Below are 115,343 nucleotides of genomic sequence, written 5' to 3'. Positions count from 1 at the left end.
ATGGAAATCACCTTCACGCCATGGGCTACCGGTGGCAGAATCATGTCGTCCATGCGGGTGGGGTTCTGTGTGATCCCCATCAGGGAAGGGATAGAGAATCCGTGAACATCCGCGTCAATCAGGCCGACTTTCAAGCCTTGAGATGCAAGATGCGTGGCGAGGTTGGCGGTAATGGAAGACTTACCGACACCACCCTTTCCACTGGCCACGGCGATGACGCGGGTCAGTGAATTCGGATCTGAAAATGGCGTACGGCGACTAGCCAGTCGTTCACGCAACGCAGCGCGTTGCTCAGGATCCATCACACCGAGAATCACCTCGACGTTTTCTACCCCAGCAACGCCCATCAGCGCTGCCGTAACGTCTGCTTCAATGGTGGATTGCATAGGACAACCTGCGATTGTCAGCAGGACGGTTACGCGGGCGGTCGTGCCATCCAGCTGCGCCGATTCCACCATGTCCAGCTCAGTAATCGGACGGCGCAGTTCAGGATCATTAACTGTGTTTAGTGCATCAAGGAGGACTTGCGAATTGCTCAATTGCTCTTGTTCTTCCGCTGCTTTGACTGCTGAGGGGCGATAGTTTCAATGACCCCGGTCTGCGGGGAAGAGTTCTTAGAACCACTCTTTTTCTTTGCACGCAGGTGGAGCTCTTCACCTTCAGAAGTCTCCAACAGCTCTTCAAGCACGTTGCGCAATTCGGAACGGACGTAGTCACGAGTTGCGACATCGCGCAGTGCTAAACGCAGCGAGGCCAATTCGCGGGTGAGGTATTCGGTGTCGTAGAGGTTGCGCTCAGCACGGGCGCGGTCTTCAGACAACGAAACACGGTCACGGTCGTCCTGACGGTTCTGGGCTAGCAACAAAAGTGGTGCAGCGTAGGAAGCCTGTAGCGAGAGCATCAACGTCAGAGCGGTGAAGCCGATGGTGGCATCATCAAAACGCCAGCTCATGGGCGCCATTGAATTCCAAATGAGCCAGAAGGCACAGAACACTGTCATGTACAACAAGAACTGGGGAGTGCCCATAAAGCGAGCGAATTTCTCCGTCGCCGAACCAAAGAGGTCAGGGTTGGGGGAGAACCGGGGCCAGAACCGTTGTCGTGCTGCCAGTGGGGTGTCCAGGCCATTCGTCTTACGCTGCTCAGCCATAGCTGGAACTCCTCTGCTGCTGATCTATCTAAAGGTGGGGCTCGTTTAGTCCTGAGAGCGCCAATCATCGGGAAGAATGTGGTCTAGCACGTCATCGACGGTAATGGCTCCGACGAGCCGACCTTCTTTGTTCGTCACGCCCACACTGGTGAGGTTATACGTTGCTAGGTGCCTGACAACTTCTGAAATGTCGGCCAGATCAGACATCGGCTCTAGCTCAGTATCAAGAATGTCACCCAAGGGTTCGGGAGGCGCGGCACGAAGCAGCGCCTGAATATGTACCTGACCGAGATAACGTCCAGTAGGTGTTTCTAGTGGCGGGCGAACCACATAGACAGTGGAGGCGAGCGCCGGGCTTAGCTCTTCTAAACGCACTGATGCTAACGCTTCGGCCACGGTTGACTCGGGCGTGAGGATCACCGGTACCGGGGTCATCACCGAACCGGCAGTGCCCTCAGGATAGGCCAGCAGACGGCGAACGTCCTTGGCTTCTTCCTCATTCATCAAATCCAGCAGCTGATGCTTGGTTTCTTCACCAATTCCGGCCAGAAGGTCCGCAGCATCGTCCGGATCCATTTCTTCGAGCACGTCCGCGGCGCGCTCAAGGCCCAGAGCAGAAAGAATCTGGACCTGTTCACGGTCAGGCAGCTCCTGAAGCACGTCAGCCAGGCGCTCATCTTGCAGGTGGGCTGCAATTTCCAGACGGCGCTTTTCATTCATTTCATGAAGCGCGTCGGCGAAGTCAGCTGGTTTCATTTCATCGTGGGTCGCCACGAAAGTATCGGCTGACTGTGGCTCATTTTGAGAGCCATGGCGAAGATCCTGCCACGACACCAACACCTTGTCGCGACGGCGCGAACGCAAGCCAAGAAGTGACGAGGAAGGTACGCCTCGTTGCACATAGTATTCGTTGATTTCCCAGTCGCCGCGACGGGTCTGAATCAGACCTACGTCTTCAATAATTCCGCGGCCTGAACCATCAACAAAGGTAATGGGGCGGTCGAACATTTCGGCGACAACCAAGATTTCTTGGCCACGCTGTTGGAAGCGGCGCATGTTCACCAAGCCGGAACAGATCACTTGGTTAGCTTCCATGGACTGAATACGCGTCATTGGTACAAAGACCCGGCGTTTGCCAGGGACCTCGACGACCAAACCCACACAAGCTGCAGGTTTTTGCGGACCACGGGAAACGACAACAACGTCGCGTAAACGGCCAAGACGGTCGCCCAAGGGGTCGAAGACATCAAGCCCGAGAAGTCGGGCGACGAAGATTTTAGACACTTGTGCGCTCACCTCTCTAGACTATCGCGTCCCACAGTTCATTGCGGTGTGCAAAGACACAAGCAACCACTGTTTCTTTCACCCTCAGCGATAGTTACTTCACAACTAGGCAGGCTCACAGTAATCACGTGCACAATATAGATATGACCTCGCCTCATGGAGTAAATTCGATCAGCCCCAACGGTTTGCCTCGCGGAGAACTGCTTGGACGTTACACCAGCTACCTCGACGCGCAGAAACTCGTCGATTACTTAGCAGATAATGACTTTCCTGTTGCCTCGGTAAGCATTGTTGGTAATGATGTACGCACCGTGGAGCGAGTCACGGCAAAACTTTCGTACCCAAAGGTGGCCCTGGCTGGTGCTGCTCAGGGTGGCATGATGGGCCTGTTTGTCGGCCTACTACTTTCGCTCTTTGGTGGCGGTGGAAACGGCCTGTACCAGATCCTGTCTGCCATCGGTTTGGGCATGGCCATCTGGATGATTGCTGGCGTCGTGAGCTACTCGACACGACGCGGTAAGCGTGACTTCGCTTCCTCGAGCCAGTTCGTGGCCACCAGCTTTGACGTGGTTGTGGACTTTGAGCATGCACAGGCCGCACGAACCCTCGCCGCTAAACTTCCGATGCGTCCGCATCCAGGCGCAGCACAACCAGCGCCGACTCAGGCACAGCCGCAGGCTCCTTCGGCTGCTCCTGCCGCGCCGGCGACGGCACCAGCTGCGTCCCCAGAAACAGCGAACTCGAGCGAAGCATCGGATTCTTCCCGCGGTCAGTTCCCTGATCTTCCCGATGGTCGTCCACGCTACGGTGTGCGAGTCAACGATTCGAAGCCAGCTTCACAGGCAGCGCCAGAGCCACAAGAGCAGCCAGAGCGTTCGGCTCAGACGCAGCAGCAGGACTCCGCTTCGCAGGACGCGCCGGCAGAGTCGGAGCCGGAACAAGATCTCTCGACGGTTGAGCCGAAGGTCAATCCGTCGAATACTTCCGCGCAGCAGCCCAAGGACAAGGACTCCGAGGCGTAAAGCAGAGTTAAACCTTGAGGGTCTCGGTTCAGTTACCAACGGTAACCGAACCGAGACCCTCTCTGTTTAAGCCTTAGCTATTGAGGCTAGCCGCGGAGCTTAGCCATCCACGCCTCAACCTCATCAGGGTTGCGTGGAAGCGCGGCACTTAGGTTTTCCGCACCATTGGCAGTGACAAGAATGTCATCTTCGATGCGCACGCCTAAGCCGCGGTACTCTTCGGGAATCGCTAGATCCTCATCCTTGAAGTACAGGCCTGGCTCGATGGTGAACACCATGCCTTCCTTCAGCTCTGCATCCAAGTACAGTTCAGCTCGCGCCTGCGCACAGTCGTGGACGTCGAGGCCCAGGTGGTGGCTGGTGCCGTGTGGCATCCAACGACGGTGGTGCTGGCCCTCGGGATCCATGGCTTCTTCGACCGAGACCGGCAAGATGCCCCACTCGGAAAGGCGCTCAGCAAGTACGCGAGTTGCGATGAGGTGAAGGTCGCGGAACTTCAGTCCTGGCTTCACCGCAGCAAAGGCGGCATCGGCAGCGTCGAGAACAGCCTGGTAGACCTTGCGCTGAACATCGGTGTACTTACCGGAGACCGGCAGAGAACGGGTGATGTCTGCGGTGTACAGAGAGTCAGCTTCAACGCCTGCATCGAGGAGCAGGACCTCGCCATCGTTCACCGAACCAGTGTTGCGGATCCAGTGCAGGATGGTCGCGTTATTGCCCGAGGCGGCGATCGTGTCGTAGCCCAGCTCGTTGCCTTCTAAACGGGCACGAGCAAAGAAAGCGCCCTCAACGACACGTTCACCACGCTGGTGTTCCAGCGCCTTATCCAAGCTACGCACGACGTCTTCGAAACCGTTGATGGTTGCGGCTACAGACTTACGCAATTCGGCGATTTCGTACTCGTCCTTCACCAAACGAATTTCCGAAACAAACTCGGAGAGTTCGGTATCCAGCGAGTCGCTAGCTTCCAGGTCCTGGCCGGTGTTGATGCGCGAGGTATCAACCAAGGCATCCATGTTCAGATCAACTTCACGCACGAGGCGGATACGAAGCCCACCCAAGGCCTGAGGACCGGAATTCTTGGTGATCGCCATTTCCAACTGATCCAAAGAATCTGTTGGCAACCCGGTGCGCGCTGCAAGCGAGGACAAGGTTGGACGAGGGCCTACCCAGAATTCACCGGAGCGTGAGTTGAGGTAGAAATCGGTGCTGTCGCGCCCCGCCATTGGAGCGAAATACAGTGTTGATACGTGGTTGCTGCCCTTTTCGCCAGCACCATCGTCGGTTGGTTCCATGACCAGCACGGCATCTGGTTCATGGTCTACGCCCAGACCGGTCAGGTGTGCGAACGCCGAATGCGGGCGGAAACGGTAGTCCGTGTCGTTGGAACGAACCTTGAGTGGACCGGCAGGAATAACGAGGCGTTCGCCCACGAAATTCTCGGAGAGTTTTGCACGACGGGCCGCTGCATAGCTTGCAGCTTCATCCTGTTCTGGCAATTCAGAAGTATCAGTAGCCCACGATGAAGCCATGAATTCTTGGAATGCTTTGGACGTTGGACGCTGGGAACGGTTGTTCACTCGGTCTTCCAACGGCTGATCTGTGCCTTGTGCAGTTGAATCTTGATTGGTCATAGTCCAAGTGTGTCACCATCACGGGCATCCCAGCAAAGAATCAGCGCAAGGGATAATCTAGGCATATGCGAATTGACCTGCACACCCACTCAAATGTGTCCGACGGAACGGAAAGTCCTTCCGCGCTGATACGATCGGCGGTCGCCGCTGGGCTGGATGTGGTGGCGCTGACCGATCATGATCAGACCAGCGGGTGGGTTGCGGCTGCTGCAACTGCCCAAGAAGTGGGTATCGGGTTTATTCCAGGTATGGAGATCACTTGCCAGGATTCACAGGGGATTAGTGTTCACTTGTTGAGTTACCTTCATGATCCCAACTATCAGCCGTTACTCGATGAACTTGATCTGGCCTTGAACGCGCGCATTATTCGTGCTCAGCGTATCGTTGAGCGGCTTGCTGAAGACTACCCGATCAATTGGGATTTGGTGCGTGAGCATTGCCAACCTGGTTCCACCGTGGGCCGGCCTCATATTGCTGATGCACTGGTGGCCGCCGGGATTGTCGAGAACCGCAATGAAGCTTTTGCCAACGTGCTGTCCTTCCGTTCTCGCTACTATGTCGCTCATCCAGCGGTGGATCCAGCCACAGCGGTGCAATTAGTTCGTGAGGCTGGGGGAGTGCCAGTTTTTGCTCACCCCAAGGCTTCGGCACGTGGACGTGTTGTCGCGGATAAGACCTTTTACGACATGATCGATGCCGGTTTGGCCGGCGTCGAGGTGTATCACCGGGATAATAGTGAAGAAGGCAAACGGTGGTTGCTGAAGTTAGCAACCGAACACGACCTGATCATCACCGGTTCCTCGGACTATCACGGCACCGGAAAACTGAACCGGCTCGGTGAGAATCTCACCGAGCCGGAAATGCTACAACGTATTATTCAAGAAGGAACCGGATCTCAGGCCTTGGTATAGGTCGTGGATTCGGGAAGCCGTGCACGCATCACGTCGATAGCTTCAGGATTCTGATCCACTAAGACAAACTGACGGCCCAACTTTGCTGCCACGGCTCCGGTTGTTCCGGAACCTGCAAAGAAGTCCAGCACCCAGTCGCCTGGACGTGAAGACGCCGTGATGATCCGACGCAAAATCCCTTCAGGCTTTTGGGTCGGGTAACCGGTCTTTTCCTTGCCGGTGGGCGAAACAATGGTGTGCCACCAGACGTCGGTGGGAAGTTTGCCCAGTGCGCGCTTCTCCGGGGTTACCAGACCGGGAGCCATATAGGGTTCGCGGTCAACCTCGGAAGAATCAAAGTGATATTGCTTCGGATTCTTCACATACACCAAGATGGTGTCGTGTTTGGAAGGCCAGCGGTTCTTTGCACGAGCACCGTAGTCATAGGCCCAGATCAACTCATTGAGGAAACTGTCGCGCCCGAAGATTTCGTCGAGCAGTACCTTGACGTAGTGCACCTCTCGATAATCAAGGTGCACGTACAAGGTGCCATCTTCAGCGAGTAACCGGTGCGCTTCACGTAGCCGAGGCTCAATGAAGCTGAGGTAATCATCAAAGGTGTCGTGATAGGAACGAGCAGTTCCTAGCTCGGTATTGTAGGCGCGCCCTTGGAAACCGGTGCGGTCACCTTCGCCCTCGGCCGCACGCACCATGGTGCGCTGGGCACGAGTTTGTTTTCGACCGGTGTTAAACGGTGGATCCACGTAGATTAACGTGAAACTCTGCTCCGGCAGAGCCGCGAGAACACTGAGATTATCCCCGTGATACACGGTATTGGCTGACGCCGGACCAGCGGATGCTACGGCATCGGTTGGTCCGGTTTCAGGTATTGCTGATTCTTCGGGTTGTGCAAGCACCGCTGGCTGAGGTTCCTTTCGGAATAACGAACTGACGAGGGGACTAGAAACTAGTCCTGCCCGCCCGCATCGGTGCTGCGAGTACGACGGCGAGGACGGCGACGACGTGCCTGGGCTGGAGCCTGCGCAGTGCCTACACCTTCGGCACCGGCCTGCTGGGTCTGGCGATGACGCTCGTTCTCGCGGGCCGGACGATCCTGCTTGCCCTTAGAGTGTCCGTGACGCGAACCCTCCTGCTCCGCACCCTCGCCCTGGGCGGCACGCTTTTCGGTGCGCTGTCCATTGACGGTACGTGTGCGTGAACGAGTGTTACTGCGACGACGTGGGGTGCGTGGGGAATCCTCGTTGCGTGCTGATCTTTCACCCTCGGCACCGTTGGCCTTCTTGGCACGTGGCAAGTGGCCCTTGGTTCCCTTTGGGATATCAAGGTCGGTGAAGAAGTGCGGTGAAGAGGAGTAGGTTTCCACTGGTTCAGGCACATTCAGGCCCAGAGCCTTGTTGATCAGGGACCAGCGAGGCACCGAATCCCAGTCCACAAAGGTGACTGCGGTACCGGTGTTGCCGGCACGGCCGGTACGGCCAACACGGTGCAGGTAGGTGTTTTCATCGTCTGGGCACTGCAGGTTAACCACGTGGGTGACATCATCCACGTCGATACCGCGGGCAGCCACGTCGGTGGCAACCAAGATATCAACCTTGCCGGAGCGGAAAGCCTTCAAAGCCTGTTCGCGGGCACCCTGGCCCAAATCTCCGTGCAAGGACCCGGCGTTAAAGCCGCGGTCCACTAGCTCATCAGTGAGCTTGGCAGCCGAACGCTTGGTTTGGGTGAAGATGATGGTTTTGCCACGGCCCTCAGCCTGCAACAAGCGAGCAACCATCTCGTCTTTATCCATGTTGTGTGCACGGTAGACCAGCTGGCGGATGTTGCGCTTGGTCAGTGACTCGTCATCGCCTGGATCCTGCGCACGAATGTGAGTAGGACGCGACATGTAGCGGCGAGCCATGGTGATTACGGCGCCGGGCATGGTGGCCGAGAACAGCATAGCCTGGCGGACTGGCGGAAGGGCTGCCAAGATACGTTCTACATCGGGCAGGAAGCCCAGATCCAACATCTCGTCTGCTTCATCCAGAACCACAGTGCGCACCTGCTTGAGGTTCAGCACGCGTTGACGGTTCAGGTCGATCAGTCGTCCGGGGGTTCCGACGATGACATCGGTACCGGCCTTCAGTGCAGCAATCTGCTCTTCGTAGGGACGGCCGCCGTAGATGGTGGTGATGGAAATATTTGAGTGCTTGGAAGCCTGGGCCAAATCGGCGCCGACCTGGATGGCTAGTTCACGCGTAGGTGCGACAATCAGTGCCTGTGGTGCGCCCGGGAAGGCAAGGTCTTCATAGCCCTGGTCACCTTCGCGGATGACTCGCTGCAAGGCAGGGATGCCAAAGCCCAAAGTTTTACCGGTACCGGTTTTTGCCTGACCAATGATGTCGTTGCCGCCCAAGGCTACTGGGAGGGTCATAGCCTGAATGGGGAAGGGGAAGATGATCCCGGCTTCGGAGAGAGAAGCGACAATGTCTTCTCGCACGTTCAGATCAGCAAAACTCTGCTGGGCTGGCTCAGAAGCATTCGAATTGTCTTGTGGTTCGACAGCCTCTGCTGTCAAAGTCGTGTCACTCACGATATTAATGTTCTCGTTTCATGTGGGCGTAGCTTCTGCTCATCTCATGGCCAAATCTCAGTATGAGGTGCTCGGTGCTACACAATTCCAGCGGAGCCGATCGCTTGTTTCACTTAGGGACTTCATCTGCCCTAGGGAATGGTGACCGCTGGGAAGCCACCAAGATACTGTTTAATTTCTCAGCCCATTGCGATCGGGCATCCTATTTTCTAATAGCCCTAGCATAACTGGTTTTGCCCAAAAACCCCGGTTTAGGAGGTTTAGGCCACGATTTCAAAGTTAATCTGACGTTGCTGCGGATCAGCATGGACAAGTTTCACGGTCGCAATCGACCCCGGGTCACCAGGCCCGGTAAAGCTTCCCGTCACCGGCAGATCAATGAGCTGTAGTAGTCCCGATGATTCCTTGCCATCCTTATTGCTTCCACCTTGCAAGATGATGGCCTGGAACTGTTCACCGACCCTGCTTTGAAGGACGAAGGCTTCCATGAGATCTAATGCGGCGCGACTGACTCGATTCGCTGCTGTGGAGCTCTCCCGCATCAGGCTCGGTAACTGCTCTAGGGCATCTTTTAGCTCGTCAGGGATGCTTTCTCCGGTGGTGATTAGGTGGCAGGTCAGTAAAACAAACCGGTCAACCAGCCGGCGCAGGGGAGCAGTGGTATGCGAGTAGGGTGCAGCCAATGCTGCTTGAATTAGCTCATCTTCGGGCTGACCATCAATGAGATGATAGTCGGCTCCCCGGAACAAGGAAGCAGCGCGATGCATGATGACCAGCTGCTTTGGATCACTGACATCTAATCCATGAAGATACTCTCCGTAGCTGATCTCATCACTCCACGGGTGACCCAGAAGTTGAGTCTGAGCTCGAAATTCTTGCAAGCTTTTCTCTTCGGGCTGTGGCATAGTTCTCAAGATTCCCACCCCAGCATTGAGCATGAACCGTGCGGCTGCAATGCCGGTGAGTAAAGAGATTTGAGCGTTGTGCTCTTCCAAGGGCAAAGGCACTCGGCTGACGAGACGATATCCATCACCGTCTTCCTCAATTTCCTGATCCGGAAGATTAAGGGAGGCCCCACCGCGCAGTCTTTCCTGCTCGATGCGCAGGGCGCCGATTTCAGCAAGTAGTTTGAGCTGTTGGTTCTCTGAACCGTTGTCCAGATCTTGCTGGGCGGTGGCGTAGTCCAATTGAGCGCGAGACTTGATCATCACGCGTTTTAATTCGACCGTTCCTAATGAGCCTGCTTGGTCAAGAGTTATCTTCCAATGAAATGCAGGACGGATCTGGTTGGGGAGCAGGGAGCCCTGGTCTTCTGAAATTACCGGCGGATGAAGAGTGATCTTTCGATGCGGGAGGTAAAAAGTTTGTCCACGCTCACGGGCCACCTGGTCTAATACGCTGTTTAGTTCAACGAAGGCGGGCACATCTGCGATGGCGTAATTGACGATGTAACCTTCTGCGGTCTTTTCCAGATACATGGCCTGATCTAGGTCGGTGGCACCTTCTGGATCAATGGTGAAGAACGGGATGTCGGTGGCATCTTCACTGGGCATCTCTAGGTTGGCCACCGCGTTCTCAGCGGCCTTTAGCGTCGCCTCATCAAAGGGCGCAGGTACTTCGAACTCGGCTTCGAGCCCTAATAAGAGCTGGGCGAGATCGCTGGAAGGTACTGGGCGGGGGCTACGGATTCGTCGATCACTCACCCTTTAGCACTACCACAGTTTCGTGAACGAAATCACTATTTAGACAAAGAATGGCTGGTTTCCTCCGATGAGGAAACCAGCCATACAAAGGTGGCACTAGGTGCCGGAAGTGGTGCAAAAACTACTGTGCGAAGCCCACGCGACGGACCTCTTCTGGGCCGATCTCTACGTATGCGATGCCTGCAGCTGGGATAAGTACTTCACGACCCTTTGGGTCTTTGAGCGCAAGGCTTGTTCCATCGGCGATTGCCTTTGAAACCAGATCGTTGACTTCTGAGTTGCTGAGCTCGGATTCAAGTACAACTTCGCGGGCTACATTCTGAATGCCAATCCGGATTTCCATGATTGTCGCTGATCCTCTCGAACGAATTAGGTGTCCCGTATGGGTCCTCTGAGAACTAATTTATCTAGTTTTCCTTGGGGAACTGCGAAATTCCGCGCCAAGCTAAACGTGAAATCAGATCTACTGCGGTAGCTTGGTCCACTACCTCGTCTGTGGACGCCCAATAACGAGCCGAGACTTGGCTCAGTCCGGCCAGTGCTCGGCCTGCCAGCAGACCTTCAGCCTCAGTTAAGTCGGTGTCTTGAACGACTACACGAGCTATGGACGCTGCGAGCGTATTGTTGAATTTTTCAATACGGCCGGCAATAAGAGCATCAGAGAGTACATCTGATTCAAAAATCAGTCGGTAGGCTTGGGATTCGCCCTTGATGTAACTGTAGTAAGTGTTAATGGTCGCAAAGACTCGCTGGCGGTTGTCGGTGGTCGAGTCAATCGCTTCATCGAGTTGCCGACTGAAATCGGCGAGGTGCGAGTCGAGTAATGCGAGATAGAGTTCGCGCTTACCTGGGAAGTGCTGGTACAGCACTGGCTTGGAGACTAGCGCGACTTCAGCAATTTCATCCATTGAGGCGCCGTGGTAGCCATGAGCAACAAAAACCTGATGTGCAGCCTGCAACAGTTGACGGCGTCGAGCCTCACGAGGCATGCGCTGTGAACGGGCGCTTTTGATGTTTTCAAGTTCCGTCATGGTAATTCCGGCCTTTCCAGCTACTGCGTGATCAACTCCCGTGTTCACCTCGAATTAAGAGGGAAGTGATCTACTTGACAGTAGTATTCCATGCTTTGACTTGGAATGCAGAACCGAAAATCAATAGTTATGGAATTGCTAAGCCGATTTTGGTTCAGGAATCACGGGGCAGCTAGCTGCAGGGGTTGAGGCCTGAGCCTCGGATGGCTGTGCTTTAGCTACCTGAGTTTCCGGCTCAGAAAGCTCCAAACCATAGAGGGTTTCAAGAGCTGCAACATATTCGTCGGTGCGGCCTTCACCAGCCAGTTCGCGGGCGCGAACCGTAGGGATATGCAAGAGCTGACGGACCATGCGTCGCATGGCTAGTTCAACTTCTTCGGCAGCGGCGGAACAACCGTGCTGTGCGCGCACCTTGGCAATTTCAGCATCCAAAACGGTCTTGGTGTGTTCACGCAGGGCGACAATGGCGAAATCTGCTTCACGCTCACGTTGTGCAGCCGCGAATTCAGCGGTGGCTTTCTTAACGATGCGACTTGCTGCATGAACAGCCATGGCCTGCTCGGTAGGTGCAGCCATGCGCACTGACTCAAGGGTGATCAACTCAGCGTCCGGCAATTCAACCAGCGTGGGATCAAAGTCGTGGGTCAACGCCATGTCGATGGCGATCAGTGGGTGGTTCTTCACACGCAGTGCTTCGAGCTCACTACGTGAGATCTGGTGTCCACCACCGGAGCAACCGACAATTACGTCTGCTTCGCGCAGGGCCTGTGGCAAGAGTTCTTCGGTGAGCGGGAAACCGCCACGCTTGGAAGTGAAGTCTGCGGCACGTCCTGAATGGGAGTACACAGAAATCCGCTTGACGCCGCGTTCCTTGAGCAGCGCCATGGTGGCGCCGGCATAGGAGCCAGTACCGAACAGAACTACATCCTGCTCTGACCAGTCACGGTCACCAGCCATTAGTTCTTCAGCCAAGTCCAAAGCAACAGAAACGACCGACTTGCCCTGCAGGCCCAGATCGGTATTCGAGCCGACGTCCTTAGCGGCGCGCGTAGCGTTTTGGAACAAACGGGTGAGGTTGCTGGTCGTGGTTTTTTCCTGCTGCGCTTGGGTGAGCGCGCGGCGAACCTGTCCGGCGATTTCGCGTTCTCCCACGACAGCCGAGTCCAATCCGGCACCTACTGAGAACAGGTGCTCGATGACCGGCTCACCCTCAAGCGTGGTCAGGCGCTTAGCCAAGAAGTCTCGGGAAAGGTCGGTGGAATCCGCCAGGGTATTGACTAGGTGCTCGGTGGCATCGTCTACTTGTTCAACGTCCGCATACACCTCGAATCGGTTGCACGTGGCGAGTACGACGGCACCATTGATGGCCGCCGAGCCGTTAACGGAGGCAGCTGCCAGCCCGTCGGCCGAGGCGCTAATTTGCGCGACGGTCTCAAGATCGAGCTGCGAATGCGAAGCGACAAGAGATAAGAAAACCACAGTGCCCCTAGAATAAGCCGGAATGAAAAGGCAAACAACGCAGGTTTGCCTAAATACGGGCCTCTTTGGTGGGTTAGGTTGCTCACCTTCAGCTTCCGGCGAACCTCCACAATGAGCATTTAAACTCAAGAATTGGCATCATTGGACTATGACCCTGTCGCAGAACCATCCGATGCTTGATGGACGTACCCAAGATTCCGCTTTGATCCAAGCTTTGACTGGCAAGACGCCGTCGCACCACCCAGTGTGGTTCATGCGTCAGGCTGGACGTTCCTTGCCTGAGTACATGAAGCTACGCGAAGGCGTGAGCATGCTGGACTCCTGCTTAGATCCTGCGATGGCCAGCGAAATCACTTTGCAGCCGGTACGTCGTCACAAGGTTGATGCCGGCATCTTCTTCTCTGACATTGTGATCCCACTACGTTTAGCCGGGATCGGCGTGGACATTGTTCCTGGCGTGGGCCCGGTGTTGGATAACCCGATTCGTACCGCCGAGCAGGTTGCTGCGCTGCCAGAGGTGACCGATCAGTCACTGGAACCCATTCGTGAAGCAGTGAAGCTCACCGTGGCTGAACTGGGCAAGACCCCATTGATCGGTTTCGCTGGCGCACCGTTTACCGTGGCCGCCTACATGGTCGAGGGCAAACCAAGCCGCGACCACCTCGGCCCGCGCACCATGATGTACAGCGAACCAGAAGTTTGGGACGGGCTGATGAAGTGGGCTGCTAAGGCCTCGGGTCTGTTCCTGCGCGCACAGGTGGAAGCCGGCGCTTCTGCCGCTCAGCTCTTTGATTCCTGGGCCGGATCTCTATCATTGCCAGACTATGAGAAGTACGTGGCACCGTATTCCAACCTGGCACTGGATCACGTGCGCGATCTTGGTGTGCCGATGATCCACTTCGGCACCGGAACCGGCGAATTGCTCACCGCCATGCGCGATATCGGCGTAGACACAGTGGGCGTGGACTACCGGATTCCACTGGAAACCGCCATCGAACGCCTCGGTCAAGATGTTTCGGTTCAGGGCAACATCGATCCAGCCTTGCTGTCGGCCCCATGGGAAGTATTGGAAGCACATGTGCGCGAAGTAGTGGAAGCAGGCAAGAAGGCGCGCGGGCATGTGGTGAACTTGGGCCATGGTGTTCCACCAACCACTGACCCGGATGTGCTGAGCAAAGTGGTGGAGCTCATTCACTCGCTGTAATCCATCGGGTCTAAGCTGGAAGTAATGCCTTGGGTAGGCTCGGGCAATTTTCTGCCCAAGCCACCCATCGCAATCTGTGAAGGTAGAAGGTGCTAATTAGGTGAGCAAGGAATCAACGCCGGCAACTGCTGCACGTCGGGAGAAGTCAACACAAGCCCCTGCACATGCTTTACGCCTGCTTGAAATGGTCCGCAAAGCCAGCGAGGCCCGACTCGCAAAGCAAGCTCCCAGCCAAACGGACAAGCCCCAAGCCCCACATGCGGTCATTATCGGTGGCGGCATTGCGGGGTTGGTCGCTGCGCGTGACCTACGCCAGAGCGGACATGAGGTCACCGTCCTAGAAGCTACCGACAGCTTTGGTGGCTGCCTACGCACTACCGAGGTGGCCGGATTGAAAATTGACGCGGGGGCCGAATCCTTCGCACTACGTCAAGGCACGGTAGCCAACTATCTTGACGAATTGGATCTTGCCGGCGAAATCGCGAAAACTTCTGGCCAGAGTGCATGGCTCATTCAGGGCGCCGAAGAAGAGATCCTTGCCCACCCGATGCCTGCTACTTCCTTGATGGGAATTCCGGCCGATGTTCGCACCGATGAGGTGCGCAATATTATTGGCCGTGCCGCCACGGTGCGCGCCGCAGCTGACCTAATCACCCCCATGAGTAAGAAGTGGGCGACCGAAAAGCTCTCTGTGGCTGAGGTAGTTCGCAGCCGTATGGGACAGGCCGTCTTGGACCAACTGGTCGCCCCGGTGATCAATGGTGTGTACTCCACCGACCCAGCCAGAATTTCTATTGACGCGGCTGCACCTGGACTGCGCCAAGCCATGCAGGACACCGGATCCTTGGCCAAGGCCGTAGCCCGACTCCAGGCCTCGGCGCCTGCTGGCTCGCGAGTCGCAGGGCTCAACGGCGGCATGTACACCATGGTGGAAACCTTGGTGCGTCAGCTCAAAGAAGATCATGCAGCCCTCGTACGCAATTCACCGGTCACCGCGATCAGCTACGACGCACAGGCTGAAGTTCCTTACACGGTCACTACCCTTGGCGAGCAGATTACTGCGGACCGCGTCATCATCGCGACCCCGGCTGCCCAAGCACTTGAACTGATTAATCCACTGCTCGATGAGCCTGCACGGATCGGCAGTGAAAGTACCGCCAACGCCATCGCGCTGGCTATTTTGGTGGTCGACAAGCCAGAACTTGATGACGCGCCGCGCGGCTCAGGGGTGCTCGTTGCCAAGCAAGCACCACTAACCGCCAAGGCTTTGACCCACTCGAGCGCGAAATGGCCTTGGCTAGCTAATGAAGCAGGACCTGGCACCCACGTGCTGCGCCTGTCCTTTGGGCGCATCGGTGAACAGGATGACCTGGTGGAATCCGGGGATGACCAGCAATTGATCGACTTGGCGATCAAAGACGCTTCAAAGATTCTCGGTGTTCAATTGCATCAGGATGATGTCTTGGGCAGTGCCGTGTCGCGTTTCAGCGATATGGTGCCGTTGCAAGGAGAAGCCGCCGTGGAACGCCGAAAACAACTGGAGACGGCACTAGCAGATTTTGATGGACTTGCCGTGGTTGGTGCCTGGATTTCTGGTACCGGCTTGGCGCGGGTGATTGGTCAGGCGCGCCGCGCTGTGGCCATCAGCGCCCGCTAAGAACGTAGCAAAATATTTTCGATCCTCAGATCAAGGAGAACATCACGTGAGTAACGCACCGGAGCACAATTCGCCAGTCATCAATGAACGGGCGAATGCGGGGGAGAACCCGACCTTCTTCTACACTCTCTGGACCATTTTTAAGCGTTCCGAAACCATTGATCGCAGCCAGGATGCTGCCACCGAATTCGACACCTTGATCGAGCAGCTGGCCGATGAGGGCGCGACCGTGCGTGGCATCTATGATGTCTCAGCCATGCGTGAAGACGCAGATTTGATGGTGTGGATCCACGGGCCAAAGGCAGAATTGTTGCAGGCTTCGATGCGCAAGATACGCCGCGCGGCGCTGCTCGAAGGCACCCAGATCGTGTACTCGACCATGGCCGTGCACCGCGAAGCCGAATTCGCCAAGAATCACTCGCCAGCCTTCGCCCGCGGTATCCGCGCCAAGGAATGGATGACCGTCTACCCATTCGTGCGCTCCACCGACTGGTACACCATGGATCCTGCATTGCGCGGTAAGATGCTGCGTGACCACGGCATCCTGGGCCGTGAATTCCCTAACGTGCTGGCCAACACCGTGGCAGCCTTCTCTTTCAGCGACTACGAATGGCAGATCTGCCTCGAAGCCGACGACATGATCGACCTGGTCGACATGATGCGTCACCTGCGCTACACCGAAGCCCGCCACCACGTGCGTGAAGAGACCCCGTTCTACACCGGACGGAAGATCACTGCCGCCCAGGCACTTGAGGTCCTGAAGTGAGCCAGAGTTTTGACCCACGCCAAGGGTATGACCAGAACGGTCGCATGATCCCCAAAGCGTACGATGCCCTGTTGCTTGCCTCCTTCGGTGGTCCAGAAGGCCAAGACGATGTGTTGCCCTTCCTGCGCAATGTCACCGGTGGGCGAGGCATCCCCGACGAACGCCTCGAAGAGGTGGCCGTGCACTACCGCAAGAACGGCGGAGTCTCGCCGATCAACGAGCAGAATCGTGCACTGAAAGCCGCATTGGAAGCCGAACTGGCATCCCGTGGCATCAACCTGCCGATCTACTGGGGCAACCGCAACTGGCATCCCTTCATCAACGACTCCCTGCAGCAGCTGGCTGATGACGGCCACCGCAAGGTGCTGATGTTGGGCACCGGCGCTTACTCGGGTTATTCGGCCTGCCGTCAGTATCGTGAAGACCTGGGTATGGGACTGCTCGCCACCGGCCTTGACGGTGTGGTGGAAGTGGATAAGCTACGCCAGTTCTTTGACACCCCAGCCTTCGTTCAGCCATTTGTGCAGGGACTGCGTCAGTCCTTGTTGAACGTACGTGCCCAGCTTGAAGAAGCTGGCAAGGGCGATGGAGCGATCAAGATTGTCTTTGTTACTCACTCCATTCCACTAAGCGATGCCAATGTGGCTGGCCCGCAGGCCATCCGCGACACCCTGAGCGAAAACCTTTACACCACGCAACACCGTGCAGTGGCCGAGTACATCCTCTCGCAGGTTGAAGAAGCTGCTGGCCTGGAGCACTCTCTGGTGTACCAGTCACGTTCAGGTGCGCCCGGAACCCCATGGCTGGAACCAGATATCAACGATGCGCTGGAAGAAGATGCGGCCGCTGGTGTGGCTGGCGTTGTTGTGGTGCCTATCGGTTTCATCTCTGATCACATGGAGGTTCTGTGGGATCTGGATACCGAAGCGAAGGATACCTGCGCCGAACTGGGACTGGCCTTTGACCGTGTGGCAACACCCGGCACCCATGAAGCGTTTGTCTCTGGCCTGGTGGACCTGGTTGAAGAACGCTTGCTCGGGGCCGACGGTAAGGCGATGCGTGAAGGTCGCACCTCAGTGGTTGAGGGTGGCCCATGGTTTGATGTGTGCCGTCCGGGCTGTTGTGAAAAGCGAGCCCTGGATGGAACCTTGCGTCCAACGATTGCTGCGGTTGACTCTCAAGTGGGTGTGCCCCAGCCATGAGTGAAACTTTCCGTGTAGGAACCCGCGGCAGTGCCTTGGCTACTACTCAAACCGGGTGGGCAGCACAAAAGCTGTCCGAGATTTCTGGGCTGAACGTTGAAACCGTCCTGGTGAAGACCGAAGGCGATGTGGTGACCGGATCACTGGCCACCTTGGGTGGTACCGGTGTTTTTGCTGCAGCCCTACGTCAGCACCTCTTAGATTCCGGTTGTGACCTGGCGGTACATTCACTCAAGGACTTGCCGACCGCACAGCCTGAAGGCCTAGTGCTCTCGTGCATTCCTGCCCGTGAAGATGTGCGTGATGCCCTGTGCTCCCACGACGGACTCGGCTTAGCTGATCTGCCACAGGGCGCCAAGATTGGTACCGGTTCGCCGCGTCGTGGTGCGCAGCTACTGGCCCACCGACCGGACCTTGAGATCGTGGATATTCGTGGCAATGTGCCCACCCGTCTGGGACGGGTGAAGGGCATCGGCGAAACCCTGGATGATGGCAGTGTCGGGCGTGGTACTCAAGGGGATCTTGACGCGGTGATTTTGGCTGCCGCCGGCATGCGTCGGTTGGGCTTGGAAAAGTACATTACCGAGTACCTAGATCCTTCCATCATGCTTCCGGCTCCTGGCCAGGGGGCCTTGGCCCTGGAAACACGGACTGCCGGCTCAGGGCATGCCGCCTTGGATCAGGCCCTGGCTGACTTTGATGATGAAGCCACACGCCTGCAGGTAGTGGCTGAACGTTCCTTGCTCTCCACCCTGGAAGCCGGCTGCGCTGCTCCGATCGGTGCTTTGGCGCACCTTGAAGGTGACGAGCTGGTGTTGGAAGCTGTGGCTTGTAACCCCGATGGTTCACAGACCATGCGTCGCAGTGCACGTACCGTCGCTGCAGGTATTAGCTCTGCCCAGCAGCTCGGACGTGATTTGGCCACTGCCATGATCGCCGACGGTGCTGCCGTGATTGCAGGATTGGCCTAGACCTTTAGCCCATGGGTTACAACGCATTGATCCTGCGCAACCCGGCGCGAGCCGAGGATACCGTGGTGGAATTTGAGAAGCTGGGCATCACCAGTTGGTGTGCCCAGCTCATCGAAACCATCTGGCCTGAAGAGCCGCATGGCTTAGAAGCAATGGTTCAGCGGCTTGTGGCCGGTGAGTACTCTTGGCTGGTGCTGACCTCGGTGAATACCGTGGTGGTGTTGGAAAAGTTATTGGCCTCGTCCCTGCTGCCAGCATCATTGCGTATTGCCTCGGTCGGTGAAAAAACCAGTGACGCTATCACGGCGAAACTGGGACGCAACGTTGATTTCCAACCCGAAATTCAATCGGCATCAGGGATGCTGGATAAGTGGCAATTAGCACCGGGCACACGGATCTGTTACCCGCACGGCGACCTTGCAAAACCTACACTCTCAGCAGGGTTACTGGACCGGGGCATGGTGGTGGATGAAGTCATCGCGTATCAGACGGTCAGCGCGCCGGCTGCCGGCACTGTGGTGGATCCGGTGGGCGCCCAGAGGCCCCTGAACGTGCTGCAGCCTGAGGCGATTGTTGCGAAACTAGAGCAGATGGATCTGCTCGTCTTTTCGGCGCCCAGTGTAGTGCGAGAATTTAGACAGCTCATTGAATCAGATTTACCAGTAAGTACCCGCACCATCGCGATCGGGCAGCCCACCGCTAAGGCACTGAGAGCAGCTGATCTGCCGGTGCACGCCATCGCAGCAGAACCCACGCCGCAGGGCTTAGCCCGCGCGGCCAAAGATTTGCTTCAGCTTCACGGCCCGGCCGTAGTTGAAGAAACCAAGTAGTCACGACAGAAAGATAAGCCATGGCCTTCCCACAGCAACGCCCCCGCCGACTGCGTCAGAATCCAGCCATTCGCCGTCTGGTCGCCGAAAATGAGCTCTCGGCCCGCCAGCTGATCCTTCCAGCGTTTGTGCGCGAAGGATTGAGCCAGCCCAATGAGATCACCTCCATGCCGGGGGTCTTTCAACATTCCATGGATTCGCTCAAAGCTGCTGCCAATGATGCGGCGGAGCGTGGACTTGGCGGCATCATGCTCTTTGGTATTCCGGAAGAGCGAGACGAAACTGGCTCAGCAAGTCTTGATCCAGAAGGCATCCTGAACCAGGGTATCGCCGCGGTGCGCGCCGAAGTGGGCGATGATCTTGTGGTCATGTCCGATGTTTGCCTTGACGAGTTCACCTCGCACGGGCACTGCGGTGTGCTTGATGCCAATGGCACCGTGGACAATGATGCCACCCTAGAAATCTACGGACAGATGGCAGTGGCTCAGGCAGAAGCCGGCGCACACATGCTGGGCCCATCGGGCATGATGGACGGACAGATTGGCGTCATCCGTCAGGCGCTGGACGCTGCCGGACGTCAGGACGTGTCGCTGCTGGCCTACAGCGCAAAGTACGCCAGTGCTTTCTACGGTCCATTCCGTGAAGCCGTCGACTCGCAGCTACAGGGGGATCGACGCACCTACCAGATGGATGCGGCTAACCGCAGCGAAGCGGTAGTCGAAGCCGAGCTGGACATTGCTGAGGGTGCCGACATGATCATGGTCAAGCCTGCCATGAGCTACCTAGACATCGTGCGCGATATTGCTGATTTCTCCCCGGTCCCGGTCTCGGCCTACCAGATTTCGGGTGAATACTCGATGATCGAAGCTGCCAGTGCCAACGGTTGGATTGACCGTAAGGCTTCCGTGCTGGAGTCGCTCCTGTCCATCAAGCGAGCCGGAGCCCAGCAAATTCTCACATACTACGCAGCCGAAGTCGCCGGCTGGCTTAAGGAAGGTAAGTAAGACACATGTCTAACTCTGAACAGCTCTTTGCTGAGGCCCGCGAAATCATGCCCGGTGGCGTGAACTCGCCAGTACGCGCTTTCGGTTCAGTGGGCGGTATTCCTCCATTCATGGTTGGTGCCAAGGGTGCTTACCTCACCGATGCTGATGGCAAGGAATATGTTGACCTGGTCTGCTCTTGGGGACCGGCACTGCTGGGACACGCACACCCTGAAATTCAGGCTGCTGTTCATGCTGCGGTAGATCGTGGCCTGTCATTTGGTGCATCAACTCCAGATGAAGCCAAGCTCGGTGCACTGATCAAGTCCCGCATGGGTGGGGTCGAGCGTGTGCGTATGGTTTCCACCGGCACCGAAGCCACCATGACCGCTGTGCGTTTGGCGCGTGGATTCACCGGCCGCGAACTGATCATCAAGTTTTCTGGTTGCTACCACGGACACCTCGACGGACTGCTAGCCGATGCAGGTTCTGGCGTCGCGACCCTGGCCCTTCCAGGTTCGGCAGGTGTTACCGCAGCTACGGCCGCTGAGACCCTGGTGCTTCCATACAACGATCGCGCCGCGATTGAAGCCGCCTTCGCTGAACATGGTGCCAACATTGCCGCGGTGATCACCGAGTCGGCTCCTTGCAACATGGGTGTGGTGACTCCTGAAGAAGGCTTTAACAAGTTCCTGAAGGAAACCACGGCCAAGCACGGTGCCCTGTTGATTGTCGATGAAGTACTCACCGGATTCCGTGCCTCAGCCTCGGGATACTGGGGTTTGACCGGCAAGGTCGAGGGCTGGGAAGCAGATCTCTACACCTTCGGTAAGGTGATCGGTGGTGGCTTGCCAACCGCTGCTCTGGGCGGTCGCGCCGAGGTCATGGATTATCTGGCACCACTGGGTCCCGTGTACCAGGCAGGTACCCTCTCCGGTAACCCTGTAGCCATGGCTGCAGGTATTGCACAGCTGACCCACGCCACCGATGAAGTTTACGCTCACCTGAGCAAGCAGTCACAGGCCCTGCAAGACGCAATCACTGAGTCCTTCAACGCTGCTGGATTGGATCACTCCATCCAACGTGCCGGTACCCTCTTCTCGGTTGCCTTTGGCACTTCCGAGAAGGGCGTGCACAACTACGCCGATGCGCAGGCACAGGAGGGCTTCCGCTACGCTCCGTTCTTCCACTCCATGCTTGATTCCGGCATCTACTTGCCACCAAGCGTTTTTGAAGCATGGTTCGTCTCTGCAGCGCATGATGACGCTGCCATGGAGAAGATCTTCGCAGCCTTGCCTGTAGCTGCACGGGCCGCTGCTGCCGCTAAGGCCTAAGCTGAGGTACTAAGCTTTTAGCTCTGAATGGGGAGCGTTGGAGCCAATTTGATTGGCACCAACGCTCCCTGTTTTTCTGAGTTTTCAATTGAACTAAAAACACTGACTACAAAATGAAACTGCCCGAGTTCCTGATGGAACTCGGGCAGTGAGAAGTCATCTCCCGGATTTCTACGGGAATGAAGTCGAGATTAGAACGCTGGGATGACGCTTCCGTCGGTCCAGGTCTCTTCGATGTAGCTACGAACCTCGTCCGAGTGAAGCAGCTCTTCAAGCTTCTTGATTGCGGCGGTCTCTTCGCCATCGCGCCAGGTCAGGAAGTTGGCGTTAGGGTTGTTTTCGCCAGATTCCTGAGCCAGGATTTCATCCTTGTTCAGCTTGGCCTGAACGATGAAGTTACCGTTGATCACCGCAACGCCGATGGACTTGTCGTTCTTGTAGTACTGAACTACCTGCTCAGCGTTAGCATCCTTGAGCTGCAGGGACAGTGGGTTCTTGTCCTTGTCATCCTGAACGCTCAGGATGGAATCATCATCAGCAAGGTTCTGCAGCAGGCCAGCCTGCTCCAAAACGCGCATGCCACGGATCTGGTTCACTGGGTCGTTGTTCAACAGAACAGTGGTGCCCTCGGTGACGTCCTTAGGATCCTTGAAAGTCTTCGAGAAGACGGTCATTGGCTCAACGTGGATGCCAGCGCCGTGGGCGAACTTGTAGCCCTTTTCTTCGGTTTCAGTCTTCAGGTAAGCCTCGGTCTGGAAGTAGTTAGCATCCAGGGTGCCGTCCTGCAGCGAAGTATTTGGGGTGACGTAGTCATCGATCTCGACGACGTCCAGGTCGATGCCTGCATCCTTGGCAAGGTTCTCATCGATGTAGTTAAGGATCTGAGCCTGTGGGACAGGGCTTGCGCCAACCTTTATGGTGACAGGGTTAGCCGGGTCCAAAGTTGCGTCAGCGTCAGCCGATGGCGAGCTGCTACCGCAAGCAGTCAGGGCGAGAGCGGTCGCGATACCGGTGATTGCAAGTGTGAGCTTTTTACGCATAACTTGTCTTCCTTTTCTCGGAGCCGTGGGGCTCTGTTGCGAGTGAGATTTGCCGTGTTTGACATAGTCCACGGCTCCATCAGAGGACTGATGGAAATCTTGAAATTTTTAGCGGTGATCGATCTTGCGGGCGATGATGTCGCCGACGATCTGTACGAGCTGCACGAGAACGACAATGATGATGATCGTGGTGATCATGATGGGCATGTTGTAGCGGGTGTAACCGTAGGTGTAAGCCATGCGTCCCAGTCCGCCGCCACCAACAAGACCAGCCATTGCTGAGTAACCGATCAGGGTTACAACCGTCGTGGTTACTGCGGCAATAATGCCAGGCATAGCTTCAGGTACAAGCACCTTACGGATGGTCTGCATCTTGGTGGAACCCATGACTAGTGCAGCGTCAACCTTGCCTGCGGAAACATCACGAAGGGCTGTTTCAACCAGTCGTGCGAAGAATGGAATCGTACCGATGGTCAATGATACCGATGCTGCGATGGGACCAAGTGAGGTACCAACTACCAGCGCGGAGAATGGGATCAATGCGACCATCAAAATTGCGAAGGGAATTGAGCGCGTGATGTTGACGATAATGGCCGAAAGAATGACGTTAAACCAGCGAACCGGTGTCAGGCCACCTTTACCGGTGACGTGGAGCAGAATTCCGAGTATTAAACCGATAACTACGGTGATAATCCCAGAAATAACAACCATCTGAAGGGTTTCAACAGTGGCGGTTCCCATGGCCTTGAGAACAGTTGGAGTAAAGAAATCCATAATCTACTTGGCTCCCTTCACGGTCACGGCGATGCCGTTAGAGGTCAAATGATTCACAATGGCATCTACATCTGCATCAGCGTTTAGCTGCAAACGCAGGTGCGCATACTGCTGCTCACCAAGCTGTTCGACAGATCCGGCCAAGACGTTGACATCGGTATTGAACTGGCGAGCTACGGAGGAAATTACTGGCTCGGTTGCCTGTTGTCCGGTGTAGAGGAGGTCAAGAATAGGACCGGAGCCCTCTGCACGCGGTGCGTCGCCAGGCAGCGGAAGCAGCGTAGAAGCCAAGCGGCCTGACGCATTGGTGACTACTGTTTCGATTTCGCCGGTCTCGACGATCTTGCCACCCGCAAGTAGCGACACGGAATCACATACCTGCTTCACTACATGCATTTCGTGGGTGATGATCAGCACCGTGATGTTCAGGCGATTGCGGAGTTCTTTGACGAGATCAAGAATCTCATCGGTGGTCTTTGGATCGAGCGCACTGGTTGGCTCATCACAAAGCAAGATATCTGGATCGGTGGTCAGTGCTCGGGCGATACCGACGCGTTGACGCTGCCCGCCCGAAAGCTGAGAAGGATATGCCTTAGCGAACTGTGAGAGACCAACGAGTTCCAAAAGCTCAGCAACCTTGCTGGCAATCTGATCTTTCGGAGTGCCCACCAGTTCCAGTGGGTAGGCAACGTTCTGCTCAGTCGTCCGAGAATCGAAAAGGTTGGCGTGTTGGAACACCATTCCAATGCGGCGACGAGCATTGCGTAGCTCGGCAGCACTGACATTTGTCAGTTCTTTACCGTTGACAGCTACGGTGCCGGAAGTCGGCTGGTCAAGCAGGGTCAAGCATCGAACCAGAGTCGACTTACCGGCTCCCGAATGTCCGACGATGCCATGAATTTTCCCGGTGGGGACTTCAAGGCTGACACCATCAAGGGCAACAACATCTTTGCTGCCCTGTTGGTAGACCTTGCGCAGGTCACTAACTGTGATCACTAGGCGTGTTCCTTCAGTTCTCAAAAGGGTATAGAGAGTACCCTCCATTGAACCATTATCGAACAAAATCGCCCGAATGAGCCTGAAATTCGAGTTAAGATTCTTAGCTTCGAGTCATAATGAAGTCGTTCTCGAAGAATATTCTTCGATTTGTGACAGAACATGAACTATTGACTTCCCCGGAATTCCGCACGAGCGATTAGGGTGCCTGTGACATCCAACACAGATGCTTGTTTGCTTGTGAGCTATCCCTCCATGATCGGCCAGGCACCGTCAACAACGGCATCTGGTTTCGTCTTCCGAAGATAGGTTTGGAAGCTTTCGGCCTGTTCGCGGGCCCATCCAATTTGCCAACCATGAAGCACCTGCGGATCCACCTGCAACTGCGGGTACCGTTTACCGATCTGACGAGCAACCGCCACGCACGCGATGGCATCAGCCAAGGAAGTATGGGCGTTTTCTAGAACAACACCATAGAACTCGCACGCCGCAGCCAAGGTGCGCTTGCCCTTGCGGAACTTGTCTACCTGCTTGTCAATGATGAAAGGATCAATGACATTGCCTGGGAAGAATGGAGGTAGGTCATAACGAACTGCCTCATGGTAGAGCACGGAGAAATCGTAGGACGCGTTAAACGCCACGATTGGTGATTGCTCAGAGGCGAACATCAACAGCTGCAAGATTTCTTGCACCGACTGCTTTGCTGGCGCTCCCTCGGCACGGGCCTTCTCCGTGGAAATTCCATGTACTGCTGTAGCAGCTTCGGGGATCTCGACTTCGGGATTTACCAGCCATTCGCGGCGGTTCACGACGTTACCGTGTTCATCCAGGAGTACCACTGAGGCGGTAACAATCCGTGCTGTCGAAGTGTCGACGCCGGTAGTTTCCAAGTCAAAGCCAACTGCGAGGCCCTTGTGCCATTCATTCATAGGTACAACGCTACAGGCAGGTTAAGACGCTTTCTGTGCCTGACGCGCCCTTTGTGGATCAACCTGCAGTCCTTGGCAGAATAGAAATATGACAGATGCATCAGGGCCAACACAGCTCGACTATGCACAGGCAGTGCATCAACTCGCCCAACTGGTTCCTGCTGGCGCCGTCATCAGTTATGGCGATGTGGCTGAACTTCTGGGTAGCGGAGGTCCGCGCCAAGTCGGCAAAGCCATGACCACCGCTGAAGTGGGAACTCCATGGTGGCGTGTCCTCAGGGCCGACGGCAACATCGCAGAACCACTCTTGCCTAGGGCTCGTGAACATTGGGAACGCGAAAAACTCGCTCGCCCGGGTAAGCGCGTAGATATCAAAAACCTGCGCTGGAATCCTACGCCTAAACAATGGGAAGCGATCGATATCCTCAGGCTGTCACTGGGGAACCCCAAAATGTCTGAATTGGATGATGAACTATAACCATGGATGAAACGCAAGCTGAGGTACGTGCGGATTCTCAGGACATAGTTGGTCAGCTCCAGAAGAGCAACGGTCCGGTGCTCGTTACTGGTGCTCCGGGCACAGGCAAAACTAATACGTTAGTCAACACGGCGGTTGCGCGCCTTGGCGACGACCTAGATCCACAGTCATTACTAATCATTGCTCCCACACGACTGACGGCTGCCTCCATTCGCGATGACCTCAGTCGTCGCGCTGAACGGACTTTTACCGAACCCGTGGTACGCACGTGGTCTGCCTACGCCTTTGACCTCATTCGTCGAGCTCGTGTTGAAGGTCTTCTACCGTTCCTGGAACGATCCCCACGACTGCTCTCAGGGCCAGAACAAGATACGCTGATCGGCAACCTGCTAGAGGGACATTCTTCGGGTCTGACAAGTGGCCCGCAATGGCCCAGCGAGTTGGAACTAGCGATTGAAACCCGTGGTTTCCGCAAAGAGATCCGCGAATTTTTTGACCGAGTCTCAGAGCTTGGGCTGGAACCTGCGGACATTGAAGAGCTTGGGGAAAAAGCGACCAAGCCCGAATGGGTTGCCGCGGCGCATTTCTACCAAGAATATCGTGACCTTCTGGATCTGGGCAGCGCCGAAGCCTTTGACCCTGCAGGACTCATTACCCGTGCCGCGCAACTACTAGAAGAGAATCCAGAATTCCTTCACGCCGAACAGGACCGGCTGTCTTTGGTCATGGTCGATGACCTTCAAGAAGCAACCCTGTCGCAGCATCGCCTTTTGGCGTTGCTGACCAAGGACCGTTCACTTATCGCTTTTGCTGCCCCCGACAGTGTGGTTCAAGGATTCCGAGGAGCTCGCACCGATCAGTTGCATCGCTTTGCACAAAACTACGCCGGCACCACCGAAGCAACATTTCTTGAACTCACTCATGGATATCGGATGCCGGGGCAGATCACCGAAGCGTGGCAACGCATTGTGCGACGGGTCCCCATCGCTGCCGGACTTCGCGGACGAAAAATTGAGCCGAGAAATGCTGGAAACGACGAAACCTGCCAAGCACTGACTTTCGAGAACTCAACTCTCGAAGAACGTTTCATTGCCCAGCACATTGTCCACCTGAGCCTTTTTGAAAACCGGAGTCTTTCCGAAATGGCCATTGTGGTTCGCAACGGATCACAAGTTCGCTCCTACAGCCGATTCCTTGAAGGGCAGGGGATCGCGGTGCAGGTACCCCCGGCAGAAATTCCGCTCAAAGATGAGGGCGCTGTTCGTCCCCTACTCGACCTGCTCGAATTGGCCTTCAATGATTCAGTTGCCGAAGATCCGTTACTGATGCAGAACCTACTGCTATCGCGTTATGGAATGAGTACCGCACTAGAGATTCGGCGCCTGCGTCAGCTGTTGCGCCAACAGGAGGCAGCCCAAGGCGGTCGTCGCTCCAGTCAAGAACTGCTCGAAACCTGTCTTCGTGAACCAGAACTTGCCCAAGACCTAGGTAAGCCAGCCTTTGGACTGCAACGCCTGCTGAAAATGTACGGTGCTCTCAAAACCGAACTTGCCAGCGGAACAGCCACGCCTGAAACCGCACTGTGGGCCATGTGGGAAGCCTCAGGGAGGGCCCAAGCATGGCGGGAAGAGGCCCTGGGCGCGGGAACTTCAGCACGTCGCGCGGACCACGATTTAGATGCAGTTCTCTCACTGTTCCAAGCTGCGGAGCGCTTCGTTGACCAGTTACCTGGCGCCAGCGTGTCTCAGTTCATTGAACATATCCTCAACCAAGAACTGCCGATGGACTCGTTGGCAACTCGGGCCGCTGGCGGACATATGGTCACGGTGCTGACCACGGCGGCTGCCGCAGGCAAAGAGTGGCCAATAGTTTTCATCCCAGGCTTGCAAGAAGGCTCTTGGCCAAACCTGCGATTGCGTGGTGAGTTACTTGGTTCAAATGCCTTAGCTGACGTCGTAGAACATGGCATTAGTTTCCTTGCTACCAGGACACCAACACACTTGGTACGACAGATCAGAAATGACGAGCTCCGTAGCTTCAGCAATGCTGTATCACGAGCCAGCGAACAATTGATCTGCACGGCAGTGGACAATGAGGATCAACAGCCATCTTCATTCCTAGACCTAGTAGAACCCCCAAGCACTGAAGGTCGAACGACAACTTCAGTGCCACGCATCCGGTCCCTGCCCACACTCGTGGCACAACTGCGCAAAACAGCTGAACTGAGCAAAGCAGCACAACTCGGTGCAATACAGCTACCGGAGGGCAGCAACCCAGCCGAGCAATATCAAGATTCAGTGCATGTGCTAGGCCAACTCGCGCACAGCCACCCTCCAGTTCGTGGTGCCCATCCGCACCAATGGTGGGGGCTACGCCCACTGTCGTCCACCGATCCAGTCGTGCCCGAAGACCAACCACGAAGAATTTCACCGTCCAAAGTCGAGACGCTGGTGAAGTCTCCGCTGAATTGGTTTGTGCAAAATGCCGGAGGCACGGCAGCACATGACTTTGCAGCTTCCCTGGGGACATTGATTCACTCCATCGCAGAAGAACATCCGGACGCCAGCGGATCCGAGTACCAACAGATTTTGGAACAGCGCTGGCCAGAACTGGAAAAATTGGACAACTGGGAGGGACAGCGTGACTTTGACCGAGCCACGCTGATGCTCAAGAAGTTTGCTCAATATTGCATTGCGATGAGGCAAGAAGGTCGCGAGTTAGTTGCTCGCGAGTTACCTTTCGAAATTGAGGTGCCAACAACCGACGGCACCAAGGTTCAATTACGAGGCATCATTGACCGTGTCGAAGCCGACGCACAGGGCAAAGTCACCGTAGTCGATCTGAAAACGGGGTCGACCGCGCCGAGTAAGAATGACACACTCGAACACCCCCAGCTCGGTGTCTACCAGACGGCCATCCAATTAGGAGCGCTGCAGGAGCGCGAGGAAACCGCTGAGTATTCCACCGAGCCTGCTGGCGCATCACTTGTCTACGTTGGCACGAACACCAAGAGTCCTACCATCAGGGAACAGCCCTCCCTAGGAGAAGATGACTGGGCACGGACCCTGATCTTGGAAGCAGCCAGTTTGATGGGTCAAAAAGAATTCATTACCCGCCATCTCGCGGGTGCCTCCGGAATTCTCGGCAATTGCACCCTGCCAGAAATTTGCCCACTTTGCGCCGAAGGACGACAGGTCACCGAACGATGAGCACCATCAAATACAGCCCGCAGGAACTCTCCGAGGCACTGGGCGAAAAGTTCCCTCCCACGGAACAACAAGCAGAGATTATCGCTGCACCGCTTGAACCAATGCTCGTTATTGCCGGCGCCGGTTCTGGCAAAACCAAAACCATGGCGGACAAGGTTGTCTGGCTAGTAGCCAACCAACTGGTGCGACCCGAGCAAATCCTCGGCGTCACGTTCACCCGTAAAGCAGCCGGAGAACTGTCCATAAGGATCAGGGCAAAAATTGCGCAGTTGGTAGCTACCGGACTACTTAGCGAAGAAGAAACTTGCGACTTCCTCGACCCTGCCGTTTCAACCTACCACTCCTACGCAAACACCCTGGTTCAAGATCATGGGCTTCGACTGGGACTAGAAGAAGACAGCGCCCTACTTGGTGCGGCACAATCCTGGCAGCTCGGTCATTCGGTATTAGAGAAATACACGGGGGACTATCAGCACCTCAATAGCGCCAGCAGTACCCTTATCGACGCTATCGTCTCCTTCAGCTCCGAAGCCTCTGAACACCTGGTTACCGCCCCTGAAGCACACCAATGGATTGATGAGCTTGTGGCCAAACTTCAGACACTGCCGATGGACGCAGAAAAAGACAAGGCGCCCACGCAAGCCGCTTTGAAGCTCATCGACAAATTGGCTTCAAGGGCAACTATCGCCGAACTGGCCGAAGAATACACTCGAGAGAAAAAACGACTTGGTGTCATGGACTATGGCGACCTCGTCGCCCATGCAGCGAGGATTGCCCAAGAAGTTCCCGCAGCCGCGCTCTCCGAACGCGCCAGCCATCAGGTAGTGCTACTGGACGAATTTCAAGATACCTCCCACGCCCAAATGGTGTTGTTTTCTCAGCTCTATGGGCACGGTCATCCGGTGACTGCCGTGGGTGACCCAAACCAATCAATTTATGGTTTCCGCGGTGCTAGTGCCGGCCAGTTGTTCCGTTTCCCCGAAACTTTTCCTATCGTTCGAGCCGAACAGCGAGAAATCGCGCACGTTAAACACCTGACCATCGCCTGGCGCAACACCGTCAACGTGCTCTCGGCGGCAAACAACATCACGGCGCAAGCACCAACCAGCACCGGGCCGGTTACCGTCAAACCGCTGGAACCATCAGCGTTTGCCCAACCCGGTCGAGTCGTGCTCAACCGTTGCGCTACGGTTCGTCAAGAAGCCGAGGCTATCGCGGACCTCATTGTGGCTGAACATCAAAAGAGTCCAGATGCCGGGCTCACTAGTGCCGTGCTCTCGCGAAATCGTAGCCAGTTAAGCATCATGGGCGAAGTGCTCTCCGAACGCGGAATCCGCTACCAATTAGTGGGTCTGTCCGGGCTCTTGAGCACACCTGAGGTAACAGACCTTGTTGCGTGCCTCCACGTTCTTGTGGATCCACTACGCTCAGATAAACTCATGCGTCTGCTGGCCGGAGCACGGTGGCGCATTGGTGCCGCGGATCTCACGGCATTTGCTGACTGGTCGCGCCAGTTGGAACGATGTCGTGCCCGTGGGCTACGAGCCGAGGACAGCGAACGTCACGAGGGACCTGACACCGAAGCCATCGAACTTGCCAGGGCTGAGCTAAATGACGCAGCGAGCCTGATTGAAGCATTGGACTATTTTCCTCCAGAAAACTGGAGCAGTTCCGAGGGCAGAAGCCTCAGCGAAGAAGGCAGGACTCGCCTGACTGCGCTCAAAGATGAGTTAGCCACCCTTAGGCTTATGGCCAACGATGACTTGGAAACGTTGATCCGCGAAGTCGAGCGGGCGATGAACCTGGATATTGAAGTTGCCGTTAGACCTTGGGTACAAAGCGATGCTGCCCGGGCGAATCTTGATGCCTTTGCGGATGTTGTCCGTGAATACTGTCGCAACGCCCCTCGTGTTGAATTAGCGGGGTTCTTGATGTGGTTGGAACAGGCTGCCGAAAAGGAAAAGGGTCTACCGCTTCCCAGCGAAGATGCTGATCCTCAGGCGGTTCAACTGCTCACGGTGCATGCCTCAAAGGGTCTGGAATGGGACATCGTTGCTGTCATGTCTTTGAATGACGGCGTTTTCCCTGGATCCCAGTCGGATCGCTGGACCAGTGGCGATAAAGCGCTGCCTTGGCCATTGCGTGGTGACGCAAACGATTTACCTCAATGGGATACCGACCAACCGGCTCTTAAAGAGTTGTTGGAAGCCGAATCGCTGTTCAAAGATCACGTGGAAGACCATCATGTTGCCGAGGAACGTCGGTTGGCTTATGTCGCTGTCACGCGGGCTAAATCATTGCTCATTTGCAGCAGTAGCATTTGGACTGCCACCCGTAGCAAGCCCACCGAAGCCTCAGAGTTCTTCAATGCTTTGGTGCCCCTGACTCAGGGGTCAGCACCACAAGCCGAAATTGGTGTGTGGGTTGCGGATGAAGACGCGCCGGAACAAAACCCGAGCCGGTTAACACCGCTAGAAGCCCTGTGGCCCTACGATCCATTGGATGGACCACAGATCACCGGGGGAGTGAACCGCAAGGAATTTGTTTACTCTCGACGTTCGGTCATCCAGGAAATTGCCGATGACGTACTGCGTGCTGATGCGAACTATCAACCGGTAACCCCCGAAGGGCAACAATGGGCCGAAGAAGCAGAAAAACTAATTGCACAACGCGATTTCCTGAGTAATCGAGAACGAGCTGTTGAAGCGCCAGAACATGTGCGCGCCTCGCTGTTTGTCGAATTGGCTGAGGACCCGGTGTCTGTTTTGGAAAACCTTCGTCGGCCCGTACCTCGGCGCCCAGGCCTTGCAGCCCGACGCGGTACTGCCTTCCACGCCTGGATTGAGGAGTTTTACGAAAAAACTTCGATGCTGGATCTAGGCGATCTTGTCGAGCCCGCCGATAGTTATCTTGACGAAGCCCTCGACCTAGAATCGATGAAGGAAGCCTTCCTAGCTAGTGAATGGGCTCAGCTTCAACCGGCCTACGTGGAAGTCCCTCTTGAAACCCGTGTCGGACCCGTAGCTGTACGCGGCAGGATTGACGCTGTCTTCCAAATGGAGGATGGCACCTGGCTGTTGCTCGACTGGAAAACGGGCCGCATTCCGCACGGCAAGGATCTGAAAAGCAAGCTTGTCCAGCTTGCGGTGTATCGCTTGGGGTGGTCACGCCTGCACGGAATTCCCCTTGAAGAGATTAAGGCAGCGTTCTATTACGTTTCTGCCGGCGTAACGATTCGCGCGGAACACCTTTCCAATGAAGCAGAGCTAGAGGCTATGATCTCGAGTGCTTTTGAACAGCTTGATAGCTAACTTCGGCGGTACCGAAAGTAACCCAAAGGGCTAGTTTTCGGTACCGCCCTGTTTGCTTTCTTGGCTCTGTGAACCGGAATCGTCGTCCGAGTCTTTAGGCTCTTCAGTCAGCTTTGGTGCTGCGTTCTTTTCATCCAGCTCAGAACCGGACTGCGAAAGCGACGAGTCTTTGGCCTTGGCATTCGTCGCGGACTCGTTGGTCTGCTCAGTATCCGAGGACTTCACTGCATCGTCACTGCTTTGATCCTTCGAATCGGTTTGCGCTGACGATGCTACTGGCGAATCATTCGGTGTTGTAGCTGAATCAGATAAGGCCGTGACCTTGGCCGTATTGATTCGTGGCGCAGCCGAAGTAGTGGATGACAACGGAGCGGGCTTTTCCTCGTCTGACGAGTTCTTATCCTCGTGATCAGAGTTCTGCGACGATGCCGAATTCTGAGCTGCCAAGGGGCGAGGCGCTTCAACAACGGAGAGCGGTTGACCTCCGTATTCAGCAATGTTGTGATCAAGTTCCTGAAGCATTTCATCGGCTTCGGCAATGCGCTGTGGATCCTTGGAATCCAACGACTTTACAAGCCACTGCGCCAAAGCAAATTCTGCCGCGAGGGCCGCACGACGCATGATGTGTGGATCTGCAGCCTTGCCACGTGCCTCCACATATGAGGCAAAAACGCGGTCAGTAAATTGCTGGTCTTCAATAGCAGAGAGCCAAGCAAAATCGTCCGCGGGATCGCCAACATGCAAGTCGGTCCAACCCTTAACAGCCGTAATGCTGGAATGAGAAATCTGTAGCTGCTCTTCGTCGAAGTCACCGTGAACTACGGCTGCGTTGAAACGCCACAGGGCAACATCTTCCATTGCATGTTCCCAACGGCGTAGTAGGCGGCTAGGGACCTTGCCGGTAGCCGCGGCAGTATCGAGTTCGTTGAGCTTGCGCTGACGAACTTCATCTGCCGAATAGGTCGGCAAGCCAGCTACTTCCACAGCCTCATCAGGAATCTGGTGGATTGCTGCCATGCATTGGCCCAAGGCCTTGGCTAGATTACTGCCCTCGTCAACCAACTCGTCTAGCGATGGGACGTGTCCAGGCATGTCTTTATACACAAAGGTGCGCAGTGAACCCTGACGGACAGTTCCTGCCACAGAAGGAAGAGCAAACGGCAACGATGCACGTACCTTTGCCGAAAAAGCGCGCAGCGCAGATAGTTCAGCCTCCAGTCGCATGCTTGCTTCATCATGCCGAGGCGAACGAACGCGCCACCGGTGCTTAAGCGCATCAACAATCAATGCTGAATCAAAATCTTCTGCGTCGTCTGACAGTGCCGCAAAACCAACCGGGGCTAATCCGGGGACGGCGGCGGTGGCAATTGCGGCGAGTTCCATGGCAGAGCGTTTCACATGTTCCACCGTATGCGAGATCGTGACCTTAGCCGATGAATGACGCACAGAATATGGTGGGATTCACCGGCAATGTTCAGTCTGAGCGCGAAATCCCTTACGTGGCTATCCACACCCTGCTCGAAACAGGGGAGCAGAGGGCTTGGTGCACTAGGTTAGTAGTATGGCTTTGGCAGAGAAATATCAAACTTCAATTACGGGACTACCTTTTGCGCAGGCTCGTATCGAGCGTCCGTTGACAGAACGACCAAATCCGGAGTTGCTCAACGAAAAACTGTCCCGGAATTCGACCAAAGTCATGCTGATTTCTGAGCTTGGGACTGCTTCTACAGGAACTGAACTGTTTTTTATTGACGGCCCGAGTTACACGACCAGAGACGGTGAACGTCAGGTTTATCTCGGTTCCTGTGATTCAACGGATTACGTCTTAGCGATTGTTGCCTCAGATCAGTATTCGCACTTGAATATCCAGCGATGGATTTCTTTGCGCGAGGCCTTCGCATTCCTCCCAGAACTTCAGACTGAGCTGATGGTCGAAGCTCAAGCGATCTCCAATTGGATCCGTACAGAGCGTTTTTGTCCGCAATGTGGCTCAGAGGTCAGAGCATCAACTTTTGGTTGGGGTCAGCGATGCGTGGAGAACGAACACGAACTATTTCCGCGTACCGACCCGGCAATCATTGCATCCGTGATTGATCAACAAGATCGAATCTTGCTTGGCGCGAACGCGAATTTCAGATCAGATATGTATTCGGTGCTCGCCGGATTCGTCGAAGCCGGTGAATCATTGGAATCAGCGGTTAGACGCGAAATCTTTGAAGAGTCTGGCGTGCACATTGGCGAGGTTGCCTACCGAGGTTCGCAACCGTGGCCATTGCCACGCTCCTTGATGTTAGGTTTTGCGGCCGAAGCCCTTAGCGAAGAGCTGATTCCCGATGGTGCTGAGATCAAGGATCTGCGCTGGTTCAGTCGAGACGAACTGCGTGACGCATTGGAATCGGGAACAATAGAGATACCGCGTGGCGTTTCAATAGCACATGCATTAATCCGTAGTTGGTACGGAGAATCCCTTCCGGAGGCCCTAAACAAGTGACAGAACACGATGCTCCACCAGTGCAGGACTTACTGGCGGGACTGGACGCTGAACAACGTCAGGCTGCTGAAACGCTCAGTGGTCCATTGTGTATTCTGGCCGGTGCAGGAACTGGTAAGACTAGGGCAATTACCCATCGCATTGCGCATGGGGTGCATACGGGAATTTACAATCCCACCAGTGTCTTAGCGCTCACTTTTACAACGCGTGCAGCCGCCGAGATGCGAACTCGACTGCGACAGCTAGGTGCGCCTGGCGTGCAGGCTAGAACATTCCACGCAGCTGCATTGCGTCAGCTACAGTATTTTTGGCCGCAAGCCATTGGTGGCACCCTGCCAAATCTGGTTGAGCATAAGGCCCCGCTGATTGCAGAAGCTGCTCGTCGGCTTCGCATTTCCAGTGATCGTGCCATGGTGCGAGACTTGGCAGCAGAAATCGAGTGGGCCAAGGTTTCGATGCACACTCCAGAAAGCTACGCCAAGATTGCTTCAACCCGCGAAATGCCCAATGGACTAGAACCAGTAAGTATGGCGAGGATCTTCCAAACTTACGAAGAGCTCAAAGACGACCGTAGCGTCATTGACTTTGAAGACGTCCTACTGCTGACGATCGCCATTCTTGAAGACAATGAGAAGGTAGCAGCGCACGTCCGTCAGCAATATCGTCATTTTGTCGTTGATGAGTATCAGGACGTTTCACCCCTACAACAACGACTCCTGGATTTGTGGTTAGGACAACGCAATGAATTGTGCGTTGTTGGCGATGCGTCGCAGACTATTTACTCCTTCACCGGGGCACGGCCGGACTTCTTATTAAACTTCGGTACGCGGTTCCCGGAAGCCAAAGTGGTCAAGTTGGTGCGTGACTACCGTTCCACCCCAGAAGTAGTGAACCTGGCTAATAAGGTGCTGGCTACCCGTCGCATTGAATCGAATGTCCCAGACCGGAACGTAACCTGGCCCGAGCCGTTGGAACTGATTGCACAACGCGAGCACGGTCCGAGCCCTGAATTTTTTGAGACCAAAGACGACGAAAACGAAGCTGAGGAAGTCGCCCAGCGGATCAAGAAGTTGCTTGCAGAAGGGCAAGATATCTCTGAGATCGCGATTCTCTACCGTACCAATGGGCAGTCACAGTCCTTTGAGCAAGCTTTTTCAGCGCACTCCATTCCTTATGTCATGCGTGGAGCAGAAAGATTCTTTTCTCGTCGAGAAGTCAAAGAGGGCATGCTCGCATTGAGAGCTGCCTTAAGCGTTGCCGCTGAGACACCAGTTCCTCAATTGGTTCGCGACGTACTTTCTTCGCATGGGTATTCGGCAAACGCGCCTAGCGGTGGCACTGGTGCGGTCCGGCAACGGTGGGAATCACTGTCGGCATTGGTGCGCCTAGCCGATGAAGTTGTTGCGCTCAAGAAGGAACAGGGTACAGAAGCGACCTTGCATGATGTGGTCAAAGAGTTAGAGGACCGTGCTGCGATCCAGCATGCGCCGACTCTCGACGGAGTAACTCTAGCCTCCTTCCACGCAGCAAAGGGACTTGAGTGGGATGCTGTTTTTCTTGTGGGACTTAGCGAAGGTCTAGTGCCAATTTCTTATGCCAAGGACCAAGCTGGGTTTGATGAAGAACGACGTCTGCTCTACGTGGGGATCACGCGTGCTCGGAAGCACCTTTTCCTTTCATGGTCGCTAGCCCGTACTCCTGGGGGACGAGCTCATCGATACCCCTCGCGGTTCTTGGACGGAATAAAGTCAGTTCGTCAGGCCAGCAGCCGCCAACAGAAAACGTATAAGAGACGTGAACAGAAACTGATTCCAGCGGTCTGCTCCAACTGTGGAACGTTTTTGACAAGCGCTAAGGAACGTAAGCTGAAGCGTTGCGCGTCCTGCCCAGCTGCTTACGACGAGGCATTATTCGATAGCTTGCGTAACTGGCGTTCAGAGATCGCTCGATCCAATTCGGTTCCGGCCTTCGTGATTTTCACAGATGCCACGCTCATGTCCATCGCTGAGCACCAGCCAGAGTCGATACAGGGACTTTCTAAGATCGCGGGGGTCGGTCGAAACAAACTCGAACGTTACGGTGAAGCCGTACTGGCGGTTCTTGGAGCTCATCGGAACTAGCAGTAATTCACATACTGCGAGGCAGGAGATAACTATCTTCCATCGTCGTCGTAGCCTCAGGGAAGAAGTACTTTCCTCACCGTCAAGACTGAACTTTGCCGATAAGCGTGTGTAAGGACCAACCGCAATGCCTGCTTCCCCCAGAATCTTCGAATTTGTGTCTCCGGATGATATTCCGGTACGGGTGGAACGATCTACCAAAAGACGAAAGACGATCTCATCACAATGGCGCGATGAAACCCTGATTATTCAGGTTCCGGCGGCGCTAGATGAGAGAACTGAACGATCCTTTGTTGAGGAGATGCTCAAAAAATATCGGAATGGGCGACAGCGGCGCGATGCGAGGCATACCGACAGTGCTTTAGAACGCAGAGCCCATGAACTGGATCAGCACTACTTTGATGGTTCTGCCTCTCCAACGACAGTACGCTGGGTTACCAATCAAAATAAACGTTGGGGTTCAGCCTCGTACCAACAACGAAGCATTAGACTCTCATCAAAGCTTCAGCAGATGCCGACATGGGTTCGCGATTACGTCTTAGTTCATGAATTGGCGCACTTAGCTTCGCCTCGCACTGGACATGGTCCTGAGTTTCAGAAACTGCTCAATAAGTTTGAACGACGCAGCGAGGCAGATCTGTATCTTGAGGCGTTTCATGCAGGCTATAGCTCCTATGCCAAAGAGCAGGGCCGGCCAGCTGATGAACTTGAAGGTTTCGGCGACGACGTTGGATAGAGACATCGGATAGCACAGTGGGGAGGAACGCTATAGCGTTCCTCCCCACTGTTGAGATCCGGCGGTTATTTCTCGGGGTCTTCGGGCGAATTCGGATCTGTTGGCTTGCCGGAATCGTCGCCATCTGTCAGAGGATCAACATTGTCAAAGTCTCCTGAAAGAAGTTTGTCTAGGGCTGCATCGAAGTCATCAAATTCTGTATCAGCCAATTCACGGCGTTCAGTGAAAGTGGTTGGATTCTTGAGGTCTTCACCGGTGGGCATGAGATCTGGGTGATCCCAAACGGCGTCGCGCCCATCGATCCCGCGTTCCTCGTATAGGTGTTGCCACAAAGCAGCAGCCTCACGAAGTTTACGCGGACGTAGTTCCAAACCAACCAATGAAGCAAAGGCCGATTCTGCCGGGCCGCCAGAGGCGCGACGTCTGCGCATGGTTTCACGCAGGTGCGCAGCAAAAGGCAGGTTTGCAGCTGCCAATGAAACTACGTGATCGACCCAACCTTCAATGAGGGCAAGAGTCAATTCGAGATTTTCAAGCGCCTTCTCCTGCTGAGCAGTTCGTTGTGGCGTGAACAGGCCCTCGCCCAACATGGACTGCAAAGCTTCTGGGTTTGATGGGTCGATGTCGCGAACAGCTTCTTCGATTCGAGACATATCAATGTGAATGCCACGAGCATAAGATTCAACCGCGCCAATCAGTTTGGAACTCAACCACGGGACACGGGCAAATAGTCGGGCATGTGCGTTTTCACGAAGGATGATGTAGAGCAGGACTTCCTGTTCTGGGATTTCTAGCCCCTCGCCAAACTTTGCTACGTTGGTGGCGATGATTCCTGGGGTGCTTCCTGCGAGAGGAAGTCCAATATCGGTTCCACCAAGGACATCCGTGGCCAGTCCGCCAAGTGCAGTACCTAGCTGCATGCCGAACATGCTGGCTCCAAGATTTCGGAACATACCGTCAGAGTTGGCCAGCATTCCCTTCATCTCTTCAGGGATCTGTTCTTTCATGGCGGCGGTGATCGCCGTTGCTACCGACTCAGCAACTGGCTCGGTGACCTGTTTCCAGGTACCCAAGGTCTTGTCGTACCAACGCTTACGTGTCCACGCTTCGGTCACTTGGCCGTTGGATTCGAACGTCGTTGAGTTGTTCAACCACAAGTCAGCCAGATTCGAGGCATCCTTGATTGCGCTCTGACGCGATTCTGAAACGGAAGGATCATCGCTGGCGTAAGCCTGCAATGCAGTATCAGAGGCAAGCTTCCAGTTCACCGGACCCGACGAAGCATTGTTGCTCATCATGGCCGACATCATGGCCTGGGCCTGTTGCATCATTTTTTGCATAGCTTCAGGGTCGCCCTGGGCTCCGAGTGCATCACGAAGCTGCGGAGGAAGATTATTGGGATCAAATCCGCCACCGAAGAGCTGACCAAACATGGCAGAAAAAGGATCCTGCTGATTGTTATCGTCGTCGTCGCCGTTGGGGCGGTTATTCGGGGGGTTCTGTGCCATGCCTTTAAAACTACCGTGCCTAGCTAATAGTTCCCATGAATATTGGAGACAGTTCGCTTTGGGCACACTGAATACGCCTTCTTGCTGATGCCTTTAGCGCCAAAGCTTCAGTAGGCTAAGAGTGGTGAAGTTCGCAGAAGCGGATCCACCTCTTTTTTGATAGTTGGCGGGAGCAAGAGCAGTGCACGAACGGGAACCACAAGACTCGACGAAAGCGCCTGGAGAATTTGGCCAAGCGCCTCAAGGTTCCAAAGGTATTAAACGAACCAGCGCTGGTGTCCTTGCACTTTTGCTGATCGGCATCATGATGTTCTTGCCCACCAATTTCATGATTCGTTCTCCGGGCCCGGTGTTTAACACTCTGGGCAAAGACGCTGATAACGGTAAAGATGTTATTTCGATTGAGGGGGAGAAGACGTACCCCTCGCAGAGCGAACTGGATCTTTTGACTATTTACGTTCAAGGAGGAGGTCAGAACCGCGTCACGATTCCGGTAGTCCTCGAGGCGCTTATCAATCCGGATAAGGACGTCGTTCCTGAAGAAACCATTATTTCGCATGACACTTCTTCGCAACAGCAAAGCGAACAGAATGATCAGATGATGACCTCCTCCCAGGATCAGGCCATTGCAGCAGCGCTAACTGAACTTGGTTATGACTTCAAAACATGGTTGGCCGTTGCAGATTTTTCCACCGAAACAAATAGCAAGACTTTGGAAAAAGGTGACTGTCTGCTGAAGTACAACGGTCAGAACATTAGTTCTCTCGAAGTGCTGAAGAAGTCACTAAACGCTAACGGCGACAAAGCTGCCGAACTCACTGTGGGCCGTAAAGATCAGCAAGGCAATTACAAAGACGTTGTTGTATCGGTGAAAGCTGACGACGTTGATGGAGAACGTCAACTCGGAATCTATCTGACTACCGAACATCAGTTCCCGATTGACGTTGAATTCGGCTTGCAAAATGTCGGTGGTCCTAGTGCGGGCATGATGTTTGCGTTGGGCATCATTGATCGTCTGACCGAAGGATCGCTGGCAGGAGATCATCACGTCGCAGGCACAGGTGAGATCTCGGCCGATGGGACAGTCGGTCCAATCGGTGGCATTGCCCAGAAAATGGTTGCCGCAAAAAATGCTGGTGCGACAGTTTTCTTAGCACCAGCCGATAACTGCAGTGACGTCGTGGGCCGGGTTCCGGACGGGTTGAACGTGCTCAAGATTTCAACCTTGTCTCAAGCCCGGACAGCACTAACGAAAATTGCAGACGGCGAAGATCCTGCAAGTTTCGAGACATGTGAATAGGTTTAGCCCAGCGTCAGGGGAAGAATGTGATGCAAGGATCAAAACTTTTACTCGCTCATCTAAGAATTAGGTACACGAGTTCAGCCGCTGGAATCAGCAGCGAGAACCCAAGGTAAGGAATAGATAGTGTCAAACGGATCGGATAGTCCGTTCGGAGGCCCGCAGCGGCCTCGTGAACCGCAAAGGCCTTCCAGCCCATCTGGCAAGAAAGTGTCACCGCTGACATTGACCATCTTTGCGGTGGTCATTTTGGTCGCAGTCTTCGTTTTCTTGTCCAATTTCTATGCAGATATCCTCTGGTTTAACCAGTTGGGATTCTCGCAGGTCTACTGGACTGAACGCATCGCCAAATTAGTAATCTTCCTGATTGCTCTGGTGCTGATGGCTGTACCTATGTGGTTCTCGATGCGCAGCGCTTATAAGCATCGTCCAGTGTATGCGCCGAATTCGAATCAGACTGATTCGATGTCACGCTACCAATCCCAGTTGGAACCAATCCGTCGTTTCTTGATGGTTGGTATTCCACTGGTCGTTGGAATCTTCGCCGCAGTGGCTGTTGCTGGTCAATGGCAGACTGTTTTGCTCTTCTTTAATCAAACACCGTTCGGGAATAATGATCCTCAGTTCAATATGGACTTGAGCTTCTTCATCTTCTCGTTGCCGTTTATTGCACTCATCATTGGTTTCCTTGTTTCTGTGGTGCTCTTGAGTGGTGTTGCAGGACTGCTGACTCATTATCTCTACGGTGGAATCCGGGTTGAAGAACGCGGTGGCATCACCGTGGGTAAAGCAGCAAGGGTTCACACCGCCATTGTTGTTGCGGTGTTCCTGCTGCTTCAGGCAGTGAACTTCTGGATCGGTCAGTATGAGACGTTGACCGACCAATCAGGTCGTGTGGCCGGTGCGCTCTACAAAGATGTGCATGCAGTTATCCCTGCTCAGATGATTCTGGCAATTATTGCCATCCTGATTGCCATCACCTTCGCCATCGCCGCGTTTACTGGCCGTTGGAGAATTCCTCTGATTGGTACAGCGATGCTGGTTGTCACGATGATCGTAGTCAGCGGTGTATACCCGTTCTTGGTGCAGCAGTACCAGGTCGTTCCTTCGCAGCGAGAACTCGAACGCGACTACATCGACCGAAACATCGAGATGACTCGTTTGGCCTACGGCCTGGATGACGTTGAAGTCACAGACTACGATGCGAAGATCTCTACCGAGAAAAATGCTCTGGCTGAGGAAACGGCCACTACTGCCAACATTCGTTTGCTGGACCCTAACCTCGTTTCCACTGCCTTTGCTCAGCTGCAGCAGTTCCGCGGTTACTACACGTTCCCTAAGAACTTGAACGTCGACCGTTATGAAATCGATGGCAAGGTCGAAGACACTGTCATTGCTGCTCGTGAAGTCAACGTTGATCAGTCCGATACCTGGGTCAACCAGCACATTAACTACACTCATGGTTACGGGCTTGTCGCTGCTTACGGCAACCGCGTTGCTGCAGGTGGACGTCCAGACTTCATGCTGGGCGGTATTCCAACTTCAGGTGATCTGATCACCGATAAGGAATATGAGCCACGCATTTACTTCGGTGAGAATTCCCCAGAATACTCTGTGGTTGGTGGGCCAGATGAGGGCTGGACCGATCAGGAACTCGACCGTCCAGGTACTGGCGGAGAGAACCAGGATACGCGCTACACGTTCACCGGCAACGGTGGTCCGAACGTTGGCAACATGTTCAACCGTTTGGTCTACGCGCTGAAATTCGCGTCAACGGATCTTCTGTTGTCTCAACAGGTCAACTCCGATTCGCAAATTCTCTATGATCGTGACCCACGAGACCGTGTGAGCAAGGTAGCCCCATATCTCACTTTGGACTCCAGCGCGTACCCAGCAATCGTTGATGGACGCGTCCAGTGGATCGTTGATGCTTACACCACGTCGAACGACTTCCCATACGCGCAGCAGAAGCAACTTGATTCGGCCGTGACTGATTCTTTGACTAACGCGCAGGATCTGTCGATGACTGGACGGGTCAACTACATTCGGAACTCAGTCAAGGCAACGGTTGATGCCTATGATGGTTCGGTCAAGCTGTATGCCTGGGATACGGAAGATCCGATTCTGAAGTCGTGGCAGAAGGTTTTCCCTTCCTCCTACAAGCCGTTGTCGGATATGTCTGCTGACCTGATTGAGCATGTTCGTTACCCAGAAGACATGTTCAAGGTGCAACGTGAGGTCCTCACGACTTACCACGTGGATAACCCGGATGCCTTCTACGAGGCCAACGACGCGTGGGCAGTTCCAGATGACCCAACTTCTTCGACAGCCGGCGTGAAGCAGCCACCGTATTTCATGTCGCTGAAGATGCCGACACAAGATGAAGCTTCGTTCTCTTTGACATCGACATTTATTCCTGCGGCCGCTTCGAATGGGCAGCAGCGAAATGTCTTGTTTGGTTTCCTCTCGGCCTCCGCTGATGCTGGTTCGGAAGCCGGAGTGAAGTCCGAGGACTACGGAAAGCTCAGGCTGCTCGAACTTCCGCGAGACACCGCAGTTCCTGGTCCAGGTCAGGCACAGCAAAACTTCGATACCAATACCCGTGTGACCCAGGAGCTGAACCTGCTCAGACAGGGTGCTTCGCAGGTCAAGAACGGTAACCTGCTGTCTTTGCCTGTCGGTGGCGGTATCCTCTACGTCCAGCCGGTATATGTTCAGTCCTCAGGCCAAACAAGCTACCCAACGCTGCGTAAGGTCCTGGTCTCCTTTGGCGATCAGGTTGGCTTCGCCGATACATTGGCTGAAGCACTCGACGAAGTGTTTGGTGGTAACTCGGGCGCTGTGACCGGTGAAACCGAAGGTGTTTCGCCAGATGACACTTCTGATGGCGAAAAGACTCCCACGCAGTCTAATGAAGAGAAACTATCGACGGCTCTCTCGGATGCTAATGCGGCAATCAAGAAGGGCCAGGAAGCACTGGCCAATAACGACTTCGCTGCCTATGGCGAAGCGCAGAAGCAGTTGCAAAGTGCACTGGACCGCGCAATGGAAGCTGATGCTGCGATTAATGGCACCACGGTTGACGGGGAAGTGAAGCTGGATGAAAACGGCGCCACCGAGTCACCGCAGCCTTCGGCCACCAGCGAAGGCACCCAAGGGTAAGCAACCACGAGCCATACGATTTGCTTTCACTCCGCGATGATGCAAGAATTGTCTAGTCATCGCGGGGTGGAGCAGTTCGGTAGCTCGCCGGGCTCATAACCCGGAGGTCAGAGGTTCAAATCCTCTCCCCGCCACGAAAGCCGAAAATGGAGATCCGAGAGGGTCTCCATTTTTGCTTATCTGGCAGAGAGACGAAACCTGGGGCCACGAGATCCGACCTTTGGGTGTTCCGTCCGGCACCTGACCAAACTGGTAGCGCGAGGGGAGCGAAGGCGTACAGCTGAACATTGGGCGCCCGTGATCCCACGATCTTTTGACCAATGAACATCTTGCGATCAAGGTCACTCTCCTCAATTGGATATTGAGTTCATCAGTTGGTAATGTTGTATTTACCGACGCGGGGTGGAGCAGTTCGGTAGCTCGCCGGGCTCATAACCCGGAGGTCAGAGGTTCAAATCCTCTCCCCGCCACGAAAGTGGAAATGGAGATCCGAAAGGATCTCCATTTTTGTTTATGCGGATATTTCAGTTGCGGCACTCGCGCCGGCATCGTGAAGAGTTCTGACAGTCTTACCCGAACGGGCCGGGTGATAAAGGACACCGTCTCTCAATTAGCCAAGTCATTCACTGATTGGTAATGTTGTATTTACCGACGCGGGGTGGAGCAGTTCGGTAGCTCGCCGGGCTCATAACCCGGAGGTCAGAGGTTCAAATCCTCTCCCCGCCACGAAAGTGGAAATGGAGATCCAAAAGGATCTCCATTTTTGGTTTAAGGCATTAAACAATCGGTGGTGTGCCGGCACTCTGCACCAACACACCACCGAAAGATACGAACTACGAGCCCGCCGCCCTAGCCTTCGATTGCTCCAGCCTGCTTGGACTTCAAAGCAGCAAGACGAGCTTCAACCTCGGTCTGCTCGCCCAAATCTTCCAAAGACTCAAACTGGGCATCCAAACTTGAAGAAGCGAGCTCAGCAGCTCCTCGTACCCGAGCCTCTTCGCGTCGCACCTTTTCCTCGAAGCGTCCAATCTCGCTGGTAGGGTCCATGATGTTCACGGCCTTGACAGCTTCATTGACCTGATTTTGTGCGTGCGCTGCCTTCGAACGGGCGATCAATTCATCGCGCTTGCTTGCCAGCTCCGTGCGCTTTTCCTTCATCTGGTTCAGGCCGGTCTTCAGCTTGTCCACGATTTCGCGCTGGGAGGCAAGAGTCGGCTCCGCGGACTTCATCTCGGATTCAGCCTGCATCTGACGCTGGATGGCAACCTTGGCCAAATTATCAAACTTGGCGGCATCATCGGTCTTGCCAGCGGAGCGGAACTCATCGGCCTTGTTTGACGCGGCGAGGGCCTTGTTACTCCATTCAGCGACGGCTTGTTCGTCTTCACGGTAGTCGTCCTCCAGCATGCGCAGGTTACCGATAGTCTGGGCGATGGCCTGTTCGGCTTCGGCAATGTTGTCGTTGTAGTCGCGCACCATCTGATCCATCATTTTTTGCGGATCTTCTGCTGAGTCCAGCAGGGCATTGATGTTTGCTTTGGCTAGTTGTGAGATACGTCCGAAGATTGATTGCTTGGTCATGATTGGACCTTTCTGTTAGTCAAAATATCGCTGATAGTGCAAGAACTGCTGGTCAATCTATATCGACTGGTTAGAAGTTACCTCCGTCGCCTCCATCGAAGTCACCTCCTCCAAATCCGCCACCGCCACCGCCGAAGCCACCGAAGCCGCCACCGCCGAAGAAGCCGTCGTTGCCTCCAGAATGGCCACCACTGTGATGACCACCGCCGAGGATCGTGTTGATGAGAATGCCGCCGAGGACAGCACCACCTACCCCGTCGAATACGCCGCCACGACCTCGGCCGTAACCACCCATTCCTGGGCCGTTACCGAACCCATCGAAGCCGCTGACATCGTTTTCGGCCATTTGAGCGGCCTGATCCGCTAACTGAATGGAGCGTTGTGCTGCAGCAACTGCACGAGCAGGGTCCGAGTTTGCAAAGGAATGTGCTTCGTCCAAAGTTCGTTGGGCTTCGGCTAGACGCGTACGTGCCGATGCTCGGACGCCACCTCGACGTGCACGGATGTAGTCATCGGTGCCGTTGATACGGGAAGCCGCGGTGTGCAAGAGGGACTGCAACTGATCGCGGGCTGCCTGAGCCTGTTGGGCACGGTCTCGCAAGCCTGTCAAAGCTTGAGATAGGGGAGTGGTTGCCTCGTCCAGCAGTGTGATCAGGGCCAGAGGATTGTATTTGCCGCTAGCGGTAGCCTGCCGTGCAGTCCCGAGGGCACTTTCAACCCCTGCGATAGGACCTGCAAGGTCCGAACCGGTGCCGGATGCGAAAGTGGCTTTTGCTTGCGCAAGATCACGTTCGGCCAAAGCGATGGCTGCTCGAAGATCTTGTTCTGCTTGTTGCAATGACTCGTCTGCTTTTTTGATGGCTTCCAGTAGCACGTCGGCTTGGTCCTGTGCTTCTTCGGCATTCTGTATCAATACCGCGGCGTCCGACCGGTTAGTCGTAAGTTTTTCTGAAGCTTGCTGTAGAGCCGAGGCAGCAAAGGTTAGGCGTTCACCGGCCTGTTGCGCGTTGTCCTTGATTTGGCTCACTGCGCTTGGGTCGTATTTATTCGACAACTGCTCCAAGTCAGCTACGCGGGCAGACAGTCTCTGATTTAGCGGCTCTTGATTTGCTTTGATTTCAGCAATTCGAGCTTCAGCATTCTGTTCGAGCTGTCGCAGTGCCTTGAATTCGTCGGCGTGGGACTGCAAGGTCTGATTGACTTCTTGGCAACGGTTGATGATTTCGTTGAGCCATGAACGCTGGTCTGTTTCAGTATCAGGAATGTCGTCGTCCAACTGCTGCTGTAATCGGAACGACTCCGTGAGGTGTTCTTTGGCCTTAGACAAATCTTGGACAAAGACGGCAACTGATTCTTTTCCGTATTGAGCCTCAGCAAAACCCAGTTCTTGCTGCGAAGAACGAATGGAATCGTCGGCAGCAACAAGCAGCTGATCGGCCTGCAAGCGAAGCTGATCCAAGGGGATCAGAGGTTGCTGTGGTGCAGGGCTTCCCGGCATGCCGGGGTAGCCATTTTGCTGTGGTGGCAACGTCTGAGTATTTTTCCGGCTTCGACGTGAGAGCAGGAAGTATCCACCAACGGCCAGGGCAGCAATCACCAACAGAATAGTCACGAAGCTTCCTCCACCAGACGAACTTCCGGTTGCACTTCCACTTTCGGCATTTCTGATCCCTTCAATAGCCCCATCGGCTGCTCCGACCCAGTCACTATTGCCGAGCGCTGGGCTGATTAGTGATTGGTAAATCTTCGAGTCTTCATCTTTTAGAGATCCCTTGTCCGAGGCAGCAAAGTACGCCTGGCGGGTCTGGGTAGCAACCGTGAGAATGACATCAGATTTCCCTAGACCTTTCTTCTCTGCGACAGCTTGGGTCCATTCATCTGATTTTGTTGGGTTGGAGAATTCATCAACGTAGACAAGGAATAGGCTGAAGCCAGTATCGTTACGAAGTTCCTTGATTTCCTGTTCGAGTCGAGCTTCGTCAGAGCTGAGCACACCGGAATTGTCGATAACGAAGTCGCCCGGCGGGATGGTAACCGGTGACTCGGCCAACGCTGGCGTAGCTACCCCTAGAGAAATCGCCGAGGCTACTAATGCACCGGTCAAGAATTTGCGAGTCTTCATTCCCATGTCGTGTTCCCGCCTGAAAACCTAAGTCAAACTAAAATCAGGATGTACCCGATCTGGTGTATCCAGAGATTGGATTCACACTTAGAATTGATTCTATTTGGCCTAATGAAGCTCGTCTACGACATTCAGCTGCCAGAATAGTTAACTCACAGGGGATGCAAAGTCACCACAATTCGATGCCACAGACCAAACCTGAATAATTAATCACAAGAGATTCGACAGTTCGAAAGAGGGCATGAAATGAGCCAGACCCCGAATGAGCCACGTGAAGAAAACTTGGGTGATTCTGCACGGCCATCAAACAACGAGAGCACTCCTGCTGGCGGTTCCAATGAACCAACAGCACGCTACCCTCGACTGAACCAAGCGCAGAGCAACGGACAGCCCGCCGGAGATAACTACGCTTCGTCGCCACGCACTGAGCCAATCAACTCATCGACTCAGCAAGCCGGAGTTTCTCAGCCGGCAGCTTCTTACCAGTCGCAGCACAGCGCCTCTCATGTCAATCAGTCCAACTCTCCATACGGTGCACCATATGCTGGCGGGACTACCACGCAGACAACCTATCCGGTGCCTCCAGAGAAGCAGCCTAAGGGTACGAAGCGTTTTGCTGGAAGCACTCTGATTGCTGGCATGGTTGCAGCAGCGCTCATCGGCGGTGCCACCGCCGCCGGAACTACCTACTTGCTACACGATGGCAGCAGCACCACCGCCTCGGGAAGCTCAACCACGCAGCAGGGCGTGGTGATCAACAACCCGGATAAAGTCACCGAAGTCACCGCAGCAGCAGCTAAGGCAAGTCCGAGCGTGGTCACCATCGAAGTATCGGGCAACGGTAGTAGCGGATCTGGTTCGGGCATTGTGCTAGATGACAAGGGAAACATCCTGACCAATACCCACGTTGTTACCCTCGGTGGCGAAGTTGCTGACCCTACGATTACCGTTCAGATGAATGACGGTACCGTACACTCGGCCAAGGTTGTAGGAACTGACCCGCTATCGGATCTGGCAGTCATCAACATCCAAGCTGATGGACTTGTTCCGGCAACCCTGGGTTCGTCTGCCGACTTGAATGTCGGAGATACGGCAGTAGCGATTGGTGCACCACTGGGCTTGAGCGGAACGGTGACCGATGGCATTATCTCGACGCTGAATCGAACTATTTCCATCGCATCGTCGGCTGTTCCGGATAGTAGCGACCAATCCAATGGCGATAATGGAAGCCAATTCAACTTCCAGTTCCCAGGTCAAGGAGAGCAACAGCAGCAACAGCAAACCCAGTCCAGCGGTTCTATCTACGTCAATGTCATCCAGACCGACGCAGCAATCAACCACGGTAACTCGGGTGGTGCGCTAGTGAACGCTAGCGGAGAAATCATTGGTGTGAACGTAGCAATCGCATCTTCAGGTTCTAGTTCCAGTTCCAGCGATGAAGGTGGCTCAATCGGTGTCGGATTCGCGATCCCGATTGACTACGCAAAGCGCGTGGCTGAGGAATTGATTGCGAATGGTTCAGCAACTCACGGCCTGCTCGGAGCTACGGTCACTGCTCAGGGTGCCGAGGACAACGGCCAACAAAGCACTTCATCCTTCTCTGTTGGTGCCAAAGTTGTTGAAGTGAGCTCCGGCTCGGCAGCTGAAAAGGCTGGTTTGAAGTCCGGTGACGTGATCACCGGGGTTAACGGACGGACAGTGAGCGATTCGCAAACCGTGACCGCGGCTATTCGTGAAATTGCGGCCGGCGGCCAAGCTGAAATTCGTTACCTGCGTAATGGTAAAGAAGAAACTGCGACGGTTACCGTCGGGACGTTGTCAAATGACTAAATAAGTCTTCATAATGACGCAGTGAAGTGAGTGACGCAGGCTGGTGATGAACCAGCCTGCGTCACTTCTTGCACTTTCGGCGATAAAGAACGAGTGAATCGTGATGTGTCGATACGATAGTGAGTGAATAAAAAGTCTGGCAGTGCCCAAGTGCCGCTGGATATGAAAGTTTGTAGGAAGGCTCGAATGACCGAGGAAACCACAGCGCCGCTAAAAATAGTGGTGTTGGTAAAACATGTTCCAGATGTCCAATTTGATCGTCACATCGACTCTGACACTCTGCGTCTTGACCGTTCGGAATCCGTTCTCTCAGAACTGGACGAATATGCGGTAGAAGCGGCCGTTGCCCTTGTCGAGGCACAGGGCGGGTTCGCGGCTGGGCATGAGGTCATTGCAGCAACAATGGGTGGCAAGAGCGCAAGCAATTCAGTAAAGAGAGCCTTGCAAATGGGCGCAAGCTCAGGGATCCATCTTAATGACGATGCTCTGGCGGGGTCAGATACCGTAGCTACTTCTAAGGCACTGGCTGCTCTTATTGAGCATGTTGGTGCGGTTGATCTTGTTGTTACTGGCATGTCGTCTACGGACGCTGAGACGTCTGTTGTTCCAGCGCAGCTGGCTGAACGTCTGAATTTTGCCCAGCTGACTCACGCTTTGGCCATCGATTTTGATGGTGCCAGCCGAGAGGTGACCATTCGACGAGACCATGCTGAACGCACCTTGAGCCTGGCAGCAACTTTGCCAGCAGTTTTGTCGGTGACAGATCAGGCTAATGAACCTCGGTACCCGAACTTCAAAGCGATCATGGCCGCGAAGAAAAAGAGCATCACTGAAGTCAGCTTGGCAGACATCAGTCTGAGCGCTGCTGAAGTCGGCACCGCAGGCTCCCGAACCTCCGTCCTCAACGCAACTGAGCGACCAGCCCGTGAAGCCGGAACGGTCATAAACGACAGCGGCCAGGCTGGAATTGCCCTGGTCGATTTCTTGGCCGAACAGAAGCTGATCTAAGGAATATCGAACATGCCTTCAGCACTAGTATTTTTCAATGAACTTTCCGATGTTCCTTCCAAGGCACAACGAGAACTGCTCACCCTTGCTTCGCGTTTTGATCAGTCCACGTTGGCTGTCGCATCTGAGGTTTCGCAGGATGCCCAGAACGTCGTCGCTAATTACGGGTTGAGCAAGCTTCTCGTTGCACCAAGTCAAGGCGACATATTTGTTGATCACGCACTTTCAGTTCTTGAAGCTGCCGTGAAGCAGAGCGCTTCCGACGTAGTCTTAGTGGCTAACGACAATTTCAACCGAGAAGTCGCTGCTCGTATGGCGGTACGTCTTGATGGCGCAGTGATCACGGACGCCATAGACGTTGCAACCGATCTTGTAGTAACGAAAGATGAATTGGCTGGTAGCTACAGCGCTCAGGCGCAGTCAACCGGTGGAACGTTATTTGTCTCGGTGAAACCGAACAGTATTGACGATGATCCACAAAGCTCCGGACAGCAGCTAGAAGTTCAGAATTTAGCAATTCAGTCTGCTACGGCAGCGCAAGTTCGCGTCGTTGCCACCGAAGCGAAAGCTGTTTCTGATCGACCGAAATTGACCGAAGCACGCGTCGTAGTTGCCGGCGGTCGTGGCGTTAACGGGGACTTTGGCCCAGTCGAGGACCTTGCAGACGCACTTGCAGGTGCAGTTGGTGCATCGCGTGCGGCGACAGATGCTGGGTGGATCACCCATGACGCCCAGATCGGCCAGACCGGTGTCACGGTTTCACCGCAGTTGTTCATCTCTGCCGGTATCTCGGGGGCGATCCAACAGAAGGCTGGCATGCAGACCAGTAAGTGCATCGTGGCCATCAATAAGGACGTTGACGCTCCCGTTTTCGAAATTGCTGATTTTGGTATTGTTGGCGATCTATCCAAGGTTCTTCCGCAGGCTGCAGAAGAGATTCGACGCCGCCAAGCATGATCAACACAGTTGAATTTTTCGGTGAAAAAACCGAACGAGTCCTCGCCTTTGGCGCACATCCAGATGATCTGGACTTCGGTGCAGCCGGCACTATTGCTGCATTTACGGCCGCCGGTATCGAGGTGCAGTACTGCATCATGACCGATGGTGATGCCGGTGGTTTTGATGATAGGGATCCACAAGAAACTGCCCTTTTGCGCCATGCTGAGCAGGAGCAGGCTGCGCTTAAGGTAGGTGTGAAAACCGTACACTTCTTAGGAGAACGCGACGGTTATCTAGAACCTAGCCACGACGTCATTCGAAAAGTTGTCCGGTTGATCCGTGAGGTGAAGCCGAGCATCGTGATGGCGATGCATCCAGAACGAAATTGGGACCGTATCCAACGTTCGCATCCAGATCATTTAGCGTGTGGCGAGGCAGTAACGCGCGCAATCTATCCGGCGGTGGAGAACCCGTTCGCTTACCCGGAACTGCTTCGTGAAGAAGGCCTGGAAGCGTACAAGGTGCCTTGGCTATGGCTCTATGGGGCGCCACGGGAACGCGAAAACGGTTTCGTTGATATCACGGATTACTTCGGTCAAAAGATGGACGCTTTGCGTGCCCATTTCACTCAGCATCCTGATGTCGCTGCTATGGAGCGGTTCGTGCACCAACAGTGCTCTGCTAACGGTCAACGTGCTCAGTTTGCTGAACGCCGTTTGGCTGAAGCGTTCCATCTCGTTGCGGTGAATGCTGACGATACTATCGCGGGATTCTGACGGCGTTTTACTTGAAACTCAAAAGGTGCCTGTGACCATAGAGGAAATTTTCCTCAATGGTCACAGGCACCTTTATTGTTGTGAATCGGATGTTCAGCTACGAACCTTGGCTAGGTTCCGCGCTGGAATCCTTGTTCAGCGGTAGGTCTACCGAAGCTTCTGTATCTTCGGAAGGAGCCGCAGGAGTATTTGAGCTCTCGACGGTGATGTGAATGGCAATAATGTCATCGGCAGGTGAGTACCCTGCCGAAGCATCCTCGCCATTGGTCTTGGTAATAACCGTCACGGATCCCGATTCGTGGATGGCCCAGGCAACATACTGCTCAGATTCTTCCAACTGTGGCAAAGAAGTTAGTTCTACGCCTATGGCGTTTTCTGACTTCGAGCTACTGAGGCTAGCGTGGCCGCCACTCTTGAGATCAACGACTTCTGTGACAGCGTCGCTGGCTTTCGAAGCCTTGGATGCCTTGGTTCCGCCATTGAGTAGGGAGACGATCACTAAAGCCAGAATGGCGATGATGACAACGCCTACGACAGCGAAAATCCAGCGTCGTGGTCTGGTTTTTCGTTCAGCTCGAGAACTGCTGGCCACATGGCTCACCAGATCTAGTCCCAGGTCTTCGTCCTGAGGCTCGTCGTGGTGCTGGGAATGGCTACCGTTCATTGTCTTGGATTCTCCCGAAAGGTCGTCGGCATAGTTCAATACCCGTAGAAACACGGGCACAGTAAGAGCCTACTTTATAAAGATTAGGTAAAGCTGTATACGGGGCAGTTGAATGCTGGTACTTTATGCGCCCGCAAATCCGTGTTGGCGCCAAGCCTCGTAGGTCACGATCGATGCGGTATTCGCTAGATTCAGTGATCGTCTTCCTTCGAGCATGGGCAGTCGTACCAAGTTGGTGACTCGTGGATGTTTCTTGTCTTCGGAGCTAAGTCCGACTGACTCTTTACCGAATAGGAAGATATCGCTGGGATCATAGCTAAGATCCGTGTAGAGTTTTTTGCCTTCAGATGTAAAGGCAAAGACACGACCCTCACCAAGTGCTTCAAAGGCAGCATCGAGATTTTCATGGACCGTGACATTAGCTAAGTCATGATAGTCCAACCCTGCGCGACGCAGGTTTGCATCTTCGAAATTGAAGCCTAGTGGCTTAACTAGATGTAGCTCGGCACCGGTAATGGCTGATAGACGAATGGCGTTTCCGGAATTACCCGGGATCTCTGGGGCGTTGAATACGATACGAAACACTTAACTAGTTTAAGCGGTGATCGGACGCTTTCTCGCCATTGAACTCAGTACATCGCCTCACGTAGACGAGCAATCGCCATGCGGTCGACAACATTTGGTGTAGGACCTGAGCCTAAGAACAACTTGAGCTCTCTGACGAGGCCGGCAGCATTCAACACGTTGGGTGTCGTTTCAAGAGTTGGATTAGCGTTGCGGTGATAGTCGACCACTGGCTCGTGTCGGTTGCCATTGGGAGACAAGACTAATGTGAATGCAACGACGTTCATCTGCATGTAGCTTTGTTGGAGAGCTGAAATGGAGAAAGCAGGAGGTTGAGTCAATTTGTTTCCATGACGCAATACATTGCCGTCGAAAGAGTAGTAGCCCTCTGGCAACGTCATCGTATTGATGACCGCCATGCGATATCCGGCAACAAGCACATGGTCGTAGTGGCCTCCATGCGGTGACACGAGGCCGTTAATCAGACGAGCAGCAGGCAGGACGTTGAGTACGTTCTTGCTGAGCAAATTGATGGTGTTTGCTTCACGTACCAGTCGTGCCTTGTTAGAAAAGAAGCCACGTTTACGAGGTTCTCCATGGATCTTTTGTGCAGAGAGCTCCTTGCTCAGTGCCGTGAAGGAGGCATCAGACAATGGCGGGACGTATTCCGTGGACATTTGAGCTTTTGGCTGCTGGGGCGATTTCCGCAGTCGTTCATCAAATGGGCGGGCCGAGAAGCCAGCTCGTGGCGCGTCTCCTGGCCGTTGGAAAGTCTGGTCATGTTCCAAAGGATTCGCCAGATCGCTAAGGTCTTGGAAGGCCTGCTGAACTTGCCGAAATTTTTCCTCACTACCGCCTAGATCAGGATGTGTTGCCCTAGCGGCTCGACGATAGGCAATTTTGATCTCTTCCATACTGGCTGATGAAGAAACACCAAGGATTTCGTACGGGCTCGGTGTGCTCATAGTCCAGATAGGTCCTCTCGGAAGTGAAGGCAGTGTGCCAGTGCATTCCAGTTTAGCTAATAGAGCCTGACAAATAATTGGGATGTGCGCTCCACCTCAGTAATCTCTATTCTCATGATGACCTTTGAACAGGGCGGGAAAGTCCGCATTGTTTTCCATCCGTTGGCCGGACGCGGCGTCGGTCGACAGCGCGCCCAAGACTTGGCTTCATCGCTGTCTGCGGTTGGTGTGGACAGCGAATTGATAGACGCCTCAAACCCTATTGAGAAGGATCACCAGAGAACACCAGTGGGGTGTCGAGCAATCGTTGTTGTGGGCGGAGATGGGCTGATCCATCGGACGCTTCCATACATTGTCGGTACCAGAATTCCAGTTGGAATACTGCCGGCGGGAAGTGGCAATGACCTTTGGAGGATGCTGGGACATCATAATCGAGCCGAGACTTTTGAAAGGATCGTTAGCTACTGTCGCCATGGTGGAAACACCGTGAAGGTTGATGTCCTGGAATTACGCTTCGAGGATTCGGCGTACTCAGCGAAATACGCCATTGGCGCAGTTTCTTGGGGCGCCGAGGCAAAGATTAATGCCGCCGCTAACAAATTGCCAAGGCAACTCGGAGCGCTCAGATATATTGTCGGACTGCTGCTTTCACTGCCAAAGTTGAAAAGTTTCTACAGCATGGTAACCACCGAGACACTGACATTTGAAGGTCAGGCTTTGGCGGCAAGCATTGCAAATATCCAAACCTTAGGCGGTGGAATTCGACTATTTCCGAAATCCAACTTTATGGACGGAACTGTGGAACTGAGCATGGTCAAAGGCACGAGAGTACTTCCTGTGCTGCCATCACTTGGGAAAATCTTGCGTGGAGATTCTCACCGTTGGAAGGTTAGCCAGCAGTTGTCCGCAGCGCGCGTGAAAACCCAACAAGACAGTTACTCAGACGGCGAATATGTGGGGACGGGCAACTTTGATGTTCGAGTACTCCCGGGAGCAATTGAACTTATTGATTGATCCGATAGTCGCAGAAAAGCATACTCTCTTCCTCCAACAACGAATTCAAGCTAAAGCGTTGGAAGGTCTGCTGGCTATACGCTGAAATGCGCATTCCCTCGCCAGCTACGAGAACAGGTGAGTAACTAAGACAAGCTGAGTCCACCATGCCTGCAGCAGCAAACTGTCCGAAAATGTGCGGTCCACCCTCACAATGAATGAAACCCAAACCACGACGGTTTAGCTGCTCAACAATCTCCTTGGGATCGCATCCTTCTTCCAACGACCCAACTTGAATTAACTCGACGTTTTTTCCATAGGAATCACGTTTCTCATCAGAAAGATCAACGGTGGTAAAGACCATGACTGGGACTGCAGACTGTTTGAAGATTTCTGCAGTTGGTTCCAAATGAAGACCAGCAGAGATTAATGCCAAAGCAGGATGAGCGGTTCGTCCATGAGCGAGGCGCCATTGCTGGTCTTGTTCTGAAACCAGGTCTCCCTCATAGCCCTCGGCACGAACAGTGCCGGCACCAACGACGATGACATCAGCCAGGCGACGAAGCAGGGCGAAAATTCGCTGATCTCCCTCGGAACCTAATTTTGCGGACAAACCATCGGCTTGGGCACTGCCATCGATGGAGCTGACAAAATTGAAGCGTACAAACGGTCGTTGGGCACTGTTGTAGCGATCCAGTAATTGCTCGTCGGTAACGTCAATACTTGATTCTGGCAGTAGTGCGCGCATCGGTATCGTTCCTTTTACTTGCTAGGTTCTCGCTCGGGATGAGCAGGAGGATTCACATCACCCATATTGTGGATCTGGTAGGCCGGTTCGCGCCAACCCTGGGTGGCTTCGATCAATCGAACGGTTTGCAAGGACTCGGGGATGTTGTGCATGCGCAGAATCCGGGCGCCGTTCATGGCACAAATCGTGGCAGCCACCATGGAACCCAGCGTGCGTTCAGCCTTGGGCAGATTCAAGGTTTCGCCGATGAAATCTTTATTTGAAACGGCGGCAAGCGCGGGGAAACCTAAATCAGCGAAGGCCTGGAAGTTTTTAGTGATCTCAAGTGTGTGTCGTGTGTTCTTGTTGAGATCGTGGCCTGGGTCCACGATGATTTTCGACGGCGAAATGCCAGCATCGATAGCCACGTGAACCTTGTCCTGCAAATACTGACGTATTTCCGCAACCACGTCCTCGTAGTGCGGTCGTGGATAAATTGTTCGGGGCTTTGCCAGAGAATGAGTAATCACCAGATGCACGTTATTTTTGGCAACCACTTCCGCCAATTCAGGGTAGGCCAAGCCCGTCGTGTCATTGATGACATCTGCGCCTGCCTCAATGGCTGCTTGTGCCACCTGTGGCTGGAAAGTATCTGCGGAAATAATTGCATTGCTGCGTTCGCGGACGGCTTTGATGACTGGAACAATTCGCTCAGCCTCTTCCTGCCATGCCAGTTCTGGGCCAGGGGAGAAGGGGACTCCGCCAATATCAACCCAGTCGGCGCCGTCTTCGATGGCTTGTAATGCAGCGTTCACTGCCTCATCGAGTCCGAAAGTAGAGCCAGCATCGTAGAAAGAATCGGGGGTGCGGTTGATCACCGCCATGATGGCAATTTTTCGGGAGAAATCGATGGTTTGCCGAGAAAACTCATGGATGGGTTCTAGTAGCTCAGGCATGAACATCGATGAAAACTCCCTTTGCAATTAAACGTCGCGGGTCACGAAGTATTTATTCATTCATACCACCGACCACACACCCAAAGCAGATTTCGTTCCGAGACCTCGATAGGCTAAGAGCATGCAGTTTTCACATATTTCAGCCGAACAGGGCCAATGGGTCGCTTTGGCTTGCTCTTCGGCGGATCCTTCGACCGTGGTGGCTCAGGTACCAGTAGGTTACGAACGTTACGTCCGCATTCTGCACCCGGCACTGGATGAAGACGATCAATTGGTCAGCTGGGGCACTGTTGCCAAGAGCCGCAACCACATCATCACTGCTGCCGATTTGTTTGAAACTGTGGCTGGTTTGGACGCGCAAGGTGACCCGGTAGAAGAGGACGCCTGGGTTGATACAGATTTGCCGTTGGACCAACTTCCGGAAGATCAATGGCAATCGCTGATTGATACCCTCACTGTCGACGAGCCGGAAGACCAGAAGTACGTTGTCGGCCTTTGGGCTGGGTATGCGTTCATTGAGGGCGGCGAAAGAATCCAGATTGAGCAAGAACCGGATCCGACGTTGAGCGATGAAGAGAACCGTGAGGCGTACGAAACTGCTTTGGCCCACGCCCAGAAACCAGCCTTTGGCCCCGAAGTTTTGAACTCTGCTCCACTGGAACTTGGCGGAGGCTACCGGAACTATCATTTGTTCGAGGCGGATGCGCAGTTCTTGGCAGAACCGCTGTGGGCCCAAACAGCGGATGGCGCACAACGTCAGCGGCCGGCATTGGCGTTTAGCGCCGATCATCGTTGGATGCTCTCGACCGAGCCCTACGATGACTGCACGATCCTTGGCGGACCAGCATCCCTCATCGAAGCAGTACTGAAAAACCCCAACCTTGAAACCATTGAGGTTGGCCAATTCACACGTATTGGCCATTCAAACGAGTGACTGTAAAGCCGTACCATTAAAGAGCTATGAATACTTCCGCCGTTTATTTAGATCACGCGGCAACCACAGATCTGAATCCTGCAGCTTTGGCTGCCATCACCGAGCAGTATGCGCTGACCGGAAATCCTTCGTCTTTGCATGGTGCCGGACGTCGCGCCAACCGAGTCGTAGATGATGCCCGACTCGCCGTTGCCCAGGCTGCTGGCGCGCACCTGAGCGAACTGATTTTCACTTCGGGCGGCACTGAATCTGACAATTTGGCTCTCAAAGGCCTGTTCTGGAACCGTGTTGCGACTAACGACCAGGCACGTACCATCGCGCTCACCGGAATCGAGCACCACGCAGTTTTGGATACTGCAATGTGGCTCGAAGAACACGAAAACGCAACGTTGCTCTGGCTCCCGGTTGATCATGACGGAGTCATCGATCTTGAAGCTACGGCATTACTGCTGGAACAACAGCACGAGCAAATTGCGCTGGCCACCTTGATGTGGGCCAATAATGAAGTTGGTACGGTGCAACCGGTAGCCGAGTTTGCTGCATTAGCATCCCAATACGGTATTCCCGTGCACTCGGATGCGGTACAAGCTTTCGGTGCAGTGGACGTGAATTTTGCTGAATCCAACCTTGCCACCATGGCCATTAGCGCCCATAAAATCGGTGGGCCGGTTGGAATTGGTGGATTGCTGGTGCGTCGAGACATTGTGCTTACCCCCGTGCAACACGGTGGTGGGCATGAGCGGAAATTACGTTCGGGGACATTGAACGCTGCAAGTGCCGCTGGTTTTGCTGCCGCTGCCACAGCCGTTCGTGCACAACTGAGCGAGGAAGCTTCTCGATTGAGTGAGCTTCGTGAATATGCGGTGCAACGCATTACCCAGTTGATTCCTGAAGCAGTGTTCAACGGTCCACGCGATGCAGCCAATGAAGGGAAACGACTTCCTGGGAATCTTCATTTCACATTCCCAGAATGTGAGGGTGACTCCTTACTCTTCCTCTTGGATATGTTTGGCATTGCTTCATCAACTGGCTCCGCATGCACCGCTGGCGTTCCCCAACCGTCACATGTTTTGCTGGCTATGGGGCGTGATGCAAGAAGTGCAAGAAGTGTGCAACGCTTCACATTGGGGCATACTTCGACGCGTTCTGACGTTGACGCATTAATAGACGCTTTGCCCGAAGCATATGCAAGGGCAAAGAAGGCTGGCATGGCAGCCGATGAAAGCAGTATCCACACGGCAGGAACAGGTTTTACACGATGAAGGTACTAGCAGCGATGTCCGGAGGCGTGGACTCGGCGGTAGCCGCAGCCCGCGCAGTAGAAGCCGGCCACGATGTCGTCGGCGTACACCTGGCACTCTCGCGCATGCCAGGCACCCTGCGTACAGGTTCGCGTGGCTGCTGCACGGTGGAAGACTCCAACGATGCGTGGCGTGCCTGCGACAAGTTGGGCATCCCGTTCTACGTGTGGGACTTCTCGGATCGATTTGCCGAAGACGTTGTCCAAGACTTCGTGGACGAATACGAAGCTGGACGTACCCCCAATCCTTGTATGCGTTGTAACGAGAAGATCAAGTTCGCAGCACTTCTGGAGAAGGCTCTGGCACTGGGCTTTGACGCGGTCTGTACCGGTCACTACGCCAAGGTTTTGCGCGACGAAGATGGCGCACCAGAATTGCATCGCGCAGCTGACTGGGCCAAGGATCAATCCTACGTTTTGGGCGTACTAACTCGCGAACAGTTGGAACACTGCATGTTCCCTCTGGCCGAAACACCATCAAAGGCCGAAGTACGTGCCGAAGCCGAAGCTCGTGGCCTGACGGTGGCCAATAAGCCAGATAGCTACGATATTTGCTTCATCCCCGATGGTGATACCCGTGGCTGGCTGGCAGAGCGCATCGAAATGAAGCCAGGCGAGATCGTCGACCACGAGGGCAACGCACTGGGTCAACACGAAGGCGCCCAAGCATTCACCGTGGGTCAGCGTAAGGGCCTGCGACTAGGGCGCCCGGCAGCTGATGGTAAGCCGCGCTTCGTCTTGGAGATCCGTCCGAAGGACAACAAGGTAATCGTTGGTCCGGAGGCTTTGCTCGCCGTTGATCAGTTGCGGGGAATTCGTATCTCCTGGGCTGGTGTTCCCATCGCTGAAGTATTTACCGGTGAGAAGTTCGACTGCATGGTGCAGGTTCGCGCTCATGGCGATCCCGTTCAAGCCGTGGCACATATGGAGCGTACCGAAGACGGCCAGGACAACTTGGTAGTTAACCTTCCTGAAGGGATGCGAGGAGTCGCTCCAGGGCAGACCATGGTGGTCTATCAAGGTAGCCGTGTCCTAGGCCAAGCTACCATTGACTCTGCACGATCCAGCGCCTGGGATCCTACCCAGGTCGGCTAGTGACTAAACACTAAAAGCCACCGTTGTGGTTCAACAATTGTTGAACCACAACGGTGGCTTTTGTCATGGCACTTAGTTGCGCACAAATTTAATCTTCCAAGTATCCGGGCCCTCTTCGAGATAGCTAATCTCAAAAGCTTCGGGGCTGCGAGCTTGCAATTGTGCCAACAGGGGCAACGGATTGTGGGTAGCCGACAGCACGATTCCTGAACCCGGGCGAATTGAATCAAGCGCACCGAAGATGGCGGCGTGGCGTATCGCGTGCGGGATGGTCTGAACATCCAGTAGGGGAAGGTCTTCGTCATGCCCTCCACAAGCACAGGTGCCGCCAGGGGCCGCCTTTGCAGCTTCTTCCTTGCTCGACGAAATTTCAATGAATTCTGCCATGAACTTCCTCCTCTTAGACCCACGGAAATCAATGCCGTGTTTCACTTGCCACTCTGCGTGGCATGACGAGAATCATTTTATTACACTTAACTCAGTGGAAAATATGTTGGGTGAAATCTCGCGTGAAAAGGTATCGATTGATGAGTTCTAAAGATCCTCTGCGCCAAGTACGGCGTAGCAGCGCAGGCCGCATCCATTCGGCCACCCGAGAAGAGATCCTGCGCTTGATTGAGCCCCAGACTGAAGGTGTCAACCTGAACTGGGTAGTGCAAAAAACAGGACTTCACGAAAACACTGTCCGAGCACATCTAGAAGCATTGCACGCTGATGGGTATCTCAACCGGCGCCCAGCGCCTGCTAAAGGCAAAGGTAGGCCAGCATGGTTGTGGAATGCTGTTCCGCAAGTTCAGGCCCCTTTTGCGCAACTGGCCTCTGCGCTCGCCGGAGAAATTGCAGCGACTGCCAAAGATCCGGCGAGTGTAAGTATCGCGGCTGGAAAGCGCTGGGCTGATTCCATCACCCGACTACAACAGAGACCCACTTCACCAGATCTCATACAGCTATCACTTGACGAGCTGGGATTTTCACCCGAAAGCAATCCAACCGACGGTAGTTTGACCCTACATTCTTGTCCGCTGCTGGGCGCAGTGGCCGAAAACCAACAAATTGTCTGCAACGTTCATCTGGGCATGGTCCGAGGACTTGTCGAATCCCAAGGGCAGGACGCTAGCGATGTGCAGCTCAATCCTTTTGCCGGAGCGAATCGAAGCTGCATCCTTCACCTGAAGAAACCCCGGAAATCTAGCCGATGAACAACCTGGCCACACAAACAACAAAAACTAAACGCAGTCAACGAGCCGGACGCTGGCGTTGGATGCTGATGCTCCCGGCAGGACTCTGCCTCTTAGCTGGGCTAGATGCCGCGCTGCTACTGCTGGATGTGCCAGCTCCCGTGCCCAACGCGGACTGGGCCTCGGCCCACGGACTGGTCATGGTTTACGGCTTCGTGGGCGCGCTGATCTGCTTGGAACGTGCCGTGGCACTGGCTAAGCCGGCAGGTTACCTTGCGCCAATTCTTTTGGTCCTAGGTGGAGCGAGCGCGTTGTTTGCGGTGCCCGAATGGGTCACCAGCTCGCTGCTCATTACCGGCATGACGGGAATGCTCGGCATCTACGTCCCTTTGTGGCGGCGCCAACGCGCCGATGCGGTATTGATTCAAATGCTCGGATCCTGCGCAGGTTTAGCAGCTGTGGTGCTGTGGGCCGGTGGTGTGTCCATCCCGTTGTTACTTCCGTGGATGACCACCTTCGTGGTTGCAACTATCGCAGGAGAACGTGTCGAGTTGGCCCGAGTGCAACTTGGCCGTCGAGCAGAAACTCTGGCACCCGTTCTCGCCCTTGCGCTCCTGGCAGCTTCGGCGACCACGGCACTGTTTCTCAATGTCGGAACCATCCTGTTCGGATTAGCTTTGGCCGCGCAGGTGCTTTGGCTAGTGGTTAACGATGTCGCACGCAGAACCATCAAGTCCACTGGCGCACCACGCTTCATGGCAGCCTGCCTGCTCAGCGGGTATTTTTGGCTTTTCATCGCAGCGGTGACTTGGATGCTGGGCTACCCGAATACGACAGCCAGATATGACACAGTCATTCACGCGGTATTCCTCGGGTTTGTTCTGTCAATGATCATGGCTCATGCATCCACCATCCTGCCGGCAGTATTGGCCATTAAACTGCCCTACCGACAAGCGATGTGGGTCCCGGCGCTGCTCTTACACCTTGGGCTGATTATCAGGCTTTGGCTCGGCGATGGACTGGGGCTGCATCTGGCCTGGCAGATCGGCGGAGTGCTCAACGTGATAGCACTGTTGCTCTTTCTACTGATAGCAGCCGGCTCCGCAATCTACAGCTTTATTGACCACGGGAAGAAGGCTCTTACTTCATGAACATCCAGCTCGGTTCTGGGTCGGCACCGAACAAGGTTTCCAACCGTGGCTTCTGGCCACTTCGAGATCTGCCCACAGCGATCTGGTTGATCTTGGTTGTGGCTGTGGCATTGGCTCACCGGCAGCTTCCGGCACCCCGTTGGTTGCTCATTCACCTGCTCATGCTCGGGGCCCTGTCGCATGCAATCCTAGTTTGGTCCCAGTACTTTGCTACGGCATTGCTTAAGCTCGCCGTCACCGCCTCATCCCGACGAGCACAATCATTTCGCCTGAGCTTGATGAATGGTGGCGCGGTGCTCGTCGTCATTGGTGTGCTCAGCGAATTCTGGCCGGTGACCCTCATCGGAGCAACGAGCATTGCAACAGCTGCCCTGTGGCATGCGATCTGGCTTTACCGTCGATTGAAGGGCTCGCTACCTTCCCCCTACAACCCCAGCGTGCGTTACTACATTGCCGCAGCCTGTTTTCTTCCCATCGGTGCGGGACTAGGCACCTGGTTATCGACCTCGCTGCCATCTCCTTTGCATGAACGCATGATGCTCGCCCACGCGCTGATCAACCTCCTTGGTTGGGTGGGGTTGACCGTGGCCGGCACCTTGATCACGTTGTGGCCAACGATGCTTCGCACCAAAATTGCGCCCAACGCGGCCTTGCGCCTACGACGGGCGCTTCCAATTCTCATTGCTGGTGTGTTGGTCGCCGCAGGTGGCGCGGCTACCGGATTATTGCTGGTGGCAGCCGCTGGAGTAGTGGTTTATCTGGCGGGGCTAGGTGTCATGACAGCACCGTTTATTTATGCTGCCAAGGCCAAGCCGCCACGCAGCTTCGCCACTCTGTCCGTGCTCGGGGCTGTTAGCTGGTGGATCGGCACGCTGGCGTGGACCGTTTACGGCTTGCTCGTGAGCGACGATTCGGTGGTCATGGGTGGGGTCCTGGATACGGTCGCACCCTATCTTGTGGCTGGTTTCGCCGCTCAAATCTTGCTCGGTGCACTGTCCTATCTCATTCCCGTGGCTCTCGGCGGGGGACCACGAGCGGTACGCGCCACCGCGACTTACTTTGATCGTGGTGCCTCCTGGCGCGTAAGCATGGCCAATACCGCACTGCTTGTCTGCGCCCTGCCGGTCTCTTCGTTGGTACGAGTCTTGGCTTCGGTGCTGTACCTATTCGCCATGGCGTCCTTCCTTGTGGTGCTCTTTGGTGCGCTCAAAGCCCATCGAGTGGCAAAGAAAGATGGGCTCGCCACGGCTGCGACGCGGCCGGCCAAGGACCGCACCCCGGTAGAACCCGAGGGTGCGCGCCCCAGGGAGCAACGCTTGGGGCAGGCCGCGGCTGGGTTCATGGCAGTGGTCTTGGCTGTCAGTGTGGGCGTTGCCCTTGATCCGGCAGCGGCAGGACTACGCGAACCCGTCTCGGCTACCGCGCAGCAGACCACGGAAATGAGTGATGAGAACGCGCCGGTGAAGACCGTGGAGGTGAGCGCTCAAGATATGCGTTTCACCCCATCGCAGATAGAAGTAGAGGCAGGTACCCGACTGGTCATAAAGCTGACCAATACCGATTCTTCCCAGGTTCACGACCTGGTACTGGCCAACGGCGCTGATTCGGGGCGGCTGGCACCGGGGGAGAGCGCCGAGGTAGACGCCGGGGTGATCAGCTCCGATATGGAAGGCTGGTGCTCTATCGTTGGACACCGTCAAATGGGCATGGTCCTGCACATCGTAGCCACCGGTGGTAACAACGACAACGCGACTACTCAGCCCGATTCTAACGATCACAGCAGCATGTCCGGGATGGACCATTCCTCCGGAACTACGTCGGAAGCCGGAGGACTTGATTTGTCGGCAAAGCCTGCCGATGACTTCACCGCTGACAATCCGGTGCTGGAACCACTACCTAAAAACAACGGCCAGCCCACGGTACACAAAGCGAAGTTCACGGTCAGCGAGCTGGAAGCTGAAGTTGCCCCGGGATACACCCAGATGCTGTGGACCTTCAACGGCACCGCCCCCGGGCCAACACTGCACGGCCGGGTAGGGGACACCTTTGAGATCACCTTGTACAACGATGGAACGATGGGCCACTCGATTGATTTCCATGCTGGTTCCCTCGCACCCGATGAACCGATGAAGACCATCGCACCAGGTGAAGAATTGACCTACACGTTTACCGCCACCAAATCGGGTATTTGGATGTATCACTGTTCCACTGAACCGATGAGCTCCCATATCGCCAACGGCATGTTCGGGGCTGTGATCATCGAACCTGAGGATCTGCCACAGGTGGACAAATCATTTGTGATGGTTCAGTCCGAATATTATCTGGGCGCTCAGGGCGAAACCGTGAACGTGGACAAGATCGCCACCCAGAACCCTGACCTAGTGGTCTTTAACGGTTACGCCAACCAATACGGATTTGATCCACTGCAGGTCAAGACCGGTGAAAAAATTCGTATTTGGGTATTAGATGCGGGACCAAATAGACCTAGCTCTTTCCACGTGGTCGGCGGCCAATTCGACTCGGTCTTCTTTGAAGGTAACTATCTTCTGAATGCCAAGGACAAATCCAGTGGTGGTTCGCAGGCTCTGGCGCTGGCCCCAGCCCAGGGCGGTTTCGTGGAGTTGAGTCTTCCCGAGGCCGGAAACTATCCTTTCGTCACCCATTACATGTCCGATGCCGAGAAGGGTGCACATGGCATGATTCACGTGAGTGACTAGTTAAAATCGAGCAGGTAAAAACGAAGCCACGGTGATGGCACGAATTTTTCGTGCCATCACCGTGGCTTTGTGCGAATGTTCTAGTCTTCGTCGACGATGCCGAACATCCGCGCTGAAATATCTTGATATTCCACCCGGGTTTTTCCCGCTTCCAGTTTGGGAAGCTGTGCCGGGGAGTGGATATTGCAGTGGACAAAGTCGAAGGTAGGCCACCACTTCTTTGGACGCTCATAGTCCTCGGTACCGCATACCTCGCAGACAAGGTGCACCCAAACAGGGCGCTTGCCGGTGCGATTTGCGCGCGACTGAGCTAACCACGCCGGGGGATTGGCGTTTAATTCTTGGAAGTCAGCCTCACTGATCTTGCCAGGAATGCCGTGCTTCTTCGCCATTTCTAGGGGGATATCCAACGCAATGGCCGCGTCTCTACGTGTCATCATTACCTACTAGCGTAAAGGACGAGTCGAAACAACCACCAACCCCGGTAGCAATCATCGGGGCGAGGAATTGAATTCGTGATGCCGAACACCGAATCGGTGCCATTAAGGCTTACTGAATGCGATCCATAAGGACGAGTCGAAACAACCACCAACCCCGGTAGCAATCATCGGGGCGAGGAATTGAATTCGTGATGCCGAACACCGAATCGGTGCCACTAAGGCTTACTGAATGCGATCCATATCACCAGTGCATTGGTCATTCGTGGCTTCGATCACATAGTCTTATGTGAAGCATGTGTTATTTATCACCCGTACAAGCATGCTCATGGATTATTAAGGAAGACTCCAATGACTCGCAAAAAGAACGGGCTGCGACTCGCCGCAGCCGTTATGGGTATCTCCGCACTGGCCTTAACCGGCTGCACCTCAGCTGCAAACAACGGTGAGGGCGGCGACAATTCCAATGGCGACGCAGCCAGCGCACCGATCACCTTGGGTACCACCGACAAGGTCACCTCGCTAGACCCAGCTGGCTCCTATGACAATGGTTCGTTCATGGTGATGAACCAGATTTTCCCGTTCTTGCTCAATTCTGAGCCGGGCAGCCCTGAACCTTCGCTGAGCTTGGCTGAATCTGCGGACTTCACCACTCCGACCGAATATACGGTCAAACTCAAGAGTGGCTTGAAGTGGGCTAATGGACACGACCTTGATTCCAAAGACGTGAAGTTCACCTTTGACCGTCAGCTCAAGATCGCTGACCCGAACGGCCCATCTTCCTTGCTGGGCAACGTGGAGTCCATCGAGGCACCCGATGCCAGCACCGTAGTCTTCAAACTGAAGGTCGCCAATGACCAGACCTTCCCACAGGTACTCACCTCACCAGTTGGCCCCATCGTTGATGACGAAGTCTTCCCAGCCGATGAACTCCTGGACGATCAGAAAATCGTCGAAGGCAAGGCGTTCGGCGGACAGTACGTCATTGATTCGTACAACAAGAACAACCTGATCTCCTTCAGCGCCAATGATTCCTACGCTGGCGTGCTCGGAAAGCCAGCCAACACCAAGGCTGCGATCAAGTACTACGCCGACGCGAATAACCTCAAGCTTGAGGTTCAAGAAGGCAAAATTGATGTCGCATGGCGCTCGCTGACACCAACGGACATTGAGGACTTGGGCAAGGATGAGAACCTGGCCGTTCATAAGGGCCCAGGTGGCGAACTGCGCTACATCGTCTTCAACTTTGACACCATGCCATATGGTGCCAAGACCTCGGATGCTGACGAAGCCAAGGCGCTCGCCGTCCGACAGGCCGCAGCTAATCTCGTGGACCGCGAAGCGATCGCAAAGAATGTCTACAAGGACACCTACACCCCGGCCTACTCCTATGTTCCTCAAGGGTTCACCGGAGCCGCTGAACCTCTGAAGGACCTGTACGGCACCGACGGTAAGCCAGATGCTGCCAAGGCCAAGAAGGTTCTAGAAGACGCTGGCGTTGACACTCCGGTGAAACTTGCACTGCAGTACAACCCGGATCACTACGGTCCAAACTCCGGGGACGAATACGCCCTGGTTGAAAAGCAGTTGGAAGCTGACGGTCTATTCGACGTTGACCTGAAGTCCACCGAATGGGTGACCTACCAGAAGCAGCGCGTCACTGACTACCCGGCCTACCAGTTGGGTTGGTTCCCGGACTACTCGGATGCTGATAACTACCTCTCGCCGTTCTTCGCCAAGGACAACTTCCTGTCGAATAACTACGACAACCCAGAGGTTGACAAGCTGATCGCTGACCAGCGCGGCATGACCGACGCCGGCGAACGCACCGCAGCCATTGAAAAACTGCAGAGCATGGTCGCCGAAGACCTCTCCACGCTACCGCTGTTGCAGGGTGCGCAGGTTGCTGTCGCAGGTAAGGACGTGAAGGACGTTGATAAGACCTTGGACGCATCGTTCAAGTTCCGCCTTGGCGTACTGAGTAAGTAATTCGGCCCCGCCTGCACTGATCAAATCAAAGGGGATCTGACGTGCGTCATCATACGGGCGCACGACGGATCCCCTTGGCATGCGCCAGCACAGCAAACTGCGCTGGCGCAACGCCATGCATCCTGAACCATAAGGACTGACGATGACCATCACGTCACCACCGGGCCAAGAAACCAGCCCGATTGCAGCACCCAAAGCCAAAAATCAAGGCGGCGGGTTCCTGCGCTACTTGATCACACGATTTTTGCTGATCATCCCCACTGTCTTCATCCTCATCACAGTGGTGTTCTTCCTCATGCGAGTGACCGGAGATCCGATCACCGCAGCCATGGGCGGACGTCTGACTCCCGACCAATTGGCCGCCCGTATCCACGAAGCAGGCTACGACCGCCCCATTCTCATCCAGTACTTCGAGTACCTAGGACAGGTCTTCACCGGCGACTTGGGCAGAACCCTGAGCGACAACCGCGCGGTCACCGAAGTTTTGAGCACTTACGGTGCCGCGACTTTGGAACTGGCCATCAACGCGGTGATCGTCGCACTGCTAGTAGGCATCCCGCTGGGTCTCGTGGCCGCAAAATTCCGCGATCGCTACCCAGATGCCATCCTGCGTATCTTGGCCATTTTGGGTTATGCCACCCCGGTGTTCTTTGCTGGATTGATCCTCAAACTCGTTTTCGGCGTGTGGCTTGGCTGGTTGCCGATTAGCGGACGCGCCGACTGGCAAACCGAACTAGAACTTACCGGCCTGCAAAGCCCGTCGGGTATCTACTGGCTCGATGCCTTGCGTAGCGGGAACATGGAAGCCTTCTGGAATGTCACCGAGCACGCACTCCTACCGGCGCTGGCCTTGGGCCTACTCACCGGTGGTGTGTTCTTGCGCTTGGTAAGAACTAACGCTATTGGAACGCTGGGACGCGAATATGTCGAGGCGGGCCGCTCACGTGGTGTCAGCGAGTTCCGCCTGACCACCAAGCACGCCTACCGTCCGGCGCTGATTCCCATCATCACCGTGATGGGCCTGCAAATTGCCATGCTGCTCGGCGGAGCCGTGCTAACCGAGACCACCTTTGAATGGTCAGGTCTTGGATTCAAGCTTGCCGAATACCTCACGGCCCGTGACTTCGTTGCCGTCCAGGGCATCGTGGTGCTGTTGGCCATCATCGTTGCCGTTACGAACTTCATCGTTGACGTGCTGGCAGCATTGATCGATCCGAGAGTCAGGTACTAATCATGACTACCCAAACCTTGCCAAGCGCTAACACTTCGTGGCTCAAGCAACTGCCGGTGATTTCGCATTTGCGAATGTCCTCGGGGTTGCAACGCGGCATGCTCGTAGCTGGCCTTGTACTCTCGGTCCTCTTTTTCCTCTGTGCACTCTTCGCACCGCTGATTGCACCCTTTGATTTTGCGCAGTCATCAGATGCATCGGGGGACTTCCCGCGTCAGGCTGCCCCCGATGCAAAGTTCATTTGGGGCACCACTGCCACCGGTTACGACGTGTTCTCCCGAACCCTCTATGGCGCTCAAACTGCCATCTGGGTCATCGTTGCTGCGGTGGTGATGTCGCTATTCGTCGGGGTGCTTCTAGGTCTTATTTCCGGATATCTGGGCGGCTGGTTTGACCGCATTATGGTGGTCCTGGCCGACGCGATCTATGCTTTCCCTTCGCTGCTGCTGGCCATTGTCATGTCGATTGTGATTTCTCAGGGTCAATCATCGCTTTTTGGCGGCATCATGGCTGCAGCTATTTCCATTACCGTGGTCTTTATCCCGCAGTACTTCCGCGTGGTGAGAGCCGAAGTGATGCGCCTAAAGGCAGAGCCATTTGTTGAATCCGCTCAGGTCATTGGTGCGAGCCCCTGGCGAGTGATGTTCACGCACCTGCTGCGCAACTCCACCCGAACCCTGCCGTTGATCTTTACCCTTAACGCCACCGAAGCTCTGCTCACCCTGGCAGGCCTCGGCTTCTTGGGCTTTGGTATTGAACCCACCGCCGCTTCGGAATGGGGTTATGACCTGAACCGTGCCATGTCGGATGCCACCAGCGGTATTTGGTGGACCGGATTGTTCCCGGGCCTGGCCATCGTGCTCACCGTCATGGGCCTAACCCTGGTCGGTGAATCCATGAATGACCTGAACGATCCACGACTGCGTCGCTTTAGCCGAAAGAAAGCCAAGCGAATCACTCAGTCTGCGCAGAGGGGAGCAACCCAGTGAAGCACAGCTCAAACGAAACTCAGAACCCGAACGATGCTCAGGAACAGGTCCTTCGCATTGAAGACTTGAACATCGACTTCGTTACCGATGCCGGCGCGATCCCAGCAGTACGCGGCGTTGACCTCGAGGTCAAAGCCGGGGAGATTTTGGCGATTGTTGGTGAATCGGGTTCCGGTAAGTCAGTCACCGCCCGCACCGCCCTAGGAATTCTTGCCGAGAACGGAGCCGCGCACGGCGGGGTCTACCTCAATGGTAAAAATATGCTCACACTGCATGGCTCACAATTGCGTGAAGTGCGTGGCCGCGACGTGGCCATGGTGTTCCAGGAACCCTCAACTGCTCTGAATCCAGTCTTCACCGTGGGCTGGCAGATCATGGAGGGAATTCGCACCCACAGCAAGATCTCCAAAAAGGAAGCCAAAGCACGCGCTATTGAAGCCATGCGCCAGGTCGGCATTCCCGACCCGGAACAACGCGTGAACTACTACCCACACCAATTCTCCGGCGGACAAAAACAACGTGTGGTCATCGCAGCTGCATTGGCGCTGAAGCCACGGCTGATCGTGGCTGATGAACCAACTACCGCCTTGGATGTGACCGTACAGGCCGAGATTCTTGCGTTATTGCGTGAATTACGTGAGGAACTGGGTACTGCCATCGTGATCATCACCCATAATATGGGCGTGGTTGCGGATATCGCCGATCGCGTGGTCGTGATGAATCAGGGGCAGATAGTCGAACAGGCAGCCGCCTTGGAGCTCTTCGAACGTCCACAACAGGACTACACAAAGTCACTGCTTGCTGCTGTACCGCACCTTGGCCGCGAGAGTGCCTCAGCCTCTCTTAGCGAACGTCCGCACACCGACGCCTCAGTATTGGTGGAAGCCAAAGGGCTCGGAGTCCATTTTCCAGGACGCCTAGGATCAGCAGGCTTTACCGCAGTGAAAGATGTTGACCTGAAGATTCACGCCGGAGAAGTTTACGGTTTGGTGGGTGAGTCAGGCTCTGGCAAGACCACCATTGGACGTAGTATTGCCGGGCTGAATCGCATCACCTCGGGGTCGCTGAAAGTACTCGGTTACGAGATGGCGGAATTCAAAGAACGTAGCTTCAAACCTCTGCGCGAACAGATTGGCTTCGTATTCCAAGATCCAGCTGCGAGCTTCAACCCCCATCTGACCGTGGGGGAGTGTGTTGCTGAGCCATTGGCGGTGCACCGCGACCTGAACCCCGCACAAACCCGAGCTAAGGTCAGTGAGCTTTTAGAAGCCGTTCAGCTTCCGGCTGGTTTCGCCCAGCGTTACCCGCACGAGCTCTCAGGCGGTCAGCGACAGCGTGCCTCGCTGGCCCGTGCCCTCGCCCTAGATCCGAAACTGCTCATTGCCGATGAACCGACGAGCGCCTTGGACGTGTCGGTACAGGCTAAGGTGCTAGAACTCTTCCGGGAACTACAAACCGAACTCGGATTTGCGGCGTTGTTTGTTTCCCACGACTTAGCCGTGGTTGATCAACTAGCTACGTGGGTGGGGGTTCTCTACCGTGGAAACCTCATCGAGGAAGGACTGGGATCCAAGGTACTGGCAGAACCGCAACACAGCTACACTCAGCGACTGATTGCCTCCCTGCCGGTCCCGGACCCTCGGGAGCAAGCCCAACGACGAGCTCTGATCGAAGAGCTAAATCAGGGATAACTGAGACGAACTGAGAAGCTACGCACTGAGCATCGTGCCCCAGCTACGCTACCCGCGTAGTTGGGGCACGTCACTATGTGCGAGATTTGGGTGGTGAACCCGTAAACTTAACACCATGAACGAGCCGAAAAACAATGCACTGAACGAGTCATTCGACCCGCACGCCAGCTCGTTGCAGGGTGAGGTCCAAAATGAAGTGCTTGAGGAGCTCTACGCCATCCGCGGGAGCATCGACAACTTTGACGCACAGCTTGTCTACCTTTTGGCCGAGCGCTTCAAAGCGACTCAGCGGGTAGGTCACCTCAAAGCCAAGCACAAGTTGCCGCCGAGTGATCCAAACCGTGAGAAGGCCCAGATTGAACGCTTGCGCGCACTGGCGCACGAGGCTCATCTTGATCCAGAGTTTGCGGAGAAGTTCTTGAATTTTGTGATCTCTGAAGTGATCCGCCACCATCAACATATTTCTGACACGCACAAGAATGCCTAATAACTTCCAAGAGCTAGAACGCAGTGACGTGTACGCCACTGCGTTTTGCCATTTTCCCGGTACTGACCCGCTACAGATTCACGAGATCGTTCGCGGGGAGTTGGGGGAACCTAACCTTGCCCTGCTTCCGCAACTGGCCGATCGCGGGGTCGGTGCTGATGAAGTTGGACGAAGTGCCACAATGCTGGCCGAGCTAGGTTTTGACTTACAACCGCACGGTTGGCGAGTCGGAGTCAATGATGGGATAGATGCCCGCCGGGCCCGCAGCATTCTGAGAAGCGATGAAAACCTACTCGCCGATGTGCTCGGTGCGGAACGTAAACCCGCCCAACGGCTCAAGCTGACCGTGCTCGGACCCTGGAGTCTAGCTGCCCGGCTATTCCTGCCTAGTGGTGAGCGGGCGATCAGTGATCATGGCGCTCGCCGAGACATCATTGCCGCTTATGCCCACGGGCTTAAAGAACACCTAGATCGACTCGCGCGGATCACCAGCGTGCGTTCCTTTAGCGTGCAACTCGATGAGCCACTGTTTGCTGACGTGCTTGATGGCAGCATCAAAACCTCTAGCGGTTACCGCACGCTGCGCTCCATCCCGCGTTCGGAAGTACGCGGCAGTTATGAAGAATTCTTTAAAGTACTTAACGACGGCGAGCAGTCTTACCAGAGCCAAACAGTAATCAACTTGCCGACCAGTCAGCTGCGGTGGGTCGAGCGCGTGGACCTGTTGGTCCAGGCAGGTGCCACGGCATTAGTCATTGATCCGCAGGGAATGGATCACCACCAGTGGGAGCGGGTAGCGGGCCTTGTTGAAAGTGGCGGCCGGATCTACTTGCAGGTGTTAACCCCAGGACTACGGGCCCCTGGTGTAGTTGAAGGGGTCAATACCATCCTGCGCCCGTGGCGGCAGCTTGGTCTGGGCGATGGACAACTTGGCGCGATGACACTGATGCCTCGTGGCGATTTCACTAGGTGCACCAGCGCTGAAGCGGTGGCGACCCTACAACAACTTTCCGCCTATGCCCAAGCGTTGGAGCAAACTCGCGTCGATGCATAACGGTTTGGCTTATTCGTGCCGGTCACAGCCAGAATATGGCAACTGATCATGTATCTTAGGAATAGTGGGGTAGCTGATCTGCCCGGTTTGACCAGACGGTTGGAACCTGAGACCCACGGTTACAGGGGGACATGGGATGAAAGCACGGATTTTAGTCGTTGACGACGATGAAGCATTGTCGGAAATGATTGGAATTGTCCTGCAAAATGATGGCTTCGAAGCTTCATTTTGTTATGAAGGATCTGGCGCGCTAGCTGCCTTCCGTGAGTTCAATCCTGACCTCGTGCTCTTGGACCTGATGCTCCCGGGTATTGACGGCATTGAAGTCTGTAAGCAGATCCGTGCCGAGTCTGACGTTCCCGTGGTGATGCTCACCGCTAAGTCTGATACTGCGGACGTGGTTCGTGGTCTGGAGTCGGGTGCTGACGATTATGTTCCCAAGCCGTTCAAGCCGGCAGAACTTGTCGCCCGCGTTCGTGCACGTCTGCGTCCAAATGAGACTCACGCGGCAGAAACTCTGCAGGTCGGTGAAGTTTCTATTGACGTTGCCGGACACCAGGTGACGCGCGGCAATCAGCCTGTTTCCTTAACCCCGCTGGAGTTCGACCTGCTGGTGACTATGGCTCGCAAGCCGTGGCAGGTCTTCAGCCGTGAGCAGTTGCTTGAAGCTGTCTGGGGTTACCGGCATGCAGCCGATACTCGACTGGTGAACGTGCATGTTCAGCGACTGCGTTCCAAGATCGAGATTGATCCGGAGAAGCCACAGATTATCCAAACCGTACGCGGAGTGGGTTACAAAGCAGGTACGGCAAGTTGAGCTCACACACGTCGACCGGCAAAGAGTTAGTTCCGCTCGACGTGTCTGTCCAACCTCATCCGAAGCGGTTCTCCATCGCCAATCTGCGCAATTGGTTCAAGCGTCCATTGGTGACCATCAGGCATCGTTGGCAACGGTATTTGATCTACCGCACGGTGATCTCCACACTGCTGTTCACCACCCTCGCGATGCTGGCAGCGGGCGCATTTTTGTCCAACCAGATCGCCTCGACGCTCTATGAAGAGCGCGTTAACCAGATCTCCAAGGAGTCCGAACGGGGTCTTACTCAGGCGCGTTCAATCCTAGAATCTGCGTCAACCACTGACCGAGCGTCAACACAGGCACTGGTAAATTCCACCCTTGCCTCGCTTGAAGGCGACGGTGCAACGGTGGTTCGAGATTTTGTTTTGATGCCCATTGCTGGTGATCAGAGTCTGTACGTTGGGCCCATGGCTTCGGGTAACTTAACTACCCGAGTGATACCTAATGATCTAGCTGAACGTGTCGCCGGAGAACAAGGCATCTATTGGCGTTCGGTGGAGTTGGGCAATGCTGATCAGGCCCAGCCAGGGCTGGTCGTTGGCACTAAGGTCTTGATACCACCTGGTCGAGAATATGGGTTGTACCTTGTCTATGACCTGTCCAGCGTGCAATCCACGCTGGAATTCATTAACCGGGCACTGGCATTCACCGGCCTGATTCTGCTGGCAGTTGTTGGTTTTGTTGCTTGGTCTGTGGCTCGTACCGTGGTCCGTCCGGTAGCCGATGCAGCGTACGTCTCAGAGCGCATTGCCGCCGGCGATTTGGACCGTCGTATGAAGGTTGCCGGCAAAGATGAAGTTGCTCGTTTGGGCACCGCCTTTAACCATATGGCGCACTCCTTGCAGGAACAGATCACCCAGCTAAATAACCTTTCAGCGATGCAACAGCGCTTCGTCTCTGATGTTTCACACGAACTGCGAACTCCGTTGACCACGGTGCGGATGGCCGCCGAAGTCATCCACGATGCGCGAGAAGATTTTGATCCGCTCACCGCACGCTCCGCCGAGCTCATGTACAACCAAATCGAGCGCTTCCAGCACCTACTCAACGACCTGCTTGAAGTCTCCCGATTTGATGCTGGGGTGGCGGTCTTGGACCTCGAATCTACTGACCTGAACGCCATTGCCCGAAAAGTCGTGGAGACCGCCACACCGGTGGCCGATGAGTACGGATCAATCATTCGACTGAACGCACCGAGCGATGGTTGCGTGGCAGAAGTCGATCCACGTCGCGTTGAACGCATCATACGTAACTTGGTGCTTAACGCAGTGGAACACGGCGAAAGCAAACCTATCGACATCACCATCGCCGCGAACCAAAGCGCGGTGGCAGTATCTGTTCGTGACTACGGCATCGGCATGTCCCAAGAAGCATGCGAGCATGTCTTTGACAGGTTCTGGCGCGCCGATCCGGCCCGTGCACGAACGACCGGTGGGTCCGGACTTGGCTTGTCCATTTCTATGGAAGATACCCGGTTACACGAAGGACGTTTGGAAGCTTGGGGCAAGCCTCAGGTAGGTTCAGTGTTCCGTTTGACGCTGCCCAAATCTGAACATCAGGAAATTGATTCCTCCCCACTGCCATTGGAACCAGCCGTTCCCGAAAACATCCTGCCACCGGTGGGCGATAGCTTCCCATTGACCGGCGAAGTGCCCAAGATTGGTTATACGCCATTGATCCTCGGCTTAGATGATGCACCGATTGAAGATGATGTGACTGATCCAAGCACGGTGAGCAGTGAAACGAAGAAGGAGGAGAACCAGTGACCAAAAGACTCAGGGGCCTGCTCTCCTCACTGCTTGTAGGGTTGCTGGTCCTTTCTGGTTGTGCTTCCATTCCACGCTCCTCAAGTGTGCAACAAATTGAAGCAGGGTCCGATGATAGTGGAGCCGAAACCTATAGCTACGCGGCCGAAGGTCCTACGGACGGCGCTGATGCTCGTGCCATCGTTGAAGGCTTTGTTGAGGCCGGTCGTTCTGTCTCCGAGGACTACGCAGTTGCTCGTGAGTATATGAACGCGGAGTTGAAAAACTCTTGGCGTGGTGACACCCAGACCCTGATTTATGAAGCCTTCAACGTGGTCAACGGGGCCGACGCCAACCAGTACACCATCCAATTGGAGATTACTGGAGAGGTCGACGCGCAAGGTGTGCGCACCAATTATCCGGATCACTCGACTAGAGCCGTGGACGTCAAGGTCGCGAAGGAAGACGATCAGTGGCGCATTGTTGATGCCCCCGATGGCATCATGTTGGAAGCTTCGACCTTCACCAAGATTTTTGCGGCGCAAACCTTGTACTTCTATGACGCTAGCTACGCCTACCTTGTTCCGGATATTCGCTGGTTTACTTCTGGGTCGGGGACAACCACTTCGATGGTCGAAGCGTTGCTCAAAGGCCCGGCACCGTACCTGGAAAATGCCGTCGTGTCCGCTTTTTCCTCTGCCAGTAAGCTAGTTCGATCCGCGGTACCAGTGCGTGACAGGGAAGCAACGATTGACCTGAACTCGGATTCTTTTACCGATACCACTGACCAGACGCTGCTTTTGATGAAACAGCAGTTGGAGGCCTCGCTGACTGGACTTTCTTCGGTGGACTCGGTCAAGATGCTCCGTGAAGAAAACGAAGTGAACCTGGCATCGGATGACTCAAAGATTGAGCCCGCGGAAATCAATCCAAGCACGCAAGACACACTGATAGGAGTTTCCGACCAAGATTTGGTGTACGTCAAGGGACGCTCAATCATTCCGGTGGGTGGGCTTCCTGACGTATCAAGCTACGATCCACGAGATCCTGCCATGTCTCCAGTGGGTAACAGCTACGCCTTCCTCAACGGACGCCGCACACAGTTGTTAAGAATTGACGACTCTGGCAAGCTTCATCTGGCCCTAGAAGGCAAGGATTTGATCCAACCGTCCATGGACGTTGCCGGTTGGACCTGGACCGCTGATAACGGAGCAGAAACTCCAATTATGGCCATCCCAGCGGAGACTGCATCCAAGGGTGAGGCGCGACCGATCGACGTTGCGTGGCTCAAGGGAGCAGACATTGACTCGTTGAGGATTTCACGTGACGGCGCTCGTGCCCTCATCGTGGCCACCAAGGGTTCTACAACGTCATTGTATGTCGCTGGCGTCATTCGCGATGCCGAAGGTGTGCCCCGTGGCCTTACCGACTCGCCGATGCGCTTATACCCTGAGGTGCCGGTCAATACCGCGCTCTGGGATTCAGATAGTTCCATTATCGTGGCTGCACTGGATGATTCTGAAGTCGTTGAAGCAGCGCAGATGACCTTTGAAGGTGGCAGCGAGCATTTGCAGCTGCTACTCGGGATGGTCGGTATTGCCACCGGCGTGGGGGATCGGCGTGAAGTTTATGCCGAAACGAAGGAGAAGCTCTACACACGTGTGGGTAACTCCTGGCACGAGCTGGACGACTTCGCTCAAGACGTTGCCTATCCGGGATAGGACCACGTTTTACACAACTGGATTGTCTTGGCAGTCTGCTCTAGGTGAAGTCACGGCATCCTTAGCAGATGGGAATACCTGCTCAGTGGCTTGAAGCTCTCGACGCCTTGCTTCAACGAAGAACCGTACGCTGGATCAATTTTGGTTTTCGTGAGTTAACCAATTTTCTGATTCCAACAAGTTGCGCGGTGTGTTCTCGGGCGGATTTTCGTCTTTGCCCAGAGTGTCGAAGCGAAATCCAGAAGCAGCTTTTCTTACCGCCGTTACCGGACGGACACCACCACTACGTTGAACTGCCACTTCTGGCACAACAATTACCGGTCAGTTCCTGCGGCATCTATGGCAAGGAACTGGCTCGTTCCATGCTGGCATTCAAGAATAAGCAACGATACTTTCTTGGTTCAGTCTTTGCTCCCTATGTGGCAGCGGTGATCAATTCCAGTTGTATTCCGCAGTCTGATGCTATGAGCACCTATATTGTTCCGGTTCCCAGTTCTTTGAAAGCCGTTGGGAAGCGGGGGTATTCGCCAGTAGCAACAATGCTTGAGCGCGGTATGAACAGAGGGCTATATGCAAGTCATCTGAGCATCAGACCGGTCCTGCATTACCGTGCTCGCCATGTATTTGCCGGAGCCCAGAAACTCAAGAGTGGTTCTGCCCGACGAAGCGGTAAGGAGCATTTTGTTGCCGAGCGGGCTGACATACCTGGACGGCCGGTGATCTTAGTTGATGATGTCCTCACTACCGGCTCCACCCTCAGGCAGGCCGCGATGGCCTGCCAAAAGGCTGGATATAGCGTAAGTGTCGGCGTTGTATTGGCTTTGACTAAGCCGCCTAATCAGGAGCCTGAACAGTGATTTCGCTAAGCGCGATAGGAAAACTGCGTCTGGAGACTTGTTTCTTCGCTGTGGTGGCCTAAGGTGAAGTATGGGTTGCATCACAGATGCAGCGAAAAGCCCATCTTCAGTCCGAAAGGATGGAAAATTCGGACTGTTGTGTCACCCGACTCTCTATTGGAGGACACCATGGAGCTGAACTACAGCGGACGCAATATCACCATTTCGGATCGTTTCCGTGAGTACGTAGATGAAAAAATAACCAAGGTTGACCAGTTGGCGACCAAAGTTCAACGCATCGACGTCAAGGTCCTCAAAGAATCCCATGCCCGTGACCAGAGCACGGCGTTGTCCGTTGAATTGACAGTTGTTGGCCGTGGTCCAGCAATTCGAGCTGAAGCGCGTGGGGCAGATAAGTTTGCTGCCTTTGACGTTGCCTTCGCAAAACTTCTGGAACGGCTGCGTAAAGCCCGCGACAAGCGCAAAGTTCACCGTGGCAACCACACCCCTGTAGCAGTGCATGAAGCCACCAGCGCTCTTCCAACTGTTTCCAGCGACAAGTCTTTGGTGGAATCGACCCTTGAAGCGCAGAAGGCAGCGGAGGCTGCCCAGGCTGAAGAAGAGGCCGAGTACTCGCCAGTGGTTATTCGTCGCAAGTCTTTCCCAGCAGAAGTGATGAGCGTTGATGATGCTGTAGATCGCATGGAATTGGTTGGCCACCCGTTCTACCTGTTCATCGATGAAGCGACCGGAGAACACGCTGTGGTCTACGGTAGAACTCAGTACCAGTACGGTGTTATCTCGCTGGATCCATCATTGAATTCCAATGAAGAATCCACCACCGAAACTCGTGGTTACCGCGACAAGTCACTAGTCACCGAGGGCTAAATATCAACGCGCAAACTACATTGGGCGGTCAACGTGTCCTGAGCCTTAAACAGGCTCGGCGGCTCGCGTTGGCCGCCCAAGGTCTGTCTCGAAGTCGCAACGATCAGGCCGTGACCCCTCGGAAAATGACCAGTGCCGTCCAAGCAATCTCGCAGTTGCAAGTCGACTCGGTCAACGTGGTGCGTCGCGCGCACTACATGCCAATTTTCGCCCGGCTCGGTGCCTACGACATCACCGCTCTAGACAAGGTTCTTGCGACCCCCGGAAGTGCCTTGACCGAGTACTGGGCTCATGAAGCGAGCATCGTGAGCTCAGAGCTTGTCCCAGATTTATTGTTGTGGCAACGGCGCACCTGGATCGACAAGTCACACCTGTTTACTGATGAGCAGCAAGAACTGTCTCACCGGGTTATCAACTATCTGGAAGCGAACCCCGGCTCTAGCGCCCGCGAAATTAGTGCTGCCCTAGATGTTGAACCGGTGACGTCCAAAGAACATTGGGGCTGGAACTGGAACGACACAAAATACGTCACGGAATCACTGTTCGCTAGAGCACAGATTCTCACTTTAGGTAGGAATTCACAGTTTGAACGCCGTTACGCGCTGACCCACCATGTATTGGGAGAGCCCTTGGAAGCCGACGATGCACATCGGCAGGAGGCACTCGAACGATTGATTAATCGTTCACTGGCCGCCCAGGGCGTTGCGACAGCTCACTGTGTCGCCGAATATTTTCGGCTGCCAATTCGGGAAGTAAAAGCACAACTGGCTCAACACGCTAATGCAGGTCGCATAGAACAGGTGCAAGTCACAGGAATCAATGAACCTTGCTACATGCCGTTAGAAACAACCATTCCACGCAAGGTGAGCAAGGACCTGCGACTGTTATCGCCTTTTGATTCCATGGTCTTCAACCGTCGACGCTTAGAACGGTTCTTTGACTTTGAATATCGGATAGAGATCTATGTGCCGGAAGCAAAACGACGCTACGGCTACTACGTCTTTCCCATGCTTTACGGCGACGAATTCGTTGGCAGAGTGGACCTAAAAGCTGACCGTGCCCGAGGGGTGCTACACGCAAAAAGTGTTCATTTTGAATCAGGATGGGAGGCCGAAGTTCACGCCCCGTTGCAAAGTGAGTTGGAACGCATGGCCGCCTGGTTGGGTCTTGATTCCGTGCAAGTGGGCTGTGAACCACCTGTCCGACGTATTGTTGTTCGCTAGAAGAACAGTCATCAACCGCGGGGATTTACCAGATGCGCAGAATTCCTCACGTAGACTAAAGACGCCAGAAAATACTGTGCTTGAGATATTGGGAGCTACCACGTGGCATCATTGCTAGAACGTATTTTGCGTACCGGCGACAAGAAGACGCTAAAAACTCTTCGTAAGTACGCCGACACGATCAATACGTTGGAAGTCGAAATTCGCGAACTTTCAGACGAAGAGCTCAAGGGTGAAACCGACAAGTTCCGCGAACGTTTGGCTGACGGTGAAACGTTGGACGATTTGCTCCCTGAAGCTTTCGCCGTAGTCCGTGAAGCTTCGGACCGTGTGCTTGGCATGCGACACTTCGATGTTCAGCTCATGGGTGGCGCAGCATTACACCTGGGCAATATCGCTGAAATGCGTACCGGTGAAGGTAAAACCCTGGTAGCTACGGCTCCGGCCTACCTCAACGCCCTCACCGGCAAGGGTGTTCACGTAATTACCACTAACGACTTCCTCGCGCAGTACCAGTCTGACCTGATGGGCCGTGTATTCCGTTTCCTCGGTCTGAGCTGTGGTTGCATCCTGTCTAATATGAAGCCGGAAGAGCGACGGAAACAATACGAAGCTGACATTACTTACGGTACGAACAATGAGTTCGGCTTCGATTACCTGCGCGACAACATGGCGTGGAGCAAGGACGAACTGGTTCAGCGCGGACACAACTTTGTCATCGTCGATGAGGTTGACTCGATTTTGATCGATGAAGCCCGTACCCCGCTGATTATCTCGGGTCAGGCTTCCGGCGATGTCAATCGCTGGTACACCGAATTCTCGAAGATCGTTTCACGCCTGAAGCGCGAGGATGACTACGAGGTTGACGAAAAGAAGCGCACTATTGGTGTGTTGGAGTCTGGGATCGAAAAGGTTGAGGATTACCTCGGTATCGACAACCTGTACGAAGCCAACAACACCCCGCTGATCGGTTTCTTGAACAACGCCATCAAGGCCAAGGAACTGTTCAAAAAAGACAAGGACTACGTTGTCGTCAACGGCGAAGTCATGATCGTTGATGAACACACCGGCCGTGCCCTGCAGGGGCGTCGCTATTCTGAGGGCATGCACCAGGCTATTGAAGCCAAAGAGAGCGTGACCATCAAGGCCGAAAACCAGACGCTCGCCACGATCACCTTGCAGAACTACTTCCGTATGTACGAGAAGATCTCAGGCATGACCGGTACCGCGCAGACCGAGGCCGCGGAATTCATGAGCACCTACAAGCTGGGTGTTGTCGAGATTCCGACGAATAAGCCTGCGATCCGCAAGGATCAGCCAGACTACATTTACAAGAACGAAGTCTCCAAGTTCAACGCTGTGGTCGAAGACATCGCTGAACGTCATGCTACGGGACAGCCGATTCTGGTTGGTACCACCAGCGTGGAGAAGAGTGAATACCTTTCGCGTCTGCTCTCCAAGAAGGGCATTCGCCATGAGGTGCTCAACGCTAAGCAGCACGCACGTGAAGCTGCGGTTGTTGCAATGGCGGGTCGTAAAAACGGCGTGACTGTTTCGACGAACATGGCAGGTCGCGGTACCGACATCATGCTCGGTGGTAACGCCGAATTCCTTGCTGTCGCTGAGATGGAACGTCGCGGACTGGATGCTGAGAAGCACCCAGAAGAGTACAACAAGGTTTGGGACGAAGTCTTCGCAAAGGCCAAAGAAACCGTGGCTAAGGAAGCTAAGGAAGTCGCCGAACTCGGTGGTCTGTATGTCCTTGGTACCGAGCGTCACGAGTCACGCCGAATTGATAACCAGTTGCGTGGTCGTGCCGGCCGTCAGGGTGACCCTGGTGAGTCGCGCTTCTACTTGTCGATGACTGACGATTTGATGCGCCGCTTTAATTCCGGCATGGCAGAACGCATCATGAACAACCCCTCAATGCCCGATGATGTGGCTTTGGAGTCCAAGATGGTCTCCCGAGCCATCGAATCGGCTCAGGCCCAGGTGGAAGGTGTTAACGCCGAACAGCGCAAGAATGTGCTGAAGTACGATGACGTGATGAATCGTCAGCGCGAGGCAATTTATGCTGACCGCCGTGCCATCTTGGAAGGTGGAGACCTTGAGGAAAAGGTCGGTCATTTCCTAGAGGACGTCGTCAAGGCGATGGTTTTGGAAGCTACTCAGGTGGGCAACCCAGACGAGTGGGAGCTCAAGCAGCTCTGGACTAACCTCAAGCAGCTTTACCCAATCGGTATCACCCTGGATGAGGTTGTTGAGGAAGCTGGCGGAGTTGGACACCTCTCCTCGCAGTTCTTGGAACGAGAAATTCTTTCTGACGCTCAGTATCAGTATGAAGAACGCGAAAAATTGGTTGGTTCATCCACCATGCGTGATTTGGAACGGCGCGTTGTGCTCTCGACTATCGGACGTAAGTGGCAAGAACACCTTTACGAGATGGACTATCTCAAAGAAGGCATCGGGCTGCGTGCAATGGCGCAGCGCGATCCACTGGTGGAATACCAGCGCGAGGGCTATACGATGTTCCAGACCATGATGGAAGGCATTCGTGAAGAGAGCATCGGTGCACTGTTCAACTTGGACATCCCAACAGGTAGTGCCGCTGCTGCTGATGCACCAGTGATCGATGAATCAGCGAAGCCAAAGAACTTGCAGTTCACGGGCCCGGACGAAGACGGCGAAGCCAGCACTACCCGTGCGCAGGCTGCGACCAATAAGAAGAAAAAGAAGTCCAAGCGAAACTAAATAAGTTCGACATCGGTCACTTGCCAGCGTCCGTGCCATGGCTCAATTTTGAGAGCTACGGCGCGGACGCGGTTTTTAAATCCGAGAATGGCTGTGCATTCCCACGCGCCGGAGAAGCAATGGTCCAGATGCAAAGAGAGAATTTGTCCATGCGCTGTGCCTGGCTCTGGTCCCGCGGAGTATTGGCCAGTTTCTAGTAGGGCGCGCCGCTGTAGTTTGGCAATGCAGGTTGGTTCCATGACAAATGCTAATTGGCTGACGCTGCGGTACCCGGCAACAACTTCGAAAACAGCCCGTGCCACTGAGTGAGTAATTTCCACGATGGCCCGATGCTCGGTCCGGCACAAGTCGGTGCGATGAAAAATGTGGTCCAGTGCTCTGCGCAGATGCGCTGGCGCATCGGCTGGTGTATCAGGAGCGCTTGAATTCGGCGCTAGGGAGTCGACTGGTTGGGCCGCTGGGGTAGTGGCGCGGGCACTGATGGTGATGGTACTCATGATTGCTCCTTGATGTGGTGCTGAGTGAGAAATGAGGATGATTATTGCCTGTGCGGAAGGACCAAGACAGTTCCAACCTCTAAGACATTGGGGTCGGAACCGATTACTTGCCGGTTAGCCTGATAAACCTGTGGCCAATACGCTGAGATTTCTTCCGCTGTTGCTTGCGGTCCGAGGCGCGTGGCAGCAATGCTCCATAAGTTCTCGCCTTGTGCGACGACAATCTCGGTGATGGTTTTTTCTGTCTTGTGTTTTGGTTGTGCTCCCGATGAGATGAGTCGGTTCAGGGGCACGGAAATTTGCTCTGGGAACCATTGCGCATTGGGGACACTGCGCTGACTTGATTCCACTGATTCGGGCAAGCTCTTGCTCTCGGCATGGGGAGTGCTTGAAAGATTTTGCACCGGAATAACTGTGCCAGCGTTAGCAGCCACTGCAGTTGAAAGCGCAATTGACGTGCCAAGGACAGAACTCAGAACCCGGCGACTGAATCGAGGTGCGACCCGTTGGAAAAAGTTGAGTACGTGCCGCTGCTCATGCTTTGCCGCCCAAATAATCAGCCACTTGACCCCCAATCGCAGAAGCGCAAAGGCTGCAAGAACGAACGCCGAAACGATGATGAGGAATTGAATGCGCCGTGCCGGCTCAAGGGGCATTGATGCGTTGGCGGGGAAGTCCAAGATCAACCTCAAGCCCACGAAGATCAAGACATAATCCGCAGCGCTAAACAGGGAAAAGATAACCAGCGTTCGTATCTTCATCATCGAAAACACTTCCTTGGATGTCATTTAATGACATTTGATGTTATTTGATAAAGATAATGACACTTCGATGCGCTTTTGTGAAGACCTGTCGAAACATTTGTTTGTCTCGTACAGTTGGCACATGCGATGGGATTCACTCTTTGACGATCTTGAGGCTCAACTAGCCGAACAAACTCGCGCGCAATTGCGTGATGAAATCGCCGAGAACACTCGTATTGAACGGGCAACGGCCCAGCTGAGTGATGTCCTGTCTCAATACCGCGGCAACGAAATCAGCGTCATGGTGATTGGTCATACCGAGATTCGTGCGCGACTTGGCCCCTGCGCCACTGATTACTTTTGCCTAGAAACCGAAGCGAGCCAATGGATTATTCGCTACCAAGTCGTCGAATCAATTGCCTTGCCAAGCGAAAGGCGAGCAGCACCTTTGACAAGTCAAAGCGGCAAGGCCATCAGGTTTTCAGCAGTACTTCGTGGCATGTTGCGAGATCGGTCTAGGTGCCAAATCTATGGAACTCACGGATCGCTCATTGCCGAAGGAACTTTGGGGCAGGTAGCCAAGGATTTCCTGCTCATTTCAATGCACCAACGCGATGAATATGTTCGCTCAAGCAATCCCGCGGCCCAAGTCATGATCCCTCTGGAGTCCATCGGATGGGTCGTATCCACGACGCTAAATTAATCCACACCATGTAAATGGGTCTTTCATACGGAAGAAACTTGTCGTAGGCTCACCATCCATAAGCACATTCTCCGGTGGAAGGTCGAGCCTCGATGAGTGAACAAGTGGCCCAAGGGGCACGATCAACAAAAGCCGCGAGAATCAAACGTCCTGGTTGGAAAGATCCACGGTTGGCCTTGGGCGCGGTTCTTGTTGTGGCATCCGTAGCAGGCACGATGTACCTAGTCGGTGAAATGCACGAGACCACCACCGTGTATGTGGCACGCTCCAATATCACTCTTGGTGAGCAACTAACCGCCGAGAATATGAAAACCCAAGAAGTACAACTTGGTGAGACGGCTGGCCGTTACCTTGATCCGGAAGCAGACATTGTCGACTTGGCTCGTGCCAACACCTTCATTAGTGCAGGGGAACTTATCCCAGTGACATCCGTGACGCACAGTGAACTTGGATCTCGTCGACCCATCAATATTGAACTGCCAGCAGACTTGAGCTCTTCCATTGCGCCGGGCAGCTTTGTGGACGTTTGGATCGCAGAGCGCGCATCGGGAGGAAATACTTACGGTGTGCCAGAAAAACTCTCGTCGATGGTCGAGGTTGCTGCGCGTGTTGAAAGCGGTGGCGGTCTGGTGGACCGACAAGGCACAAATCTTGAACTATTGGTGGAACCCAACCAACTAGAGCCACTCCTGCAAGCACTGGCCAACGATTCACGAATTATCGTCATTTACAATCCAGCCGGAGCTGAGTAATGAGTATCTCCGTTGTTGTCTTGGGTGATAAGGAAAGTATTGTTCGAGAAATCGAGAGCTATCAAGGTGAACTGATCGTCACGAGAGTCTGTTCCGAAACCGCTGAAGCGATCGCCGCCTGTCTCACTGCCATCGCCGACGTTCTATTGATCGCGGATGCCCAGCAAGTTCCGCCCATGGAACAGATCGAGGAACTGATGGGCAATGGAACAGCAGTAGTCTACTTACTTGAAAACTCCACTGAGCTTAGCCCCTTGCCCGATGTTCTCCAGCTTCCGGTAGATATTGCGATGTCTGACCTAGAAGAGCGCATTACAGCAACGGTTCACTCTTTGAAGATTCCCGAATCTTCTCCGATAGATGACCAACGCTCCGCGGGAAAATCTGAACCAAGTACTCAGGGAAAGATTGTTTGTTTCTGGAGTGCTCCGGGTTCACCGGGACGAAGCACCCTTGCCTTGAATTATGCTGTCGAAGCAGCCGCCACTGGTAAGTCCGTTGTTTTGTTAGATGCAGACACCTACGCTGCTTCGATTTCGATCCAATTGGGACTGATGGATGAATCAGCATCAGTTGCACAGATCTGCCGCATTATGGACTCGGGCAGCACCGATATTAATCGTCTTAACGCAGCCTGCTCGCTCGTCCAGGTGGGGGACACCACCGTTCGTGTGGGAACCGGGATTCCACGATCAAGTCGCTGGCCAGAGGTACGTGCTTCAGCTCTGCGACGAGCCGCACTGGTCTTCAGAGAACACTATGACTTGGTAGTCCTAGATATTGCGCCACATATCGCCATGGATGAACAGCTGAGCTTTGATACGCAAGCACCCCAACGCAATGCTGTAACGGTGGAAGTACTGCGTTGCTCGGACGAAATTTTTATGGTGGTTCAATCAGACAGTATCGGTATTCCTCGTGCCATCAGAGCCATTGATGAGCTGGAGGAAAACCACCCTGAACTTCGTCCCAAAATCATCTTCAACCGGGTCAGTGTTTCCAGTAGTGGTCGAAGCCCAAAGCGTCGATTGTCCGAAGCCTGGGACCGTTTTGGTCCAATGCACGATGTCGTTGGTTTCTTGCCTAATGACAGCGCAGTCTGCAGTGCGTCAGTGTTAGCAGGAAGCCCTTTACTCGAGATAGCGCCTAAAAGTTCATTGCGTACTGAAATACGGTCTTTGGCCGGCATAAAATCTACGGATTTACCCAAGAATCGGATTACTCGTCGATTTAGCAAGTCTGCATGAACTGATGGCGTGAAAAACGGGTAGGGTTGATTAGACTAGAGACCCGCAAAGGCGCGGGTACATCGAACTTTGTTCTTGGAGGCGTTCAGTTGAACTCGTCGGAATCCAGCATGTCAGAATCATTCATGGATGCGACTCTCACCCCAAAATTGGTGAGCGAGTACTATAGCCAAATTGCGACTGAGGACGTGGCAGCCTACCGGCCAGACGAACTCGAATCTCGCGTGGCTGCACACCTAGAAATCGGCTACGAACGCGAAGCGGAAACCCCCAACGTCGCCATCACACGAAACAACGGAGTCTCGGTGGTCCATATCGTCACCGACGATATGCCGTTCTTGGTTGATTCGGTCACCGCAGCATTAGTTCAGCTTAATTCACCCATCCAGTTAGTCGTGCACCCAACATTCGTGGTTTCACGCAAGTCCGAGACTGGCGAAATCGTCAAGATCAGCCATACCGGGCAGCAGCATGTGGCCAGTGGTGACACAGCGGCTCTTTCAGATCTGAGTACCCTCATTTCGGCAGGGACGGATACACGCGTTGAGTCGTGGATTTCTGTTGAGCTTGCCCGTGAACTCAGTGACAAGCAGGCAGAAGAATTTGTTGAGCGACTCTACAGCGTGCTCGCGGATGTGCGAATCTCTGTCAAGGATTGGCCTGCCATGCTTGACCGTGCCAAAGACATCGCCCAGACCCTGCCACAGACTGCCCACGCGGAACAGATTGCTGAGCTTCCACAGGCCGCCGAATTGCTGGATTGGATGGCCAACAGCAAATTCACCTTCCTCGGCTACCGCGAATATGACCTGGAAACGGTCAATGGTGAAGATGTTTTGGTCGCCCGATCCGGTAGTGGTCTTGGACTTATGCGCGAGTTGGAGTCGCAGGGTCCACAGCACTTGACCAAGCGTGGCCGTATTACCGCTCGTGATAAGAGCGCCCTGATCATCACCAAAGCCAACGCTCGTTCAACCGTGCACCGTGGCGTGTACTTGGACTACGTCGGCGTCAAGAGCTTTGATGCCAACGGCGAGGTTAATGGTGAGCGCCGATTCATCGGTTTGTTCTCTTCGAGCGTTTACACCTCTAGCGTGAAAACTGTTCCAGTTGTCCGCGACAAGGTCCAAGCCGTACTCAAGAGCACCGGATTTGCTGCTAACTCTCACTCCGGTAAAGACATCACCACCATTCTGGAAAACTACCCTCGAGATGAGATGTTCCAGATCAGCGTTGATGACCTGACCAAGACTGCGTTGGGTATCTTGCGTTTGCAAGAACGCCGTCGGACCTCAGTCTTCCTGAGGACCGATGAGTACGGCCGTTTTGTGACGGCCATGGTGTTCTTGCCTCGTGATCGTTTCTCCACCGGCGTTCGTCTGCGCGTTGAAAAAGAACTCAAAGATAGTTTCAACGCAGAGTCCATCGAATATGAAGCTCAGCTCGGCGCTGGCGCCTTGGTGCGTTTGTTCTACCGTCTGCGCCTGCAGCGTCATGGCCTAATCCCGGTTGTTGACCGCACTGCTTTGGAAAATCGTATTGCCAAGGCAGTTCGCTCATGGTCTGACGCCATTGTGGATACGGCCCGCGAAAGTCTTGAGCTGGGCGACGCGAATACGCTGTCCAATGCTTGGTCAGAGGCATTCCCTGCATCCTACAAGGTTCAGTTTGAGATCGAAGATGCGCTCAAGGACATCGACCTGCTTTCAACCTTGAATGAGTCCGCTCAGAGCGGGCCGATCGTTTCCTTCTACGATCCGTCACCGGTTGATGAAGATTCACCAGTGTCTAAGCGCATGAAGATCTTCGTGACTCAGCCACTATTGCTCTCACGCATTTTGCCGGTCCTGCAGGATTTGGGACTGGACGTAGTTGATGAACGTCCCTACGAGCTGAACCCTGAAGGCGTTGGCCAGCGTTACATCTATGACATGGGTCTGAAGTTTGACCAAGATGTTGATTTTGGTGAGGTTGAAAGCAAGCTGGCTGAGGCTTATAGCGCTGTCATTCGTAATGACGCAGAATCCGATAGCCTCAACGCCCTGGTGCTTCGTGAAGGCCTGTCCTGGGAACAGGTAGCGATGTTGCGTGCCTACGCACACTACTTGCTACAGCTAGGTGTTCCGAACTCCACCGGGTTCATCGCCAACACCTTGGTCGGTAATGCCTCGGTCACCCACAGCATCGTTGAGCTGTTCCAAGCAACCTTTGACCCTTCGCTGGGCGCTGAGGCATCCGAAGCAGCCCGTGAAGAAGCCAAAAACAAGATCTCTGAGGCGCTGGAAGCTGTCCCGACCTTGGACGCTGACACGCTCTTGCGTCGTTTTGTAAAGGTCATCGAAGCGACCAAGCGAACCAATTACTTCACCGAGCACCAGGCCCTGGCCTTCAAGCTCGCACCGGAAGAAATTGACTTCGCTCCATTCCCACGCCCGAAGCATGAACTGTGGGTTTACTCGCCACGCGTTGAAGGCACGCACTTCCGCTTTGGTGCAGTGGCACGTGGTGGCTTGCGCTGGTCGGACCGTCGTGAAGATTTCCGTACCGAAGTTCTTGGCCTGGTCAAGGCCCAGATGGTGAAGAACTCGGTCATCGTTCCTACCGGTGCCAAGGGTGGCTTCTACGCGAAGCAACTACCGAACCCTGCACAGGATCGGGCCGCGTGGATGGAAGAAGGTAAGAGCGCCTATAAGATCTTCATCGGTACGCTCCTGCAGCTGACGGACAATATGGTCACCGATTCGACCGGTGAGCACATCGTGGCTCCTGAAAACGTGGTTCGTCGCGATGGAGATGACTCCTACTTGGTTGTTGCTGCCGATAAGGGAACCGCTAGCTTCTCTGACATTGCCAACTCGCTGTCCGCGCAGAAGGGCCACTGGTTGGGCGACGCGTTCGCCTCGGGCGGTTCCGTGGGCTATGACCACAAGGGCATGGGCATCACGGCTCGCGGCGCTTGGGAATCGGTGAAGCGTCACTTCTTCGAGCTGGGCATTGATACCCAGAGTGAAGAATTCACCGCCGTAGGTGTGGGTGATATGTCCGGTGACGTCTTTGGTAACGGTCTGCGCCGTACCCCGACCGTCAAACTGGTTGCAGCCTTTGACCACCGGGATATTTTCCTTGATCCGAATCCAGACGCACAGGTTGCCTTTGATGAGCGTCAGCGCCTGTATGACCTGCCTCGTTCCAGCTGGGCAGATTACAACAAGGAGCTGATCTCTGCCGGAGGCGGCGTGTATTCGCGAAGCCTGAAGTCGATTCCTATCAGCCCAGAAGTTCGTGCGGTACTTGGGCTAGCCGAGAGCACGCTCAAGTTGAGCCCTAACGAATTGCTCAAGGCAATCCTGTCTGCCCCCGTAGACCTGCTGTACAACGGCGGCATTGGCACCTATGTCAAGGCATCGAGCGAGACTCATGGCCAGGTTGGCGACCGTGCCAACGATGCCATTCGCATCGACGGGAAGGACCTAAGGGTCAAGGTCATCGGCGAAGGCGGTAACCTCGGCATGACGCAGCTTGGTCGTATCGAAGCTGCCCGTCAGGGTGTTCTGCTCAATTCGGATGCTATCGATAACTCGGCTGGTGTGGACACCTCGGACCGTGAAGTTAATATCAAGATCTTCGTGGACCGTCAGATCTCTGCAGGCAATCTCACCGCAGATGAACGCACAGACTTCCTGCTATCGATGACCGATAACGTGGGCGACCTGGTGCTGAAAACCAACTTTGAGCAAAACGTCCTGTTGCTCAATGAAAAGCATGCTGCACTCACTTGGGCACCTGCCTACGAGAGACTTATGCAGTGGCTGGAATCCGCCGCGGACCTGAACCGTGAACTCGAGTTCCTTCCAAGCACTGCCGAGCTAGAAGAACGACGTGCTTCCGGCGGAGCGATGACGACTCCGGAGCTGTCAGTATTGGCTGCTTACTCCAAGATTCAGTTGGCCAATGCACTAACTGAATCCGACCTAGCAGATGACCCATACTTTGCGGAAACGCTGCGACGTTACTTCCCAGAACAGCTTGTAGAGCGCTTTGGGGACCAGCTGGATAGCCATCCGCTACGCCGAGAAATCATCGCAACAGTGATTGCCAACGACATTGTGAACGTTGGTGGCATTACCTATGTCTTCCGTGCAATGGAAGAGACGGGCGCTAGCGAAGTTCAAATCGCGAAGGTCTTCTGTGCACTGCGTGAGGTCTACGGGTTTGATCGTCAGTTTGATGCGATCAACGCCCAGCCGGCCGGGACCAGCCTGAAACACTGGGGACGCCAGCATCATGACATGCGTCGTCTGTTGGATCGTGCCACTCGCTGGTTCATTAACCGTGTTGATGAGCAGCTACTGGTCTCAGAAGCGGTGACTCGTTTCCAAGACACCGTGACCGAATTGCGCAAGGCTTTGCCAACGATTATTCGCGGCAACGACCTGGAACGCTTCAACGACTGGCGCGACGAAGCCCTGGGCTTCGGCATTCCTGAGTTGCGAGCTAGCATGTGGGCCACGCAGTTCGAGTCCTACGCGCTGTTGGACATCGCTGAGTATGTGCACCGTACCTCGACTACGGCGTCCAAAGTCGCTGAGACCTACTTCGTGCTCTACGATCTCTTCGGTGTCGATAGCCTGTTGAACCGGATCACCAAGTTGCCACGTTCGGATCGCTGGCAGGCGCTGGCTCGTGCCGCCATGCGTGATGATTTGTACACCACGATTATCGACCTGACCGGTAACATCTTGGATGCTCACGGCGATATTGCGGACCCAGCAGAGCGTGTTGCTGCGTGGGAAGAAGCAAACGCGGCTAACCTAGATCGTGCGAAGAGTATGTTTGAGGAAGTAAATAGCCTCGAACGTGACGACATGGCTTCATTGTCCGTGGCACTTCGCCTGTTGCGTTCCATCGTAAGAAGGTAAACACCGCTAATGGCCCTCATCACCGAAGAACTACGTCAACGTGCTGCACTAGGACCCGGTGATGAGGACTGGCTTCATCTCCTAGTGGGGGACTGGCAGTTGGTCTCGGACCTAGCCTTCTCAGACCTTGTACTCTGGTTCCCCACGGGAGATGGTTCATACGTTGCTCTGGCACACGTACGACCATCAACTTCCCACACAGCGTTCCATGGTGATTTCGTTGGCGAACGGATCCGCAAGGACCTGCGAATCATGGTTGACCGTGCCTGGGAAACATTGCAGATCCAACGCTCCGCAGAGCAGGTGGGCACTGACCTGATCTTGGGGCTGACAACGGTTCAGGCGATTCCGCTAGTTCGGCAGAATCGCCCAGTAGCTGTGATCACCTCTCACTTTGATCCTAACCAGTCCCGTACACCTTCGAATCTGGAACTGGTCTACCGTCAGAGCGCTGATGACCTGCTGCAAATGGGCACTCAAGGATTGTGGCCAGAGTTTTCCAGTCCAACCGGTTCCCGAAGAGGTGCTCCTCGCGTAGGTGACGGATTTATCCGTCTGAGCGTAGATGGCGCCGTAGAATTCGCCAGCCCCAACGCCGTCTCAGGATTCCGCCGCTTAGGAGCTGCGGACGTACTCCAGGGCCAACCTCTGGCTGATCTGACCATGGCACTGGTCAGCGACCGTCGCGTCGTGGATGAGACACTTCCGCTGGTGCTTCAAGGCAAGATGCCGTGGCGTACGGAAGTTGAACACCGCGGAGTCACCCTATCCTTGCGAGCTATTCCGTTACGCAATGAATCAAAGCGTTGGGGTGCTTTGGTGCTGTGTCGCGATGTGACTGAACTGCGTCGACGAGAGAAAGAACTTGTCACCAAGGATGCCACCATTCGCGAAATTCATCATCGGGTCAAGAACAACCTGCAAACCGTTGCAGCTCTCTTGCGCATGCAGTCCCGACGGATGCAATCAGAAGACGGCAAACAAGGTCTTGAACAGGCCATGCGTCGCGTCTCAACTATCGCTTCTGTCCATGATTTCCTGTCCAAGGGACTGAACGAGACGGTGAAGTTTGATGATCTGATGGACCGTCAATTCCGTCTCATCGTTGAAATCGCTTCACCTGAGCAACGAGTCTCCACCCGCCGTGAGGGTGAATTTGGCATGCTCGACGCAGATCTGGCCACTCCACTTTCCTTGGTTATCAACGAACTAGTGACCAATGCCGTTGAGCATGGGCTGGCACATCGTGATGGTGAAGTGTCTTTGTTGGCTGAACGGTATCACGGGGCAGACCGCACTAATTGGTTGCGTGTAGTCATTGAAGATGATGGACATGGTTTGCCTGATGAACCGCGTCGAGAAGGATTGGGGCTCCAGATTGTACGTACTCTGGTAACCAGTGAACTCTCGGGAGAAATTCGCTGGGAGGCCGGTCAGACTGCCGGGACAAGAGTAGTTATCGATATGCCATTGGATCTCGAGCGACGAGCTTCCTAGATTTTCACGCTTATCTGTAAATAATAAAAGTCTGGTCCGGCACCCAGTTGAAACTGGGCCCCGGACCAGACTTCTATTTGACGCCTTAGCGGTAGTTCTTCATGTGCGCTTTGATGCTCGCAACATATCGCTTGGTATCTTCGTACATACCATTCTTGTTGACGCCTGCAAGCCCCTGGTAGTAGGCAGCGATTGCAGTGTCCAGGTCATCGGTATTGTCCAGGTTGTAGGCAATTACCGCGACACCAGCGGTGACGTTGTCCTGTGGGTTGAGTACGTTGAGGTTTTGGCCGATACGTGAAGCGATCCAGTCGCTCGTGCTTGGGAGAACCTGCATGACACCGACAGCGTTAGCGGGGGAGACCGCACGCATGTTGAATCCGGACTCCTGGTAGGCATGAGCCAAAGCCAAGGCTGGGTCTACGCCCATCCTCTGCGCGGTCGAACGAATGAGCGACTGCATTTCCGAACGTCCTGGAACGTCAATGGAGTCTAGGTAGTCCTTGTTGGCGTTAGCATCTCGGACAACATGATCCTTGTAGGTACGGCCTTCAAAGGTGTTGCCAATCTTGTCCTCCTTGGTGTCGCTGGTTGGAGCAACTGAAGAACCTGAAACCTTGAGCTTGGCACCGACCTTCAACGGAGTGCTGGCACTGAATTCAGGGTTTAGATTCAACAGGGACTTCAAGGACATGTCGTGCTTGGCAGCGATGCCGCCTAGAGTATCCCCTGACTTGACGGTGTAGGTCGAAGTCGTAGTCTTCGGCTTACTCGTAGTCTGTGGCTTGGAGGACGACGAGGAGGAACCACCGGAAACCTTGATCTTATCTCCCGGGTAAATGCGCTTGCTCGTAGAGATGTTGTTGATCTTCAGCAGTTCCGACAGGCTCATATCGTGCTTGGCTGCGATCGCGCTGAGGGTGTCGCCGGACTTCACGGTGTAGCTGGAGGTCTTCGACGATGAAGTCTTCTTCTCAGAGGACTTGGATTCGTTCTTGGAAGTAGAACCGTTGATCTTCAGCTTGTCTCCGGGGAAGATCACCTTGCTTGCCGACATGTTGTTCTTACTCAGCAACGAGGACAGGCTCATGTTGTGCTTGACAGCGATGCTGCCTAGCGTGTCGCCTGACTTCACCGTGTACGTTGCGGAGCTTGAGGAAGTGCTCTTGCTCTTGGAGTTCGAGCCAGATTCCTTCTTGTCCGAGCTGCTCTCGGTGCCATTTACTTTGAGCTTGTTGCCAGGGTAAATGACCTTGCTTGCTGAGATGTTGTTCTTGCTCAGTAGCGCGGACAGGCTCATATTGTGCTTACTGGCAATCGCGCTGAGCGTATCGCCGTTCTTCACCGTATAAGTTTTGGTTGCCGTCGACGATTTCTTAGAAGAATCGCTCTTAGTCGACTTGGACGTTGATGCCTTGCCGGAGACCTTGAGGGTCTTGCCTGCAATGATGACATCGCTCTTCAAGCCGTTGAGCTTCTTAAGCTCGGAAACGGAAGTGTCGTATTCAACCGCGATACTCGACAAGGTGGCGCCAGCCGGAATCTTAATTTCCTTGACGTCACGCTTCGCGGGGAGCCCGAGGGTCGAAATGCGGGAGGCAATCAAGTGAGCCTTGATCTGATCTTCTGCGACCTTGATTGACTCTGGGGTGACCGCCTTTGCCAGGCTGCCTGAGGTTTTGGGGAGGGATACGGGTGTTGCCTGCGCGGCTGGTGCCAACGCCAGGCTACCAATGACCGCGGCTGGGATGGCCGCGCCTGCTACTACGCCTAACGCATGCTTAGAGACATGTTTGGATTCGTGGGGCATGGAGTCGATCCTCATAGGTACGGTGAAAATAACGGACATTGCGTCGCAGGTGACATTAGAGGCTTACGTTCCTAATGTTGTCCGTGATGCAATTGTTATCAAAGTGATACAAGGAAATTTACACTACTCCTGTGGCGCATGGAAACTACTGAGGTGCGTTTTTCTAAAGTTTCTGCGGAGTTTGCGAATTTGTGGGAACCTTAAGGGGTGAAGGAATACGTAGAACTCGTCGGCCAGTGGCTGACCCTGCCGGACGTGGCAGAAGAATTAGATGTCGATATTCGTCGCGTACACCGCTTGCTTGACGAACGTGCAATTATCTCGGTGCGAATCGGAGAACGCAATGTTCGATCCATTCCCGCTGATTTTCTCCAAGACGGCATCGTAGTCGAAAGTCTAAAGGGAACCTTGTCCGTACTTATGGATGCAGGCTATTCCGATGAAGAAGCAATCACGTGGTTATTCACTGAAGATGATTCGCTGCCAGGCACTCCAATGAACGCCTTGCGTTCAGGACGTAAAACTGAAATTAGACGACGGGCGCAAGCTCTAGCCTGGTAGTCGGCTCAAGCTTTAAACCTGTTGTTCAAAAGACAACAAAAGGGTCTCGGTCCTCCAAAGTTTTTGGATGACCGAGACCCTTTGTTATGAACTGGTGACCTTTGCTGTTACTTTGAGCGATTAGTGACAGCGTCGCTGAGCTGCTGAAGGCCAGCATGAGCGCGCGGACTAATCGGCAGTTCTTTGAGTGCGCGGCGAGACTGATCTGACAGTTCGCTAATACGGTTTTCAGTGGCCTTGAGTGCACCGCTATCTCGAAGAATATTGCTCAGGCAGCTGACTTCTTCTGCAGACATATCGACGGCCCCAAGGCGCGATTGGATGAACTCTCGTTCTTCGTCCGTTGATAGAAGCAAGGCATGTGCGATGAGCTCCGTTCGCTTACCTTCTAATAGGTCTCCGCCGGTTGGCTTACCGGTAACTTCGGCATCGCCAAACACACCTAGAACATCGTCGCGAAGTTGGAAAGCTTCGCCCAGCGGTAACGCGAAAGCTGAGTAGCTCTCAAGGAGTTCTCCATTAGCGCCGGCAAGCGCACCGCCAAGCAAGAATGGGTTTTCTGTGGAGTACTTCGCGGACTTGAAGCGAACGATGGTACGTGCACGCTTCACGGCTTCCGTGGGATCATAGGAGGGGCCAGCAGACTCCTCAAGTACGTCCAAATACTGACCGGCCATCACCTGCGTGCGCATTCGGTTAAAGATCACGCGCGCTTCTTTGGGAAGGTTCTCTATTTCCGAGAAGCATTCTTCACTTAAAGATAGACAAAGGTCGCCGGCCAAGATTGCACTCGCACTACCGTATGCCGCTGCACTACCTGCCAAGCCCAACTTTTGGTGTTGAGCTTCGAATCGTTTGTGGACGCTTGGTTGCCCGCGACGTGTATCGGAGTTGTCGATAATATCGTCGTGAATCAACGCTGCGGCCTGGAATAGTTCCAGAGCAACGCCGAGGCGAACGATGTCGGTGGAGTCCTTCGCGCCGCCAGCACCCAGAAAACCCCAAAAAGCAAACAGTGGGCGTAGTCGTTTACCGCCCTTAGTCAATGAAGTAATCGCATTGACGATTTCAACTGCACTGGTAGTGATTTGACCAACTTCAACTCTCTTGGCGGCCAGAAATTCCTTAAGCAACCGTGCAACTTCGGCGGTGTACGTTTGGCTAAGTTCCAAAGCCTCGGCTTCGAGGGACGGAAGAGAATCAGGCAGCGACATGCAAAATCATTTCTTTGGGTAACTACGGCAGGTTACATACAACTCTACCGGTGATTTTTGGGGGATAGGGCCCACGGACCCACAATCGCTAGTATAGTAAAAACCGAACATATATTCGAGTATGATTGAGTGATTACTTCAGCTGACGCAGGGGGGTGAGAATGGTGAGTCGCGCTGTTTTGCACGTCGACATGGACGCCTTTTTCGTTTCCGTTGAATTGCGTGATCGTCCTGAGCTGGTTGGCAAGCCGGTCATTGTCGGGTTCCCAGGAGGCAGGAGCGTCGTGCTCTCAGCTTCATATGACTGCCGTGCCAGGGGGATACATTCGGCGATGCCGATGAGCCAGGCAATTCCCCTCATGCCTGAAGCAACGGTCGTCGAACCAAGTCATCACAAATACGCGCTAGCCTCTGAGGAAATCATGTCGTATTTCCGCACGCTCACTCCCTTGGTTGAACAGGTCAGCGTTGATGAAGCGTTTCTTGATGTCACCGGAAGCATGCGAAGGCTAGGTGGTCCGGTAGAAATTGGCCGGAACATCCGCAACCATATTCGAGACAATATGGGGTTGCCTGCCAGCGTGGGTATTGCAAAAAACAAATTCATCGCGAAGCTGGCCTCCACCTACGCGAAACCTGATGGGATGGCAGTGATTGCTCCCGAGCGTACGGGGGAGTTTTTGGAAGATCTCCCCGTGGCCAAGATGTGGGGTGTCGGTAAGCGAACCGCACAACAATTACATGCCCTGGGTATCGAAACAGTGGGTCAACTCTCTCGCGAGCCTGAAGAACGACTGGTTGCCCGAATGGGGGAACATGGTCGTTCGCTGTTTCTATTATCAAAGGGCATCGATAACCGTCCTGTGGAAGTAACTCGTGAGGAAAAGAGCATCTCGGCCGAGCACACCTTCGCTGCAGACATTAGTGACCTGCAAATTCTAGAAGAAGAGCTACTTCGACTAAGCCATCGAGTTGCAAGGCGGTTACGCGATAACGGCAAGGCTGCAGGTGGGGTTGGTCTGAAGATCAAGTATCGGGACTTTACTGGCCTGACCCGTTCTAAAGCACTCAGTGCGGCATCTGATTCCTCGGCCACCATCAGTGAAGCTGCTGGGTTGCTTTTTAAGAAGTTGATTCCGTTGACCCAGCCGGTACGTTTGATTGGTGTTCGAGCTGAACGGCTCGAAGATCCGGACTTTGGATTGCAGCTTAGCCTTGATCCAAAAGATGAGAAAGTGAGGGAGGCGGAACGAGTGGCCGACCTCATTGGACAGAAATTTCCGCAGTCGATGGTGACGCCCGCACGTTTTTTGCGACCGCGGGACTAAAAGTATTCTGTGAGCCCGGTGGGTATACAAGATCAGTGGCGAAGATCAACTGGCAGGCTGAGCACAAAAGAGACTATCCTAGGACTAAGGCTCATTAAGAATCAGGGAACTTTTATCTTTGACTCGGCGTTGAACCTAACGACGGTAAACGACCGTTGAGTTTGCCTTTGGAAGGAGAAGACGATGCCGCTATCGGAACACGAGCAGCGTTTGTTGGAGCAGCTTGAAAAGCAGTTGCATGAAGACCGTCGCTTCGCTTCTAATATGAAGGCGCCGGCAAGTGCTGGGCGACTTTCTACGCGAAACATTGCGCTGGGCGTTCTTTTGGTCATCGTTGGCTTGGCTGGTCTGATCTTTGGTATTTCGCAGCACATCATCATCGTTGGTGTGATTGGGTTTGCTGTCATGTTTGGCGGTGTTCTTCTGGCCCTCACCAAGTCGGCCAATGGGAAACTTGGCCGTCCCGCAGGTGGCAGTCCAAAATCTGCGGCAAAGAACAATTCCCAGTTCATGTCGAGTCTCGAAGAGCGATGGAATCAGCGCAAACGGGATCAGTCCGACAGCTGATACGCAAGCATAGATATTGAGGTGTAGCCCCTGGCTGCACCTCTTTTTTGTTTAACCTGTTTTGTTTGGCCTCGGCTGAAGGTAAATCGAGAATCAAGTGTCGTTCGTCTTCTCGTTATGTGACTGTCATTAGCTTCTGTGCGAGGCTTCCCTGATTGGGTTTACCTCGCACCGCGCAGCACGAGCATTAGGTAGTGGCATGGCGTGCATACGACACGCCTTATTTTGAGAATTTGAATTCCCGGCAGATTCCAAGATTCAGGTTTCCTCGACCTCCTAAACGCTGCCCCCACTTTCCTCCCTGAGTTCCTCCACTTCCCACCACTGGGCATAGATTTGCCTAGATTCCGCAGTATTTTCCGCGAGAATCTCTGAAGCGTGGAGCCCTGTTAGCTAGGCCCTCCATTTTCCCTCCACCTAGATGTGGTGCAAGAAACCGCTAAATTTAGCCAATTTTTAACTCCAGACCCTCGCCAAATCAATGAAATCGCATTGACAGTGGGGGGTAGTGGAGTAAAGTGGAGGCAAGTAGAGAAGAGTGGGGCTTCTAGCCACTTCGCGGAAAGGCGGTGTGCATGTTCCTGGGAACGTACACGCCGAAACTGGACGAGAAGGGACGCCTGATTCTTCCTGCTAAATATCGTGATGAATTGTCTTACGGCCTGGTGCTAACGCGTGGTCAAGAACGTTGTATTTACGTTTTTAGCCAGCGAGAGTTCGAGAAGCAGCATGAGCAGTTGGCGCAGGCGTCATTGACCTCACGACGAGCACGCGACTATTCACGTGTGTTCCTCTCGGGGGCATCTGACGAAGTACCGGATAAGCAGGGACGTGTCACGATTCCGCAAGTGCTACGCACTTACGGCGGCCTTGACCGGGAAGTCACAGTCATCGGTGCGGGTAATCGCATCGAAATCTGGGACACAGAGGCATGGCAACAGTATCTGGACGAACAAGAGGATGTTTTCTCAGATACCGATGAGGACTGAAGTTCTCAAAACAAAAATTCAATCCAACAACACCAGATGTTGAGATGAGATCTCCAGCCACCTTGCGGGGAAAATCGTCTGGCTTCACTTCCCCGGAGCCAGAAGATAGACCACCACTTGGTTGGAGGGGGATCTGATCTCAACAACACACCGAACATCGAAAGGGGGAGCAGTGCCAAATCAGGATTCCCAGCGACCAGCATCCGAACGCCACGTTCCAGTACTTCTGGACCGTTGCGTCAACCTCCTCGCACCAGGTATCGAGCGAGCAAATGCTGAAGGCCGTCGGGCAATCGTTGTGGACTGCACCCTCGGGATGGGCGGACACTCAGAAGCAATTCTGAAGCGGTTCGAAAACCTTCACTTGATCGGACTTGACCGCGACGAGCAGGCTCATGAGCTCGCTGGCGCGCGACTCAAGCCATTCGAAGATCGTATTGATCTTGTTCACGCTGTCTATGACGAAATTGCTGACGTTGTCGAAGACTTGGGGTTCCCAGGCGTTGACGGTGTCCTCTTCGACCTCGGTGTCTCGTCATTGCAACTCGACGAACGTGAACGAGGTTTCGCCTACTCCTATGACGCTCCGCTGGACATGCGCATGGATACCTCTGTTGGTCCAACCGCAGAAGATCTCGTCAACGACTTGGATCGCGACGAGCTATTGCGCATCATTCGCCAGTGGGCCGAGGAGAAGTTTGCTGGACGTATTTCGACGGCCATCGTCGAAGCACGAACACAATCACGAATCACGACGACCGCAGAACTCGTGGAAATTATTCGAGGCGTAGTCCCTGCGGCGGCTGCTAGAAATAGTGGCCACCCAGCAAAACGTACCTTCCAAGCCCTGCGAATTGCGGTCAACGAGGAACTCGACGTGCTGGAGCGCGCGATTCCTGCGGCCATGGGCGCACTGAATGTCGGTGGCCGAGTCGTCGTAATGAGCTACCACTCATTAGAAGACAAGATCACCAAGAGGCACTTCGTGCAAGGTGCAACGTCCTCAGCTCCTCCCGGATTCCCGGTAGAGCTAGAGGAACATAAGGCTGAATACAAGGTCCTGACCAAGGGCACTGAAAAGCCGAGCGACCAGGAAATTGAAGAAAATTCCCGTGCAGCCTCAGCTCGCTTGCGAGCTGTGGAGCGAGTGTTGAAGAGGAGCTAAGGATGAGCCAACGAGCCCCGCGTCGCGTGCAGAAGATTGCAGCCGTGAACAACCAACCAGTTGTTGACGGCAGTGCTGCACGAGCCTTACGCCCAGAGCCCGTGCTTGCCAGTCAGCTACCTAAAGGTGAACCTCGTCAGCGAGTGACCCTTTCTCTAGTTCCACGAATCAAGGAATCGAACCGGCGCTCCATGGTCACGATGTCCGTGATTCTCGTGTTGCTGGCCTTCAGCGTCATCGTCACCTTGGTACTGCTCAACACCTCCGTTGCTCAGCGCCAGTACGACATCGTCTCCCTGCGCAACCAGGAACGTGCCCTGTCTCAAGAGAACCAGGCGCTGCTCAAGGAAGCCCAGTCGCTCGGAGCCCCGCAGGCCCTAGCCGCCAAGGCTAAAGACCTCGGCCTCGTATCGCCGGGTGCACCTGGATTGATTAGCCTCTCCGAAGGCAAAATCACCCAGGAAGCTGAAGACGCCGTCAAGGCCAAGGACAATAAGCAGGAATACGGAACCCTGCCATTGCCTGGAGACAGCGTCACTGAAGGTGAAGGCACCCAAGACAAAGCAAAGTCCGAAGAGTCCTCGACACCGAAGACCACTGTGGGCAAGACCTCAACTGATGCAGATGCTGCCAGCGCCTCGACTTCGGATTCCAAAGACGCCGAAGTGAAGTCCACTAAGAGCCAGCGCGAGGTTTCCGAAGACGGTCGCCCAGTCTTCCAAGACGCAGAACTTAACGGCGGCACGATCCCGGCACCAAGCATGAAATCCCCGGCAAATTAGCGAGATCTTTCTAAGCTAGAACTGAACTAGCTGTTACTGCTGGAAACCATGCTGAGGGAAAGTTAGGTTCATTGTGAGTTCGACGGCAATCGACACTGCGAAAAAGCGGATGCGCTTCGTACTGATCCTCTCAGTAACTCTGTTGGTGATCATCTTGGCCCGCCTTGTCTGGGTCCAAGGTATCAATGCAGCTACTGTCGCCAATGCGGCTCAAGCGAGCCGTGAACGCGAAGAAGTCATTGCCCCAACCCGTGGTTCCATTGAAGACCGCAATGGAACCACGCTGGCTGTGTCTGTCGACCGTTACGACTTGGCGATCGACCAGCGCGAACAGGATGCCGACATTCGTCGTGCCAAGCGCGACGGCTCCAACGGCCATGAACGCATCAGCTGGGATCAGGCCATCAATGAACTGGCCGAGGCACTGGACCAAGATCCCGAAGAACTCGCCAAAAAAGTCCAGCCACAAGGCGACGCGAAGCCTAAGGGCTACGTGGTCATTGCCAAGAGCGTGACCCCAGAAGTCCGAAACGAAGTCCGCGAAATTGGTATTCCACGCCTCACGACGACCCTGAGTAGCGAACGCCAATATCCGCAGGGCGTTATTGCGGGTCCGTTGCTTGGGTTTGTGAAAAACAACGAAGATCAGACCAATGTCGTCGGTGCCGAAGGTCTAGAACTAAGTCAAGAAGAGCACCTGGCCGGAACTGCTGGTAGCCGCAAATACGAAGTCAGCGCCGACGGGGTGCGCATTCCCGTCACCGAAACTGAAGAAACTCCAGCGGTCAACGGGCAAGATGTTCTTCTGACCATTGACTCGGATATTAATTACGTGGCGCAGCGTGCTGCCGAAAAGAAGCAAGCAGAGTTTAACGCTGAATGGGTCTCCGTGGTCGTCATGGGAGTCAAGACCGGCAAGATCTTGGCCATCGGTGACTCGGCTGAATTGGACCCGAATGATCCTGGAGCCACGGATCCAGAGTTCCGTCACTCGACCTCTATTACGCGCGCCTTTGAACCTGGCTCCACCGGTAAAGCCCCGATCTTCGCAGCAGCCTTGGACCAAGGCGTGGTCAAAGCCACCGATGAGTTCACCGTGCCACACAAGAAGACCTTTACCAAGGAAACCATCAACGACTCCTTGGAACACCCCACCTACGACATGACCGTCGCAGGTATCTTCGCTCGTTCATACAACACCGGTACCGTGATGGTCGGTAGCAAGATGAGCAAGCAGACTCGCTACGACTACATGAAGGCCTTTGGCCTGGGTTCCCCCATTCAGATCGGCCTGAACGGTGCTAGCGCTGGCCAGTTGGCAAAACCAGAGAACTGGGATCGTCGCCAGCAGTACACGACCATGTTTGGTCAGGGCTACTCACAAACCGTGTTGCACACTGCTTCGATCTTCCAAGCCATCGCCAATGGTGGTGTTCGCGTGGCTCCTAGCTTGATTGAGGGCTACCGAAATGAAGACGGTTCGATCACCAAAACCGAAGAACCTGCGCAAACGCGTGTCATCAAGGAATCGACTTCCAAAGAGATGCTGAAGATCATGGAATCCGTGGTCGACTACGGAACCGGTTACAAAGAAGCTATTCCTGGTTACCGTGTCGGTGGTAAGACCGGTACCGGACAGGCCGCCAGCGCCAAGGGTTACGACGGTTATACTTATTCCTTTGCGGGTGTAGCTCCGCTGGAAGATCCACAGTTTGTGGTCGTTGCCACGATGTACCGTCCACAGGGCAACTGGAAAGACTTCTCGGTGGCTGACACGTTTACCGACGTTATGAGCCACACGCTGAACACATTCAATGTGCCACCGAGCACGACAAAGTCAGAGGCGTACGACGTCTTTGTAGGTAAGGAACAAAAGAAATCTTGGTAGTCCAGAAACCCGGAACTCCGCGTGAGTTGGAACGGTACCTTCGTCCAGAGAATATGGCAGGCGTGGGCTTTGACCAGGTATGCGCAGCGGCCGGCGCAGTACGTACCGGAACGCTATTCAACGCGACTCCACAGATCCTCGGGGTCAGCATGAACCCACAGATCGTGCAGCCAGGAGATGTTTTCTTGGGCATCTGCGGTGCTAAGCGTCATGGGGCCGAATTTGTGGACACTGCCATTTCCAACGGGGCCGTCGCCCTGATCACCGATACTGCTGGTCTGGAATTCCTCCCGGATGATTTTTCGATTCCAGTGGCTGTGGTCGCCGATGTACGTAAGGCGGCAGCCAAAGTAGCTCAAGCCGTTTACGGTACCAACGAGCACTGCCCTCAGCTCTTCGCGGTCACCGGTACCAACGGCAAGACCACCACGACCTTCATGATTCGAGCAATCCTTGAAGCCTTAGGCGAAGAAACTGGACTGATCGGCACCATCGAGATGTCCGCCCGCGGTCAGATCATCCCCAGCGTGCTGACCACCCCAGAGTCAACGCAGCTTCACGGAGTGTTGGCACGGATGGCGCAACAAAGCGTGAATTCTGTAGCCATGGAAGTATCCAGCCATTCCTTGAGCTATGGCCGCGTTGATGCTTTGAACTTTGCGGTGTCTGGCTACACCAACCTGACGCAGGATCACCTGGACCTGCACGGGACGATGGAAGACTACTACCAGACCAAAGCCCAGTTGTTCACCCCCGAGCACAGCTCGGCGGCAGTGGTTATGGTTGATGATCCTTATGGTGCCCGTCTGGTTGACCAAGCACAGATTCCTACCGAGTCATTGAGTCTGGATGAGAACCACAAGCACGCTGATTGGCGCGTCACCGAACTGGAGCACTCCGGACTGGGACATCGCTTCACACTCAAGCACCGTGATGGTCGTCAGTTGCATACCCGTACCGCGCTACCAGGCATGTTTAACGTCGCCAACGCTGCATTAGCGACGCTCATGGTTCTTGCCGGCGGCGTTGAGCTTCAGCGCTTGCAGCAGGCACTCGACGCCAAGGATCCTTTATCGGTGGCTGTGCCAGGACGTATGCAGGTGGTCGCCGAATCGCCAGTGGCTGTCGTGGACTTCGCTCACAACTCCGATGCGCTTGCCAAGGCCTTGGACTCGGTACGACCGGGAGCCCAGGGACGGCGGATCGTGGTCTTTGGGGCTACCGGCGAACGCGATAAAACCAAACGCCCAGACATGGGTGCGGTGGCTGCTCGCCATGCGGACATTGTGATCGTCACCGATGATGACCCACACGGGGAAGCGCCCGAGCCGATTCGTGAGCAGGTAGCAACCGGTGCACAACAGGCTATTGACTCTGAAGGCCTCACCACCGAGCTTTACAACGTCGCGCCACGCGCTAAAGCCGTGGAATTCGCTGTGAGTTTAGCGCAGGAGCATGACGCGATTCTGGTCGCCGGCCGCGGACACGAAGTTAGCCAAGACGTTGCGGGAATGGACGTTGAACTCGATGACCGTGTGGAACTGGCGAACGCGCTAAATCTTCATGGATTTGTGACCAATTCCTAGAGGGAATACGACCATGATCATCACCGCTCAAGTGTAAAGTCCTTAATGCCATGATTGAACTGTCTTTGACTGACCTTTTGAAGATCACCGGGGGAGAAGCGAGCGCAACAGCCGCCTCCGACACGGTGGTTACTTCGGTGACCACGGATTCACGTGAAGTCACCGCCGGCTGCCTGTTCGTAGCCAAACCCGGAGAATTTTCCGATGGACACGCCTTCATCGATAAGGCTTTGGCCGCCGGTGCCGTACTGGCGTTAGCTGAACGTCTGACCTATGACGATGCCCGCGCGGTGCACCCAGCGATCATCGTCGAGGACGCGGTGGAAGCCATGGGCAAGATTGCCGCTCACATCGTCGAGTACCTCAAAGCTAAAAACGATGCCAAGGTCGTGGGCATCACTGGCTCAGCTGGTAAAACCACCACCAAGGATCTGCTGGCGGGCATCCTTTCGAAGGTAGCGCCAACTGTTTCACCGATCGGTTCCTACAACGGAGAGGTCGGCGTTCCGCTCACCGTCTTCAGCGCAACCGAAGACACGAAGTTCTTCGTTATTGAGATGGGTGCAACCGGGGTAGGCCACCTGACCTACCTCACCGATATGGTGCACCCACACGTGGGTGTCGTGCTTTGTGTTGGTACCGCACACGCTGGAGAATTCGGTGGCGTTGAAAACATCGAAAAGGCCAAGGGCGAACTCGTCGAAGCCTTGGACACCGATGGTATTGCCATCTTGAACGCGGAAGATGCCCGCGTGGCACGCATGGACTCCCGCGCCAAGGCCGAAGTGCGATTCTTCGGAACCGGGGCACAAAAACCAGAACGTGCCGGAGTCTGGGCTACCGATGTAGTAGTCAATAGCTCCGGTCAGCCTGAATTGACCTTGGAATTCCCTAACGGATTTAGCCAGCGGATTACCTCTGGCTTGTTGGGACGCCACCACGTCAGCAACATTTTGGCCGCCGCGAATGCTGCCTATGCCTTGGACGTTGCCCCACAGGTCATCGCAGATAACCTCAATGGTCAGGCCGCCGGAAGTCGCTGGCGAATGGAACGCATTGAGCGAGCTGACGGCGTAAGCATTATCAATGACGCTTACAACGCTAACCCTGAATCCATGCGCGCCGCCTTGGTCACCCTGGCCGAACTGGGCCTGGGTGAGGACGGGGCTCCGGGACGCCGAACTTGGGCGGTTTTGGGCGAGATGCTTGAACTTGGGGATGAGAGCATCCACCAACATGATCTGCTCGGACGCATGGCGGTTCGAATGAACATCAAGAAACTTGTGGTGGTAGGCCGCGGAGCTAAACCGGCCTACAACTCCGCCGTGCTTGAAGGTAGCTGGGGCGATGAAGCCTACTACGTTCCAAGCGTGGATGAAGCCCGCGAGCTATTGCAAAAAGAACTCCAGCCAGGCGATATTGCCTTGTTCAAGTCCTCTAATGGGGCCGGTCTGCGCTTCCTCGGCGACGACATCGCAGCATTCGTGAAGGAAGGCGAAGAAGCGTGATCGCATTGATCTTAGGGGCAGGTATTGCCCTCGTATTGACCATGGTGGCAATGCCACTCTATATCCAGCTGCTGACCAAGAAGCAGTATGGGCAGGTCGTTCGTGATGACGGGCCAAACTCGCACGCTGTGAAGTCCGGTACGCCAACTATGGGTGGTGTGGTCTTTGTTCTGGCCGTCTTTGTCGCCTACTTCGCCACCCACGGCATCCTCGCGCTCATGGGACGCTCTTCAGCGGGCATTACCGCCACTGGCCTTCTGGTATTGCTGCTCTTCGGCGGCATGGGACTGGTCGGCTTCCTCGATGACTTCATCAAGATTTTCAAGAAGCGTTCGCTGGGCCTGCGCGCCTGGCAAAAGATCGTTCTGCAGGCAATCATCGGTATCAGCTTTGCCGTACTAGCACTGCAGTTCCCTGATGAACGTGGCCTGACCCCGGGCTCCACAGCGATCTCCTTCCTGCGCGATACCAATATCGACCTTGCGTTCGCTGGTCCTATGGTGGGTCTAGTCCTGTTTGTCATTTGGGCCAACTTCATCGTTACTGGTACCACCAACGCTGTGAACCTCACCGACGGTCTGGATGGGCTAGCCACAGGCGCCTCGATCATGGTCTTTGGCGCCTACACGCTGATGGGCATCTGGCAGCAGAATCAGGCTTGCTCCAACAGCAACTCCATGGACGTTTGCTACTCGGTGCGCGACCCTCAGGATCTGGCCCTATTGGGCGCCACCCTTTCCGGTGCACTCATCGCTTTCCTCTGGTTCAACGCAAAACCAGCGAAGATTTTCATGGGCGACACCGGTTCGCTGGCCATCGGTGGTGCAGTGGCCGCCTTCGCGATCCTTTCACGCACCCAGCTGCTGCTGGTTGTCATCGCTGGCCTCTTCGTGATTATCTCCCTATCGGTGATCATCCAGGTGGGCTACTTCAAACTCTCCGGTGGTAAGCGCGTGTTCAAGATGGCACCGTTGCAGCACCACTTCGAGCTCTCGGGATGGTCCGAGGAAAATGTTGTTATTCGTTTCTGGATCCTAGCTGGCCTTTTCGTGGCCGCCGGTCTAGGACTCTTCTACTCTGAATGGGTTGTCGCACTGTGAGCGCAGATGCCAAGAATGTATTGGATTCACTGACCAGTTGGGATGCTGACTGGAAAGGTCTGCGCGTTGTCGTCGCCGGGCTGGGACTTTCTGGCTTCTCCGCCGCAGACACGCTGATCGAGCTCGGTGCTATCGTCACCGTGATTGACGGTAAAAACGATGAGCTGAACCAGCAGCGGGCCGAGACTCTGAAAATTGTCGGGGCACACGAGGTACTCCTTGGTGCTGAGAATGTTCAGACGCTGCCATTGGTCGACGGCCAAGCTGCCCAACTGGTCATGGTTTCTCCAGGGTGGAACCCACGCAACCCAGTAATCGCCGAAGCCGCCGAGGCTGGCATTGCGATCTGGAGTGACATTGAGTTGGCATGGCGTGTGCAGAACCGTGCAGGGCATAAGGCCCCGAAATGGTTGGCGATCACCGGCACCAATGGCAAAACCACCACCGTGGGCATGACCGAAGCCATCTTGCAGGCAGCGGGCTTGAAAGCCATCGCTGTGGGCAATGTCGGCACCCCTATCTTGGATGCCGTACGTGAACCAGTGGACTACGACGTCTTTGCCGTAGAGCTCTCCAGCTTCCAACTGCACTACACCCACAGCATTTCTCCGCTGGCCTCCGTAGTCCTGAACATCGCTGAAGACCATGTGGACTGGCACGACGGATTCGAGAACTATCAGGCTGCCAAGGCCAAGATCTACGAGCGTACTCAGGTCGCCGCGATCTTTAATGCTGAAGAAGAAGTCACCATCAGCATGGTAGAAAACGCTGATGTGGTTGAAGGCTGCCGTGCCATCGGTTTCACTACCGATTCGCCCGCGGTGTCCATGATTGGTGTTGTCGAAAACCTCTTAGTCGATCGCGCTTACATCGAAGATCGCAAAACCAATGCGGTGGAACTGATCCCTTTGAACCAAATCGGTGAGATCGTGCCGCGGCACACCGCTGCCAATGCGGCCGCTGCTGCTGCATTGACCCGCGCTTATGGGGTTGAGCCGGACGCCGTCGCTGCAGGCTTGAGCGGATTTGATTCGGGCGCCCACCGCATTCAAGCGGTGGCCCGCAAGAACGACATTCTGTGGATTAACGACTCCAAGGCGACCAATCCGCACGCTGCTGATGCATCACTGGCAGCATTTACCCGCGTTGTGTGGATCGCCGGTGGCCTGTCCAAAGGTGTGGAGTATGAAGATCTCATCACCAAGCATGCACATCGCCTAGCCAAGGTTCTGCTCATCGGCACCGATACCGCAGGGTTAGTTGCGGCCCTAGCAGCCAAGGCGCCGGATGTTGAAGTCATCAACATTACCGCGCAGGCCAAGGAAACTGACGCTGCTGACCCTTCGGGCACTCAGGTGATGACCCGTGCCGTATACAAGGCAGCCGAGCTCGCCCAGCCTGGGGACACCGTGCTCATGGCACCTGCAGCAGCTTCTATGGATCAATTCAGCTCCTATGCCCAGCGTGGCAACGCATTTATCAGCGCCGTCAGTGATCTGATGGATAAAGCTGACGAAGGCAACTAAGCAAGCATTCACCGAATAGACGACACCGAGGCAGGAGGCACCGATGGCGACCAAGCAACAACGACCGTCCACTGGGGCCAAACAGAAGACACCTTGGTTCGCCAAGCTGATCGGTGGCGTAGAAAACGCCAGCGGACGCATGGCCTCGATGGACTACTGGTTGGTGGTTGTCGTCTCCGTCGTGCTCGCCGTCTTCGGCGTGTTGATGGTGCAGTCCTCCGCATCGGTGGAAGCGATTGCCAAAGGCAAGGACGGATTTACCGTCGCACTATCGCAAGCAACGTTTGCTGGTATCGGCATCGTTTGCATGTTGGGAATGCAGTTCATCAAACCGACCACCCTCAAGCGACTGGCCTGGCCATCGGCCATCGGCGCTTTCGTGCTTCTCTTCTTGGTTGCGTTCACTCCCTTGGGGCGTGAAGTGCTAGGTAACCGAAACTGGATCAAGATCGGTCCATTGGGTCTGCAACCAAGTGAGTTTGCCAAATTAGCTCTAGCCGTTTTTGCTGCTTTCATGCTCGAGAAGAAACAACATCTTCTTCACGACATCAAACACCTGACTATCCCGGTAGTAGCACCGGTGGGTATTGGCATCGTGGGCTTGGTCGTTCTGGGTAAAGACGTGGGTACCGCTTTGGTATTGCTGATGATTATTGCTGCGGCGATGTTCCTGGGCGGCATCAAAATGAAATGGTTGGCCGGATTTGGAGCCGTTGGACTCGTCGGCTTGGCCGTGGCAGTCATGGGGTCTTCTAACCGCCGTCAGCGTGTATTGGCGTGGCTCGATACCGACTGTGGTCCCAGCGATCAGCTGTGCTACCAGGCAAGTATGGGCCTACACGCCTTCGCCTCGGGTGGATGGTTCGGTGTCGGAGCCGGCCAGTCTCGTATGAAGTGGTCCTACGTTCCTGAAGCGCAAAATGACTTTATCTTCTCCATCCTGGGCGAAGAGTTCGGTTTCATTGGCGTACTTTTCGTACTGGTGATGTTTGTGCTCTTGGCCTTGGCCATGTACCGCATCGCACTGCGTGCCAGTGACTTGTACACCAAGATCCTGATGGGCTGCCTGATGTCATGGGTAATCGGTCAGACCTTCGTGAACCTTGGTACCGTCACCGGTGTGCTGCCAGTGATTGGTGTGCCCTTGCCGTTTATCTCCTCCGGTGGTTCGGCCATGCTGGCCATTATGTTGGCCATGGGATTTGTGCTGTCCTCGGCTAGGGCTCAAAAACTTGCCTTTGATTCTTCGGCAGGGAAGAAAATTGCTAAACCAAAAGACGCCAAATAGCGTGTGATTCTTACTCGTATTAATGACGTAGTAGCTCTTCGGTTCGATGACGTGGGGCACTAATCCCGGATGAACGGGACGAAGGAGCAGAAGACCAGATGACTCAAGCAATGCGACTTGTTGTTGCCGGTGGCGGCACAGCAGGGCACATTTCGCCGATGCTAGCGATTGCTGACGCAGTCAAGGACGAACAAGCTGATGTGGAGATTACCGCGCTGGGTTCACCTGGCGGACTGGAAACCAAACTGGTTCCAGAAGCTGGCTACCAACTTGAGCTCATCCCTAAAGCTCCGATGCCGCGCAGCATCAATCTTGATCTGATCAAGTTCCCGTTCCGATTCATCACTGCACTGAATCAGGCAAAACGCATCTTGAAACAGACCGGTGCGGAAGCGGTCCTCGGGGTCGGAGGTTATGTGTGCACGCCAGCTTATCTGGCGGCAAAACAACTCAAGCTTCCGATTTTTGTTCACGAGGCCAACTCGGTCGCAGGAATGGCCAATAAGCTTGGCGCAAAAAATGCTGCCTTTGTCGGAACCACGTTCAGCAACTCCGGTTTGCCCGGTGAGGTACAGGTAGGAATGCCGATGCGTTCCAACGTGGCCCAAATGGATCGGTCGGCACTGCGTGATGAGGCTCGCGCCTACTTCGGTGTCACCGATGAGAAGCCGATTCTTCTGGTCACTGGCGGGTCCTCGGGAGCGCAAAGCATCAATACCGCGATTGCTGATTCCTTGGCTGAGCTCAATGCCGCCGGTGTACATACCGTGCACATTACTGGACGTGGCAAGCAGATCCTAGACGCTGAAGGTCAGCTCCTCACTCACGAGGGATACACGCAACTCGAATACGTGGACCGGATGGACTACGCCTACGCAGTCGCCGATTTGATGGTGTGCCGTTCCGGAGCCGGAACGGTGTGCGAACTAGCCGTGGCTGGAACAGCCGCCGTCTTGGTTCCGCTGCCGATCGGTAACGGGGAGCAGAAGCTCAACGCCCGTGAGTTGGTTGCCGCCGGGGGAGCCGTGCTGGTCTCGGATGATGAATTCACCAAGTCTTACATCACCGAAAATGTCATTAGTTTGCTGGGCGATCAGCATAAACTTGAACAGATGTCTCAGAAAGCTGCTTCTTTAGGGAAGCGCGACGCCGCACAAATCATGGCGCGTCGAATTATTGACGAAGTTTCAACCCGTCGTCGTGCGGGTCAGGAAGGCTAGAACAATGGCATTGCGCGCCACCGAACTGCACGCTGAACTAGGCAAAGTACACCTCATGGGCGTTGGCGGTGTAGGTGTTTCGGCAGTTGCTCGATTGCTGCTGGACTACGGGCTGGAAGTCTCCGGCACTGATGCCAAGGACCTTCCAGTGTTGGAGAGTCTGCGTGAGCGCGGTGCCCGCATTGAGGTTGGATACGATCCCGCTAATCTGGGCGACGCGCAAACCGTGGTGATCTCTTCGATTATCAAACCGGGCAATCCAGAATACGATGAGGCAGTTCGCCGCGGGTTGAAGATCTTGCACCGTTCCGAAGGCCTTGAAGCAACCATGCGTGGCCACGAGAAGATTGTCACCATTGCTGGTACCCACGGTAAAACCACCACTACGTCGCTGACTGCTCATATGCTCAAAGCCGTCGGCGCACGCCCAAGTTTCGCCGTAGGTGCCAACATTCCGAGCTTGGGGACCAACGCCGAGTTGGGCGAGGGCGGGTACTTCGTTGCTGAGGCTGACGAATCTGACGCCTCATTCCTGAACTATCGTCCCGACGTTATTATCGTGACCAACGTTGAAGCAGACCACCTCGATCACTACGGTACCGAGGAAGCTGTACATCAGGCATTCGTTGACTTCGCGCGTCTGCTTCCCGAGGATGGTTTGCTTATTTGCTGTGCCGATGATCCCGGAGCCAACGACTTGGCACGCAAGATGCGCCAGGAACGCAGTGATCTTCGAGTCTTGACCTATGGCTTCAGTGAGCACGCTGACCGCCGACTATCCCAAGCCCAATCTACCGACGACGGGCGCTTTAGCGCTCTGGTTCAGTTGGATGGCTCAGAAAGCCACACCCTTGATTTGTCGGTGCCCGGTCAGCACAATCTGCTCAACGCGACCGCAGCGCTGTCGGTGGGTATTGATGCGGGGCTTGAGATTGACGACGCGTTAAAGGCACTTGCGAGTTTCTCTGGTGCAGCCCGCCGGTTTGAGCTTAAGGGGAACGTCGACAATGTTCGTGTTTATGATGACTACGCCCACCACCCCACCGAAGTGCTAGCTGCTCTTTCTGCTGGTCGTACTGTCGCGGGCCAGGGCCACCTACACGTGGTCTTCCAGCCACACCTGTTCAGTCGCACCAAGGAGTTCTACCGCGAATTCGCTAAAGCGCTCTCGTTGGCTGACTCTGTCGCGGTCTTGGATATTTATCCTGCACGAGAAGAACCAATCGAGGGTGTCACCAGCGAATTGATTGCTTCCCGTGTCGAGGTTCCAACTCATGTGTTGAGTCCCGCTGCAGCGGTGGCACACGTAGTGGAACAAGCCGAACCGGGAGACGTCGTGATGACCATTGGTGCTGGCGACGTCACTGCACTGGGTCCGCAGATTGTGGCCTCCCTGAGCTAGCCTCTACTCGAAAATGTCGTAGACCACTGACGTTGGTCGTTTCAACCAAACAAGGTGTTCCATGGGTGAAGAAGCAAAAGTCGTAGAACTTCCCGCAAGTCCTGAGAAGAAGCGACGCAAGCTCTTAATCATTATTGCCGCGAGCATCGTCGTCTTGAGTCTCGTCGCGGTCTTGATTCTCAGTTTCTCGCCATTATTGGCCGCGAAGAACATTGAAGTAACCGGAACCAAATTGGTGAACTCCACGAAACTGACTGAGTCGTTGGAACCTTTGAAGGGGACTCCGCTTCCGAGGATTTCAGAATCAAAGGTGCAGGAGCTTTTGGGCGACCAGCCTGCCATTGAACAAATCGTTGTCAAGGCTCAGATGCCAGACACGTTGGTAGTTGAAGTCATCGAAGCGGTGCCTGTGGCAATTCTCGTGGACGGAGATAAGGAATATTTGGTCTCCGAAAACGGGAAGAAGCTTCGTACTTTAGGAAAAGACGACAAGACTAAACTTCCTAAGGTCAAGGCCAGCGACGAAACCAAGGATCCAGAGAAGTTTAAACTTCTTACCGGCATTTTGAGCACCGTCGATGAATCCGTGCTTCAGGAAGTCTCAACTGCGTCACTGTCCAAGGCAGGATTTGCGGAGTTGTCATTACCGAAGAAGCGCACATTGATCTGGGGCGATGCTTCCAAATCGGCTCTGAAAAATGAGGTGGCCGAGATCTTCGTCAAAAACTTGAGTGACAAGTATGCGGCTAAGACCACCATTGACGTGACTAACCCAGAGAATCCAGTGGTTTATTAAGTCGCGTTCCTCTGGGCGCGGGAAGACCAATAAGCCAAGAAATTCTGGAAAGATAGTTTTGAACAAGCGACACGCCTAGGCGGTCGTTGCACAAAGACCACACGACTCATAGCGTTTCTAATAACGACAACTTGACAGAACCTAAACCTTAAGGCTAAAGGTGAAGGTTTCAGGTTGGGTCGTGATTCATGTAGCACATCTAACAAGGGAAGCGGGACGTGGCAGCTCCACAGAATTACCTCGCGGTCATTAAAGTCGTCGGTATCGGCGGTGGCGGTGTAAACGCAGTCAATCGAATGATCGAAGTCGGTCTCAAGGGCGTTGAGTTCATCGCCATTAACACCGATGCTCAGGCTCTGCTTATGAGTGATGCCGACGTCAAACTCGACGTGGGACGCGAACTTACTCGTGGCCTCGGCGCTGGCGCCAACCCAGATGTGGGACGTCAGGCAGCGGAAGATCATGTCGAAGAAATTGAAGACGTCCTTCGTGGCGCCGATATGGTCTTCGTTACCGCCGGTGAAGGCGGTGGCACCGGTACCGGTGGCGCTCCGGTAGTTGCACGTATCGCACGCTCCCTTGGCGCACTGACCATTGGTGTCGTTACCCGTCCATTCACTTTTGAAGGTCGCCGTCGCGCTAACTCCGCCGAGTCGGGCATCGAAGCCCTGCGCGACGAAGTTGATACCTTGATCGTCATTCCAAATGACCGACTGCTATCTATCTCGGATCGCAACGTTTCGGTTCTTGATGCCTTCCGCCAGGCAGACCAGGTTCTGCTGTCCGGTGTCCAGGGCATCACCGACTTGATCACCACTTCCGGTCTGATCAACTTGGACTTCGCGGACGTTAAGTCCGTCATGCAGGGTGCGGGTTCAGCGCTCATGGGCATTGGCTCAGCACGGGGTGAAGACCGCGCAGTTAAGGCTGCGGAGTTGGCCATCGCATCGCCACTTCTGGAAGCCTCAATTGACGGTGCGCACGGCGTGCTGCTGTCCATCCAGGGTGGTTCTGACCTCGGTCTGTTCGAAATCAACGAAGCTGCTCGCCTGGTCCAGGAAGTAGCT

92 protein-coding genes and 3 tRNA genes (2 of these 95 cut by a window edge) are annotated in these 115,343 nt (G+C 54.7%); 66 read left to right on the top strand and 29 right to left on the bottom strand.

Going from position 1 to position 115,343, the window contains the following annotated elements; translation table 11 throughout:
• The 3 genes in view from QMQ05_RS10620 to QMQ05_RS10610 are tightly spaced (at most 45 nt apart) and all read right to left on the bottom strand, a layout consistent with a single transcriptional unit that may run on beyond the window.
• Nucleotides 1–539 carry the 5' end (the start) of an Mrp/NBP35 family ATP-binding protein gene (locus QMQ05_RS10620; protein ID WP_345469873.1) on the bottom strand. 565 nt of this gene lie to the left of the window's left edge, so only the first 539 of its 1,104 coding nucleotides appear in the window; the start codon lies at nt 537–539; its stop codon lies beyond the left edge, outside the window.
• Nucleotides 536–1,150: a DUF1003 domain-containing protein gene (locus tag QMQ05_RS10615; protein ID WP_345469871.1), complete on the bottom strand. Its 615-nt coding sequence runs from the start codon at nt 1,148–1,150 to the stop codon at nt 536–538. Before QMQ05_RS10615 ends, QMQ05_RS10620 begins: the two co-directional genes overlap by 4 nt.
• Before the next feature lie 45 nt (nt 1,151–1,195).
• Entirely contained in the window at nt 1,196–2,446 is a 1,251-nt protein-coding gene (locus QMQ05_RS10610; RefSeq protein WP_058254747.1) for a magnesium transporter MgtE N-terminal domain-containing protein, read from the bottom strand.
• A 131-nt stretch (nt 2,447–2,577) separates the two neighbouring features.
• Between QMQ05_RS10610 and QMQ05_RS10605 the strand changes: the two genes are divergently transcribed.
• Nucleotides 2,578–3,456 carry a general stress protein gene (locus tag QMQ05_RS10605; RefSeq protein WP_345469868.1) on the top strand — a complete coding sequence of 293 codons (879 nt, stop codon included), beginning with the start codon at nt 2,578–2,580 and terminating at the stop codon, nt 3,454–3,456.
• An 86-nt stretch (nt 3,457–3,542) separates the two neighbouring features.
• Here QMQ05_RS10605 and QMQ05_RS10600 read toward each other — a convergent pair whose 3' ends face one another.
• Nucleotides 3,543–5,090 (bottom strand): aminopeptidase P family protein, encoded by a 1,548-nt coding sequence (locus QMQ05_RS10600; protein ID WP_058254745.1) that lies wholly within the window; start codon nt 5,088–5,090, stop codon nt 3,543–3,545.
• Nucleotides 5,091–5,155: 65 nt separating this feature from the next.
• Here QMQ05_RS10600 and QMQ05_RS10595 point away from each other — a divergent pair, with 65 nt between their 5' ends.
• Nucleotides 5,156–6,001, top strand: a complete 846-nt coding sequence (locus tag QMQ05_RS10595; RefSeq protein ID WP_345469867.1) for a PHP domain-containing protein — start codon at nt 5,156–5,158, stop codon at nt 5,999–6,001.
• On the opposite strand, the gene QMQ05_RS10590 is transcribed toward QMQ05_RS10595, so the two are convergent.
• From QMQ05_RS10590 to QMQ05_RS10565, 6 genes are all read right to left on the bottom strand, one after another.
• Nucleotides 5,986–6,870, bottom strand: a complete 885-nt coding sequence (locus QMQ05_RS10590; protein WP_434063197.1) for a DNA-methyltransferase — start codon at nt 6,868–6,870, stop codon at nt 5,986–5,988. The genes QMQ05_RS10595 and QMQ05_RS10590 overlap by 16 nt on opposite strands.
• Nucleotides 6,871–6,947: 77 nt before the next feature.
• Nucleotides 6,948–8,573 carry a DEAD/DEAH box helicase gene (locus tag QMQ05_RS10585; protein WP_345469865.1) on the bottom strand — a complete coding sequence of 542 codons (1,626 nt, stop codon included), beginning with the start codon at nt 8,571–8,573 and terminating at the stop codon, nt 6,948–6,950.
• A gap of 260 nt (nt 8,574–8,833) precedes the next feature.
• Entirely contained in the window at nt 8,834–10,276 is a 1,443-nt protein-coding gene (locus tag QMQ05_RS10580; RefSeq protein WP_345469863.1) for an RNB domain-containing ribonuclease, read from the bottom strand.
• A gap of 121 nt (nt 10,277–10,397) precedes the next feature.
• Nucleotides 10,398–10,619, bottom strand: a complete 222-nt coding sequence (locus tag QMQ05_RS10575; protein WP_058254741.1) for a DUF3107 domain-containing protein — start codon at nt 10,617–10,619, stop codon at nt 10,398–10,400.
• 64 nt (nt 10,620–10,683) lie between these two features.
• On the bottom strand, nt 10,684–11,307 hold the full coding sequence (locus tag QMQ05_RS10570; RefSeq protein WP_345469861.1) for a TetR/AcrR family transcriptional regulator: 624 nt from the start codon (nt 11,305–11,307) through the stop codon (nt 10,684–10,686).
• Between the two features lie 138 nt (nt 11,308–11,445).
• Nucleotides 11,446–12,786 carry a glutamyl-tRNA reductase gene (locus tag QMQ05_RS10565; RefSeq protein ID WP_345469859.1) on the bottom strand — a complete coding sequence of 447 codons (1,341 nt, stop codon included), beginning with the start codon at nt 12,784–12,786 and terminating at the stop codon, nt 11,446–11,448.
• A gap of 148 nt (nt 12,787–12,934) precedes the next feature.
• Between QMQ05_RS10565 and hemE the strand changes: the two genes are divergently transcribed.
• From hemE to hemL, 8 genes are all read left to right on the top strand, one after another.
• Nucleotides 12,935–13,990, top strand: coding sequence for a uroporphyrinogen decarboxylase (gene hemE / locus QMQ05_RS10560; protein ID WP_345469857.1), 1,056 nt, complete (start codon nt 12,935–12,937; stop codon nt 13,988–13,990).
• 100 nt (nt 13,991–14,090) lie between these two features.
• Nucleotides 14,091–15,647, top strand: coding sequence for a protoporphyrinogen oxidase (gene hemG, locus QMQ05_RS10555; protein ID WP_345469855.1), 1,557 nt, complete (start codon nt 14,091–14,093; stop codon nt 15,645–15,647).
• A 46-nt stretch (nt 15,648–15,693) separates the two neighbouring features.
• Nucleotides 15,694–16,413 (top strand): hydrogen peroxide-dependent heme synthase, encoded by a 720-nt coding sequence (hemQ, locus tag QMQ05_RS10550; protein WP_082635429.1) that lies wholly within the window; start codon nt 15,694–15,696, stop codon nt 16,411–16,413.
• Nucleotides 16,410–17,615, top strand: a complete 1,206-nt coding sequence (locus QMQ05_RS10545) for a ferrochelatase (RefSeq protein WP_345469853.1) — start codon at nt 16,410–16,412, stop codon at nt 17,613–17,615. The genes hemQ and QMQ05_RS10545 overlap by 4 nt, the downstream gene beginning before the upstream one ends.
• Entirely contained in the window at nt 17,612–18,586 is a 975-nt protein-coding gene (gene hemC / locus QMQ05_RS10540) for a hydroxymethylbilane synthase (RefSeq protein ID WP_345469851.1), read from the top strand. The genes QMQ05_RS10545 and hemC overlap by 4 nt, the downstream gene beginning before the upstream one ends.
• A gap of 11 nt (nt 18,587–18,597) precedes the next feature.
• The gene (locus QMQ05_RS10535) at nt 18,598–19,416 is read left to right on the top strand and encodes a uroporphyrinogen-III synthase (protein ID WP_345469849.1); all 819 of its coding nucleotides are present in this window, start codon (nt 18,598–18,600) and stop codon (nt 19,414–19,416) included.
• Between the two features lie 20 nt (nt 19,417–19,436).
• Nucleotides 19,437–20,420, top strand: a complete 984-nt coding sequence (gene hemB, locus QMQ05_RS10530) for a porphobilinogen synthase (protein ID WP_345469847.1) — start codon at nt 19,437–19,439, stop codon at nt 20,418–20,420.
• 5 nt (nt 20,421–20,425) lie between these two features.
• Complete coding sequence (gene hemL, locus QMQ05_RS10525) at nt 20,426–21,733, top strand: glutamate-1-semialdehyde 2,1-aminomutase (protein ID WP_345469845.1); 1,308 nt, start codon at nt 20,426–20,428, stop codon at nt 21,731–21,733.
• A gap of 191 nt (nt 21,734–21,924) precedes the next feature.
• Here hemL and QMQ05_RS10520 read toward each other — a convergent pair whose 3' ends face one another.
• From QMQ05_RS10520 to QMQ05_RS10505, 4 genes are all read right to left on the bottom strand, one after another.
• Entirely contained in the window at nt 21,925–22,773 is an 849-nt protein-coding gene (locus QMQ05_RS10520) for a MetQ/NlpA family ABC transporter substrate-binding protein (protein WP_345469843.1), read from the bottom strand.
• 108 nt (nt 22,774–22,881) lie between these two features.
• Nucleotides 22,882–23,547 (bottom strand): methionine ABC transporter permease, encoded by a 666-nt coding sequence (locus QMQ05_RS10515; protein ID WP_345469841.1) that lies wholly within the window; start codon nt 23,545–23,547, stop codon nt 22,882–22,884.
• A 3-nt stretch (nt 23,548–23,550) separates the two neighbouring features.
• Nucleotides 23,551–24,543 (bottom strand): methionine ABC transporter ATP-binding protein, encoded by a 993-nt coding sequence (locus tag QMQ05_RS10510; protein ID WP_345469839.1) that lies wholly within the window; start codon nt 24,541–24,543, stop codon nt 23,551–23,553.
• A 245-nt stretch (nt 24,544–24,788) separates the two neighbouring features.
• The gene (locus QMQ05_RS10505) at nt 24,789–25,472 is read right to left on the bottom strand and encodes a 3'-5' exonuclease (RefSeq protein WP_345469837.1); all 684 of its coding nucleotides are present in this window, start codon (nt 25,470–25,472) and stop codon (nt 24,789–24,791) included.
• 88 nt (nt 25,473–25,560) lie between these two features.
• On the opposite strand from QMQ05_RS10505, the gene QMQ05_RS10500 reads away from it, so the two are divergent.
• Genes QMQ05_RS10500 through QMQ05_RS10490 form a run of 3 tightly spaced genes read left to right on the top strand, consistent with a single transcriptional unit; the run spans nt 25,561 to nt 32,470 of the window.
• Nucleotides 25,561–25,950, top strand: coding sequence for an MGMT family protein (locus tag QMQ05_RS10500; RefSeq protein WP_345469835.1), 390 nt, complete (start codon nt 25,561–25,563; stop codon nt 25,948–25,950).
• A 2-nt stretch (nt 25,951–25,952) separates the two neighbouring features.
• Nucleotides 25,953–29,159 carry an ATP-dependent helicase gene (locus QMQ05_RS10495; protein WP_345469833.1) on the top strand — a complete coding sequence of 1,069 codons (3,207 nt, stop codon included), beginning with the start codon at nt 25,953–25,955 and terminating at the stop codon, nt 29,157–29,159.
• The gene (locus QMQ05_RS10490; RefSeq protein ID WP_345469831.1) at nt 29,156–32,470 is read left to right on the top strand and encodes an ATP-dependent helicase; all 3,315 of its coding nucleotides are present in this window, start codon (nt 29,156–29,158) and stop codon (nt 32,468–32,470) included. The genes QMQ05_RS10495 and QMQ05_RS10490 overlap by 4 nt, the downstream gene beginning before the upstream one ends.
• A gap of 30 nt (nt 32,471–32,500) precedes the next feature.
• On the opposite strand, the gene QMQ05_RS10485 is transcribed toward QMQ05_RS10490, so the two are convergent.
• Complete coding sequence (locus QMQ05_RS10485) at nt 32,501–33,853, bottom strand: phosphotransferase (RefSeq protein WP_345469829.1); 1,353 nt, start codon at nt 33,851–33,853, stop codon at nt 32,501–32,503.
• A 178-nt stretch (nt 33,854–34,031) separates the two neighbouring features.
• On the opposite strand from QMQ05_RS10485, the gene nudC reads away from it, so the two are divergent.
• The 3 genes from nudC (at nt 34,032) to QMQ05_RS10470 (ending at nt 37,817) form a co-directional block, all read left to right on the top strand.
• Nucleotides 34,032–34,961 carry an NAD(+) diphosphatase gene (gene nudC, locus QMQ05_RS10480; protein ID WP_345469827.1) on the top strand — a complete coding sequence of 310 codons (930 nt, stop codon included), beginning with the start codon at nt 34,032–34,034 and terminating at the stop codon, nt 34,959–34,961.
• The gene (locus QMQ05_RS10475) at nt 34,958–37,081 is read left to right on the top strand and encodes an ATP-dependent DNA helicase UvrD2 (protein ID WP_345469825.1); all 2,124 of its coding nucleotides are present in this window, start codon (nt 34,958–34,960) and stop codon (nt 37,079–37,081) included. Before nudC ends, QMQ05_RS10475 begins: the two co-directional genes overlap by 4 nt.
• A gap of 127 nt (nt 37,082–37,208) precedes the next feature.
• Nucleotides 37,209–37,817, top strand: a complete 609-nt coding sequence (locus tag QMQ05_RS10470) for a M48 metallopeptidase family protein (protein ID WP_345469823.1) — start codon at nt 37,209–37,211, stop codon at nt 37,815–37,817.
• Nucleotides 37,818–37,882: 65 nt separating this feature from the next.
• Here QMQ05_RS10470 and QMQ05_RS10465 read toward each other — a convergent pair whose 3' ends face one another.
• Nucleotides 37,883–39,325 carry a zinc-dependent metalloprotease gene (locus QMQ05_RS10465; RefSeq protein ID WP_345469821.1) on the bottom strand — a complete coding sequence of 481 codons (1,443 nt, stop codon included), beginning with the start codon at nt 39,323–39,325 and terminating at the stop codon, nt 37,883–37,885.
• A 181-nt stretch (nt 39,326–39,506) separates the two neighbouring features.
• On the opposite strand from QMQ05_RS10465, the gene QMQ05_RS10460 reads away from it, so the two are divergent.
• The 5 genes from QMQ05_RS10460 (at nt 39,507) to QMQ05_RS10440 (ending at nt 44,513) form a co-directional block, all read left to right on the top strand.
• The gene (locus tag QMQ05_RS10460; protein WP_345469819.1) at nt 39,507–40,625 is read left to right on the top strand and encodes a YlbL family protein; all 1,119 of its coding nucleotides are present in this window, start codon (nt 39,507–39,509) and stop codon (nt 40,623–40,625) included.
• Between the two features lie 126 nt (nt 40,626–40,751).
• Nucleotides 40,752–43,787, top strand: a complete 3,036-nt coding sequence (locus QMQ05_RS10455; protein ID WP_345469817.1) for a UPF0182 family membrane protein — start codon at nt 40,752–40,754, stop codon at nt 43,785–43,787.
• Nucleotides 43,788–43,847: 60 nt separating this feature from the next.
• Nucleotides 43,848–43,921: transfer RNA gene (locus tag QMQ05_RS10450), tRNA-Met, on the top strand.
• A gap of 262 nt (nt 43,922–44,183) precedes the next feature.
• Nucleotides 44,184–44,257: transfer RNA gene (locus tag QMQ05_RS10445), tRNA-Met, on the top strand.
• A gap of 182 nt (nt 44,258–44,439) precedes the next feature.
• Nucleotides 44,440–44,513: transfer RNA gene (locus QMQ05_RS10440), tRNA-Met, on the top strand.
• 123 nt (nt 44,514–44,636) lie between these two features.
• Here QMQ05_RS10440 and QMQ05_RS10435 read toward each other — a convergent pair.
• Both QMQ05_RS10435 and QMQ05_RS10430 read right to left on the bottom strand, forming a co-directional pair.
• Nucleotides 44,637–45,368 (bottom strand): PspA/IM30 family protein, encoded by a 732-nt coding sequence (locus QMQ05_RS10435; protein ID WP_345469815.1) that lies wholly within the window; start codon nt 45,366–45,368, stop codon nt 44,637–44,639.
• Between the two features lie 70 nt (nt 45,369–45,438).
• A complete protein-coding gene (locus QMQ05_RS10430) occupies nt 45,439–47,496 on the bottom strand; it encodes a TPM domain-containing protein (RefSeq protein WP_345469813.1) in 2,058 nt (685 codons plus the stop codon).
• Nucleotides 47,497–47,736: 240 nt separating this feature from the next.
• Between QMQ05_RS10430 and QMQ05_RS10425 the strand changes: the two genes are divergently transcribed.
• The 4 genes from QMQ05_RS10425 (at nt 47,737) to QMQ05_RS10410 (ending at nt 52,043) form a co-directional block, all read left to right on the top strand.
• Nucleotides 47,737–49,320, top strand: a complete 1,584-nt coding sequence (locus QMQ05_RS10425) for a S1C family serine protease (protein WP_345469811.1) — start codon at nt 47,737–47,739, stop codon at nt 49,318–49,320.
• 186 nt (nt 49,321–49,506) lie between these two features.
• Nucleotides 49,507–50,328, top strand: a complete 822-nt coding sequence (locus QMQ05_RS10420; RefSeq protein ID WP_345469809.1) for an electron transfer flavoprotein subunit beta/FixA family protein — start codon at nt 49,507–49,509, stop codon at nt 50,326–50,328.
• Between the two features lie 12 nt (nt 50,329–50,340).
• On the top strand, nt 50,341–51,285 hold the full coding sequence (locus QMQ05_RS10415; protein WP_345469807.1) for an electron transfer flavoprotein subunit alpha/FixB family protein: 945 nt from the start codon (nt 50,341–50,343) through the stop codon (nt 51,283–51,285).
• The gene (locus tag QMQ05_RS10410) at nt 51,282–52,043 is read left to right on the top strand and encodes a PIG-L deacetylase family protein (RefSeq protein WP_345469805.1); all 762 of its coding nucleotides are present in this window, start codon (nt 51,282–51,284) and stop codon (nt 52,041–52,043) included. Before QMQ05_RS10415 ends, QMQ05_RS10410 begins: the two co-directional genes overlap by 4 nt.
• A 97-nt stretch (nt 52,044–52,140) precedes the next feature.
• Here the strand turns inward: QMQ05_RS10410 and QMQ05_RS10405 are convergent, their stop codons facing one another.
• From QMQ05_RS10405 to QMQ05_RS10395, 3 genes are all read right to left on the bottom strand, one after another.
• Complete coding sequence (locus tag QMQ05_RS10405; RefSeq protein WP_334123195.1) at nt 52,141–52,707, bottom strand: anti-sigma factor; 567 nt, start codon at nt 52,705–52,707, stop codon at nt 52,141–52,143.
• Between the two features lie 123 nt (nt 52,708–52,830).
• The gene (locus QMQ05_RS10400) at nt 52,831–53,292 is read right to left on the bottom strand and encodes a tRNA (cytidine(34)-2'-O)-methyltransferase (RefSeq protein WP_345469802.1); all 462 of its coding nucleotides are present in this window, start codon (nt 53,290–53,292) and stop codon (nt 52,831–52,833) included.
• 44 nt (nt 53,293–53,336) lie between these two features.
• Nucleotides 53,337–54,185: a J domain-containing protein gene (locus QMQ05_RS10395; RefSeq protein ID WP_345469800.1), complete on the bottom strand. Its 849-nt coding sequence runs from the start codon at nt 54,183–54,185 to the stop codon at nt 53,337–53,339.
• 135 nt (nt 54,186–54,320) lie between these two features.
• Here QMQ05_RS10395 and QMQ05_RS10390 point away from each other — a divergent pair, with 135 nt between their 5' ends.
• Nucleotides 54,321–55,250: a diacylglycerol/lipid kinase family protein gene (locus tag QMQ05_RS10390; protein WP_345469798.1), complete on the top strand. Its 930-nt coding sequence runs from the start codon at nt 54,321–54,323 to the stop codon at nt 55,248–55,250.
• Here QMQ05_RS10390 and QMQ05_RS10385 read toward each other — a convergent pair.
• Together QMQ05_RS10385 and folP are read right to left on the bottom strand one after the other, a co-directional pair.
• Nucleotides 55,240–55,977, bottom strand: a complete 738-nt coding sequence (locus QMQ05_RS10385) for a pyrimidine reductase family protein (protein ID WP_345469796.1) — start codon at nt 55,975–55,977, stop codon at nt 55,240–55,242. The two genes, QMQ05_RS10390 and QMQ05_RS10385, sit on opposite strands and share 11 nt — an antisense overlap.
• A gap of 14 nt (nt 55,978–55,991) precedes the next feature.
• Nucleotides 55,992–56,918: a dihydropteroate synthase gene (gene folP / locus QMQ05_RS10380; RefSeq protein ID WP_434063138.1), complete on the bottom strand. Its 927-nt coding sequence runs from the start codon at nt 56,916–56,918 to the stop codon at nt 55,992–55,994.
• Between the two features lie 115 nt (nt 56,919–57,033).
• Between folP and QMQ05_RS10375 the strand changes: the two genes are divergently transcribed.
• From QMQ05_RS10375 to mnmA, 3 genes are read left to right on the top strand one after another with little or no spacing between them, the layout of a single operon-like run.
• Nucleotides 57,034–57,846, top strand: coding sequence for a hypothetical protein (locus QMQ05_RS10375; protein WP_345469792.1), 813 nt, complete (start codon nt 57,034–57,036; stop codon nt 57,844–57,846).
• A 26-nt stretch (nt 57,847–57,872) separates the two neighbouring features.
• A complete protein-coding gene (locus QMQ05_RS10370) occupies nt 57,873–59,108 on the top strand; it encodes a cysteine desulfurase family protein (RefSeq protein ID WP_345469790.1) in 1,236 nt (411 codons plus the stop codon).
• On the top strand, nt 59,105–60,241 hold the full coding sequence (gene mnmA, locus QMQ05_RS10365; RefSeq protein ID WP_345469788.1) for a tRNA 2-thiouridine(34) synthase MnmA: 1,137 nt from the start codon (nt 59,105–59,107) through the stop codon (nt 60,239–60,241). The genes QMQ05_RS10370 and mnmA overlap by 4 nt, the downstream gene beginning before the upstream one ends.
• Before the next feature lie 72 nt (nt 60,242–60,313).
• Here the strand turns inward: mnmA and QMQ05_RS10360 are convergent, their stop codons facing one another.
• On the bottom strand, nt 60,314–60,628 hold the full coding sequence (locus QMQ05_RS10360) for a DUF2249 domain-containing protein (RefSeq protein WP_345469786.1): 315 nt from the start codon (nt 60,626–60,628) through the stop codon (nt 60,314–60,316).
• 110 nt (nt 60,629–60,738) lie between these two features.
• Here QMQ05_RS10360 and QMQ05_RS10355 point away from each other — a divergent pair, with 110 nt between their 5' ends.
• From QMQ05_RS10355 to QMQ05_RS10345, 3 genes are read left to right on the top strand one after another with little or no spacing between them, the layout of a single operon-like run.
• Nucleotides 60,739–61,440, top strand: a complete 702-nt coding sequence (locus QMQ05_RS10355) for a helix-turn-helix transcriptional regulator (protein ID WP_345469784.1) — start codon at nt 60,739–60,741, stop codon at nt 61,438–61,440.
• The gene (locus QMQ05_RS10350; protein WP_345469782.1) at nt 61,437–62,570 is read left to right on the top strand and encodes a hypothetical protein; all 1,134 of its coding nucleotides are present in this window, start codon (nt 61,437–61,439) and stop codon (nt 62,568–62,570) included. Before QMQ05_RS10355 ends, QMQ05_RS10350 begins: the two co-directional genes overlap by 4 nt.
• Nucleotides 62,567–65,287 carry a multicopper oxidase domain-containing protein gene (locus QMQ05_RS10345; RefSeq protein WP_345469780.1) on the top strand — a complete coding sequence of 907 codons (2,721 nt, stop codon included), beginning with the start codon at nt 62,567–62,569 and terminating at the stop codon, nt 65,285–65,287. Before QMQ05_RS10350 ends, QMQ05_RS10345 begins: the two co-directional genes overlap by 4 nt.
• An 80-nt stretch (nt 65,288–65,367) precedes the next feature.
• Here QMQ05_RS10345 and QMQ05_RS10340 read toward each other — a convergent pair whose 3' ends face one another.
• Nucleotides 65,368–65,727, bottom strand: coding sequence for a hypothetical protein (locus QMQ05_RS10340; protein WP_334123208.1), 360 nt, complete (start codon nt 65,725–65,727; stop codon nt 65,368–65,370).
• A 348-nt stretch (nt 65,728–66,075) separates the two neighbouring features.
• Here QMQ05_RS10340 and QMQ05_RS10335 point away from each other — a divergent pair, with 348 nt between their 5' ends.
• The 13 genes from QMQ05_RS10335 to secA all read left to right on the top strand — a co-directional run bounded on the left by QMQ05_RS10335 (nt 66,076) and on the right by secA (nt 83,188).
• Nucleotides 66,076–67,713 carry an ABC transporter substrate-binding protein gene (locus QMQ05_RS10335; protein ID WP_345469776.1) on the top strand — a complete coding sequence of 546 codons (1,638 nt, stop codon included), beginning with the start codon at nt 66,076–66,078 and terminating at the stop codon, nt 67,711–67,713.
• A gap of 142 nt (nt 67,714–67,855) precedes the next feature.
• The gene (locus QMQ05_RS10330; RefSeq protein WP_345469774.1) at nt 67,856–68,944 is read left to right on the top strand and encodes an ABC transporter permease; all 1,089 of its coding nucleotides are present in this window, start codon (nt 67,856–67,858) and stop codon (nt 68,942–68,944) included.
• Nucleotides 68,945–68,946: 2 nt separating this feature from the next.
• A complete protein-coding gene (locus QMQ05_RS10325; protein WP_345469772.1) occupies nt 68,947–69,933 on the top strand; it encodes an ABC transporter permease in 987 nt (328 codons plus the stop codon).
• The gene (locus QMQ05_RS10320; protein WP_345469770.1) at nt 69,930–71,624 is read left to right on the top strand and encodes an ABC transporter ATP-binding protein; all 1,695 of its coding nucleotides are present in this window, start codon (nt 69,930–69,932) and stop codon (nt 71,622–71,624) included. Before QMQ05_RS10325 ends, QMQ05_RS10320 begins: the two co-directional genes overlap by 4 nt.
• A gap of 115 nt (nt 71,625–71,739) precedes the next feature.
• Nucleotides 71,740–72,111: a chorismate mutase gene (locus QMQ05_RS10315; RefSeq protein WP_345469768.1), complete on the top strand. Its 372-nt coding sequence runs from the start codon at nt 71,740–71,742 to the stop codon at nt 72,109–72,111.
• Nucleotides 72,104–73,165, top strand: coding sequence for a hypothetical protein (locus QMQ05_RS10310; protein ID WP_345469767.1), 1,062 nt, complete (start codon nt 72,104–72,106; stop codon nt 73,163–73,165). The genes QMQ05_RS10315 and QMQ05_RS10310 overlap by 8 nt, the downstream gene beginning before the upstream one ends.
• Nucleotides 73,166–73,301: 136 nt before the next feature.
• Entirely contained in the window at nt 73,302–73,982 is a 681-nt protein-coding gene (mtrA, locus tag QMQ05_RS10305; RefSeq protein WP_058254697.1) for an MtrAB system response regulator MtrA, read from the top strand.
• Nucleotides 73,979–75,790 carry an MtrAB system histidine kinase MtrB gene (mtrB, locus tag QMQ05_RS10300; protein ID WP_345469763.1) on the top strand — a complete coding sequence of 604 codons (1,812 nt, stop codon included), beginning with the start codon at nt 73,979–73,981 and terminating at the stop codon, nt 75,788–75,790. Before mtrA ends, mtrB begins: the two co-directional genes overlap by 4 nt.
• The gene (locus QMQ05_RS10295) at nt 75,787–77,490 is read left to right on the top strand and encodes an LpqB family beta-propeller domain-containing protein (protein ID WP_345469761.1); all 1,704 of its coding nucleotides are present in this window, start codon (nt 75,787–75,789) and stop codon (nt 77,488–77,490) included. Before mtrB ends, QMQ05_RS10295 begins: the two co-directional genes overlap by 4 nt.
• A gap of 68 nt (nt 77,491–77,558) precedes the next feature.
• Entirely contained in the window at nt 77,559–78,347 is a 789-nt protein-coding gene (locus QMQ05_RS10290) for a ComF family protein (RefSeq protein WP_345469759.1), read from the top strand.
• A gap of 168 nt (nt 78,348–78,515) precedes the next feature.
• Nucleotides 78,516–79,214, top strand: a complete 699-nt coding sequence (gene hpf, locus QMQ05_RS10285; RefSeq protein WP_345469757.1) for a ribosome hibernation-promoting factor, HPF/YfiA family — start codon at nt 78,516–78,518, stop codon at nt 79,212–79,214.
• A gap of 110 nt (nt 79,215–79,324) precedes the next feature.
• Nucleotides 79,325–80,437, top strand: coding sequence for a winged helix-turn-helix domain-containing protein (locus tag QMQ05_RS10280; RefSeq protein WP_345469755.1), 1,113 nt, complete (start codon nt 79,325–79,327; stop codon nt 80,435–80,437).
• Nucleotides 80,438–80,539: 102 nt separating this feature from the next.
• Nucleotides 80,540–83,188, top strand: coding sequence for a preprotein translocase subunit SecA (gene secA, locus QMQ05_RS10275; RefSeq protein WP_345469753.1), 2,649 nt, complete (start codon nt 80,540–80,542; stop codon nt 83,186–83,188).
• Here the strand turns inward: secA and QMQ05_RS10270 are convergent.
• Both QMQ05_RS10270 and QMQ05_RS10265 read right to left on the bottom strand, forming a co-directional pair.
• Complete coding sequence (locus QMQ05_RS10270) at nt 83,185–83,685, bottom strand: Rv3235 family protein (protein ID WP_345469751.1); 501 nt, start codon at nt 83,683–83,685, stop codon at nt 83,185–83,187. The two genes, secA and QMQ05_RS10270, sit on opposite strands and share 4 nt — an antisense overlap.
• 41 nt (nt 83,686–83,726) lie before the next feature.
• Nucleotides 83,727–84,449 carry a LysM peptidoglycan-binding domain-containing protein gene (locus QMQ05_RS10265; protein WP_345469749.1) on the bottom strand — a complete coding sequence of 241 codons (723 nt, stop codon included), beginning with the start codon at nt 84,447–84,449 and terminating at the stop codon, nt 83,727–83,729.
• A gap of 121 nt (nt 84,450–84,570) precedes the next feature.
• On the opposite strand from QMQ05_RS10265, the gene QMQ05_RS10260 reads away from it, so the two are divergent.
• From QMQ05_RS10260 to QMQ05_RS10240, 5 genes are all read left to right on the top strand, one after another.
• Nucleotides 84,571–85,131 (top strand): hypothetical protein, encoded by a 561-nt coding sequence (locus QMQ05_RS10260; RefSeq protein ID WP_345469747.1) that lies wholly within the window; start codon nt 84,571–84,573, stop codon nt 85,129–85,131.
• A 92-nt stretch (nt 85,132–85,223) separates the two neighbouring features.
• Nucleotides 85,224–85,883, top strand: a complete 660-nt coding sequence (locus QMQ05_RS10255; RefSeq protein WP_345469745.1) for an SAF domain-containing protein — start codon at nt 85,224–85,226, stop codon at nt 85,881–85,883.
• The gene (locus tag QMQ05_RS10250; RefSeq protein WP_345469744.1) at nt 85,883–87,130 is read left to right on the top strand and encodes an AAA family ATPase; all 1,248 of its coding nucleotides are present in this window, start codon (nt 85,883–85,885) and stop codon (nt 87,128–87,130) included. The genes QMQ05_RS10255 and QMQ05_RS10250 overlap by 1 nt, the downstream gene beginning before the upstream one ends.
• A 110-nt stretch (nt 87,131–87,240) precedes the next feature.
• Nucleotides 87,241–92,049, top strand: a complete 4,809-nt coding sequence (locus QMQ05_RS10245; RefSeq protein ID WP_345469742.1) for an NAD-glutamate dehydrogenase — start codon at nt 87,241–87,243, stop codon at nt 92,047–92,049.
• A 9-nt stretch (nt 92,050–92,058) separates the two neighbouring features.
• On the top strand, nt 92,059–93,546 hold the full coding sequence (locus QMQ05_RS10240) for a sensor histidine kinase (RefSeq protein WP_345469740.1): 1,488 nt from the start codon (nt 92,059–92,061) through the stop codon (nt 93,544–93,546).
• A gap of 85 nt (nt 93,547–93,631) precedes the next feature.
• Here QMQ05_RS10240 and QMQ05_RS10235 read toward each other — a convergent pair whose 3' ends face one another.
• Nucleotides 93,632–95,356, bottom strand: coding sequence for a LysM peptidoglycan-binding domain-containing protein (locus QMQ05_RS10235; RefSeq protein WP_345469738.1), 1,725 nt, complete (start codon nt 95,354–95,356; stop codon nt 93,632–93,634).
• 207 nt (nt 95,357–95,563) lie between these two features.
• Between QMQ05_RS10235 and QMQ05_RS10230 the strand changes: the two genes are divergently transcribed.
• Entirely contained in the window at nt 95,564–95,917 is a 354-nt protein-coding gene (locus QMQ05_RS10230) for an Rv2175c family DNA-binding protein (RefSeq protein ID WP_058254682.1), read from the top strand.
• 107 nt (nt 95,918–96,024) lie between these two features.
• On the opposite strand, the gene QMQ05_RS10225 is transcribed toward QMQ05_RS10230, so the two are convergent.
• Nucleotides 96,025–97,131 (bottom strand): polyprenyl synthetase family protein, encoded by a 1,107-nt coding sequence (locus QMQ05_RS10225; RefSeq protein ID WP_345469735.1) that lies wholly within the window; start codon nt 97,129–97,131, stop codon nt 96,025–96,027.
• 161 nt (nt 97,132–97,292) lie between these two features.
• Between QMQ05_RS10225 and dinB the strand changes: the two genes are divergently transcribed.
• The 15 genes from dinB to ftsZ form a co-directional block, all read left to right on the top strand.
• Nucleotides 97,293–98,459, top strand: coding sequence for a DNA polymerase IV (gene dinB, locus QMQ05_RS10220; RefSeq protein WP_345469733.1), 1,167 nt, complete (start codon nt 97,293–97,295; stop codon nt 98,457–98,459).
• A gap of 183 nt (nt 98,460–98,642) precedes the next feature.
• On the top strand, nt 98,643–99,026 hold the full coding sequence (locus QMQ05_RS10215) for a DUF3040 domain-containing protein (protein WP_058254679.1): 384 nt from the start codon (nt 98,643–98,645) through the stop codon (nt 99,024–99,026).
• A 575-nt stretch (nt 99,027–99,601) separates the two neighbouring features.
• Nucleotides 99,602–100,015 carry a division/cell wall cluster transcriptional repressor MraZ gene (gene mraZ / locus QMQ05_RS10210; RefSeq protein ID WP_345469732.1) on the top strand — a complete coding sequence of 138 codons (414 nt, stop codon included), beginning with the start codon at nt 99,602–99,604 and terminating at the stop codon, nt 100,013–100,015.
• 172 nt (nt 100,016–100,187) lie between these two features.
• Nucleotides 100,188–101,180: a 16S rRNA (cytosine(1402)-N(4))-methyltransferase RsmH gene (gene rsmH / locus QMQ05_RS10205; RefSeq protein ID WP_345469731.1), complete on the top strand. Its 993-nt coding sequence runs from the start codon at nt 100,188–100,190 to the stop codon at nt 101,178–101,180.
• 2 nt (nt 101,181–101,182) lie between these two features.
• The gene (locus QMQ05_RS10200) at nt 101,183–101,962 is read left to right on the top strand and encodes a hypothetical protein (RefSeq protein ID WP_345469729.1); all 780 of its coding nucleotides are present in this window, start codon (nt 101,183–101,185) and stop codon (nt 101,960–101,962) included.
• Nucleotides 101,963–102,035: 73 nt separating this feature from the next.
• Nucleotides 102,036–103,850 carry a peptidoglycan D,D-transpeptidase FtsI family protein gene (locus QMQ05_RS10195; protein WP_345469727.1) on the top strand — a complete coding sequence of 605 codons (1,815 nt, stop codon included), beginning with the start codon at nt 102,036–102,038 and terminating at the stop codon, nt 103,848–103,850.
• The gene (locus QMQ05_RS10190; protein WP_345469725.1) at nt 103,844–105,436 is read left to right on the top strand and encodes a UDP-N-acetylmuramoyl-L-alanyl-D-glutamate--2,6-diaminopimelate ligase; all 1,593 of its coding nucleotides are present in this window, start codon (nt 103,844–103,846) and stop codon (nt 105,434–105,436) included. Before QMQ05_RS10195 ends, QMQ05_RS10190 begins: the two co-directional genes overlap by 7 nt.
• A gap of 50 nt (nt 105,437–105,486) precedes the next feature.
• Nucleotides 105,487–106,944 carry a UDP-N-acetylmuramoyl-tripeptide--D-alanyl-D-alanine ligase gene (locus QMQ05_RS10185; RefSeq protein ID WP_345469724.1) on the top strand — a complete coding sequence of 486 codons (1,458 nt, stop codon included), beginning with the start codon at nt 105,487–105,489 and terminating at the stop codon, nt 106,942–106,944.
• Complete coding sequence (gene mraY, locus QMQ05_RS10180; protein WP_345469722.1) at nt 106,941–108,044, top strand: phospho-N-acetylmuramoyl-pentapeptide-transferase; 1,104 nt, start codon at nt 106,941–106,943, stop codon at nt 108,042–108,044. Before QMQ05_RS10185 ends, mraY begins: the two co-directional genes overlap by 4 nt.
• Nucleotides 108,026–109,570: a UDP-N-acetylmuramoyl-L-alanine--D-glutamate ligase gene (gene murD, locus QMQ05_RS10175; RefSeq protein ID WP_345469720.1), complete on the top strand. Its 1,545-nt coding sequence runs from the start codon at nt 108,026–108,028 to the stop codon at nt 109,568–109,570. The genes mraY and murD overlap by 19 nt, the downstream gene beginning before the upstream one ends.
• Nucleotides 109,571–109,613: 43 nt before the next feature.
• Entirely contained in the window at nt 109,614–110,858 is a 1,245-nt protein-coding gene (gene ftsW / locus QMQ05_RS10170; protein ID WP_345469718.1) for a putative lipid II flippase FtsW, read from the top strand.
• Nucleotides 110,859–110,956: 98 nt separating this feature from the next.
• Nucleotides 110,957–112,078 carry an undecaprenyldiphospho-muramoylpentapeptide beta-N-acetylglucosaminyltransferase gene (gene murG, locus QMQ05_RS10165; RefSeq protein ID WP_345469716.1) on the top strand — a complete coding sequence of 374 codons (1,122 nt, stop codon included), beginning with the start codon at nt 110,957–110,959 and terminating at the stop codon, nt 112,076–112,078.
• A gap of 4 nt (nt 112,079–112,082) precedes the next feature.
• On the top strand, nt 112,083–113,480 hold the full coding sequence (gene murC / locus QMQ05_RS10160) for a UDP-N-acetylmuramate--L-alanine ligase (protein WP_345469714.1): 1,398 nt from the start codon (nt 112,083–112,085) through the stop codon (nt 113,478–113,480).
• A gap of 61 nt (nt 113,481–113,541) precedes the next feature.
• Nucleotides 113,542–114,276: a cell division protein FtsQ/DivIB gene (locus QMQ05_RS10155; protein ID WP_345469712.1), complete on the top strand. Its 735-nt coding sequence runs from the start codon at nt 113,542–113,544 to the stop codon at nt 114,274–114,276.
• A 218-nt stretch (nt 114,277–114,494) separates the two neighbouring features.
• A protein-coding gene (ftsZ, locus tag QMQ05_RS10150; RefSeq protein WP_345469710.1) for a cell division protein FtsZ crosses the window boundary here: on the top strand, nt 114,495–115,343 show its 5' portion. The gene runs 348 nt beyond the window's last position; only the first 849 of its 1,197 coding nucleotides appear in the window; its start codon is at nt 114,495–114,497; its stop codon lies off the right edge, out of view.

Source organism: Glutamicibacter sp. B1 (assembly GCF_039602135.1).
Taxonomy (GTDB): Bacteria; Actinomycetota; Actinomycetes; order Actinomycetales; family Micrococcaceae; genus Glutamicibacter; species Glutamicibacter ectropisis.
Note: the sequence above shows the minus strand (reverse complement) of the source record. Positions and strands in the feature narration are given on the sequence as shown.

Excerpts from the sequence above, each read along its gene's own strand:
- QMQ05_RS10500 (WP_345469835.1), top strand. The coding sequence starts at position 25,561 with ATGACAGATGCATCAGGGCCAACACAGCTCGACTATGCACAGGCAGTG.
- QMQ05_RS10335 (WP_345469776.1), top strand. The coding sequence starts at position 66,076 with ATGACTCGCAAAAAGAACGGGCTGCGACTCGCCGCAGCCGTTATGGGT.
- QMQ05_RS10435 (WP_345469815.1), bottom strand. The coding sequence starts at position 45,368 with ATGACCAAGCAATCAATCTTCGGACGTATCTCACAACTAGCCAAAGCA.
- hemL (WP_345469845.1), top strand. The coding sequence starts at position 20,426 with ATGTCTAACTCTGAACAGCTCTTTGCTGAGGCCCGCGAAATCATGCCC.
- QMQ05_RS10240 (WP_345469740.1), top strand. The coding sequence starts at position 92,059 with ATGGCCCTCATCACCGAAGAACTACGTCAACGTGCTGCACTAGGACCC.
- QMQ05_RS10595 (WP_345469867.1), top strand. The coding sequence starts at position 5,156 with ATGCGAATTGACCTGCACACCCACTCAAATGTGTCCGACGGAACGGAA.
- QMQ05_RS10215 (WP_058254679.1), top strand. The coding sequence starts at position 98,643 with ATGCCGCTATCGGAACACGAGCAGCGTTTGTTGGAGCAGCTTGAAAAG.
- QMQ05_RS10430 (WP_345469813.1), bottom strand. The coding sequence starts at position 47,496 with ATGGGAATGAAGACTCGCAAATTCTTGACCGGTGCATTAGTAGCCTCG.
- QMQ05_RS10270 (WP_345469751.1), bottom strand. The coding sequence starts at position 83,685 with ATGAGTACCATCACCATCAGTGCCCGCGCCACTACCCCAGCGGCCCAA.
- QMQ05_RS10315 (WP_345469768.1), top strand. The coding sequence starts at position 71,740 with ATGAACGAGCCGAAAAACAATGCACTGAACGAGTCATTCGACCCGCAC.
- QMQ05_RS10245 (WP_345469742.1), top strand. The coding sequence starts at position 87,241 with ATGTCAGAATCATTCATGGATGCGACTCTCACCCCAAAATTGGTGAGC.
- QMQ05_RS10425 (WP_345469811.1), top strand. The coding sequence starts at position 47,737 with ATGAGCCAGACCCCGAATGAGCCACGTGAAGAAAACTTGGGTGATTCT.
- hemC (WP_345469851.1), top strand. The coding sequence starts at position 17,612 with ATGAGTGAAACTTTCCGTGTAGGAACCCGCGGCAGTGCCTTGGCTACT.
- QMQ05_RS10615 (WP_345469871.1), bottom strand. The coding sequence starts at position 1,150 with ATGGCTGAGCAGCGTAAGACGAATGGCCTGGACACCCCACTGGCAGCA.
- QMQ05_RS10200 (WP_345469729.1), top strand. The coding sequence starts at position 101,183 with ATGAGCCAACGAGCCCCGCGTCGCGTGCAGAAGATTGCAGCCGTGAAC.
- QMQ05_RS10255 (WP_345469745.1), top strand. The coding sequence starts at position 85,224 with ATGAGTGAACAAGTGGCCCAAGGGGCACGATCAACAAAAGCCGCGAGA.
- QMQ05_RS10470 (WP_345469823.1), top strand. The coding sequence starts at position 37,209 with ATGCCTGCTTCCCCCAGAATCTTCGAATTTGTGTCTCCGGATGATATT.
- QMQ05_RS10325 (WP_345469772.1), top strand. The coding sequence starts at position 68,947 with ATGACTACCCAAACCTTGCCAAGCGCTAACACTTCGTGGCTCAAGCAA.
- QMQ05_RS10570 (WP_345469861.1), bottom strand. The coding sequence starts at position 11,307 with ATGACGGAACTTGAAAACATCAAAAGCGCCCGTTCACAGCGCATGCCT.
- QMQ05_RS10405 (WP_334123195.1), bottom strand. The coding sequence starts at position 52,707 with ATGAACGGTAGCCATTCCCAGCACCACGACGAGCCTCAGGACGAAGAC.
- mraZ (WP_345469732.1), top strand. The coding sequence starts at position 99,602 with ATGTTCCTGGGAACGTACACGCCGAAACTGGACGAGAAGGGACGCCTG.
- QMQ05_RS10385 (WP_345469796.1), bottom strand. The coding sequence starts at position 55,977 with ATGCGCGCACTACTGCCAGAATCAAGTATTGACGTTACCGACGAGCAA.
- QMQ05_RS10235 (WP_345469738.1), bottom strand. The coding sequence starts at position 95,356 with ATGCCCCACGAATCCAAACATGTCTCTAAGCATGCGTTAGGCGTAGTA.
- murG (WP_345469716.1), top strand. The coding sequence starts at position 110,957 with ATGACTCAAGCAATGCGACTTGTTGTTGCCGGTGGCGGCACAGCAGGG.
- QMQ05_RS10225 (WP_345469735.1), bottom strand. The coding sequence starts at position 97,131 with ATGTCGCTGCCTGATTCTCTTCCGTCCCTCGAAGCCGAGGCTTTGGAA.
- QMQ05_RS10360 (WP_345469786.1), bottom strand. The coding sequence starts at position 60,628 with ATGGCAGAATTCATTGAAATTTCGTCGAGCAAGGAAGAAGCTGCAAAG.
- QMQ05_RS10250 (WP_345469744.1), top strand. The coding sequence starts at position 85,883 with ATGAGTATCTCCGTTGTTGTCTTGGGTGATAAGGAAAGTATTGTTCGA.
- QMQ05_RS10600 (WP_058254745.1), bottom strand. The coding sequence starts at position 5,090 with ATGACCAATCAAGATTCAACTGCACAAGGCACAGATCAGCCGTTGGAA.
- QMQ05_RS10485 (WP_345469829.1), bottom strand. The coding sequence starts at position 33,853 with ATGGAACTCGCCGCAATTGCCACCGCCGCCGTCCCCGGATTAGCCCCG.
- QMQ05_RS10155 (WP_345469712.1), top strand. The coding sequence starts at position 113,542 with ATGGGTGAAGAAGCAAAAGTCGTAGAACTTCCCGCAAGTCCTGAGAAG.
- QMQ05_RS10260 (WP_345469747.1), top strand. The coding sequence starts at position 84,571 with ATGCGATGGGATTCACTCTTTGACGATCTTGAGGCTCAACTAGCCGAA.
- mnmA (WP_345469788.1), top strand. The coding sequence starts at position 59,105 with ATGAAGGTACTAGCAGCGATGTCCGGAGGCGTGGACTCGGCGGTAGCC.
- QMQ05_RS10330 (WP_345469774.1), top strand. The coding sequence starts at position 67,856 with ATGACCATCACGTCACCACCGGGCCAAGAAACCAGCCCGATTGCAGCA.
- QMQ05_RS10520 (WP_345469843.1), bottom strand. The coding sequence starts at position 22,773 with ATGCGTAAAAAGCTCACACTTGCAATCACCGGTATCGCGACCGCTCTC.
- murD (WP_345469720.1), top strand. The coding sequence starts at position 108,026 with ATGGGTTGTCGCACTGTGAGCGCAGATGCCAAGAATGTATTGGATTCA.
- QMQ05_RS10345 (WP_345469780.1), top strand. The coding sequence starts at position 62,567 with ATGAACATCCAGCTCGGTTCTGGGTCGGCACCGAACAAGGTTTCCAAC.
- QMQ05_RS10420 (WP_345469809.1), top strand. The coding sequence starts at position 49,507 with ATGACCGAGGAAACCACAGCGCCGCTAAAAATAGTGGTGTTGGTAAAA.
- QMQ05_RS10605 (WP_345469868.1), top strand. The coding sequence starts at position 2,578 with ATGACCTCGCCTCATGGAGTAAATTCGATCAGCCCCAACGGTTTGCCT.
- QMQ05_RS10505 (WP_345469837.1), bottom strand. The coding sequence starts at position 25,472 with ATGAATGAATGGCACAAGGGCCTCGCAGTTGGCTTTGACTTGGAAACT.
- QMQ05_RS10490 (WP_345469831.1), top strand. The coding sequence starts at position 29,156 with ATGAGCACCATCAAATACAGCCCGCAGGAACTCTCCGAGGCACTGGGC.
- QMQ05_RS10185 (WP_345469724.1), top strand. The coding sequence starts at position 105,487 with ATGATTGAACTGTCTTTGACTGACCTTTTGAAGATCACCGGGGGAGAA.
- hemB (WP_345469847.1), top strand. The coding sequence starts at position 19,437 with ATGGCCTTCCCACAGCAACGCCCCCGCCGACTGCGTCAGAATCCAGCC.
- QMQ05_RS10340 (WP_334123208.1), bottom strand. The coding sequence starts at position 65,727 with ATGATGACACGTAGAGACGCGGCCATTGCGTTGGATATCCCCCTAGAA.
- murC (WP_345469714.1), top strand. The coding sequence starts at position 112,083 with ATGGCATTGCGCGCCACCGAACTGCACGCTGAACTAGGCAAAGTACAC.
- QMQ05_RS10370 (WP_345469790.1), top strand. The coding sequence starts at position 57,873 with ATGAATACTTCCGCCGTTTATTTAGATCACGCGGCAACCACAGATCTG.
- QMQ05_RS10395 (WP_345469800.1), bottom strand. The coding sequence starts at position 54,185 with ATGGAAGAGATCAAAATTGCCTATCGTCGAGCCGCTAGGGCAACACAT.
- QMQ05_RS10535 (WP_345469849.1), top strand. The coding sequence starts at position 18,598 with ATGGGTTACAACGCATTGATCCTGCGCAACCCGGCGCGAGCCGAGGAT.
- folP (WP_434063138.1), bottom strand. The coding sequence starts at position 56,918 with ATGTTCATGCCTGAGCTACTAGAACCCATCCATGAGTTTTCTCGGCAA.
- QMQ05_RS10290 (WP_345469759.1), top strand. The coding sequence starts at position 77,559 with ATGGGAATACCTGCTCAGTGGCTTGAAGCTCTCGACGCCTTGCTTCAA.
- QMQ05_RS10415 (WP_345469807.1), top strand. The coding sequence starts at position 50,341 with ATGCCTTCAGCACTAGTATTTTTCAATGAACTTTCCGATGTTCCTTCC.
- ftsW (WP_345469718.1), top strand. The coding sequence starts at position 109,614 with ATGGCGACCAAGCAACAACGACCGTCCACTGGGGCCAAACAGAAGACA.
- hemE (WP_345469857.1), top strand. The coding sequence starts at position 12,935 with ATGACCCTGTCGCAGAACCATCCGATGCTTGATGGACGTACCCAAGAT.
- QMQ05_RS10350 (WP_345469782.1), top strand. The coding sequence starts at position 61,437 with ATGAACAACCTGGCCACACAAACAACAAAAACTAAACGCAGTCAACGA.
- QMQ05_RS10410 (WP_345469805.1), top strand. The coding sequence starts at position 51,282 with ATGATCAACACAGTTGAATTTTTCGGTGAAAAAACCGAACGAGTCCTC.
- nudC (WP_345469827.1), top strand. The coding sequence starts at position 34,032 with ATGGCTTTGGCAGAGAAATATCAAACTTCAATTACGGGACTACCTTTT.
- QMQ05_RS10465 (WP_345469821.1), bottom strand. The coding sequence starts at position 39,325 with ATGGCACAGAACCCCCCGAATAACCGCCCCAACGGCGACGACGACGAT.
- mtrA (WP_058254697.1), top strand. The coding sequence starts at position 73,302 with ATGAAAGCACGGATTTTAGTCGTTGACGACGATGAAGCATTGTCGGAA.
- QMQ05_RS10310 (WP_345469767.1), top strand. The coding sequence starts at position 72,104 with ATGCCTAATAACTTCCAAGAGCTAGAACGCAGTGACGTGTACGCCACT.
- QMQ05_RS10375 (WP_345469792.1), top strand. The coding sequence starts at position 57,034 with ATGCAGTTTTCACATATTTCAGCCGAACAGGGCCAATGGGTCGCTTTG.
- QMQ05_RS10575 (WP_058254741.1), bottom strand. The coding sequence starts at position 10,619 with ATGGAAATCCGGATTGGCATTCAGAATGTAGCCCGCGAAGTTGTACTT.
- QMQ05_RS10495 (WP_345469833.1), top strand. The coding sequence starts at position 25,953 with ATGGATGAAACGCAAGCTGAGGTACGTGCGGATTCTCAGGACATAGTT.
- dinB (WP_345469733.1), top strand. The coding sequence starts at position 97,293 with ATGGTGAGTCGCGCTGTTTTGCACGTCGACATGGACGCCTTTTTCGTT.
- QMQ05_RS10265 (WP_345469749.1), bottom strand. The coding sequence starts at position 84,449 with ATGATGAAGATACGAACGCTGGTTATCTTTTCCCTGTTTAGCGCTGCG.
- QMQ05_RS10515 (WP_345469841.1), bottom strand. The coding sequence starts at position 23,547 with ATGGATTTCTTTACTCCAACTGTTCTCAAGGCCATGGGAACCGCCACT.
- hpf (WP_345469757.1), top strand. The coding sequence starts at position 78,516 with ATGGAGCTGAACTACAGCGGACGCAATATCACCATTTCGGATCGTTTC.